General features: G+C 75.9%; 91 protein-coding genes and 1 pseudogene. 45 read left to right on the top strand and 47 right to left on the bottom strand.

The window, feature by feature from the left end:
* Window positions 1-111 precede the first annotated feature (111 nt).
* Window positions 112-855 carry a sensor histidine kinase gene (locus ACK586_RS08650; RefSeq protein ID WP_409330062.1) on the bottom strand — a complete coding sequence of 248 codons (744 nt, stop codon included), beginning with the start codon at window positions 853-855 and terminating at the stop codon, window positions 112-114.
* Between the two features lie 65 nt (window positions 856-920).
* Here ACK586_RS08650 and ACK586_RS08655 point away from each other — a divergent pair, with 65 nt between their 5' ends.
* Window positions 921-1,601, top strand: a complete 681-nt coding sequence (locus tag ACK586_RS08655) for a response regulator (RefSeq protein WP_409330063.1) — start codon at window positions 921-923, stop codon at window positions 1,599-1,601.
* Window positions 1,602-1,699: 98 nt separating this feature from the next.
* Here the strand turns inward: ACK586_RS08655 and ACK586_RS08660 are convergent, their stop codons facing one another.
* Both ACK586_RS08660 and ACK586_RS08665 read right to left on the bottom strand, forming a co-directional pair.
* Window positions 1,700-3,394 carry a PH domain-containing protein gene (locus tag ACK586_RS08660; RefSeq protein WP_409330064.1) on the bottom strand — a complete coding sequence of 565 codons (1,695 nt, stop codon included), beginning with the start codon at window positions 3,392-3,394 and terminating at the stop codon, window positions 1,700-1,702.
* Window positions 3,391-3,903, bottom strand: coding sequence for a PH domain-containing protein (locus ACK586_RS08665; protein ID WP_409330065.1), 513 nt, complete (start codon window positions 3,901-3,903; stop codon window positions 3,391-3,393). The genes ACK586_RS08660 and ACK586_RS08665 overlap by 4 nt, the downstream gene beginning before the upstream one ends.
* Window positions 3,904-3,959: 56 nt before the next feature.
* On the opposite strand from ACK586_RS08665, the gene ACK586_RS08670 reads away from it, so the two are divergent.
* Window positions 3,960-4,289 carry a rhodanese-like domain-containing protein gene (locus ACK586_RS08670; RefSeq protein ID WP_409330066.1) on the top strand — a complete coding sequence of 110 codons (330 nt, stop codon included), beginning with the start codon at window positions 3,960-3,962 and terminating at the stop codon, window positions 4,287-4,289.
* 78 nt (window positions 4,290-4,367) lie between these two features.
* Here ACK586_RS08670 and ACK586_RS08675 read toward each other — a convergent pair whose 3' ends face one another.
* The 3 genes from ACK586_RS08675 to ACK586_RS08685 are packed head-to-tail and all read right to left on the bottom strand — an operon-like array spanning window position 4,368 to window position 8,603.
* Window positions 4,368-5,984, bottom strand: a complete 1,617-nt coding sequence (locus ACK586_RS08675) for a long-chain fatty acid--CoA ligase (RefSeq protein ID WP_409330067.1) — start codon at window positions 5,982-5,984, stop codon at window positions 4,368-4,370.
* Between the two features lie 47 nt (window positions 5,985-6,031).
* Window positions 6,032-7,390: a SigE family RNA polymerase sigma factor gene (locus ACK586_RS08680; protein WP_409330068.1), complete on the bottom strand. Its 1,359-nt coding sequence runs from the start codon at window positions 7,388-7,390 to the stop codon at window positions 6,032-6,034.
* 16 nt (window positions 7,391-7,406) lie between these two features.
* Window positions 7,407-8,603: a cytochrome P450 gene (locus ACK586_RS08685; RefSeq protein WP_409330069.1), complete on the bottom strand. Its 1,197-nt coding sequence runs from the start codon at window positions 8,601-8,603 to the stop codon at window positions 7,407-7,409.
* A gap of 85 nt (window positions 8,604-8,688) precedes the next feature.
* On the opposite strand from ACK586_RS08685, the gene ACK586_RS08690 reads away from it, so the two are divergent.
* Both ACK586_RS08690 and ACK586_RS08695 read left to right on the top strand, forming a co-directional pair.
* A complete protein-coding gene (locus tag ACK586_RS08690) occupies window positions 8,689-9,627 on the top strand; it encodes a DUF5926 family protein (RefSeq protein WP_409330070.1) in 939 nt (312 codons plus the stop codon).
* A gap of 129 nt (window positions 9,628-9,756) precedes the next feature.
* Window positions 9,757-10,410, top strand: a complete 654-nt coding sequence (locus ACK586_RS08695) for a hypothetical protein (RefSeq protein WP_409330071.1) — start codon at window positions 9,757-9,759, stop codon at window positions 10,408-10,410.
* A gap of 34 nt (window positions 10,411-10,444) precedes the next feature.
* Here the strand turns inward: ACK586_RS08695 and ACK586_RS08700 are convergent, their stop codons facing one another.
* Window positions 10,445-11,359, bottom strand: a complete 915-nt coding sequence (locus tag ACK586_RS08700) for a hypothetical protein (protein ID WP_409330072.1) — start codon at window positions 11,357-11,359, stop codon at window positions 10,445-10,447.
* A 118-nt stretch (window positions 11,360-11,477) separates the two neighbouring features.
* On the bottom strand, window positions 11,478-12,725 hold the full coding sequence (locus ACK586_RS08705) for an arginine deiminase (protein ID WP_409330073.1): 1,248 nt from the start codon (window positions 12,723-12,725) through the stop codon (window positions 11,478-11,480).
* A gap of 91 nt (window positions 12,726-12,816) precedes the next feature.
* Between ACK586_RS08705 and ACK586_RS08710 the strand changes: the two genes are divergently transcribed.
* Window positions 12,817-13,869 carry an SDR family oxidoreductase gene (locus tag ACK586_RS08710; protein ID WP_409330074.1) on the top strand — a complete coding sequence of 351 codons (1,053 nt, stop codon included), beginning with the start codon at window positions 12,817-12,819 and terminating at the stop codon, window positions 13,867-13,869.
* A gap of 1,922 nt (window positions 13,870-15,791) precedes the next feature.
* Here the strand turns inward: ACK586_RS08710 and ACK586_RS08715 are convergent.
* Window positions 15,792-17,339, bottom strand: a pseudogene (locus tag ACK586_RS08715) (AfsR/SARP family transcriptional regulator); the annotation flags it as partial.
* On the opposite strand from ACK586_RS08715, the gene ACK586_RS08720 reads away from it, so the two are divergent.
* The gene (locus tag ACK586_RS08720; protein ID WP_409330075.1) at window positions 17,232-18,677 is read left to right on the top strand and encodes an FAD-binding oxidoreductase; all 1,446 of its coding nucleotides are present in this window, start codon (window positions 17,232-17,234) and stop codon (window positions 18,675-18,677) included. The pseudogene ACK586_RS08715 and the gene ACK586_RS08720 overlap by 108 nt on opposite strands.
* A gap of 69 nt (window positions 18,678-18,746) precedes the next feature.
* On the opposite strand, the gene ACK586_RS08725 is transcribed toward ACK586_RS08720, so the two are convergent.
* The gene (locus ACK586_RS08725; protein WP_409330076.1) at window positions 18,747-20,441 is read right to left on the bottom strand and encodes an FAD-binding oxidoreductase; all 1,695 of its coding nucleotides are present in this window, start codon (window positions 20,439-20,441) and stop codon (window positions 18,747-18,749) included.
* 15 nt (window positions 20,442-20,456) lie between these two features.
* On the opposite strand from ACK586_RS08725, the gene ACK586_RS08730 reads away from it, so the two are divergent.
* A complete protein-coding gene (locus tag ACK586_RS08730; RefSeq protein WP_409330077.1) occupies window positions 20,457-21,977 on the top strand; it encodes a glycerol-3-phosphate dehydrogenase/oxidase in 1,521 nt (506 codons plus the stop codon).
* Between the two features lie 163 nt (window positions 21,978-22,140).
* Window positions 22,141-22,935, top strand: coding sequence for a methyltransferase domain-containing protein (locus ACK586_RS08735; protein ID WP_409330078.1), 795 nt, complete (start codon window positions 22,141-22,143; stop codon window positions 22,933-22,935).
* Between the two features lie 71 nt (window positions 22,936-23,006).
* On the opposite strand, the gene ACK586_RS08740 is transcribed toward ACK586_RS08735, so the two are convergent.
* Window positions 23,007-23,762 carry a MerR family transcriptional regulator gene (locus tag ACK586_RS08740; protein ID WP_409330079.1) on the bottom strand — a complete coding sequence of 252 codons (756 nt, stop codon included), beginning with the start codon at window positions 23,760-23,762 and terminating at the stop codon, window positions 23,007-23,009.
* A 53-nt stretch (window positions 23,763-23,815) separates the two neighbouring features.
* Window positions 23,816-24,247 (bottom strand): MarR family winged helix-turn-helix transcriptional regulator, encoded by a 432-nt coding sequence (locus ACK586_RS08745; RefSeq protein ID WP_409330080.1) that lies wholly within the window; start codon window positions 24,245-24,247, stop codon window positions 23,816-23,818.
* Between the two features lie 455 nt (window positions 24,248-24,702).
* On the opposite strand from ACK586_RS08745, the gene ACK586_RS08750 reads away from it, so the two are divergent.
* The gene (locus tag ACK586_RS08750; protein WP_409330081.1) at window positions 24,703-25,212 is read left to right on the top strand and encodes a Rossmann-fold NAD(P)-binding domain-containing protein; all 510 of its coding nucleotides are present in this window, start codon (window positions 24,703-24,705) and stop codon (window positions 25,210-25,212) included.
* On the opposite strand, the gene ACK586_RS08755 is transcribed toward ACK586_RS08750, so the two are convergent.
* The gene (locus ACK586_RS08755) at window positions 25,191-25,580 is read right to left on the bottom strand and encodes a hypothetical protein (RefSeq protein WP_409330082.1); all 390 of its coding nucleotides are present in this window, start codon (window positions 25,578-25,580) and stop codon (window positions 25,191-25,193) included. The two genes, ACK586_RS08750 and ACK586_RS08755, sit on opposite strands and share 22 nt — an antisense overlap.
* A gap of 66 nt (window positions 25,581-25,646) precedes the next feature.
* On the opposite strand from ACK586_RS08755, the gene ACK586_RS08760 reads away from it, so the two are divergent.
* On the top strand, window positions 25,647-26,216 hold the full coding sequence (locus tag ACK586_RS08760; RefSeq protein WP_409330083.1) for a TetR/AcrR family transcriptional regulator: 570 nt from the start codon (window positions 25,647-25,649) through the stop codon (window positions 26,214-26,216).
* Here ACK586_RS08760 and ACK586_RS08765 read toward each other — a convergent pair.
* Both ACK586_RS08765 and ACK586_RS08770 read right to left on the bottom strand, forming a co-directional pair.
* Window positions 26,188-27,627, bottom strand: a complete 1,440-nt coding sequence (locus tag ACK586_RS08765) for a diguanylate cyclase domain-containing protein (RefSeq protein ID WP_409330084.1) — start codon at window positions 27,625-27,627, stop codon at window positions 26,188-26,190. The genes ACK586_RS08760 and ACK586_RS08765 overlap by 29 nt on opposite strands.
* Window positions 27,628-27,718: 91 nt before the next feature.
* Window positions 27,719-28,978, bottom strand: coding sequence for an Nramp family divalent metal transporter (locus tag ACK586_RS08770; RefSeq protein WP_409330085.1), 1,260 nt, complete (start codon window positions 28,976-28,978; stop codon window positions 27,719-27,721).
* Window positions 28,979-29,025: 47 nt separating this feature from the next.
* Here ACK586_RS08770 and ACK586_RS08775 point away from each other — a divergent pair, with 47 nt between their 5' ends.
* Complete coding sequence (locus ACK586_RS08775) at window positions 29,026-29,745, top strand: methyltransferase domain-containing protein (protein WP_409330086.1); 720 nt, start codon at window positions 29,026-29,028, stop codon at window positions 29,743-29,745.
* Between the two features lie 57 nt (window positions 29,746-29,802).
* On the opposite strand, the gene ACK586_RS08780 is transcribed toward ACK586_RS08775, so the two are convergent.
* From ACK586_RS08780 to ACK586_RS08815, 8 genes are all read right to left on the bottom strand, one after another.
* Window positions 29,803-30,504, bottom strand: coding sequence for an iron-sulfur cluster assembly protein (locus ACK586_RS08780; RefSeq protein ID WP_409330087.1), 702 nt, complete (start codon window positions 30,502-30,504; stop codon window positions 29,803-29,805).
* Window positions 30,501-31,574 (bottom strand): amidohydrolase family protein, encoded by a 1,074-nt coding sequence (locus ACK586_RS08785; RefSeq protein WP_409330088.1) that lies wholly within the window; start codon window positions 31,572-31,574, stop codon window positions 30,501-30,503. The genes ACK586_RS08780 and ACK586_RS08785 overlap by 4 nt, the downstream gene beginning before the upstream one ends.
* A gap of 64 nt (window positions 31,575-31,638) precedes the next feature.
* Window positions 31,639-32,664 carry an NAD(P)-dependent alcohol dehydrogenase gene (locus ACK586_RS08790; RefSeq protein WP_409330089.1) on the bottom strand — a complete coding sequence of 342 codons (1,026 nt, stop codon included), beginning with the start codon at window positions 32,662-32,664 and terminating at the stop codon, window positions 31,639-31,641.
* A 158-nt stretch (window positions 32,665-32,822) separates the two neighbouring features.
* On the bottom strand, window positions 32,823-34,508 hold the full coding sequence (gene groL / locus ACK586_RS08795) for a chaperonin GroEL (RefSeq protein WP_409330090.1): 1,686 nt from the start codon (window positions 34,506-34,508) through the stop codon (window positions 32,823-32,825).
* A gap of 126 nt (window positions 34,509-34,634) precedes the next feature.
* On the bottom strand, window positions 34,635-35,018 hold the full coding sequence (gene mimD / locus ACK586_RS08800; RefSeq protein WP_409330091.1) for a propane 2-monooxygenase effector subunit MimD: 384 nt from the start codon (window positions 35,016-35,018) through the stop codon (window positions 34,635-34,637).
* Window positions 35,015-36,235 (bottom strand): ferritin family protein, encoded by a 1,221-nt coding sequence (locus ACK586_RS08805; RefSeq protein WP_409330092.1) that lies wholly within the window; start codon window positions 36,233-36,235, stop codon window positions 35,015-35,017. Before ACK586_RS08805 ends, mimD begins: the two co-directional genes overlap by 4 nt.
* Before the next feature lie 23 nt (window positions 36,236-36,258).
* Window positions 36,259-37,302: an FAD-binding oxidoreductase gene (locus tag ACK586_RS08810; protein WP_409330093.1), complete on the bottom strand. Its 1,044-nt coding sequence runs from the start codon at window positions 37,300-37,302 to the stop codon at window positions 36,259-36,261.
* Window positions 37,303-37,426: 124 nt separating this feature from the next.
* The gene (locus tag ACK586_RS08815) at window positions 37,427-39,079 is read right to left on the bottom strand and encodes a ferritin family protein (protein WP_409330094.1); all 1,653 of its coding nucleotides are present in this window, start codon (window positions 39,077-39,079) and stop codon (window positions 37,427-37,429) included.
* A 358-nt stretch (window positions 39,080-39,437) separates the two neighbouring features.
* On the opposite strand from ACK586_RS08815, the gene ACK586_RS08820 reads away from it, so the two are divergent.
* The 3 genes from ACK586_RS08820 (at window position 39,438) to ACK586_RS08830 (ending at window position 42,295) form a co-directional block, all read left to right on the top strand.
* Window positions 39,438-41,315: a sigma-54-dependent Fis family transcriptional regulator gene (locus ACK586_RS08820; RefSeq protein ID WP_409330095.1), complete on the top strand. Its 1,878-nt coding sequence runs from the start codon at window positions 39,438-39,440 to the stop codon at window positions 41,313-41,315.
* 5 nt (window positions 41,316-41,320) lie between these two features.
* Window positions 41,321-41,542: a hypothetical protein gene (locus ACK586_RS08825; protein WP_409330096.1), complete on the top strand. Its 222-nt coding sequence runs from the start codon at window positions 41,321-41,323 to the stop codon at window positions 41,540-41,542.
* A 165-nt stretch (window positions 41,543-41,707) separates the two neighbouring features.
* The gene (locus tag ACK586_RS08830; protein ID WP_409330097.1) at window positions 41,708-42,295 is read left to right on the top strand and encodes a TMEM165/GDT1 family protein; all 588 of its coding nucleotides are present in this window, start codon (window positions 41,708-41,710) and stop codon (window positions 42,293-42,295) included.
* A 13-nt stretch (window positions 42,296-42,308) separates the two neighbouring features.
* Here ACK586_RS08830 and ACK586_RS08835 read toward each other — a convergent pair whose 3' ends face one another.
* Window positions 42,309-42,533 carry a hypothetical protein gene (locus ACK586_RS08835; protein ID WP_409330098.1) on the bottom strand — a complete coding sequence of 75 codons (225 nt, stop codon included), beginning with the start codon at window positions 42,531-42,533 and terminating at the stop codon, window positions 42,309-42,311.
* Window positions 42,534-42,714: 181 nt separating this feature from the next.
* Between ACK586_RS08835 and ACK586_RS08840 the strand changes: the two genes are divergently transcribed.
* A complete protein-coding gene (locus ACK586_RS08840) occupies window positions 42,715-43,857 on the top strand; it encodes an MFS transporter (RefSeq protein WP_409330099.1) in 1,143 nt (380 codons plus the stop codon).
* A 42-nt stretch (window positions 43,858-43,899) separates the two neighbouring features.
* On the opposite strand, the gene ACK586_RS08845 is transcribed toward ACK586_RS08840, so the two are convergent.
* Together ACK586_RS08845 and ACK586_RS08850 are read right to left on the bottom strand one after the other, a co-directional pair.
* A complete protein-coding gene (locus tag ACK586_RS08845; protein WP_409330100.1) occupies window positions 43,900-46,563 on the bottom strand; it encodes a diguanylate cyclase domain-containing protein in 2,664 nt (887 codons plus the stop codon).
* Between the two features lie 113 nt (window positions 46,564-46,676).
* Window positions 46,677-48,335, bottom strand: coding sequence for a GGDEF domain-containing protein (locus ACK586_RS08850; RefSeq protein WP_409330101.1), 1,659 nt, complete (start codon window positions 48,333-48,335; stop codon window positions 46,677-46,679).
* Window positions 48,336-48,448: 113 nt separating this feature from the next.
* Between ACK586_RS08850 and pheA the strand changes: the two genes are divergently transcribed.
* On the top strand, window positions 48,449-49,405 hold the full coding sequence (gene pheA / locus ACK586_RS08855; protein WP_409330102.1) for a prephenate dehydratase: 957 nt from the start codon (window positions 48,449-48,451) through the stop codon (window positions 49,403-49,405).
* 5 nt (window positions 49,406-49,410) lie between these two features.
* On the opposite strand, the gene ACK586_RS08860 is transcribed toward pheA, so the two are convergent.
* Window positions 49,411-51,519, bottom strand: a complete 2,109-nt coding sequence (locus tag ACK586_RS08860) for an MMPL family transporter (protein ID WP_409330103.1) — start codon at window positions 51,517-51,519, stop codon at window positions 49,411-49,413.
* An 81-nt stretch (window positions 51,520-51,600) separates the two neighbouring features.
* Between ACK586_RS08860 and ACK586_RS08865 the strand changes: the two genes are divergently transcribed.
* Entirely contained in the window at window positions 51,601-52,086 is a 486-nt protein-coding gene (locus tag ACK586_RS08865) for a MarR family winged helix-turn-helix transcriptional regulator (RefSeq protein WP_409330104.1), read from the top strand.
* Here the strand turns inward: ACK586_RS08865 and ACK586_RS08870 are convergent.
* Genes ACK586_RS08870 through ACK586_RS08880 form a run of 3 tightly spaced genes read right to left on the bottom strand, consistent with a single transcriptional unit; the run spans window position 52,077 to window position 54,296 of the window.
* The gene (locus ACK586_RS08870) at window positions 52,077-52,463 is read right to left on the bottom strand and encodes a GroES family chaperonin (protein WP_409330105.1); all 387 of its coding nucleotides are present in this window, start codon (window positions 52,461-52,463) and stop codon (window positions 52,077-52,079) included. The two genes, ACK586_RS08865 and ACK586_RS08870, sit on opposite strands and share 10 nt — an antisense overlap.
* 53 nt (window positions 52,464-52,516) lie before the next feature.
* Window positions 52,517-52,864, bottom strand: a complete 348-nt coding sequence (locus ACK586_RS08875; RefSeq protein ID WP_409330106.1) for a metallopeptidase family protein — start codon at window positions 52,862-52,864, stop codon at window positions 52,517-52,519.
* A 4-nt stretch (window positions 52,865-52,868) separates the two neighbouring features.
* Window positions 52,869-54,296 carry a GuaB1 family IMP dehydrogenase-related protein gene (locus tag ACK586_RS08880; RefSeq protein WP_409330107.1) on the bottom strand — a complete coding sequence of 476 codons (1,428 nt, stop codon included), beginning with the start codon at window positions 54,294-54,296 and terminating at the stop codon, window positions 52,869-52,871.
* Between the two features lie 305 nt (window positions 54,297-54,601).
* On the opposite strand from ACK586_RS08880, the gene ACK586_RS08885 reads away from it, so the two are divergent.
* The 5 genes from ACK586_RS08885 to ACK586_RS08905 all read left to right on the top strand — a co-directional run bounded on the left by ACK586_RS08885 (window position 54,602) and on the right by ACK586_RS08905 (window position 59,569).
* Window positions 54,602-55,270 (top strand): polysaccharide deacetylase family protein, encoded by a 669-nt coding sequence (locus ACK586_RS08885; RefSeq protein ID WP_409330108.1) that lies wholly within the window; start codon window positions 54,602-54,604, stop codon window positions 55,268-55,270.
* A 28-nt stretch (window positions 55,271-55,298) separates the two neighbouring features.
* Entirely contained in the window at window positions 55,299-56,594 is a 1,296-nt protein-coding gene (gene serS, locus ACK586_RS08890) for a serine--tRNA ligase (protein WP_409330109.1), read from the top strand.
* The gene (locus tag ACK586_RS08895) at window positions 56,591-57,514 is read left to right on the top strand and encodes an HAD family hydrolase (RefSeq protein ID WP_409330110.1); all 924 of its coding nucleotides are present in this window, start codon (window positions 56,591-56,593) and stop codon (window positions 57,512-57,514) included. Before serS ends, ACK586_RS08895 begins: the two co-directional genes overlap by 4 nt.
* Window positions 57,507-58,310 carry a Cof-type HAD-IIB family hydrolase gene (locus ACK586_RS08900; RefSeq protein ID WP_409330111.1) on the top strand — a complete coding sequence of 268 codons (804 nt, stop codon included), beginning with the start codon at window positions 57,507-57,509 and terminating at the stop codon, window positions 58,308-58,310. Before ACK586_RS08895 ends, ACK586_RS08900 begins: the two co-directional genes overlap by 8 nt.
* Window positions 58,311-58,630: 320 nt before the next feature.
* Entirely contained in the window at window positions 58,631-59,569 is a 939-nt protein-coding gene (locus ACK586_RS08905; protein ID WP_409330112.1) for a slipin family protein, read from the top strand.
* Here the strand turns inward: ACK586_RS08905 and ACK586_RS08910 are convergent.
* Together ACK586_RS08910 and ACK586_RS08915 are read right to left on the bottom strand one after the other, a co-directional pair.
* Window positions 59,538-59,732, bottom strand: a complete 195-nt coding sequence (locus ACK586_RS08910) for a DUF1707 SHOCT-like domain-containing protein (RefSeq protein WP_409330113.1) — start codon at window positions 59,730-59,732, stop codon at window positions 59,538-59,540. The two genes, ACK586_RS08905 and ACK586_RS08910, sit on opposite strands and share 32 nt — an antisense overlap.
* A 12-nt stretch (window positions 59,733-59,744) precedes the next feature.
* Window positions 59,745-60,302 (bottom strand): bacterial proteasome activator family protein, encoded by a 558-nt coding sequence (locus ACK586_RS08915; RefSeq protein ID WP_409330114.1) that lies wholly within the window; start codon window positions 60,300-60,302, stop codon window positions 59,745-59,747.
* 97 nt (window positions 60,303-60,399) lie between these two features.
* On the opposite strand from ACK586_RS08915, the gene ACK586_RS08920 reads away from it, so the two are divergent.
* The 4 genes from ACK586_RS08920 (at window position 60,400) to ACK586_RS08935 (ending at window position 63,829) form a co-directional block, all read left to right on the top strand.
* On the top strand, window positions 60,400-61,623 hold the full coding sequence (locus tag ACK586_RS08920; protein ID WP_409330115.1) for a cysteine desulfurase-like protein: 1,224 nt from the start codon (window positions 60,400-60,402) through the stop codon (window positions 61,621-61,623).
* Between the two features lie 286 nt (window positions 61,624-61,909).
* A complete protein-coding gene (locus ACK586_RS08925) occupies window positions 61,910-62,434 on the top strand; it encodes a sigma-70 family RNA polymerase sigma factor (protein WP_409330116.1) in 525 nt (174 codons plus the stop codon).
* Entirely contained in the window at window positions 62,431-63,078 is a 648-nt protein-coding gene (locus tag ACK586_RS08930) for an anti-sigma factor family protein (protein ID WP_409330117.1), read from the top strand. Before ACK586_RS08925 ends, ACK586_RS08930 begins: the two co-directional genes overlap by 4 nt.
* A 169-nt stretch (window positions 63,079-63,247) precedes the next feature.
* Window positions 63,248-63,829, top strand: coding sequence for a hypothetical protein (locus tag ACK586_RS08935; RefSeq protein ID WP_409330118.1), 582 nt, complete (start codon window positions 63,248-63,250; stop codon window positions 63,827-63,829).
* A 21-nt stretch (window positions 63,830-63,850) separates the two neighbouring features.
* On the opposite strand, the gene ACK586_RS08940 is transcribed toward ACK586_RS08935, so the two are convergent.
* The 3 genes from ACK586_RS08940 to ACK586_RS08950 form a co-directional block, all read right to left on the bottom strand.
* A complete protein-coding gene (locus ACK586_RS08940) occupies window positions 63,851-65,500 on the bottom strand; it encodes a 3'-5' exonuclease (RefSeq protein ID WP_409330119.1) in 1,650 nt (549 codons plus the stop codon).
* The gene (locus ACK586_RS08945; protein ID WP_409330120.1) at window positions 65,497-67,089 is read right to left on the bottom strand and encodes a hypothetical protein; all 1,593 of its coding nucleotides are present in this window, start codon (window positions 67,087-67,089) and stop codon (window positions 65,497-65,499) included. Before ACK586_RS08945 ends, ACK586_RS08940 begins: the two co-directional genes overlap by 4 nt.
* A 231-nt stretch (window positions 67,090-67,320) precedes the next feature.
* Window positions 67,321-68,313, bottom strand: coding sequence for an NAD(P)H-quinone oxidoreductase (locus ACK586_RS08950; RefSeq protein WP_409330121.1), 993 nt, complete (start codon window positions 68,311-68,313; stop codon window positions 67,321-67,323).
* A gap of 119 nt (window positions 68,314-68,432) precedes the next feature.
* On the opposite strand from ACK586_RS08950, the gene ACK586_RS08955 reads away from it, so the two are divergent.
* Window positions 68,433-69,071, top strand: a complete 639-nt coding sequence (locus ACK586_RS08955) for a hypothetical protein (RefSeq protein ID WP_409330122.1) — start codon at window positions 68,433-68,435, stop codon at window positions 69,069-69,071.
* 130 nt (window positions 69,072-69,201) lie between these two features.
* On the opposite strand, the gene ACK586_RS08960 is transcribed toward ACK586_RS08955, so the two are convergent.
* The 3 genes from ACK586_RS08960 to folP form a co-directional block, all read right to left on the bottom strand.
* Window positions 69,202-70,800 carry an AMP-binding protein gene (locus ACK586_RS08960; RefSeq protein ID WP_409330123.1) on the bottom strand — a complete coding sequence of 533 codons (1,599 nt, stop codon included), beginning with the start codon at window positions 70,798-70,800 and terminating at the stop codon, window positions 69,202-69,204.
* Between the two features lie 79 nt (window positions 70,801-70,879).
* The gene (locus ACK586_RS08965) at window positions 70,880-71,299 is read right to left on the bottom strand and encodes a PaaI family thioesterase (protein WP_409330124.1); all 420 of its coding nucleotides are present in this window, start codon (window positions 71,297-71,299) and stop codon (window positions 70,880-70,882) included.
* Window positions 71,300-71,440: 141 nt separating this feature from the next.
* Complete coding sequence (gene folP / locus ACK586_RS08970; protein ID WP_409330125.1) at window positions 71,441-72,301, bottom strand: dihydropteroate synthase; 861 nt, start codon at window positions 72,299-72,301, stop codon at window positions 71,441-71,443.
* A gap of 70 nt (window positions 72,302-72,371) precedes the next feature.
* Between folP and ACK586_RS08975 the strand changes: the two genes are divergently transcribed.
* The gene (locus ACK586_RS08975) at window positions 72,372-72,833 is read left to right on the top strand and encodes a MaoC family dehydratase (protein WP_409330126.1); all 462 of its coding nucleotides are present in this window, start codon (window positions 72,372-72,374) and stop codon (window positions 72,831-72,833) included.
* A 52-nt stretch (window positions 72,834-72,885) separates the two neighbouring features.
* Here the strand turns inward: ACK586_RS08975 and ACK586_RS08980 are convergent, their stop codons facing one another.
* Both ACK586_RS08980 and ACK586_RS08985 read right to left on the bottom strand, forming a co-directional pair.
* Entirely contained in the window at window positions 72,886-74,127 is a 1,242-nt protein-coding gene (locus ACK586_RS08980; RefSeq protein WP_409330127.1) for a serine hydrolase domain-containing protein, read from the bottom strand.
* A gap of 145 nt (window positions 74,128-74,272) precedes the next feature.
* Window positions 74,273-74,557 (bottom strand): HU family DNA-binding protein, encoded by a 285-nt coding sequence (locus ACK586_RS08985; protein ID WP_409330128.1) that lies wholly within the window; start codon window positions 74,555-74,557, stop codon window positions 74,273-74,275.
* 234 nt (window positions 74,558-74,791) lie between these two features.
* Here ACK586_RS08985 and ACK586_RS08990 point away from each other — a divergent pair, with 234 nt between their 5' ends.
* Window positions 74,792-75,658: an aldo/keto reductase gene (locus ACK586_RS08990; RefSeq protein ID WP_409330129.1), complete on the top strand. Its 867-nt coding sequence runs from the start codon at window positions 74,792-74,794 to the stop codon at window positions 75,656-75,658.
* Between the two features lie 125 nt (window positions 75,659-75,783).
* Here the strand turns inward: ACK586_RS08990 and ACK586_RS08995 are convergent, their stop codons facing one another.
* Window positions 75,784-76,875 (bottom strand): EAL domain-containing protein, encoded by a 1,092-nt coding sequence (locus tag ACK586_RS08995; RefSeq protein WP_409330130.1) that lies wholly within the window; start codon window positions 76,873-76,875, stop codon window positions 75,784-75,786.
* A gap of 169 nt (window positions 76,876-77,044) precedes the next feature.
* Between ACK586_RS08995 and ACK586_RS09000 the strand changes: the two genes are divergently transcribed.
* A complete protein-coding gene (locus tag ACK586_RS09000) occupies window positions 77,045-79,747 on the top strand; it encodes a SpoIIE family protein phosphatase (RefSeq protein WP_409330131.1) in 2,703 nt (900 codons plus the stop codon).
* 65 nt (window positions 79,748-79,812) lie between these two features.
* Here the strand turns inward: ACK586_RS09000 and ACK586_RS09005 are convergent, their stop codons facing one another.
* A complete protein-coding gene (locus tag ACK586_RS09005; protein WP_409330132.1) occupies window positions 79,813-81,036 on the bottom strand; it encodes a saccharopine dehydrogenase family protein in 1,224 nt (407 codons plus the stop codon).
* Window positions 81,037-81,047: 11 nt separating this feature from the next.
* Window positions 81,048-81,776: a trimeric intracellular cation channel family protein gene (locus ACK586_RS09010; RefSeq protein WP_409330133.1), complete on the bottom strand. Its 729-nt coding sequence runs from the start codon at window positions 81,774-81,776 to the stop codon at window positions 81,048-81,050.
* A gap of 153 nt (window positions 81,777-81,929) precedes the next feature.
* Here ACK586_RS09010 and ACK586_RS09015 point away from each other — a divergent pair, with 153 nt between their 5' ends.
* A complete protein-coding gene (locus ACK586_RS09015; protein WP_409330134.1) occupies window positions 81,930-83,258 on the top strand; it encodes an FAD-binding oxidoreductase in 1,329 nt (442 codons plus the stop codon).
* A gap of 63 nt (window positions 83,259-83,321) precedes the next feature.
* On the opposite strand, the gene ACK586_RS09020 is transcribed toward ACK586_RS09015, so the two are convergent.
* Window positions 83,322-85,373 carry an acyl-CoA dehydrogenase family protein gene (locus ACK586_RS09020; RefSeq protein WP_409330135.1) on the bottom strand — a complete coding sequence of 684 codons (2,052 nt, stop codon included), beginning with the start codon at window positions 85,371-85,373 and terminating at the stop codon, window positions 83,322-83,324.
* Window positions 85,370-86,197: a TetR family transcriptional regulator gene (locus ACK586_RS09025; RefSeq protein ID WP_409330136.1), complete on the bottom strand. Its 828-nt coding sequence runs from the start codon at window positions 86,195-86,197 to the stop codon at window positions 85,370-85,372. The genes ACK586_RS09020 and ACK586_RS09025 overlap by 4 nt, the downstream gene beginning before the upstream one ends.
* Window positions 86,198-86,288: 91 nt before the next feature.
* On the opposite strand from ACK586_RS09025, the gene ACK586_RS09030 reads away from it, so the two are divergent.
* From ACK586_RS09030 to ACK586_RS09085, 12 genes are all read left to right on the top strand, one after another.
* Window positions 86,289-87,569, top strand: a complete 1,281-nt coding sequence (locus ACK586_RS09030; protein WP_409330137.1) for an acetyl-CoA C-acetyltransferase — start codon at window positions 86,289-86,291, stop codon at window positions 87,567-87,569.
* Window positions 87,570-87,720: 151 nt separating this feature from the next.
* Complete coding sequence (locus ACK586_RS09035; protein ID WP_409330138.1) at window positions 87,721-89,064, top strand: 3-oxoacyl-ACP reductase; 1,344 nt, start codon at window positions 87,721-87,723, stop codon at window positions 89,062-89,064.
* Entirely contained in the window at window positions 89,064-89,921 is an 858-nt protein-coding gene (locus ACK586_RS09040) for a MaoC family dehydratase (protein ID WP_409330152.1), read from the top strand. Before ACK586_RS09035 ends, ACK586_RS09040 begins: the two co-directional genes overlap by 1 nt.
* Window positions 89,922-90,022: 101 nt before the next feature.
* On the top strand, window positions 90,023-91,237 hold the full coding sequence (locus ACK586_RS09045; RefSeq protein WP_409330139.1) for an acyl-CoA dehydrogenase family protein: 1,215 nt from the start codon (window positions 90,023-90,025) through the stop codon (window positions 91,235-91,237).
* A gap of 268 nt (window positions 91,238-91,505) precedes the next feature.
* Window positions 91,506-93,188 (top strand): fibronectin type III domain-containing protein, encoded by a 1,683-nt coding sequence (locus tag ACK586_RS09050; protein WP_409330140.1) that lies wholly within the window; start codon window positions 91,506-91,508, stop codon window positions 93,186-93,188.
* 344 nt (window positions 93,189-93,532) lie between these two features.
* The gene (locus tag ACK586_RS09055) at window positions 93,533-95,230 is read left to right on the top strand and encodes a fibronectin type III domain-containing protein (RefSeq protein WP_409330141.1); all 1,698 of its coding nucleotides are present in this window, start codon (window positions 93,533-93,535) and stop codon (window positions 95,228-95,230) included.
* A 210-nt stretch (window positions 95,231-95,440) separates the two neighbouring features.
* Window positions 95,441-96,922 (top strand): fibronectin type III domain-containing protein, encoded by a 1,482-nt coding sequence (locus ACK586_RS09060; protein ID WP_409330142.1) that lies wholly within the window; start codon window positions 95,441-95,443, stop codon window positions 96,920-96,922.
* Window positions 96,923-97,334: 412 nt separating this feature from the next.
* On the top strand, window positions 97,335-98,672 hold the full coding sequence (locus ACK586_RS09065) for an ABC transporter substrate-binding protein (RefSeq protein WP_409330143.1): 1,338 nt from the start codon (window positions 97,335-97,337) through the stop codon (window positions 98,670-98,672).
* A gap of 1 nt (window position 98,673) precedes the next feature.
* Window positions 98,674-99,615 (top strand): ABC transporter permease, encoded by a 942-nt coding sequence (locus ACK586_RS09070; RefSeq protein WP_409330144.1) that lies wholly within the window; start codon window positions 98,674-98,676, stop codon window positions 99,613-99,615.
* Between the two features lie 19 nt (window positions 99,616-99,634).
* Window positions 99,635-100,591, top strand: a complete 957-nt coding sequence (locus ACK586_RS09075; RefSeq protein WP_409330145.1) for an ABC transporter permease — start codon at window positions 99,635-99,637, stop codon at window positions 100,589-100,591.
* A complete protein-coding gene (locus ACK586_RS09080) occupies window positions 100,588-101,628 on the top strand; it encodes an ABC transporter ATP-binding protein (RefSeq protein WP_409330146.1) in 1,041 nt (346 codons plus the stop codon). The genes ACK586_RS09075 and ACK586_RS09080 overlap by 4 nt, the downstream gene beginning before the upstream one ends.
* Complete coding sequence (locus ACK586_RS09085) at window positions 101,625-102,713, top strand: ABC transporter ATP-binding protein (protein WP_409330147.1); 1,089 nt, start codon at window positions 101,625-101,627, stop codon at window positions 102,711-102,713. The genes ACK586_RS09080 and ACK586_RS09085 overlap by 4 nt, the downstream gene beginning before the upstream one ends.
* 16 nt (window positions 102,714-102,729) lie before the next feature.
* Here ACK586_RS09085 and ACK586_RS09090 read toward each other — a convergent pair whose 3' ends face one another.
* The gene (locus tag ACK586_RS09090) at window positions 102,730-103,422 is read right to left on the bottom strand and encodes a DcrB-related protein (protein ID WP_409330148.1); all 693 of its coding nucleotides are present in this window, start codon (window positions 103,420-103,422) and stop codon (window positions 102,730-102,732) included.
* On the bottom strand, window positions 103,419-105,407 hold the full coding sequence (locus ACK586_RS09095) for a hypothetical protein (RefSeq protein WP_409330149.1): 1,989 nt from the start codon (window positions 105,405-105,407) through the stop codon (window positions 103,419-103,421). Before ACK586_RS09095 ends, ACK586_RS09090 begins: the two co-directional genes overlap by 4 nt.
* Window positions 105,408-105,599: 192 nt before the next feature.
* On the opposite strand from ACK586_RS09095, the gene ACK586_RS09100 reads away from it, so the two are divergent.
* Together ACK586_RS09100 and ACK586_RS09105 are read left to right on the top strand one after the other, a co-directional pair.
* Window positions 105,600-106,013 (top strand): TIGR03668 family PPOX class F420-dependent oxidoreductase, encoded by a 414-nt coding sequence (locus tag ACK586_RS09100; protein WP_409330150.1) that lies wholly within the window; start codon window positions 105,600-105,602, stop codon window positions 106,011-106,013.
* Between the two features lie 15 nt (window positions 106,014-106,028).
* Entirely contained in the window at window positions 106,029-106,892 is an 864-nt protein-coding gene (locus ACK586_RS09105) for an LLM class flavin-dependent oxidoreductase (RefSeq protein WP_409330151.1), read from the top strand.
* Window positions 106,893-106,987 lie beyond the last annotated feature (95 nt).

The raw sequence follows: 106,987 nt of genomic DNA on the forward strand, positions 1-106,987 counted from the left end.
CCAGGATGGACGCCGCCTGAACCCAACCGCGACACATGTCATGAGCCCACACCACGACACATGTCCGGGGACACGACATGGGCGTGACGCCCACGGATCCCCTCCGCGACCTCAGCGGTCCGGGAGCTGGACGGTGAGGGTGAGCGCCTCCCCGCGCTGGGAGGCCACGACCCGGCCGCCGAGCTCTCCGGTCTGCCGCTGCACCGACCACAGACCCAGGCCGGTGAGGTCCACCGGCGGCCGCGCCGTCCGCAGCTGCCCGACCACGCGGTCGGCGGGCACGCCGGCCTGGGTCAGCGCGAGGTCGACCCAGCCCGGCCGGCAGGTGACCGCGAGCAGCGCCGGCTCCCCGCGGCCGTGGCGGTGGGCGTTCTCCAGGAGGTTGGTGAGGATGCGCTGCACGCGGGCGTCGGCGACCGTGACGTCGGCGGCGCAGCCGGTCATCCGGGTGGTCAGCTGGGCGTCGGGCAGCCCGGAGGCCGCGATCGCCGCGCGGACGACGTCCACCAGCCGCCGGCGCGCGGGCCCGCGCCGCTGGGCGCCCCCGGTGGCGTCGGCCGTGCGCAGCATCGAGGACAGGTGCGCCGTCTGCGCCCGCGCCAGCTCCAGGACCTCCGCTCGCGTCCGGTCGCCGGCGTCCCCGCCGAGGTCCAGGTGCTCGAGCGCGGCCGCCAAGGACGCCAGCGGGCTCTTCATGTCGTGGCACATCGCCCGCAGCAGCGCCTCGCGCGGGTCGGGTGGCTCCTCCGCCGCCGCTCGGCGGTGACGGGCGAGGTGGGTGCGCAGCACGCGGCCGAGGTCGGTGACGAGGCGGGCGGGGGACGGCGCGGCCGAGGGGTTGGCGAGGACGGTCATGGGCACCTCCGGTGCTGCGGCCCGGTCAGCCCCGCCGGCCGCGGACGACCGTGTGGAGAGCCCGGGTGGACGACGCCGCTGCTGGACGCCAGGTGGAGCTCGACGTGGTCCTGGTGGACGACCACCCGCTCTTCAGCCGCGGCCTGGCGCTGCTGCTGCCGGGGGTGAGCGGGGGGCGGGTCCGGGTGGTGGGGACGACGGACGACGCCTCGGCGGCCGCGGCCCTCGTGCGCCGGCACCACGCGGACGTCGCCGTCGTGGACCTGCACATGCCGCCGCCGGGCGGGACGCGGGCGATCGCAGCGATCCGCCGGGCCGATCCGATGGTCCGCGTGGTCGCGCTGTCCGGCCTGGCCGAGGCAGACGCCGCGCTGGAGGCCCTGCGGGCGGGGGCGGTCGGCTTCCTGCCCAAGTCGGCCGACCCGGAGTCGCTGGTCCGGCCGCTGATGGCGGTGCTCGACGGCTGGTCGGTGCTGCCCGAGGACCTGCTGCGCCGGCTGCTGGACCAGTCCGCGCCGACCGGGGAGCAGGGTCTGGCGGACCGGCTCAGCGCCGACGAGCGGCGGCTGTGGCGGCTGGTGGCCGACGGCGCTCCCACCGTGGACATCGCCACGACGCTGCACGTCTCCGAGCGCACGGCCAAGCGGCTGGTCGCGTCGCTGCTGCGGTCGCTGGGCGTCTCCACCCGGGTGGAGGCCGCCGCGCTGGCCGGCCGGGTCGGCCTGGGCCGGACCACCGGTGCGTGACGGGTCGGACCGCTCCGTCTCGGGACTCATCGCGCGCTGGCTACCCGGCGTGGGGTCCGCCACGCCGGACGGCGGGTGAACTCCGCGTCGGTCCGGGGTCAGTCCCCGAGGGCGCCCGCCCAGCTGCCGGATGCCGCCCGGGTGAAGGGGACGACGTCGTCGGTGGCCAGGTCGACGGCGGTGTAACCACCGGCGCCCGCGCCGACGCAGGCGACGACCGTGGCGACCCCGGCCCGGCGCTGGAACGGGGACTGCCGTACCTGCCAGCCGACCACCGCCCGGCGCTGCAGCACGGCCCGCTCCTGGATGAGCCAGCCGCTGCGGACGGCGAACGAGCGGGTTCCCGCCGCGTGCCCCAGCGCGGCGTACCGCCCGAACCCCGCGGGCAGGCCGAGCGCGACCAGTGCGGCGCCGGCGACCAGCAGCGGCCACCAGCCGGCCAGCAGGGTGGCGGCGGCCCCCGCCGCGGTGAGCACCAGCCCGGGGGTCACCGCCCGCACCAGCCGGCGCCGCCGCGCCGCGGGTGGGTGCGGCCGCAGCGGGCCGGGATCGTCGACCAGCAGGGCGGCCACCGCCTCGGCCCGGGCCCGCGGCCCCAGCGGCAGCAGCTGGCCGGGTCGCCGGGCCGCCCCCAGCCCGGTGACCAGGGCGCTCACCCGGGCCGCACCGATCCACCGCATGCCCAGTCCCGCCGACACGGTGCACCCGCGGATGCGGTCGATCTCCAGCTCGGTGTGCCGCCGGGTGATCAGCCCGCGGTCGGCGATCAGCGAACCGCCGCGCCGCAGCAGCCGGAACCGCCAGTTGACGACCGCCGCGCCGGCCACCGCCCCGGCGGCGAGGACCAGCAGCGCCACCGGCAGCACGACGACCAGCACCCGCACGTCGCCGAGGTCGGGCCCGGGCAGGTCCGGCCGCAGGGGGCGGGGGAGCTCCTGCGCCAGCCGGGCGAGGGCGCCGACGGTGGCCAGCGGCACGGCGAGGTAGCTGCCGACCAGGGGGGCGTAGAGCAGCCACCGGTGGTCGAAGCGGACGACGACCTCCTCGGGCACGGGCGGGGGTGCCGCCGGCGCCGCTTCCGTCCCGGGAGCGGCGGGCCGCCCCCGCCGGTCCAGCAGCGCGGCGCGCAGCCGCTCGCCCTCCGCCCGTGTCACCCCGTCGAGGACGACCTCCTCGCCCTCGCCGGTGGTCGCGCCGGCGGCGGCGTCCACCCGCACCCGCACCAGACCCAGGAGGCGGTGCAGCGGCGGTGCCTCGACCTCCACGCCGCGGACCCGGTCCCGCGGCACCGTCCGAGCCGAGCGGGCCAGCAGGCCGCGGGTGACCACCACCGCCGTCGGCCCGTCGGCGTAGCCGAACCGCCACCAGGACAGCGCCGCGAACACCAGGGAGGCCAGCGTCACCGCGACCACCAGGACGACGACCGTGGTCGCTCCCCCGCCGATGCCGATCGCGGCGGCGAGGGGCAGCACCACGGGCACGAACTGGCGGGCCTGCTTGAAGGTGAGCGTGTGCACCAGCACCACACGCGGCGAGGTCCGGCGGGAGGTCGGCGCCGGCCCGCCCGCGGGGCCGTCCGCCGGACCCGCGGGCCCGCCGGGCGGCGCGCCTCCCGGCCCGCCGGGCGGTGCCTCGAACGGCCCACCGGGCGGCGCCTCGAACGGCCCACCGGGCAGCGCGCCTCCCGGCCCACCGGGCGGCGCCTCGAACGGCCCACCGGGCAGCGCGCCTCCCGGCCCGCCGGGCGGTGCCTCGAACGGCCCACCCGCGGGATCGCCCACCGGACCGCTCACGTCGCCTCGTCGCGCACCTGGTCGGCGCGGCGCACCAGATCGGCCGCGACCCGCTCGGCGACCTCGGCCGGCAGGTGCTGCACCCGGACGGTGCCCTGCGAGGACGCGGTGAGCACCGCGATGGTGGCCAGGCCGAAGGCCTGCTGCAGGGCGCCGCGGGTGACGTCGACGGTCTGGATGCGGGCGATGGGGACGAGCGTCCAGGTGCGGGTCAGCCAGCCGGCGAGCGCGTAGACCGCGTCGCCGGTGACCTCCCAGCGGTGCACGCGGTAGCGGATCCACGGCTCGAGCCCGACCGACACCAGGGCGTAGAGGCCCAGCAGCACCGGGCCGGCCCACGGCAGCACGGAGAACGGGGCGTCGTCCGTGGGCAGCACCTGCAGCCCCACCACGAGCAGGACGCCCCAGAACAGCGTGCCGACGACGCCCTGGGTGGCCCACAGCCCGATGGCCGAACGGGACAGCGGCCAGGCCGGTTCGCGCGCCGGGGGGCCGTGTAGGGCGGTCATCGCCGCCATCCTCCCAGGCGGGCGAGGGCCGCCGTCGTGCCACGATGGAGAGCGTGATGCCGCAGCAGGTCCCGACCGTGTCCGCCGCCGAGCTCCCCGAGGGCGCCGTCCTGCTCGACGTGCGCGAGGAGGACGAGTGGGTGCACGGCCACGTGGCCGGCGCCACCCACATCCCCATGGGCCAGGTGCCGGCCCGGCTGGACGACGTCCCCGAGGCCGACCCGCTGTACGTGGTCTGCCGTGGCGGCGGCCGCTCGGCCCGGGTGGCGGCCTGGCTCAACCAGAACGGCTACGACGCGGTGAACGTCGCCGGCGGGATGGGGGAGTGGGAGGCCGCCGGCCGGCCCATGGTCAGTGAGACCGGCCAGCCCCCCGTCGTGCGCTGACCCACCCCGCCGATCATCGGCAGGTGGCTGCCCGCCACGCCGGTGGGGGCAGCCACGCGCCGATGATCACCGCGGGGGTCAGCTCTTCAGCTCGTACTCGGCGAACTTCGAGCGCAGGTCCTTCTTGGAGAACTTGCCGACGCTGGTCTTGGGCACCTCGTCGATGAACTCGACGGCGTCGGGCATCCACCACTTGGCCACCAGCGGCCGGATGTGGTCGAGGATCTCCTCCTCGGTGGCCTCCTCGCCGTCCTCGAGCACGACGCAGGCCAGCGGGCGCTCGTCCCACTTCGGGTGCGGGATGCCGACGACCGCGGCCTCCTTCACCTTCGGGTGGCTCATGATCGCGTTCTCCAGGTCGACCGAGCTGATCCACTCGCCGCCGGACTTGATGAGGTCCTTGGTGCGGTCGGCGATCCGGATCGAGCCGAACGCGTCCATGGCGGCGACGTCGCCGGTCTTCATCCACCCGTCGGCCGTGGTGAGCTCCACCCCGGCGTCGGGGTTGTAGTAGTCCTGCGCGCACCACGGCCCGCGGACCTGCAGCTCACCGGTGGCCTGGTCGTCCCACGGCTGGGCCTCGAGGGTGTCGGCGTCGACGATCCGGGCCTCGACACCGAGCAGCGGGATGCCGGCCCGGGCCCGCTGGTCGGCCTTGGTCGTGTCGTCGGCGTCGGCGTGGCGGAGCGGGAGGACGCCGGAGGAGGCGACCGGGTGGGTCTCGGTCATCCCCCAGGCCTGCAGGATCGGCAGCCCGACCTTCTCGCGGTAGGCCTCGCTGAGCGCCTTGGGCACCGCCGAACCGCCGCAGCCGATCTCCCGCAGCTTGTGCGGCTTGCCGGCCAGGTGCGGGAGGACGCCCTGCCAGATGGTCGGGACGCCGGCGGTGAACGTGACGCCCTCGTCGACGATCAGCTTCGCCAGCGCCTCGGGCTGCATCATCGGCCCGGGCATGACCAGCGAGGAGCCGGCGGCGGGGGCCGCCTGCGCGATGCCCCAGGCGTTGGCGTGGAACATCGGCACGACCGGCATCGCGACGTCCTGGATCCCCAGCCCGAACGCGTTGGGCTGCATCACGCCCATGGTGTGCAGGTAGGTCGAGCGGTGGGAGTAGACGACACCCTTCGGGTTCCCCGTGGTGCCCGACGTGTAGCACATCGAGGCGGCCGAGTTCTCGTCGGTGACGCGGAAGTCGACCGGCTGCGCCTCGGCCAGCAGGGCCTCGTAGTCCAGCACCCGCGGGTCGTCGGGGATCTCGTTGTCGCCGCCGTCGTCCATCACCACGACGATCCGGACGGTGGTCATCGTGTCGACCAGCTTCCAGAACAGCGGGAGCACCGAGCGGTCGACGAAGACGACCTCGTCCTCGGCGTGGTTGGCGATGTAGGTGAGCTGCTCGGGGAACAGCCGGATGTTGAGGGTGTGCAGCACGCGGCCGGAGGACGGCGCGGCGAAGTACAGCTCCAGGTGCCGCTGGCTGTTCCAGCCGAAGGTGCCCACCCGGCCGTCGGCGCTGATGCCGAGGGTGTCGAGCACCCCGGCCAGCCGCCGGGTCCGGTCGGCCCACTCCGCGTAGGTGACCCGGGTGACCCCACCCGGGCCGGCGGTGGCGATCGTCCCGTCGCCGTAGTGCTGCTCGACGTGCCGGAAGATCGAGTCGATCGTGAGGGGGTAGTCCTGCATCAGGCCACGCATGGCGCGATCGTGCCAGTGGCGGGGCTCACGCTCCACCCGTGGGCCGATCAGCCGTAGGACTCGCCGACGGCCCGGACGAGCACGGTCAGGACCTCGGCCGGTGGACGACCGGTCGCGGGCTGGGCCCGTGCCGACAGCACCCAGACGCCGGCGTCGCGGGCGTCGCGGACGGCCAGCAGGAGGCGGACGCCGGCGCGTCCGTCCTCGCCCGGGCAGCCGATGAGCGTTCCTCCGCCGGGCACGTCCGCCGCCGGGCACAGGGTGCGGGCGCCGGGCCCGCCGGGGGCGAAGGTGCTCCGGAGCGTCTCGATCGACGTCCCGTCCCGGTCGTGCACGAAGCCGACGCTGAGCACGTAGGGGTAGTCGTAGGGGCCGCCCGCCGAGAGCGGCGCCGGCGACGGCACCCACGTGCAGCCGACCGGACCCCGGGGGAGGGCGCCGGTCCAGTAGCCCATCGGCGCGTCCAGGTCCGCGGTGAGCCGGTCCGACAGCGGGGGGCAGGTGCCTTCGTCCTCCTGGCCGGTCGTCCCCTGGGGCGGCCTGCCGCGGGGCAGCCACTGGTCCCACTCCGCCGGGGAGGTGAGGGTCGGCGCCGCACCGATCCGGGCGACGGCGTCGTCGAGCTGTGCCTGCACCTCGGCGGCCCGCGCCGGGGCCTCGGGCTCCGCGGCCGGGTCCGTGCCCGTCCCCTCACCGGCAGGGGCCGGGCCCAGGGCGGCGGGGACGCCGACGACCAGCGCCGCGGCCGCACCGACCGCCCCCGCCCAGGCCGCCCGGGTCCGCCACCGCCGCCGGACCCGGGCGGCCACCTCCTCGGCCGGCACCGTCGGGTCGAGCCAGGTCAGCTCGTCGGCGAGGGCGTGCAGGCGGGCGCCCAGCGCCTCGGCCTCGGCGTCACCCTCCGGAGCGCCGGGGCGCGCCGGGTCCAGCAGCGGGCGCAGCGCGGCGACGGCCCCGCGGACGTCGTCGACCACGGTGCCCGGCTCCGACCGCACCAGCCCGGCGGTGGTGGCGACGTCGAGGCCCTCCGCGAGGTGGAGGACGACGGCGGCGCGCGCCCGGGGGGTCAGCCGCAGCAGCGCCGTCCGGAGGGCGTCGGCCTGCGCGTACCCCCCGTCGGAGGCCGTGGCGTCGGCACGCGGTCGGACGGCCTCGACCACCTGCTCGGTGCGCAGGAGCCGGCGGTGGCGGCTGAGGTGCTCGCCGACCAGCAGCTCCCGGACGGCGGCCGCCGGGTCGCCGGAGGAGCGGACGGCCGGCCACCGGCCGCGGGCCCGGGAGAGGGCGCCGAGCACGAGGTCCTCGGCCGACGCGCGGTCACCGGTGAGCAGGACGGCGGTGCGCAGCAGCCCGGGCCCGGAGTCGCGGACGAACTCCGCGAGCCCCCGGTGCCGCTGCCGCTCCACGTGGGCTCCCGCGAGGTCAGGGCGTGAGGACGACGGGCAGGTCGGCCAGCCCGCGGATCACGAACTCCGGCCGGCGCCGGGCCGGGCGGCCCAGCTCCAGGCGCGAGGTCCGCTCCAGCAGCGCGCCGAAGGACGCCTGGAGCTCGACCCGGGCCAGCGGCGCGCCGATGCAGAAGTGCACGCCCGCGCCGAAGGAGATGTGCGGGTTGTCGGTGCGGCCGACGTCGAGGGTGTCCGGGGCGTCGAAGACCGCCGGGTCGCGGTTGGCGCTGCCGAGCAGCGCGGCGATCTTCTGCCCGGCGGCGACGGTCACCCCGCCGACCTCGACGTCCTCGGTGGCCGTGCGCTCGAACAGCTGGAGCGGCGAGTCGAAGCGCATGAGCTCCTCGATCGCCGCGGGCAGCAGATCCGGGTGCGCGCGCAGCCGCGCCAGCTGGTCGGGGTGCTCCAGCAGCGCGAGCAGGCCGTTGCCCGAGACGTTCACCGTCGCCTCGTGCCCGGCGTTGAGCAGCAGGATGCAGGTGGTGACCAGCTCGTCCTCGGTCAGCCGGTCGCCGTCGGTGTCGCGCACCGACACCAGGTGGGAGAGCAGGTCCTCGCCGGGGGAGCGGCGCCGCGCGGCGGCCAGGTCGCGCAGGTAGGCCACGAACTCGGCGGCGGCCCGCTCGGCGGCGTCCTCCACGGCCGTCGTCCGCCCGTACTCGTACATCTTGACGATGGCGTTGGACCACGGCCGCAGCAGCGGCCGGTCGGCCTGCGGGACGCCCAGCAGCTCGGCGATGACCGCGACCGGCAGCTCCTCGGCCATCCCGGACAGGACGTCGACGGGCTCGTCGCCGGCCGACCGCTCGACCAGCCCGTCGACCAGCTCGCGGGCGAGCTCCTGCACCCAGGGGCGCAGGCGCTCCACGTGGCCGCGGGCGAAGGCCGTGCTGATCAGCCGGCGCAGCCGGGTGTGGTCGGGCGGCTCCATCTCCAGGATCGCGTTGCGGTGGATCAGGTTGAACGCCTCGAACCGCTCCCCGGGCTCGCGGTCGCGCCAGATCCGGCCCAGCCGCCGGTCCCGGAGGGCGGCGTTGGCCTCGGCGTGGGTGAAGGCGAGCCACAGGCCCAGGCCCTCGTGCCACTGCACCGGTGCCACCGCCCGGGCGGCGCCGAAGGCCGGGTAGGGGTCGGCCACCACGGACGGGTCGTCGAGGTCGAGGTGGGTCACGACCGGAGGGTAGTCAGGGGCCCGTGGCGGGCCCGCCGCGAGCGGGCGGGCAGCGGGGGTCACGGGGGTCCTTACGCTTGTCCCCATGGCCCGCTCCACGACCCGCCGCAAGCCCGGTTCCGCCCCTGCCGCCGAGGGCGGGGTCAACCCGAAGGCGCCGTGCCCGTGCGGCTCCGGTCGTCGGTACAAGCACTGCCACGGCTCGGGCTACGCCCCGCCGGTGACCCGCCCGTTCGAGGGCCTGCCCGGGGAGCCCGACTGGGTGGCGCTGCGCGAGCTGGTGCCCGCGGCGACCGCGCCGCTGCGGACCGCCGACGGCCGGGACGTCACGCTGGCCAGCGTGCTACCCGGCGGGGCGCCGGCGCTGGTGCGCGCCACCGGCGAGATCCTGCTCGGTGTCCAGCTGCCGACGTCGTCGGACGACGTCAGCCGCGACCTCGGCACCGCGCTGGCCGCCGCGCTCGAGGCGCCGAAGGGGGCGCCGGTGGACCCGGGCCCGATCGGGGCGGCCGGGTCGTCCGGGCCGCGGCTGCAGGAGCTGCTCGACCTCTCCGCGCCGCTCGAGGTCACCGTGCACGAGGACTTCGCGTTCTGGCTGGAGGGCTCCGACCCCAGCCCGGCCGCGCGGGCGGGGCTGGAGCAGGCCAACCAGGCCGTTCTGCCCACGGTGCGGCTGCCCGGCCTGGGCGCGGCCTACTGGGTGCTGCCCAGCGCCGAGCGCGCCCACCTGCGCTGGGTGCGCCCGGAGCCGGAGGAGCAGCTGCTCGACGCGCTGGCCCGGCTGTCGGCCGCCGAGCAGATCCTGCTGGGGGAGGGCACCCGCTACGCCGGGGCGTTCCGCGCGCACGGCCTCGTCGTCCCCGTCTGGGACCTCCCGGCCGACGCGCTCGCCGACGACTGGACCGACGCCGCGACCGACTTCCAGGCCCGGCTGGAGCAGGCGCTGGCGGCCACCGAGCCGCTGAGCGCCGACGAGCGCCGCGCCCGCGCCGGGCTGCTCTCCCGCCAGATCACCCTGCGCTAGGTGGGGAGGCCCCCTGCCGAGATCTGCACACTCGTCACCATCAGCCGCTGATGGTGACGAGTGTGCAGATCTCGCGGACGGAGCCGTAGCGACGCGGCTGCGGCGCACGAACCCCTAGAGTGCCGCGCCGTGACGCAGCAGCAGGAGCTCTCCCCGCGGGCACGGCGACGGCGGGAGAAGCGCCTCCGGGAGGCGCTGCCGCCGCACGACGGTCCGGACGCCGTCTCACCACCGCTGCGCTGGGTGCGGCGGTTCACCCCGCTGGGCATCGGCCGCCGGCGCGTGGTCCTGCGGATGGCCGGCCGCCGGCTCCTGCTGGTGCGGACGCCGCTCTTCGGCACCGAGCACGTGGTTGCGGAGGGCCCGCCCGAGGAGTTCCACAGCCTGGCCCCCTCGCGCGGCGGGAGGGGCCTGCACCTGTGGCACGGCGACCGCCTCTACCGGCTCACCGGCCGGTCCAGCGCGCGGCAGGAGGGCGGCGGCTCGGGCCCCTGGACGCTGGGCGACGACCCGGTCAGCGTGGTCATCGGCCTCGTCCTGCTGCCGTTCCTGCTGGTCTACGGGGTGTGGCTGCTCCTCGGCCTGTGGTCCTCGACGGTCTCCTCGGAGCGGGAGAACGCGACGACGACGGTGCGCTGGCTCGCTCCGGTGCTGGGGACCCCACCGCCCGGTCGCACGTTCCGCCGGCCGCTGCCGGGGAGCTGGCTCGCCCTCGGGCGGCTGCTGGTGCGGCTCGCCGTCCTCGGTGGGCTCGTCGCCGTCCTGGTGCTGCTGCTGGGGTAGCCCGCCGGGCCGTCGCCGGGCGTCGCCGGGCCCGTCAGGCGGCCCGGCGGCGGCCCAGGACCTGCAGCCCGGCACCCAGCCCCAGCGCAGCGACCCCGCCGAGCAGGTAGGGCCTCGGCTCCACGCCGGTGTAGGCCAGCTGGCCGCCCCCGCCCGTGGGCCCGCCGCCGGCGACCGGGGTGACGGCCGGCTGCGGGTGCTCCTGCGGGTGGACGACGGGGTGCGCCGGCTGCGGGTGCTGCGGCTGCTCCGGCTGCGGCTCGGGAGCCGGGCCGGGGATCAGCGCGCACAGCTGCTCGACCAGGGCGCGCAGCGGCGCGGGGTCGACACCGAGGGCCGCGCCGCCCTGCTCGATCAGGCCGACCAGCGATGCGCAGCCCTCCGCGAGGTCGGTCGGCAGCGCGGCCAGCAGCTGCTCGAGCAGGTCCTGGACCGCCTCGGTGGGGTCGGCCTCGGCCGCCTCGCAGAGCGTGTCGAGGCCCTCGGCCAGCCGCGGGTCCAGCACGCCCAGGCCGTCGCGCAGCTGGTCGCACAGGCCGGCGACGGGGTTCGGGGCGGGCTCGTCGTCCTCGGGGGCGGTGGCCGGCCCGGCGGGCGCCGGTCCGCTGCCGGTCCCGCCGCCGCTGCCGGTCCCCGTCCCTGCCCCGGGGGTGCCCCCGGCTCCCGGGAGGACTCCGCCGAGCGCGTCGCCGGCGTCCCCGGGCGCCCCCGGCAGCGCCGCACCGGTGCCCGCGCCGCCGGTCGTGCCCGCGCCGCCGGTCGTGCCCTGGGGCGCGGGGGCCGACTGCGTCGGCAGCCCGGGGACGTCGCCGGTCAGGGACCCGGTGACGTCGCGCAGGGTCCCGAGCGGATCGGGGACCGCCGGTTCGGCGGCGGCGGTGCCCGGCGAGACGGCGAGCAGGGCGAGGGCTGCCGCGGGTGCGAGCAGCAGGCGAGACGTGCGGGACACGGTTCCCCCGAGGAGTCGGCACGGGTTGGCGCGATGTCCTACGAGCGGCCGGGGCGGAGGTCACGCACCCTCCGTGACCGGCAGCGCGCCGCCACTCTCCGTGACGGATCGGTTCGGATCAGGGCAGGGGATCGCGGGCGATCGGGCACGACATGCACCGCGGCCCGCCCCGGCCGCTGCCCAACTCGGCCCCGGCGATCGCGACCACCTCGATGCCCGCGGCCTCCAGCGCGGCGTTGGTGACGGTGTTGCGCTCGTAGGCCACGGCCAGCCGCGGGGCCAGCGCCAGCGTGTTGTTGCCGTCGTCCCACTGCTCGCGCTCGGCGGTGACCGGGTCGAGGCCGGTGTCGATCACCCGCACCCGGTCGATGCCCATCGCCCGCGCGGCCGCGGTCAGGAACGGCTCCGGCCCGCGGACGGCGAGGTCGGCGTCACCGTCGTCCGGCGGCTCCCCGTCCCCGGCGGTCACGGTCCAGGCCACGAGGGTGTCGGCGACCGCCGGGTACACCACCATCGCGTCGGCGTCGACCATCGTCGCGATGGTGTCCAGGTGCATCGTCGCCCGCTGCTGGGCGATCGGGACGGCGAGCACCGTGTGCGCCAGCCCCCGGGCGACCACCCGTCGGGCGAGCCGCTCGGCTCCGCCGGGCGTCGTCCGCTCGCCGACGCCCACCGCCACCACGCCCGGGGCCAGCAGCAGGACGTCGCCACCTTCCAGGTGCTCCAGCGTGGGCTCGTAGAGCCGGTCCACCCCGGCGAAGCGCGGGTGGTGGGCGTACACCGCCGCGGTGATCGTCGTCTCCCGCCGGCGGGCGGGCATGGCCAGCGAGGTCACCGCGACCTGGTCGCCGACCCACACCGAGGAGTCCCGGGTGAACAGCAGGTTGGGCAGCGGCGGGACGACGAACCCGCCCCGCCCCATCAGCTCCCAGCCCAGGCCGCGGGCGCCGGGCAGCTCGTCGTGCGCGAGCCCGGCGATCAGCGTGGCCGCGAGCTCGGCGGCGGGCAGGTCCGACAGGTGGGCGGCCGCGGTCCGGCGCAGCGTGGCGCCCAGCCGGGGGTCGTCGACGGCGGCGTCGACCAGCTCGGCGCGCGCCGCCGGCAGCTCGAGCACCTCCGCCAGCAGCCGGTCGACGTGGAGCACCTCCACGCCGCGCGCGGTCAGCTCGGCGGCGAAGGCGTCGTGCTCCTCCTGCGCCCGCGCCACCCAGGGGACGCCGTCGAACAGCAGCTCGTCGTTGTTGCGCGGGGTCAGCCGGCGCAGCTCGGCGCCCGGGCGGTGCAGCAGGACGGTGCGGAGGCGGCCGACCTCGCTGGTCACGCCCAGACCCTGCGGCACGGGCCCACCGGTGGGGTCCGTCGTCACCTCACGAGGCTGCCACCGGCGGCCCGCGGCCGCTCGGTAGCGTCGTCCGGCCGGGGGACGCCGACCTCCCCCGCCGGAGCGGAGGTACGGCGTGGACCTGTTCGACCTGTCCGGGAAGGTCGCCGTCGTCACCGGCGGCACCCGCGGCATCGGCATGATGATGGCCCGCGGGCTGCTGCAGGCCGGCGCGGCGGTGTTCATCAGCTCGCGCAAGGCCGACGCCGGCGAGGCCGCCGTCGCCGAGCTCGCGCCGTTCGGGCAGGTGGAGTCCCTCCCGGCCGACGTCTCCACCGAGGCCGAGTGCCTGCGGCTGGCCGAGGAGGTCGGCCGGCGCACCGACCGGCTGCACGTGCTGGTCAACAACGCCGGCGCAACCTGGGGCGCGCCCTACGAGGAGTTCCCCGCGGCGGCGTGGGACAAGGTGCTCGACCTCAACCTCAAGGCGCCGTTCTTCCTGACCCGGGCCCTCACGCCGCTGCTCGAGGCCGCGGCCACGCCCGACGACCCCGCCCGCGTGGTGAACGTCGGCAGTATCGACGGCCTGCACGTGCCCGCGGTGCCCACCTACTCGTACTCGGCCAGCAAGGCCGGCGTCCACCAGCTGACCCGGGTGCTGGCCCGGGAGCTCGGTCCGCGGGGGATCACGGTCAACGCCGTGGCGCCCGGGCCGTTCGAGTCGAAGATGATGGCCGCGACCCTGGCCGCGCACGGGGACGAGATCGCGGCGTCCGCCCCGCTGAGGCGCATCGGCCGCCCCGACGACATGGCCGGCGTCGTCGTCTACCTGACCAGCCGGGCCGGCGCGTACGTGACCGGTGCCGTCATCCCCGTCGACGGCGCGCGCCCCACCCCCCTCAGCAGGCGATGTGGCCACTGCGGCGGATGGGTGGGGCACGCCCCTCTCGCCGACGTGGCCACGTCGGCGAGAGGGGGCCGGCGTCAGGCGGACTCGGCGGCAGGACGGCGACGGCGGGCCGGTCGCCGCGCCGCCGACTCCGGCACCCGCGCCAGGTGCGCCTCGGCGAGCGCGACCTGGTGCGGGGACCCGACCGCCGACCCCTGCCTCCGGGCGCCCTGCCACCACTCGCGGGCGGCCACGGTGTCGCCCTGGTGCTCGGCGACCCGGCCCAGCAGCTCGTCGTAGGCGCCGAGGCTGAACGACGGCGTCCCCAGCACCGCCTGCCGGCCGCGGAAGGGCAGCAGCTGCACGACGGCGACCTCGACCTCGGGCTCGTCGCCCAGCAGCAGCGCCGTCTCGGCCTCGAGCAGCACCGCGACGTCGCTGGCCCAGTCGCGCACCTGCGTGCGTCCCCACCGCCGGCGCAGCCGGCGGGCCTCGGCGAGGTCCCCGGACTCGGCGGCGGCCAGCACGGCCATCAGCTGCAGCAGCGGATTGCCCTCGTCGCCGGTCTCGACCAGCAGGTCGATCGCCTCCGGCAGCCGGGAGTCCCCGCGGCGCAGGGTGAACTGGTGGGCGGCGAAGGCGTGCCGCGCGTGCGGGGTGACCCGCCGGTACAGCTCGTAGGCCTCGGTGGTCAGCTCCTCGGCGCGGACGGCGTCGCCGCGCAGCCACGCCGCGCCGGCCTGCTGCCACAGCACGTGCGGGCGCACCTCCGGGCCCGACAGCGACGCCGACAGCCGGCGGGCGGCGTCCAGGTCGTCGTCGAACCCGCGCCGGTCGGCCAGGTGCAGCCGGATGGCGGCGCGGTGCAGGCGCGCGAAGAACTCGGTGCGCCGCGGCAGCCCGCGGCCGGCCAGCGCGAGCGCCTCGTCGGTGGCGGCCAGCCGTTGCTCGGCCGCGCCCGGCCGTCCCCACACCGCCAGCGAGAAGTTGTTGAGCGCGCGCCCGAGCAGCTCCGGATCGCCCACGCCGCGCGCCAGTTCCACGGCCTGCTGGGCGTAGCGCGGGCCGCGCTGCAGGTCCTCGCTGAAGGCCAGCTCGACGCCGAGTGTGCCCAGCAGGCGGGCGGCCAGCCGGTCGCGGTCGGCGTCCGACGCTGTGCCGTCCCCCAGCCCACCCAACTGGTCCCGGTGCGCCAGCAGGTCCTCCAGCAGCGCGACCATCTCGTGGTCGACGACGCCGTGCGGCCGCCAGTTCCACAGCGTGGGCGAGCCCCATACCGAGGCCGCCTCCAGCAGGCAGCGCCGGTCGCCGAGGTCGCGGGCGACGGAGATCGCCTGGGCCACCACCTCACGGGCCTCGGTCCGCTCGCCGCTGCGCAGCAGGTCGTCGCCGAGCGCCGTGAGCAGGTCGTGCCGGGTGCGGGCGGCGTCGGGCTCGGCCGGGTCGATGAGGTCCCGGGCGCGCCTCGTGTGCGCGGCGGCCTCGCCGTGCGCCAGCCGGGCCCGGGCGGCCTCGGCCGCGGCGGTCGACCACCGGCGGGCCGGACCGGGACCGGCCACGGGCACGGCGTCGACGAAGTGGTGCGCCAGCCGCTCCAGCAGCGTGTCCTCGCGCGCCCCGCCGGCCAGCCGCTGCTCCAGCGCGGCGCCGAGCTTCGCGTGCAGCCGGGCCCGCCGGAGCACGCCCAGGTCGCCGGCGAGCACCTCCTGCACCAGGGCGTGCGCGAACCGCCAGCTCCACGCGCTCTCCCCCTGCACGACCAGGCCCAGCGCCATGGCCGAGTCCAGCGCGTCGAGCGCGTCCTCCGCGGGGGTGCCGGCCGCCTCGAGGAGGTCCAGGCTCACCTCCCGGCCGGCGAGGGCGGCCAGCTCGAGCACGGCGCGGGTGCCCTGCGGCAGCCGCTCGAGCCGGGTGCGCAGCACCGCACCGACCGAGGGCGGCACGGGCACCCGGTCGAGGTCCTGCGCGCCGGCCATCCAGCGGGTCAGCTCGACGACGAAGAACGGGTTGCCGGCGGTGCGGTCGTGCACCGTCGCGGCCAGGGAGGCGTCCCCCGCCGATCCCAGCTGCGCGGCCAGCAGCGCCGCCACCTCGTCGGTGTCCAGCCCCTCCAGCCGCAGCCTGCTGGCCACCGGCTCGCGGCCCAGGCGTGCCAGGCAGTCGGCCACCGGCGCGGGCAGCTCCTCGCCGACGTCGCGGACGGTGACCAGCACCAGCAGCGCCAGCCGCGGCATGTGCCGGGCGACCAGGGACAGCAGCTGCACCGAGGTCGTGTCGGCGCCCTGCAGGTCGTCGAGGACCACGAGCAGCGGCTGGCGGGCCGCGGCGGCCGACAGGCGGGTGCGCAGGTCCTCGAACAGCCGGAACCGGGCCGCGTCGGGGTCCTCCTCGGCGATCGGCGCCAGCCGCTCCTGGCCCAGCGCCTCCAGCACCTGGGTCCACGGCCACAGCGCCGGCGCGCCCGCGTCGTCGGCGCACCGGCTCCAGGCGACCGCCCAGCCGGCCGACCGGGCGACCTCGGCGGCGGCCTCGGCCAGCCGGGTCTTGCCGATCCCGGCCTCGCCGCCCACGACGACGACGGCGGGCCGCCCGCCGGCGGCGAGGTCCAGCGCGACGCGCAGCTGCGCCAGCTCGACGGCGCGCCCGACCAGCGACTCCGCGCCCGGCAGCGGCAACGGCGCCGCCGCCGCAGGGGCCGGGACGACGGCGAGCTGCGGGCGGGGCACCCGCTCGGTGAGCTTCGGGTCCTGCCGCAGCACCGCCTGCTCCAGGTCGCGCAGCTCCGGGCCGGGGTCGATGCCCAGCTCCTCGCGCAGCAGCTCGGCGCAGCGGCGCAGCGCGTCGAGGGCGTCGGCCTGCCGGTCGGCGGCGTACAGGGCGGTGACCAGCCGCGCCCACAGCCGCTCGCGCAGCGGGTGCTCGGCGACCAGGCGCTGCAGGTCGGGCACGGCGGCCTCGGGCCGGCCCGCCGCCAGCAGCGCGTCGCAGCGGCGCTCGCGGGCGCGCACGTGCAGCTCGGTGAGCCGCAACCGGTCGGTGGCGGCCGACGGCTGGTCGCCGAGCTCGGCGAGCGGCTCGCCGCGCCACAGCTCCAGCGCCTGGTCGAGCAGGGCCCCACCCCGGACGGCGTCCCCGGCCTCGACGGCGCGGTCGCCCTCCTCCACCAGCTGGGCGAAGCGCAGGCTGTCCAGCTGGTCGGCGCCGACCTGGATCAGGTAGCCCGGAGCCCGGGTGAGCAGGACCTCGGGTGGCCGGCGCGGCCCGCGGTTCGGCTCGAGCACCCGCCGCAGGTGCGACACGTAGGCCTGCAGCGTCCCGGTGACGGTGGGCGGCGGCTCGTCGCCCCACAGCGTGGCGATGATCCGGTCCAGGCCGACGGCCCGGCCGGGCTCGGACAGCAGCAGGGCGAGGAGCGCGCGGGGTTTGGCGCCGCCGACGTCCAGCGGCCGACCGTCGGGAGCCGTGACCTCGAGCGGTCCGAGGACGCGGTAGTGCACGAGGCGGGATCCTCGCAGCCGCACGCCCGGAACGGGAGGGTTCCGCGCGCGGCCGGCTCGAGTCGGGCCCAAGTGGGGGCCAAGTCCGGGCCAAGCGCCGGCCAAGGCGCGCCCGCGAGGGTCGGTGCCGACCCCAGTTTCGACGCCCGACGAGGAAGCCCTCCCATGAGTCTGACCCAGGACCCCCAGAACCTGCTCGACGACACCGCGCTGGCCCCCCTGGCCCCGGCCGTCCCCGCCGCCGACGTCGACGCGCTGCGCGCCCGCGTGCACGGCCCGGTCTACGCCGCCGGGGACGACGGGCTGGTCGCCGAGGTCGCGGCCTGGAACGTCGCCGTCCAGCACACCCCCGCACTGGCGGTCGGCGCCACCTGCGCCGCCGACGTCGTCGCCGCCGTGCGGTTCGCCGTCGCCCACGACCTCCCGGTCGCCGTCCAGGCCACCGGCCACGGCCCGGTGCGCAACGCCGCCGGCGCCCTGATGATCACGACCCGCCGCATGCAGGGCGTCGTCGTCGACCCGCAGCGCCGCACCGCCCGCGTGCAGGCCGGCGTCCGCTGGGCCGCCGTCCTCGAGGCCGCCGCCGAGCACGGGCTGACCGGCCTGTGCGGGTCGTCGTCGGACGTCGGCGTCGTCGGCTACACCCTCGGCGGCGGGCACGGCTCGCTCGGCCGGCGGTTCGGCTTCGCCGCCGACCACGTGCAGGCCGTCGAGATCGTCACGGCCGACGGGGCGCTGCGCCGGGTCGACGCCGCCACCGAGCCCGAGCTGTTCTGGGCGGTCCGCGGCGGCAAGGGCTCGTTCGGCGTCGTCACCGCGATCGAGATCGGGCTGGTGCCGGTGCGCTCGATCGTCGGCGGCGGCATCTTCTTCGCCGCCGAGGACGCCGCCGCCGTCCTGCACGCCTACCGCACGTGGGCGCCGACCTTGCCCGAGACCGTGGCCACCTCGGTCGCCGTGCTGCGCCTGCCCCCGCTGCCCGAGCTGCCGCCGCCGCTGCAGGGGCAGACCGTCGTGCACCTGCGCTACGCCTACTCCGGCGACGACCCGGCCGAGGGCGAGCGCCTGGTGGAGCCGATGAAGGCCGCCGGCCGGATCGTGCTCGGCGCGATCACCCCGCTGCTCACCACCGAGATGGACGCCGTCCACATGGATCCGAAGGACCCCATGCCCGGCTGGGAGAAGGGGATGCTGCTGGCCGAGCTGACCGAGGAGACGGTCGACGCGTTCCTCGCCGCCGCCGGGCCGGACGTGCCGGTGCCGCTGGTGATGGCCGAGATCCGCCAGCTGGGCGGGGCGCTGTCGCGGCCGGCCGCCGTGCCCAACGCCGTGGCCGGGCGGTCCGGGGCCTGGTCGGTGCTGGTGCTCGGCCCGATGGTGCCCGAGCTCGCCGAGGTCCTGCCGCAGGTGGGCCGCGGTGTGCTCGAGGCGCTGCGGCCGTGGGCCGCGCCGGGCTGCATGGTCAACTTCCTGGGCGACGTCTCGGGTCCCGAGGAGGTCCTCGCGGCCTACGACCCGGCCGACGCCGAGCGGCTCCTCGCGGTCAAGCGCGCGGTCGACCCGGACGACGTCTTCTCCCACGGCCACGCGCTGCGTGCCCGCACACGGTGACGGCCGACGGCCCCCTCGTAGGGACCCGGCCCGCGCGGAGCGTGGGTCGGGGGACGAGGGGGTCCGTCTTCAGTCGGGCAGGAGGACGCCGGGGTTGCAGATGCCCGTGGGGTCCAGCCGCTGCTTGACCGCGCGCAGCACCTCGACGCCCAGCGGCCCGACCTCGCGCTCCAGCCAGGGGCGGTGGTCGGCGCCGACGGCGTGGTGGTGGGTGAGCGTGCCGCCGGCGGCCAGCAGGGCGTCGGTGGCCTCCCGTTTGGCGGCCAGCCACTGCTGGATCGGCAGGTCGTCGTCCCGGTCGGCGAGCACGGTGACGTAGAGCGAGGCGCCGGTCGGGTAGCCGTGCGAGACGTGGCTCATGACCAGCGGACGGCGCCCGCCCCGCGTCAGCGACCGGGCCAGCGCGCGCCGCACCGCGTCGTACACCGTCGGCAGCGCCGACCAGGTCGCCGCCGTCTCCAGCGTCTCGACCAGCAGCCCGGAGTCCATCAGCCGGTCGCGCAGGTAGGGCGCCTCGAACCGGTGCCTGCGCCACGACTCGCCCACCTGCCGGCCGACGCCGATCGCGCCGCCCTCGCGCAGCACCGAGGCGGCGGCCCTCCGGCGGGCGCGGACCAGCGTCGGCAGGCCCTCCCAGCCGACCACGAGCAGGCACCCCTCGCCGTGCCGGCGGGCCCGCAGCGTGGCGCGCAGCGCGCGGGCGCCGGCGCCCGACGCCATGAGCAGGTTGGCGCGGCTCTCGTCCGGGTCGGAGAGCCGGACGACGTCGGGCAGCAGGTCGTGCCGGGCCAGCCGCTGCAGCCCGGCCAGCCCGGCCGCCCAGCTGCGGAACGACCAGCCCTCGTAGCGGGTGGTCCGCGGGCGCGGGCGTACGCGCAGCCGCAGTTCGGTGATCACGCCCAGCGCGCCCTCCGAGCCCAGGGCCAGGCCCAGCAGGTCGGGTCCGGCGGCGCTCGCGGGCGGGTGCCCGAGCTCCAGCACGCCGGTGGGCGTGGCCAGGGTCAGCCCGGCCACGAGGTCGTCGAACCGGCCCACCCCGGTCGAGGCCTGCCCCGCCGAGCGGGTCGCCGCGTAGCCGCCGAGGGTGGCGAACTCCCAGCTCTGCGGCAGGTGGCCCAGCGTCAGGCCCTGCGGGGCGAGGGCCTCCTCCAGCGCCGGCCCGCGCATGCCCGGGCCGACGGTCACCAGCGAGGAGGGGACGTCGACGTCGGCGATCGACGCCATCCGGCGCAGGTCCAGCGCGACGGCCGGTCGGTCGTCGGGGTCCATCCCGGACAGGCCGCCGACCACGCTGGTCCCGCCCCCGAACGGGACGACGACCACGCCGTGCTCCGCGCACGCCGCCAGGACCGCGGCGGTCTCGGCGGTGTCGCCGGGGGTGAGGACGGCGTCGGGCGCGTCGGAGGCGTCGCCCTCCCGCCGGCGCAGCAGATCCAGGTAGCTCTTGCCGCCGGTGCGCCGCAGCCGCGACTCCCGGTCGGTGGCCACGTTCTCCTCGCCGAGCAGCGCGACCAGCGCCGCGCGCGCCGCCTCGGGCAGCCGGCTGGGCGCCAGCCGGATGTCGGCCACCCGGACCCCCGGGGTCGGCCGCGGCGTCCAGCCCAGCTCGCGGGCGAGGTGCCGCCGGGCCGCGCGGGGCAGGTCGGGGTCGCGGGCGAGCTCCAGCGAGCCCTCCGCCGCCTCCTCGGGACCGGGCTCGACCGTGGCCACGCGGGAGCCCCCCGGCCCCCATCCCTGGATCGTCAGTTCCGGCTGCTCGGGCACGGCTACAGTCTGCCGGTGCCCCGGAACGCCCCCGTGCCCGGCGCCCTGACCGCCGCCCGGCGCGCCGCTGACCTGCAGGCACTCGCCGGCGGGGCGGTCGACGTGGTCGTCGTCGGCGGTGGGGTGACCGGTGCCGGGGTGGCCCTCGACGCCGCCGCGCGCGGCCTGTCGGTCGCCCTGCTGGAGCGGGCCGACCTCGCGTCGGGCACCAGCCGCTGGTCGTCGAAGCTGGTCCATGGGGGGCTGCGCTACCTCGCGCACGGCGAGCTCGGCCTGGCCCGTGAGTCGGCCCGCGAGCGCGCCGTCCTGATGGGCGCCACCGCGCCGCACCTGGTCCGGCCGCTGCCCTTCCTCGTGCCCGACGTCGCCGGCCGGGACGTCACCGCGCTGGCCGAGGTCGGGGGGCGGCTGGGCGATGCGGTGCGCGCCTCGGTGCCCGGCGGACGGCGGTCACTGCCGTCCACCGCCCGGGTCGGCGCGGCGGAGGTGGCCCGGGCGACGCCGGCGGTGCGGCCCGGCCGTGGCGGCGTCGTCTTCTGGGACGGGCAGCTGGCCGACGACGCGCGCCTGGTCGTCGCCCTGGCCCGGACGGCGGCCGCGCTGGGCGCCCGGGTGGTGACGGGGGCGGCGGTGACCGGGGTGGACGGGCGGACCGTGCACGTGGCCCCGGACGACGGGGCGCCGTTCGAGCTGCGCGCCGGCGCGGTGGTCAACGCGGCGGGGGTGTGGGCGCAGCGGCTGGCGCCCGGTGTCCGGCTGGTGCCCTCCCGGGGATCGCACCTGGTCGTGCGCGCGGAGCGGCTGGGCGGGCCGTCCGCCGCGCTGACCGTGCCCCTGCCCGGGTCGCGCTCCCGCTACGTGTTCGCGCTGCCGCAGCCCGGCGGGTTGGTGTACCTCGGGCTGACCGACGAGCCGGTGGCCGGGCCGGTGCCCGACGAGGACCCGGAGCCCTCACCCGCCGAGGTGTCGCAGCTGCTGGAGACGGTGAACCGGGTGCTGGCCGAGCCGCTGACCGCTGCGGACGTCGTCGGCTCCTACGCCGGGCTGCGGCCGCTGGTGCTCCCGGCGTCGGCCGGCACCGGCCCGGGCGACGCCACCGCCGACCTCTCCCGCAGGCACCTGCTGTCTTGGGAGGGCGACGTGCTCACCGTCGTCGGCGGGAAGCTGACCACCTACCGGGCGATGGCCGAGGAGACGGTGGACGCCGTGGGTGCCCGCCTCGGCCGGGGCGCGCGCCGGTCGGTCACGGCGCGGCTGCCGCTGCGGGGGGCCGCGCCGCGCCCGGCGCTGGCCCGGGTCGACGCCCCGGACCGGCTGGTCGCCCTCTACGGCACCGAGGCGCCGGTCGTCGCGGGCCTCGGGGCGGAGCCGGTGGTCGAGGGCCGCCCGGAGACGGTGGGGGAGCTGCGCTTCGCCGTCCGCGCGGAGGGGGCCCGCAGCGTGTCGGACCTGCTGGACCGGCGGACCCGGATCGGCCTGGTGCCCGCCGACCGGGTGCGCGCGGTCGCCGCCGCCGAGGCCGTCCTCGCCGAGTAGCGCCGCTCACCCGCGCCGTCCGCCGGAGTGGCCACTTCGGCGGGAGTGTGGGGCGCAACCCGTCCGCCGCAGTGGCCACTTCGGCGGGGATGGGGGGTGGAGCCGTCCCGCATGATGAGAAAGATGTTCCGTCCTATGGGATTACGGGTCCATGATCGGCGACGTGGACACGTACACGCACGGGCACGCCGAGCCGGTCCTGCAGTCGCACCGGTGGCGCACCGCGGAGAACTCCGCGGGCTACCTCCTCCCGCACCTGCGCCCCGGCCTCGACCTGCTCGACGTGGGATGCGGACCGGGGACGATCACCGTCGACCTGGCCCGCCGGGTGGCGCCGGGACGGGTGATCGGCCTCGACGTCTCACCCGCGCCGCTGGACGAGGCGCGGTCGCTGGCCGGCCGGGCGGGCGTCGCCGTCACCTTCGCCGTCGGCGACGTCTACGCGCTGGAGGCTGCCGACGACTCGTTCGACGTCGTCCACGCCCACCAGGTGCTCCAGCACCTGACCGACCCGATCGCCGCGCTGCGCGAGATGGCACGGGTCTGCCGGCCCGGTGGGGCGGTCGCGGTGCGCGACGTCGACTACGCCGCCACGACCTGGTTCCCGCTCGACCCGGGGCTGGACCGCTGGCTGGACCTGTACCAGCGGGTGGCGCGGGCCAACGGCGCCGAGCCCGACGCCGGCCGGCGGCTGCTGTCGTGGGCGCACGCGGCCGGGCTGCGCGACGTCGTCGCCACGGCGTCGTCCTGGTGCTGGGCGAGCTCCGCCGAGCGCGAGTGGTGGGGCACCTCGTGGGCCGGCCGGGCGACGGCCTCGGCCTTCGCCGAGCAGGCGGTGGCCTACGGCCTGGCGACCCGCGACGAGCTGGACGACGTCGCCGCCGCCTGGCGACGGTGGGCCGCGGCCGACGACGGCTGGCTCGGGATGCTGCACGGCGAGCTGCTCATCCGCGCCTGACGCCGCGAGATCTGCACACTCGTCACCATCGGCCCGCGATGGTGACGAGTGTGCAGATCTCGTCGAGCAGGTCAGTCGGCCTGGCGGGCGGCGTTGGCCTGGACGGCGGTGCTCACCCACTGCGCGAGCCCGGGCGCGACCGCCTCGTAGGTGGCGGTGAACCGCTCGTCCTCGACGTGCATCCGCCCGAGCCCGGCGTGCATCTCCGGCGAGCAGTCGTAGAAGTCCCGGCTGATCTGCTGCCGGTGCTCCTCGGCGAGGTCCATCGCCGGCGGCGAGTCGGGCTCGACGCCGCCGCGCAGCGCCTCGGCCATCCGCCGCGTCAGGTCCTCGCCCTCGGACCTGATCCGCAGCCAGTCGTCCTTGGTGTAGCGGGCGGCCCGCTGCCGGGACTGCGCGTAGGCGTCCGTGTCGCCCCAGCGCTCGCGCACCTCGGCCTCGTACCGCGCCGGGTCGTGCCGGCCGAACACCTCGAACCGCTCCTCGGGGGTCAGGGAGATCCCCATCTGCCGTGCCTCCATCTCTCGCTCGACGGCCGCGAGCAGCCGCCGGTCGGCCTCGACCCGGTCCCGGAGCAGCCGGTGCTGGCGGCGCAGGTGCTCCAGGGGATCGGCGTCGGGGTCGTCCAGCAGCGTCGCGACCTCCTCGAGGCCGAACCCGAGCCCGCGGTAGACCAGCACCTGGTGCAGCCGGTCGAGGTCGGCGGCCGAGTACCGCCGGTACCCGGCCGCGCTGCGCGCCGACGGCGACAGCAGCCCGATCCGGTCGTAGTGGTGCAGCGTGCGCACCGTGACCCCGGTCCGGGCCGCGACCTCACCCACGTGCACGGGTCCTCCTCTCTCGTACGCTGTCCAGTGCACGGCCTGACGTCGCGTCAGGGTCAAGCGGGATCGGCGGGCGGGTCGGCCGCCAGCAGCTTGCCGAGCAGCCCGGACAGCTGGTGCCGCTCGCCGGCGCTCAGGCGGGCGAGGCGTGCGGCGGGAAAGCCGAAGGCCTGGCGGACCTCGCGGTGCACCCGGCGGCCGGCCGGGGTGATCGACACCCGCTTGACCCGGCGGTCCGCCGGGTCGGGTGCGCGGGTCACCCACCCCCGGCCCTCGGCCCGCGCCACGAGCTGGGTCACGTTCGAGGCGTCGCAGAGCAGGTCCGCCGCGAGCTCGCCCATGGCGCGGTCGCCCCCGGTCAGGCTGTCGAGCAGGCAGGCCTGGGCGGCGCTCAGCCCGGCCTGCTGGGCCGCGCGGTCGTACGCCGCGTCGTAGGCGTACACGAGGTCCCACAGCTGCTGGTCCAGCGTGCCCGTTCCCTCGGTCATCCTCCGAGATTAGTTGACCCACTCAGGTGACCGTGCTTGCCTCGGTCGGATATTTCAGTGACTCAAATATTCGGAGGAGGAGCCATGACCCGTGTTCTCGTCACCGGTGTCCGCGGCAAGACCGGCGTCCCCCTGGCGGGGTTGCTCGCCGCGCGGGGCGCCGAGGTGCTCGGCGGCAGCAGCGACCCGGCGGCGGTCGACCTCGACGGTGTGCGGCCGACCGGCTTCTCCTGGGACCGCCCGGCGGGCTGGACGGCGGCGGCGGAGGGGGTCGACGCCGTGTACGTCGTCCGGCCGGACCGGGCGGACGCACCGGAGCTGGTGGCCGCCCTGCTCGAGGTCCTGCCGGACTCGGCGCGCGTGGTGCTGCTGTCCGAGCAGGACGCGGACTCCTCGGGGCCCGACGGCTGGGCGCCGCGGGTCGAGCGTGCGGTGCGCCGCGGGTCGAGCGTGCGGTGCGCCGCGGGTCGAGCGCCTGGACCGTCCTGCGGCCGAGCTGGTTCATGCAGGTCCTCACCGATCCGCGCTTCGGCCTGGACCGGGCCGTGGCCGGCGGGGAGCTGCCGTTCGCGAGCGGTGGCGCGCGCATCGCCTGGATCGACGCGCGCGACATCGCCGCGGTCGCCGAGCGGGCGCTGCTCGACGACGGGCACCACGGCGCCGTGTACGAGCTGACCGGCCCCGAGGCGCTGTCGCTGCCGCACGCCGCGGAGCTGCTGTCCCGCGCCGTGGGAAGCCCCGTGGCGCACCGCGAGCTGACGACGGCCGAGGCCGTGACCGGGGCCGAGGGGTTCGACCGCGAGCTGCTCGAGCTCACCTACGAGCGCGTACGCGGGGGCAGCTTCGCGACCGTGACCGACGCCGTCGAGCGGGTGACCGGGCGGCCGGCCCGGTCGCTGGCCGGCTTCCTCGCCGACGCCGGTCCGCGGCTCCGCCGCGCCGGTCAGGCCGTGCCGAGCGCCTGAGGGGCGGCGGCGTCGACGGTCGGGACGACACCCGCGCTGCCGGGCAGCGACACGTTGTCGAAGCCGGTCAGCCGCTCGCGCCACGCCCGCATCGCCCCGCGGTGCGGCTCGGCGCGGGCGAAGGCGCGCACGGCGGCCTCGTCGTCCCACCACGAGACGGTGGTGAAGATCCGCGCCAGCGGCTGCGCGCGCAGCTGCAGCGACCGGGCGCCGGGGGAGCGCGCCAGCTGGCGGCGGACGGCCAGCGAGGTCCGCAGCATCGCCGGGACGTCGCGGGACCGGCGCAGCCGCAGCCGGGTGACCAGGACGACGCCGTCGCCGGGGGCCTCCCGGTCGGCGGTCCACGGCAGGTCGGGGATGAAGGGCACGGCGACCTCCTCAACGGGTGTTAATCAACGGTAGCGCCGTCCCTTAACGCCTGTAAAGTGCCGTCCGTGACGAGGACGCCGGGTCAGCTGCGCGGCGAGCTCGTGCGCGCGGCGGCCGCCCTGCTGGAGCGCACCGGCGCGATCGAGGCGGTCACCCTGCGGGCGGTGGCCCGGGAGGCCGGGGTCAGCGCGCCGGCCGTCTACGGGCACTTCGCCGACCTGGAGGCGCTGCTCGACGCCGTCGTCGACGAGGGCTTCGACCGGCTCGCCGCCGCGATCGCGGAGGCCGTCGCGCCGCTGGCCGACCCGGGGGAGCGGCTGGTGGCCGGCTGCCGGGCGTACGTGGACACCGGGCTGGCCGCGCCCGCCCGCTACCGGGCGATGTTCGGGCCGCGCCGGGCCCGCGGCACCGAGGCCTTCGGCCTGCTCGTGGACGGCGTCCGTGCCTGCGTGGCCGCCGGGCGCTCGGACAGCACCGACCCGGCCGCGGACGCCGGGCTGCTGTGGACGGCGCTGCACGGCCTGGTGACCCTGCGCGCCGCCGCGCCCGACGCCGCCCCGGACCTCGACGGCCAGGTGCGCGCGCTGGCGGCCAGGCTGGCCGGGGTCAGCGGGATCGGCGACGGGAGCGCTTGACCGCGTACATCGCCTCGTCGGCGCGGCGGAGCAGCGACTCGGCGGTGTCGGTGGGCCGGGACAGCGCGGTGCCGCAACTGGCCCGCACCCCGTGCTCCCCGGCGGCCAGCGCGGTCTCCATGCGGGCGACCAGGTCCGCGGCGTCGCCGGCGGTCCCGATGCCCGAGCAGACGACGACGAACTCGTCGCCGCCGATCCGGCCCACGGTGTCCTCCGGTCGCACCGCCGAGCGCAGTGCCCGGGCGGTGTGCAGCAGCGCGGCGTCCCCGGCGGCGTGGCCGGCGGCGTCGTTGATCGCCTTGAAGCCGTCGAGGTCGCAGTAGACGACCACGGCCGGGCGGCGCTCGCGGCGCTGGGCGCGCAGGGCCTGGTCCAGGCGGTCCAGCACGAGCGCGCGGTTCGGCAGGCCGGTCAGCGGGTCGTGCAGCGCCGCGTCGCGCAGGCGCTGCTCCAGGGCCCGCTGCTCGGTGATGTCGCGGACGGTGACGACGGCGCCGAGGACGCTGCCGTCGACGTCCCGGATCGGCTCCCCGGTGGCCAGGGTCACCCGGCGCGGGCCACCCGGCGGCCCGGCGACCAGCTCGACGTCGCGCACCGGCTCGCCGGCGACCGCGCGCACCAGCGGCGCCTGCGCGGGATCCAGCGGGGTGACGCCGTCGGCCAGGTAGAGGTCCTCCAGCAGCGGCGCGTCGGCCAGCCGCTCGCCGTCCCAGCGCGGCCCGGCCCACCGGGTGACGACGCGGTTGGCCCTCGTGGGCGTGCCGCTCGCGTCGGAGGCGATGACGCCCACCGGCAGCGCGTCGAACAGCGCCCGGTCGAAGGCGCGGGCCTCGTCCGCGGCGCGGGCCAGCGCGACGGCGTCACGGGCGGCCCGGTGGCGGTCGACCAGGGCGAGCGCGACCTCGGCGAGGTCGGCCAACCGGTCCACCTGCCCGGGAGCCAGCACCCGCACGCCCTCGTCCCAGGCGCAGATGGTCCCGATGACGTCGCCGTCAGCGGTGCGCATCGGTGCGCTGGCGTAGAAGCGCAACCGGGCGATCCGGCCGTCCACGAAGGGGTTGTCCGCGTAGTCGGGGTCCGCACCGAGGTCGGCGGCCCAGAACACGCCGGGGCGGGCCGAGGTGCGGGCGCACAGCGACTCCACCCGCGGCACCCGGCGCGGCTCGGTGCGCAGGCCGAGGAGGGTCACCTGCTGGTCGTCGTCGAGGAGGTTGACCGCCGCGTGCTCCGCGCCGGTCACCGCCGCGGCCAGGCGGAGCACGGCGAGCAGCTCGGCCTGGTCCGGCGCCGGGCCGGAGCCGACCTCGCGCAGGGCCGCGCGCTGCACCTCGGAGCCGGTGGCGGGCGGTCGCAGGGTGGCGGTCACGTCGTCCTCGTCCTGGTCGTGGTCCTCGTCGGCGGCGGGGGGCACGAGGGACAACGGCGGCGCGGCCCGCGGGCTGGACCCGCCGTCCCCCGTCCGGGGGAGCGCGGCGCCTCCCCGGAGGGCTCGCCGGGGAGGGTCAGAACAGCAGCACCAGCAGGACGGCGTTGAAGGCGATGATCACCGCGGCCACCACGGCGGCGAGCGCGGTCGTGCGGGGCCGGTTGACCAGGTCCCCCATGATCGGGCGGCGGGCGGTGAGCAGCAGCAGCGGCACGAGCGCGAACGGGATGCCGAACGACAGCACGACCTGCGAGATCACCAGCGCCGTCGTCGGGTCCACGCCGATCCCCAGGACCACCAGGGCCGGGGCCAGGGTCAGCGCGCGGCGCAGCAGCAGCGGGATCCGGCGCCGGATGAAGCCCTGCATGACCACCTGGCCGGCGAAGGTGCCCACCCCCGCGGAGGCGAAGCCGGAGGCCAGCAGCGCCAGCGCGAACAGCAGCGCCGCCGACTCGTCCAGCGTCAGGGCGATGCCGGCGTGCGCCCCGGCGAGGGTGTCGGTCCCGGGCACCGAGCCCCCGGCGAACAGCGCCGCCGCGATGATCAGCATGGCGGCGTTGACCAGCCCGGCCAGCCCCATGGCGACCATCACGTCGGCCCGCTGGACGCGCAGCGCCGCCCGCCGCTGCTGGGCCGAGGCCAGCTCCACCCCGTGCGGGATCAGCGCGGAGTGCAGGTAGATCGCGTGCGGCATCACCGTGGCGCCCAGGATGCCCGTGGCCAGCACCAGGCTCTCGGCGCCGTCGAAGCGGGGCACCAGCCCGGACGCGGCGGCCGCCGGGTCGACCGGCGCGCGCAGCAGCATGACGAGGAAGCCGATCAGGATGACGGCGAACAGGCCGGTGATGGCGGCCTGGAACCGGCGCTCGCCGCGGCCCTGCAGCGCCAGCAGCCCGAACGCCACCGCGCCGGTGATCAGCCCGCCGGTGAGCAGCGGGATGTCGAACAGCAGGTTGAGCGCGATCGCCCCACCGATCACCTCGGCCAGGTCGGTGGCCATCGCGACCAGCTCGGCCTGCACCCACAGGCCCCGCGTCACGGGGCGGCGGAAGTGCGTGCGGCACGCCTCGGGCAGGTTCATGCCGGTGGCCAGCCCGAGCTTGGCCGAGAGGCTCTGGACGAACATGGCCATGACGTTCGCGGCCACGATCACCCACAGCAGCAGGTAGCCGAACGACGCGCCCCCGGCCACGTTGGTCGCGAAGTTGCCGGGGTCGACGTAGGCGATCGCCGCCACGAAGGCGGGGCCGAACAGCGCGAGGCGCAGCGACCGCGGGGGCCGGTCGCCCCCGGTCGGCAGCAGGGCGACCGGCGTCCGCAGGCCGGCGCGGAACATCAGCGGCCGCCCGGTCCGGCGGCCGCGCCGCCGATACGCTCGCCCGGGTGAGCGACGCGGGCCCGCGGGGATGGGGCGCCCCGCTGTACGCCGCCGTGCTCGACGCGACCGGGGTGTCCGCCGGGACGGTGCTGCTGGACGTCGGCTGCGGGACGGGCGACCTCGCCCGGGCGGCCGTCGCCCGCGGCGCGCGGGTGACCGGCATCGACGTCGACCCCGCGGCCGTGGCGGTCGCGGCCGCCGCGGTGCCCGGAGCCGCCTTCGCCGTCGGGGACGCCCGGACCCCGCCGCCGGGACCGTTCGACGTGGTCGCCGCCGTGCAGCTGCTCGGGCACGTGGCCGATCCGCAGGCGGTGCTCGCCGCGGCCGGCGCCGCCGGTGCGGTGGTCGCGGCCACCGTGTGGGGGCGGGAGGACGAGTGCGACGTCCGCCTCTTCGGCGAGGCGCTGGCCCCCTGGCTGCCGCCGCGGCGGGCGCCGGCCGTCCCGCCGCCGGTCGAGGAGCCGGCCCGGCTGCGGGCGCTCGCCGAGGGCGCCGGCCTGGTGGTCGAGCGCCTCGACGAGGTGCGCTGCCCGTTCGACTACGCCGACGACGACGAGCTCCTCGGCCCGCTGCTCGGCTCGGCCCTCGGCCGGGCGGCCGCGCGCCGCGCCGGGCCGGCCGCGGTGGCCGCCGCGGTGCGGCAGCGGCTGGCCGGGCACCGGACCGCCGCCGGCGGCTACCGGCTGCACAACGTGTTCCGGCTGCTGGTGGCGCGCCCGGTCTGAGCGGGGGGACGGGGTCATGCGTCGGTACCTCCCGCGCCGACGGTCGGGCCGGTGGGATCACCCGGTGCCGGCGCCGCCGTACCGGGTGGCGAGGAAGCTGCGGCACATGCCCCCGTTGGCCTCGATCCCGAGCCGGGTGAGGCGGGCCCGGCGCAGGTGGAGCGGGACCTGCGCCGGGTCGACCGGGCTGCCGTCGGGGTGCACCAGCAGCGGGTCGTCGTCGCCGGCGGGCAACCCCAGCGCCGCCCGGCGGGCGCGGAGCCGGTCGAGCTCCACCGACGCCGGGCAGCTGCCCAGGGTGAGCGCCACCAGCTCTGCCGGTCCGGCCCCGGCGTCCACCAGGGGCCGGGCGACCCGGTCCTGGCCGGCCACCACCGCCTTCTCCAGGAAGTAGCGCCGCAGCTGGTCGAGCTCGGCGTCGGCCTCGCCCGCGAACGTCTGCACGAACCCGGCGTGCGCGGCGACCCCCAGGTTGATCTCGCCCGAGGCGTGGTGGCCCTCGAGCGAGATCTCCGCGCGCGTCACCCCGTCGACCGCCGACACCGCGTCGTAGGCGTCGGCGACCATCAGGAACGAGAAGTTCGGCGCGCAGAAGAACGTGGGCAGCCGCAGCCGCACGGTGGCGACCCCGTCGCCGGAGACGGTGCAGGAGGCCACGAAGTCGAGATCGGTGATCGGCTCGTCGAGCTCCGGGTCCAGCACCGTCCCCAGCGCCTGCCGGACGGCGTCCTCCAGCGCGCCGGGGCCGGCTGCGGTCACGCCTGCCCCGCGGGCACGCTCTCCTCGGCGAGCTGCTCGCCGGGCCGCTCCTGCGGGATGGCCGGCTCCTCGGGCAGCCGGCACTCGGCCGGCACCTCGATGCCGTACAGCTTGGCGGCGTTGAGGCCGAGGATCTTCTTCTTCGACGCGGTGGTCAGCCGCGGGTAGTCGCTGAACGCCTCGTCGTCGGGCATCTGCCAGTCGACGAGACCCTCGACCTGCCACTTCGGCGTCCAGATGTTGTAGTCGCTGCCGAAGGTCATCCGGTCCTCGCCGACCCAGAACAGCAGCTCGCCCATCACCTTGGCGAAGAACTTGGGCCGGGCGTGCATGAGCGCGCCGATCACGACCGAGCAGCCGGCGTAGACGTTGGGCTCCTGCACCGCCATGTAGGCGAAGTCGTCGATCCGCGGGATGCCGGCGTGCTCGATGATGAAGTTCAGGTCCGGGAAGTCGGTGGCGGCCTGGTCGACGTCGTCCATGGAGAACGCGTCCTTGTTCAGCGGCCAGATCGTCGGGCCCTTGTGCGCGTGGATGTTCCGGATCCCCAGCTCCCGGCACTTCTCCAGGAACCGGTAGGACTCCCGGTCGGTCAGCTTCCACCCGCGGGAGCCGTTCTCGTGCCACTCGGCGGTGTAGAGCTTGACCCCCTTGAGGTTCCAGCGCTGGGCGTCCTCCTCGAGCTGCCGCAGGCCCTCGTCACCGTCGCGGGGGTCCCAGCGGCCGTTGACGATGAACTTGTCGGGGTGCTTCTCGATCAGCGCGCCGTTCTGCTCGACGGTGTTGAAGCCGTTCGCGTACCAGTACTTGAGGTAGGTCGACTGGAAGATGGCCTTGTCGACGTGGCCTTCCTCGAAGACGTCGCGCATCAGGTCGTCCTCGGAGACCTTGAGGTACTTGTACCAGTCCCAGTGCGTGTCCTCGGGCGCCAGCTTGTGGTAGCCGTAGAAGCAGTCGATCCAGCCCTTGGCCAGGTCCTCCCGGCCCGGGACCCAGTTCTCCCGGCTGGCGTCCCAGAAGTGCATGTGGCTGTCGACGACGAAGTACTTCTCCCCGTCCTTCTCGTACATGAGCGGGCACCTCTCCCGTGGTCGCGCGGATGGGTCCGGGTGGTGGATCGGCCGTCGGGAGCGGTCAGGGCACGAGGATCGCCCGACCGCGCACCATGCCGGCGTCGAGGTCGTGCAGCGCCTGGACGGCCTGCTCCAGCGGGTACTTCTGGGTGTGCAGCGTGACCCGGCCGGCCTGGGCCAGGACCATGAGCTCGGCCAGGTCGGTGTAGGTCCCGACGATGTTGCCGACGACGTTCTTCTCCCCGGCGACGAAGTCCAGCGTGGGGATGCGCAGCTCCCCGCCGTATCCGATGACGAACAGCGAGCCGCCCGGTCCGGTCATCTGCCAGGCGTCGTTCTCCGCCCCCTGCTCGGCGACGAAGTCGAGCACCACCGTCGCGCCGCCGCCGGTGAGGTCCTGCACGGCGGCGACCTGCCCGCCGTCGGCGACCACCGTCTCGTCGGCGCCGATCTCGCCGGCCAGCCGCAGCGCGTCGGGGTTGCGGTCCACGACGACCACGCGCGCCGCGGTCAGCGCATTGAGGCACTGGATGCCGATGTGCCCGAGCCCCCCGGCGCCCTGCACGACGGCGGTGGTCCCCGGGGGGAGCAGCGGGGCGGCCTTGCGGACGGCGTGGTAGGCGGTGATCCCGGCGTCGGCGAGCGCCGCGACGTCCGCCGGCTGGGTGGAGGGGTCGAGCTTCACGCACGCCCGGGCGGTGGTCCGCAGGTACTCGGCCATTCCGCCGTCGTTGTCCGACAGGCCGGGGAAGAAGGCGTTCGTGCAGTGCATGTCGTCGCCACGGCGGCAGGCCAGGCACAGCCCGCAGCCGGGCTGGGGGTGCAGGATCACCGTGTCGCCGACGGCGACGTTGGTGACCCCCTCGCCCACCTCGTGCACCCAGCCGGCGTTCTCGTGCCCGATCACGTACGGCAGCCGGGGGTGCTGGATGGCGTCCCACTGCCCCTCGATGATGTGCAGGTCGGTGCGGCAGACCCCGGCGCCGCCGATCTTCACGATGACGTCGAGCGGGCCCTGCAGCTTGGGCTCGGCGACGTCGTCGACGCTCGGGTCGGCGTGGTACGCGTGGACGCGGACAGCTCGCATGCCGGGGCCTCCTCGCTGAGGCGTGGGTGCGGGACCTGCTCGATTCGGAACCTATGCAGCGGCCGCCGCGGCGGGTGTCTCAATCTGAGACACCCCCGCGGCCCCCGTTCAGGAGCTCGTCCCGGGCGTGCGGGGGACGAGGAGAACGGGGTCCTCCTTCAGCCGACCGTCGGGCCCAGGCCCAGGGACTGCGGTGTGCTCGAGTCGGGCGAGGGCTGCGGGAGCCCCTCGTCGAGCGGGCCGAACTCGGTCATCAGCGCCTTGTTCCAGGGCGTGACCTCCTCGGCGACCAGCGAGTCGGTGGTGAGCACCAGGCCGGCCACCGATGCGCCGTTCTGCAGGGCGGACCGGACCACGCGCAGCGGGTCGATCACGCCGAGCGCGATCATGTCCCCGAAGCGGCCCTCCAGGGCGTCGAACCCCTCGTCCACGGCCATGGTCGTGACCTGCTTGACCACCTCCTCGCCGTCGTGCCCGGCGTTGGCCGCGATGAGGTGGGCGGGCTCGGGTAGCGCGGCGCGCACGATCTCCACCCCGATGCGGTAGTCGCCCTGCACGTCGAGGGTGTCCAGCGCCGGCTCGGCGTGCAGCAGCGCGGCCCCGCCGCCGGCGACGATCCCCTCGGCCATGGCGGCCCGCGTGGCCTGGAGCGAGTCGTCGACCCGGTGCCGGATCTCCTTGGCCTCGGCGTTGGTCGGCGCCCCGACCCGGATGACCGCCGCCTTGCCCGACAGCCGGGCGATCCGCTCGGACAGGAAGTCCTCGTCGGTGCCGATGGTCGCCCGCTCCAGCTCCGCCCGCAGCTGCGTCAGCCGCAGCTCGCGGGCGGTCTCGTCCCCGGCGCCGCCGATGATCGTCGTCTGGTCGCCGGTCACCCGGACCTGGGCGGCGCGGCCGAGGTGGGCGGTGGTCATCTGCTCGAGACCGAACGAGGACTCCCGGGAGTGCACCCGCCCGCCGGTGAGCGCGGCGATGTCCTCGAGCAGGTGGATCCGCTTGCTGCCGAAGCCGGGCGCCTGGACCGCGACGCACCGGAACAGCCCGTTGACGTGGTTGTGCACGAGCATCTGCAGCGCGGTGCCCTCCACCGCCTCGGCGATGATCACCAACGGGCGCGGCTCGCGCATGATGCTGTCCAGCACCGGCATGAGCTGCTGCACCCCGGTGATCTTGTGCGCGGTCAGCAGCACGTAGGCGTCCTCCAGGACGGCCTCCAGCCGGCCCGGGTCGGTCACCATGTACGGCGAGACGTAGCCGTTGTCGAACTCGAAGTCCTCGACGAAGTCGACGCCGATGCCGAGCACGGAGGAGTCCTCGACCGTGACGACGCCGGCCTCGCCCACCGTGTGCAGCGCCCGCGCGACGACGTCGCCGATCACCGGGTCGTCGTTGGCCGAGATCGCCGCCACCCGGCGGAAGTCGTCCTCGGTCTCCATGGGGTGGGCGACGCCGGCCAGGTGCTCGACCACGCGGCCGACGGCCAGGTCCACGCCCCGCTTCACCAGCACCGGGTTGCCGCCGTTGGCGATCGCGGCCATGCCCTGCTGCACGATCGCCTCGGCGAGCACGATCGCCGTCGTCGTCCCGTCGCCGACGGTGTCGTTGGTCTTGATCGCCGCTTCCTTGACCAGCTGCGCGCCCATGTCCTCGAACGGGTTCTTGAGGTGGATCTCGCGGGCGATCGTCACCCCGTCGTTGGTCACCTCCGGTGACCCGGTGAGGCGTTCGAGCACGACGTTGCGGCCCTTGGGGCCCAGGGTCGTCTTGACGGCGGCGGCGAGCTGCTCGACGCCGACCTGCAGCAGCCGGCGCGCGTCGGCGCCGAACCGCAGTTCCTTGGCCATGGGGTCTCCTGGATCCACGGGGGCGGTCACGTGCGCGGGGTGGACCGGCCGGGCGGGTCCGCCGGGCCGAGGGGACGCCGGCCGCCGGGCGGGGTCGGGACCCGTCCGGCGGCCGGCGGTGGTGGGTCAGCCGGAGGTGGACCGGTCGGCGGGGACCAGGTCGAAGCCGAGGTACTCGGCGGCGTCCTCCGGGTTGGCGAACATGATCGTGCGGGTGTCCTCGTGGACCATCCGCCCGTAGTGGGTCGACATGCTCTCCTCGAGGTCGGCCGAGGTGAACGAGCCCGGCTCCTCGCCGAGCGCCTCGGCGAGCTCGTCGTAGTCGAAGACCACCTGGTGCTCGGCGTCCACCCGGATCATCGAGGGCAGGTAGGTGATCCGGACCCCGGGCTTGTCCTTCATCACCTCGGCGATGACGTGCCCCACCTGGTCGTTCATGAGGGTGATGCCGCACAGGTTGGACGACGTCTTGTTGACGGCGCCGAAGGCGGGCGTTGCCGTGGTGGTCACTGGGCCAGCTCCTTCGGGGTGGGGAGGCCGAGGTCGGACAGGATCCCGGCGAAGCGGTTCTTGGCACGGTCGAGGGCGTCCTCGAACCGCGGCGGCAGGCCGTCGGGCTGGGACCACAGCGGCTGCAGGGTGCGGGCGGCGCCCAGGCAGCGGGGGACCCAGTGCGCCAGCCAGCCCTCCATCAGCTGCCGGTTGTGGTCGGCGAACTCGCGGTCGTGCACGAGGGGACCGAAGCAGGCCAGGCTCCAGCGCAGGTCGCGCTGCGCGTAGTCGTACTCGCCGGCCCCGACGACCGTGGGGGTGACGAAGTCGCCGTTGCGCGGGGCCGCGTGCATGACCAGGCCGCTGCGGAAGAGCTCGCCGACCAGCGGCTCGAACACGATGTTCGCGGCGAACATCGCCTCGCCCCAGTCGTCCTGGACCGCCGCCAGGGCCTCGGTGACCTCGTGCACGCCCTGCCACTCCGTGTCGGAGTTCCACGCCTCGAGGTGGGCGGTGCCGTCGAAGCCCTCGATCTCCTCGGTGAGGGTCAGGTTGTAGAGCGCGAGGTCCTGGGCGAACCGGATCTTGTGCGCGCTGTTCACCGCCATCACGGTGTTGTGCATGTTCGTCGGGCCCGAGCGCTCGTTCGCGGCGAACACGTAGAGGCCGAGGATGTGCTCGACGTGCATCCAGGCACCGACGCTGCGCTCGACGAAGGTCACCCAGTTGCGGGTCCACTGGTCGAAGGCCTTGGCGTTGCGGGCGTTCTCGACGTTCTGGTTGACCTGCCGGACGACGTTGGCGTTGTACCGGTAGATCGTCTGCTCCCACTCCTCGTTGGGGTCGCGGAACTCGTGCCAGCCGTGCGCCGGCCAGCTCAGCCCCTTGCCGCCGCCCCCGGTCCCCACGCCGCGCACCGGCGGCGGGTCGTCGACGCCCCAGGCCTTGAGCTTCGTCCAGCCGAGGGGGTAGCCGCCCACGCCGTCGGCGAAGCCGTAGATCCAGCCCTGCGACAGGTAGTGCCTCGGGTCGGGCTGCACCTCGACCGTGACGTCCTCGTAGTGCGACTGCTTGCGCTTGGCCGGGACGTAGTAGTTGTACCGGCGGGCGCCGGTCCCCGAGTCGGGGAACTCCCGGGCACCGGCCTCGGCGTCGGTGAAGGCCGGCCTGGGCACGCTGCGCGCGGGGCGCTCGGCGGGGCGTTGCTCGGCGGGGCGTTCGGTGGTGGCGGTCATGGTCAGTCGCTGTCCTTCCGCAGTCAGCCTTCCGGCTCGCCGGTGGTGGTGAACTTGTCGTAGAAGATGTGGTCCTCGCGGACCCCCAGCCGGGGCAGCGTCACGAGCGCCGCCTCGACCATCGGTGGGGGCCCGCAGACGTAGGCCTCGGCCCGGGCCAGTGCGGTCTCCCGGCGCGCGACCACGTCGGTCACCAGCCCGGTCTCCCCCTGCCAGTCGTCGTCCGGCAACGGTTCCGACAGCGCCGGGACGAACGTCAGGCCGGGCAGCTTGTCCTGCAGCGCGGCGATCTCGTCCTCGAAGCAGAGGTCCCTGCGGCTGCGCGCCCCGTAGTAGAAGGTGACCGGGCGGTCCAGGCCCCGCTCGGCCATCGAGCGCAGCAGGGACAGCAGCGGCGCGATGCCGGCGCCGCCGCCGACGAAGAGCAGGCCGGCCGAGCTGCTCTCCCGGAGGCGGAAGGCGCCGAAGGGCGCCTCCACCTCCAGCCGGTCACCGATCCGCAGGCGGTGGGCCAGGTGCTCGGAGAACAGCCCACCGGGGTAGACCTTGACGACGAACTCGAAGACGCCGTCGCGGCCCGGGGTGTTGGCCATCGAGAACGACCGGGTCTGGTCGGTGCCGGGGACCCGGAAGTCCATGTACTGGCCGGGGAAGAACTTGATCTCCTCGGGCTCGACGAGCCGCACCGCGAGGTGCCGCATGTCGTGGGTGACCGGGTCGTTGGCGACGACCTCCACGACGCCCCTCCGCAGCGGCAGCCCCGAGGCGATCATCTCCTCGTCGTAGTTGAGGAGCTCGATCACCAGGTCCTCGTAGGCGTGCAGCCGGCACAGGAGCGTCTGTCCCTCCTCTCTCTCGAAGTCCGGGAGCGCGAAGGTGGAGTAGCTGTCCAGCTCGACGTCCTCCCCCTCCAGCAGGAAGGACTTGCAGGAGGCGCACTGTCCCTCCTTGCAGCCGTGCATGAGCGAGACGCCCTGCTCGGCGGCGGCCCGCAGGACCGTCTGGTCGGAGTCGACCTCGATCTCGATGCCGACCGGCTCGAACCGGACGACGTGCTTGTCCCCCACGGCCACTCCCTCGGTCGTCGGCAGCGGGTCGAGCGGCCGGCCCGCCCCCCGGTGGCGGGAGGCGGGGCGGCACGGGCGGGGGAGGGTCGGGCGGGCCCGGCCCTCCCCCTCGCCTGACCCGCGCTCAGGCGTTCTGCGGAGCCGGCCGGCCCGCCGGGCCCTGCCGGTTGTAGTCCGCCACGTACGCGGCGCGCTGCTCGTCGGTCATCTCGTTGAGCAGCACGTTCGGGCTCAGCAGCGGTCCCATGCGGCGCAGGTGGTCCAGCGTCCACATCTTCTTCGGGTCCAGGTCGAGGTGCGGCTGGGCGGTCATGGTCTTCCCGTCGTCGCGCACGAAGCCCATGTCCTCGACCACGTCGGCCCAGTTCCAGCCGTGGTACAGCGTCTCCCACTCGCGGTGCCCGATCAGCCGGCCCATGTTCGGCGTCTCCCGGCCCTGGTAGGTCGGCTGGAAGGCCTCGACGTGGGTCCACCGGCACGTCTCGCTGCAGTACGTGTAGTGGTGGCCGTCGACCTCGGCGGTGCACATGTCCTCACGGATGAGGCAGGGGACCATGCACACCCAGCAGCGCTGCGGGTACACGTAGTCGACGTCCTCGGCGACGATCGGGTGGTGACCGTTCGGCGTCGACAGCCGTGAGTAGTTCTCCCACCACTTCCCGTACTTGTCGTACCAGCCCGGGTACTTGTGCTCGAACCACTCGAAGTCCTCGTCGGTCATCGGGTCGATCCGCCAGTAGTTCGCCAGCCAGCCGGTGGCGAAGAACTGGGCGACCTCGTGGACGTAGCCCTTGTTCCAGATCCGGTTCCAGGCCTCCTCCACCAGGTCGTGCGGCACGGTCAGGCCGTACTTCTCGAGCGGGACGAGGTAGCTGCGGTAGTAGTCGTCGTAGATCCACCGCCGCCACATCTCGGCGTAGGACTCGCGGTCCTTGCGGCGGTCCTTCGTGCCGTACTCGATGAAGGTGCCGATGGCGGCGTCCACCACCGCGTGGTTGTTCCACCAGGCGTAGCGCAGGTCGCGCTCGAGCAGCTGCCGGTTGCCCTCGTCGGACAGCGCCATCAGCAGCGTCGCGTAACCGTTGGAGATGTGCCGCGACTCGTCGGACTGCACCGAGTGGAACACCGTGGGCAGCAGGTAGTCGCCGTTGGCCGCCGCCTCGGCCGGCATCGCCACGAACAGCGTGTTGGTGAACGCCGTCTCCGCCACGATGGTCAGGTAGATGCTCGCCGCGGTGATGGCGTCCCCGGTGATGAACCCCTCGGCGAACTGGCGGCCGATGGTGCCGCAGTAGTCGTTGTGGAAGTTCCGCAGGCTGTTGTTGAAGCCGGCCGGGTCGATGTAGTTGTTCATGTACAGGCGCTTGAGGTTCTGCTGGATCGTCGAGTGCCGGACCTCGTCGATCATCTGGATCGCCTGACCGTTGTGCAGTTCCGGGTTCGGCACGACGTGGAACAGCATCGGCATCGACCGGGCCGCCGAGATCTCCGGCAGCGGGATGATCGACAGGAACAGCTTCTGCCACTCCAGCCAGCGCTCCTGCACCTGGCGGAACATGTTGCCGCGGATCGCGCCGTCCTGGGCGCCGTACACGCGGTTGTCCTTCTCCTCCTCCATCGGGAAGTACGACCGGAGGACCTGCTTGAGCGGGTCCTTCTTCTGCGCCTTCTGGAAGGTGTAGTCGGTGCCGTACTTCATGTAGGGCTCGTGGTACTGCGGCTCCCAGGCGAGTTCCTGGATCTTCTGGTGCGCCTTGGCCAGGCTCTGCCGACTCACGTCGTCTCCTCGCGGTCGTGGGTGGTCGGATGTGGCTCGGGAGGGCGGTGCCGCGGAAACGGCGTGGCCCCGGTCGGTCAGGTGCCGGTCGCCCGGTGCTGGTGGTCCGGTGCCGGTGGTCCGGTGCTCGGCCCCGGCGGCGCGGGTGCCGCGGTCGAGGGGTGCGCGAGGCCGTCCGGGTGGTGGGCCCGGTCGCCTCGTGCAGCGATTCCACCCGGTCGGCAACGGGACGGTGGTCTCAATATGAGACGTCGGTCACACTGGCTGTCCCTAGGGTGGGAACCCCAGGGACGGGCACCCGCGGCACGCGTGGCGGTTTCCCCCCGACCCGACTCCTCGAGCCCGAGGGAGGCAGGGCATGGCGGTGTCCGGGGACCTGAGCCCGCCCTCCGGCGGCCGCGGCCGCCGGCCCGTCCTGCGGACCGGCGAGCAGGGCGGGGCGGACGCCGGGGTCGCGCGGGCGCGGGCCTCGTTCCTCGACCGGGAGACGGTGGCCGGCGGCGAGGTCCGGGGGCCGATCCTCGCCTCGTGGGTCCGTTCGCGGACCTGGCGGGTCCGTCCCGACCGGCTGGAGCTGCCCTTCGAGCTGGACCTGCGCGAGCAGAGCCTGCTCACCCGCGCGGCGGGACCGGTCCTGGCCGACGTCGCCGACCTGTTCGCGGCCGAGCCGGTGAGCGTCATCCTGTGCGACGCCGACGGCGTGGTGCGCAGTCGGCTGACCGGCGACTCGGGCCTCGAGCAGCACCTGGACCGGATCTGGCTGGCCCCCGGCTTCAGCTACGCGGAGCGGTTCGTGGGCACCAACGGGATCGGGACGGCGCTGGAGGCCCGCGGTCCGGCCCACGTCTTCGGGCCCGAGCACTACGTGGAGCGCCTGGCGGAGCTGGCCTGCGCCGGTGTGCCCGTGCGGCACCCGGTGTCGGGCAAGGTGCTCGGCGTCCTCGACCTCACCTGCTGGCGCAGCGACGCCGGGCCGCTGCTCGTCGCCACCGCCGCCACCCTGGGCCGCCGGATCGAGCAGGCCCTGCTCGCCGAGGCGGGTCGCCGGGAGCTCGCCGTCCTCAACGGCTACCTGGTCGCCTGCCGGCGCAACCGGGGCGCGGTGCTCGCCGTGGGCGAGGACCTGCTGATGATGAACGACCGCGCCCGTGAGCTGCTGGACCCCGCCGAGCGGGAGGCCCTGCTGGCCGAGGCCGGCGAGGCCATGGCCGGGGGGCAGTGGCGGTCGCTCGTGGTCGACCTGCCCGGTGGGCGGGCGGCGCGGGTGACCTGCCGGCCGACGCTGGAGGACGGCGGGGTGGTCGGGGGCGTGCTGGACGTGGCGCTGCTCGACCCCGACCCCGCTGCCGCACCCCGACCGGCGGCGCGGGCCCGCCCGGTGGCCGGCCGGGTGGCCGTGGGCTCCGGGGCGGCCTGGTCCCGGTGCGTGCGGGCCGTCGAGCGCGCCGTCGACGTCGGGGAGTGGCTGGTCCTGGAGGGGGAGCCCGGCTCGGGCCGGCGCACGCTGGCCCGAGCCGCGCACGCGTCCCGGCCGGGCTCCGGCCGCCTCGTGGTGGTGGAGCCGGCCACCCCGCCGTCGCGCTGGCTCGCCGAGGTCGCCGAGGAGCTGGGCGCCGGGGCCGGGACCGTGGTCCTGGCCGACGTCGACAGGCTGCCGCCCGCCGCCCTCGCGCAGCTGTCCGACCTGCTCGAGCCCTACGGCGACCCGACCGATCCCGGCCGGCCGTGGGTGGCGGTCACCGTCCCCGCCCGGGGCGGTCAGGAGGCCCTGGAGACCGCCGGGCTCCTGCCGCGGTTCCCGCGCACCGTGCAGGTGCCGCCGCTGCGCCACCACCTGGAGGACGTGCCCGAGCTCGTGCCGCACCTGCTGCGCCGCCTCGCCGCGGGCACCCCGCCGACCTGCACGCCCGAGGTCCTCCGGGTCTTCACGCACAACCGGTGGCCGGGCAACGTCGCCCAGCTCGTGGAGGTGCTGCGCAAGGTGCTCGGCAGGCGGCGGGCCGGGGTGATCGAGCCGGCCGACCTGCCGCCGGAGTGCCGGACGCAGACCCGGCGGGTGCTCACGCCGCTGGAGAACCTGGAGTGCGACGCGATCGTCGAGGCCCTCCTGGACAGCCGTGGCAGCAAGGTGGAGGCGGCGCGCCGGCTCGCGATGTCGCGGGCCACGATCTACCGGAAGATCCGCGACTACGGCATCTCCGTGCCGGTCCCGGCCGGCTCGGCCCCGGGACGGTGACCGGCGTGGCCCGGATGCCGGAGGTCCCGGCCGTGTGCCGGGCCGTGGTGGTCGCCGCGTACCTCGCCGCGCTGGCCGTCGCCGGGGAGCCGGGGGCGCGCGCGGCGTGGCTCGGGCTGGCCCTGGTCGCGGTGTGGGCGGCCCCCTCGGTGGCCGCCGTCACAGGGCGCGCCTGGCGACGACGGCCGGCTCGGCGAGTAGAGTCCTCACCCAGCGAAGGGGAGTAGCCCCCAATGTCGCGGTCGACACACTGACCCAGCCGGTCCTCCGGCGCGGTCCGGCCGCGCGGCCCCGCTCCGGCGAGGCGGGCGAGACCTTCGGCCCAGGCAGCACGCTGCCGGGTCGAGGTCTCGCACCCCGTCCCGGCCGGACCGGAGAGGCCGCACCGTCCCGTGGACGCCGTACTCGTCAGCACCCTCGTCTCCTTCGGGGTCATCTTCGTCGCCGAGCTGGGCGACAAGTCCCAGCTCATGGCGCTGACCTTCGCCACGCGCTTCCGGTTCTGGCCGGTCCTCCTGGGCATCACGGCGGCCACCGCCGTGGTGCACCTGGTGAGCGTCGGCATCGGGTACGGGCTGGGCACGGCGCTGCCCACCGGCTGGATCAACCTCGCCGGCGCGGTCGCCTTCGTCGCCTTCGGCGTCTGGACGCTGCGCGGGGACACCCTCACCGAGGAGGAGCAGCGCAAGGCCAGTCGCGCGGTGAGGTCGGTGTTCCTCGCGGTGTTCGTCGCCTTCTTCCTCGCCGAGCTGGGCGACAAGACGATGCTCGCGACCATCACCCTGGCCACCGACTACGGCTGGTTCGGCACGTGGGTCGGGTCGACCCTCGGGATGGTCGCCGCCGACGCCCTCGCCATCGTCGTGGGCCGGGCGCTGGGCAAGCGCCTGCCGGAGAAGGCCATCGCCTACGGCGCGGCGGCGCTCTTCTTCGTCTTCGGCATCGTGCTGGCGATCGAGGCGGTCGCCGAGCTCACCTGATCCCGCCGCACCGTCAGGCCGCGCGGGCCTCGGCGGGCTCGAGAACGGGTCCGGCGGATCCCGCGGCCGGCACCGCCCGGGCCGCCCGGCCGGTGAGCAGCGGGGCCATCCACAGCGCGACGAGGGCCAGCGCCAGGACGGCGGACGCGGCGCCAGGGCTGCCGGCGACGGCCAGGGGGACCAGGAAGGCGAGGACGACGACGCTCCGGCACGCGGTGGCCGGCGACGGGACGGGCATGGCATCTCCCGGGAGGGGCGGGAACTCGGACGGTCCTGGAATGCCCGCGGCGCGCGGCCGCTCGGGCCATCGTCTGGCCCCCGGGGGCCATCGGGAAAGACCCGCGACGGCGGGCGCCTCCGGTGGGTACCGTGCGGGCATGCCGTTCCGTTGACGCCCGGACCGCTCCCGGCCGGACCCGGTGCCGGCCGCCGCCCGGCCGCTGGCCCGCCTCGCGGTGGGCTGGACCGCCCTGTCCGGGCTCGTGCCGTACTACCCGCTGTACGCGCTGCTGTTCCTCGACACGGGCCTGACCCAGGCCCAGGTCTCCGGGCTCTTCGCCCTCTGGTCGCTCACCGGCTTCCTGGCCGAGGTGCCCGCCGGCGTGCTCGCCGACCGCTGGTCGCGGCGCGGCGCTCTGGTGCTCGCCGGCGTGCTGGAGGCCGCGGCCTTCGCGCTGTGGACGGCGTCGCAGGCCCCCGCGTCCTTCGCTGCCGGGTTCGTGGTCTGGGGAGTGGCCGGCGCGCTGGTCTCGGGGACCGCGGAGGCGCTGGTGTACGACGGGCTGGCGGCCCGCGGCGCCGCGGACGCCTTCGCCCGCGTGCACGGCTGGACGACGGCGGCCGAGCTGCTGGTGCAGGTGCCGACCGCGGGGCTGGCGACCGTGCTGCTGGCCGCCGGCGGCTACGAGCTCGTCGGCTGGGTCAGCGTGGCGTGCTGCCTCGCCGCGGCCGCGCTGGCGCTGCGCTTCCCGGCGGCCCCGCCCGCCGCTCCGGACGAGGGCGAGGACGCCGTCCCGCTGCGCCGGGCGGTGGGAGTGGCGCTGCGCCGGCCCGGCCTGCGGCTCGTCGTCGCCGCGGTCGCGGTGCTGGGCGGGCTCGACGCGCTGGAGGAGTACCTGCCCGTCATGGCCGCCGACTGGGGGGTGCCCGCCGTCGCCGTGCCGGCCGCGGTGCTCGCGGTGGCGATGGCCGGCGCCCTCGGTGCCGCGCTCGGGGGACGGGCCGCCCGGCTGCCCGCGGCCGTCCTCCCGGCGTTGCTGGCCGCCGCGGCGGCGCTGCTGGCCGTGGCCGCGGTGTGGGCGCGGCCGGCGGCGCTCGCCGCGGTCGCGGTCGCCTACGGGCTGTACCTGTGCGTGCTCGTGGTGGCCGAGGCGCGGCTGCAGGAGCGGATCACCGGCCGCTACCGCGCCACGCTGACCTCGGTCGCCGGGCTGGGCATCGAGCTGGCGTCGCTGCTGGTGTTCGCGGCGTGGGCGCTCGGCGGTGCGCTCGCGGTCGCCGCGCTGGTGCTGCTGGCGGTGCCCCTGGTCGGGAGGGCGGTGCAGCGGGCGCCCGGGCCGTGACCCGCCGGGGCCCGGTCGGTCGTACCCGGGCGGGCCGCGGGGTCAGCGCGCCGAACGGCGGGCGATCCGTGCCGCGAAGACGCCGGCGGCGTGCCCGTTGTCGATGTTGCTGACCACGACGCCCGGCGTGGAGGAGCTCAGCATGGTCAGCAGCGCGCCGAAGCCACCGAAGGACCCCGGCTGCCCGGTCGAGGTGGGCACCGCGACGACCGGCACGTCGGTCGTCGCCGCCACGAGCCCGGCGAGGGACGCGTCGAGCCCGGCGACGACCACCAGGCAGTCGGCGTCGGCGAGCACGGCCGGGTCGACCAGGCCGCTGTGCACCCGCGCGCCGCCGAGGTCGGCCAGGCGGACGACGCCGGTGCCGGTGACCCGCGCGGCGAAGGCGGCCTCGGCGGCGACCGCGGCGTCCCCGCCGCCGGCGGAGAGGACGGCGACCCGCCCCACCGGCTCGGGCAGCGGGCCCACCGCGGCGGACATGGCCGCGGCGTCCACGGTCGTGTACGCGTCGTGCTCGGCGGCGAGCGCGACCAGGGTCTCCGCGGTGGCGCGGACGACGACCGCCGGCCGGTCCGGGTGCTCGCGCCGCGCCTCGCGGACCAGGGCGAGCACCTGCTCGGTGCTGCGCCCGGTCGCCCAGACGACGTCGGGCTCCGGCGTGCGCCCGCGGGCCGGGGCGCCGGCCGCCGGTGCCGCCGGGCGACCGCCGGCCAGCGGGACGTCGGCCGGGTCGGGCTCGAGCAGCAGCGGGGCGAACCCGCCGGTCACCGCGGCGAGCCCGGCGGCGCCCGCCGACGCCGCGCCGGCCGGTTCGGGCGCGGCCGGCTCGGGCGCGGCCGGGGCCGGGGGGGAGGCCGGGGGCGACGACGGGGGAGGCGGGCCGAACAGGGCGTCGAGCGGGGCGCCGGCCCGCTGGGTCACCGCCGACAGCCGGACGACGCGGTTGCGGCCGCTGCGCTTGGCGTCGTAGAGCACCCCGTCGGCCGCGGCGAACAGCGTGCGCCGGTCGTCACCGCGGGTGGCCGAGGCGATCCCGACGCTGATGGTGACCGGGCGCTGCAGGCCGATCGCCGTCCAGTCGTGCGCGGCCACCGCGCGGCGGATGCGCTCCAGCGCCCGCTCGCCCTGCTCGGCGGTGGTCTCCGGCAGCAGGACGACGAACTCGTCCCCCGCCCAGCGGCACACCTCGTCGGTGTCGCGGCAGCCCTCGAGGAGCAGCTCGGCGACGGTCCGCAGGACGGCGTCCCCGCCGGGGTGGCCGATGGCGTCGTTGATCGACTTGAACCGGTCGACGTCGACGACGGCGAGCGCGGGCACCGTGCCGGCCGCGAGCAGCCCGTCCAGCCGCGCCTCGGCGTACCGGCGGTTGGGCAGGTGGGTCAGCGGGTCCTCGTAGGCCTGCCGGCGCAGCTGCCCGGCGGCCCGCTCGGTCTCCAGCAGGCTCTTGCGCCGGCCGAACAGCTCCACCCAGCGGGTGCGCCGCTCGTCGACGCGGTCCAGCTCGTCGGCGAGGTAGGCCTGCAGGTAGGGCAGCGCCCGGCCGGCGTCGTCCAGCTCGGCGTGCAGGGTGCACAGCTCGCGCAGCGCGGCCCGGCGCAGCCGCGGGAGGCCGTGCTCGGTGGCCAGCGCGAGGGCCTTGGCCAGCTGCTCGTCGGCGCCGCCGCCGTCGCCCTGGCGGCGCAGCGCCCGGCCGAGGGCGAGCAGGGCGGCGGCCAGGAGCGCCCGGTCGCCGGTGGCGCTGGTGATCCGGACGGCGGCCCGCAGCGGTCCGGCCGCGGCCGCGTGCTCACCGAGGCCGACGAGCGCCCAGCCGTGCACGACCTGCGCGGCGACGACCGCGTCACCGGCCTCGGGCGGGAGCAGCGCCAGGGCGTCCTCGGCCAGCCGGCGCGCCTCGGCGAAGTGCGGCGCCGCGGAATCGGGCACCCCGTCGTCGAGCAGGCCCTCGCCGAGCTCGGCGCACAGCTCGCCGAGCCGGGTGGCGGCGCGGGCGACCAGCACGTCGGCGTCGCCGGTCGGGGCGCCGCCCTCCGGGCGTCCCGGGTCGTCCGGGGCCGCCGCCGCGGCGAGCGCGGTCTCGTGCGCGCGCCGCTGGTAGTCCAGCGCCAGCGGCATCAGCTCCAGGTCGGCGAGGACGCCGGCGAGGGTGGCGAGGGTGTCGACCAGCAGTGCCGACGGCGGCAGCGCCGGGTCGAGCAGGCTGGCGGCCTCGACCGCCTCGTCCATGGCGGCGTCGATCCGGCGGGACAGCAGCTCGATGCGGGCGTGGCGGGCGAGGCCCGCAGCCCGCTGGAGGTCGTCGGCGGTGGCGTCGAAGGCGGCCTTGGCCGAGCGCACCAGGGCGATGGCGAGGGCGGCGCGCGAGGCGGGGCCGGCGTGCGCCTCGGCGTCGTCGCCGCGGTCCAGCAGCCCGGCCACGCCGGCGTGCAGGTCCAGCGGCGCGGCGGCGGGCTCGCCGGGGGAGGGCTCCACGGGGTCGCCGACGAGGGTGAAGCCGGTCATCCGCAGCCGGCGGACGAGCAGCTCGGCGCGCAGCGTGTCGGCCCAGGCGCGGCCCAGGGACGCGGTGGCGGTCGGGTCGGCGTCGCCGGGCAGCGCGTAGGGGGAGGCGTCGCCCTCGACGTCGGCGAGCAGCTCCTCGGCGTCGTCCAGGCGCCAGTCGGAGAGGGCAGCGGTCACCCGGTGGTGCAGGGCTCCCGGTGGCACGAGCGCACTGTGCACGCCGTCCCCGCGCGTGTCACGCACCGCTCCGGCGGCGCGCCGGGCCGGTACGGGGGCGTCGTCCGTTTCGTCACAGGAGCCCCACGACGGCGAGCTCGTCATCGGCGCTCGGTCCCGCCGGCGCCCGGGGCCCGGACCCGGTTCCGGCCACCCCGCTTGGCGCTGAACAGGTGCAGGTCGGCGGTGTCGAACAGCGACCGCCAGCCCGAGGGGACGGCCGCCTGCTCGGTGTCGCGGGTGGGCGCCGTGGCCACCCCGATGCTGACCGTCACGGGCTCGGGCAGCTGCAGGTCGCCCCAGTCGGCGGCGGCCACCGCGGCGCGCAGCCGCTCCATCGCCAGCAGCGCCTGGCTCTCGGTGGCCTCGGGGAGCACCACGAGGAACTCGTCACCGGCCCACCGGTACACCTCGTCACCGGTGCGGCAGTGCTCGCGCAGCAGGTCGGCCACCCGCCGCAGCACCTCGTCGCCGTGCGAGTGGGAGGTGTCGTCGTTGACCTCCTTGAACCGGTCGACGTCGACCACGGCCAGCGACAGCGGCGCGTCGCCCAGCGGCATGGTGCCCAGCCGGCGCTCGGCGCTGCGCCGGTTGCCCAGCCCGGTGAGCGGGTCCTCCAGCGCGTAGGTGCGCAGCACCGCGGCCTGCCGCTCGGCCTCCCGCAGCCGGGAGCGGCGGACGAACATCTCCGCCCACAGCTCCCGGCTGCGCGCGTGGGCGCGGCCGGCCTCGGCGCGGTAGGCCTCCAGCCAGTGCAGCGCCTCGGCCGGGCGCCCCTGCGCGGCGGTGGCCTGGCCCAGCTCCAGCAGGCACTGGCGGTACCGGCGCCGGTCACCGGTGGCGGCGAAGGCCCCGGCCGCGTCGACCAGCAGGTCGGTGGCCTCGTCGGCGTGCCCGCCGCCGGCCCGCTCCCGGGACAGGCGGCCCAGCAGCCGCGCGAGCACGAGGTCGGTGTAACCACGCAGCCAGACGCCGCCGTCGCGGTGCACCCGTCGGTGCGCCCGCCGCAGCGGGCCCAGCGCGCCGTCCAGGTCACCCGCGCAGGCCATCGCCCAGGCCTGGACGACGTCGAGCAGGTCCTGGTCGGCGGGCTCGGGCTCCCAGTCCAGCTCCCGCGCCTCCGTGGCGCAGCTCAGCGCGACCGCGGCCAGCTCGCCGGCCCGCTCGTCCTCCCCGCGGCGGCACCGGGTCTGGGCGAGCTCGACGTGCTGCTGGGCGCACAGCCGCAGCAGCTGCCAGCGGTCGCCGAGGTCGGGCAGGGCGGCGGCGACCCGGGAGCCCTGCAGCGCCTGCGCCACGGCCAGCTGCTCCAGGTCGAGGGCCCCCAGGGTGAGCGAGAGCCACACGTGGGCCTGGGCGGAGGCGCGGCCCGGCGCCCCGCCCGAGGCCTCGGCCAGGAGGCTGGCGTCGACGGCCAGCAGCATCGCGGCGTCGACGTGGTCGGCGGTCGCCTCGACGTGCGCGAGGTAGGCCAGGGTCAGCGCGGTGAGCGACGACGGCGGGCAGCCGCCCAGCGCGGTGCGCGCCGCTCCGGCGGCCGCGGTGGCCGCCGCCCCGTCGGCGTCGACGAGCGCGCGGCGGGCGTCGAAGGCGTGCCGCCAGGCCACCCAGGCCGGGTCGGTGGCGGCGGCGAGCAGGTCGGCGGCGGCGTCGTGCTCCCGGGCGAAGACGACCGGGTCGACGCGGTCGCTGGCGGCGAGGAGACGCCGGAGCGCAGCATCCAGATCACGCTCAGTGACGCGGATGGTGCCGGGGGTCACGCATCCCTCCACTCCGGAAGCCGCGGCCGGCCTGTGGAACGCCGGCGGTCGGCGGCGAGGCGGTTCCCCCGGGGTCGACGTCCCGCCGACCCCGCCCGCACTACCCTCGTCGGATGCCCGCGATGCCCGTCAGCACGCAGACCAGCGCGTCCCCGACGCGGTTCGCCTACCTGGGTCCCGAGGGTACCTTCGCCGAGGCGGCGCTGAGCAGGGCAGTCGGGGACGCCGCCCCCCGGTCGCCGCGGCCGACCGTCGCCGCCGTCCTCGCCGCCGTCCGGTCCGGCGAGGTCGACGCCGCGCTGGTGCCCTTCGAGAACAGCATCGAGGGCTCGGTGCCGGCGACCATGGACGGCCTGGCCGACGGGGACCCGCTGCTCATCACGCGCGAGGTCTTCCTCGAGCCGACGTTCGTGCTGGCCGCCCGCCCGGGGACGGCGCTGGCCGGCGTCCGCTCGGTGGCCAGCCACCCGCACGCCCTCGCGCAGACGGCGCGCTGGCTGGCCGAGCACCTGCCCGGCCTGCCCCCGCAGTCGGAGAGCTCCACCTCCGGCGCCGCGGCCGCCGTGGCCGAGGGCCGGTACGACGCCGCGGTCTGCGCCCCGATCGCCGCGCAGCGCTACGGGCTCGACCCGCTCGCCGAGGACATCGCCGACCACCGCGGGGCCGTCACCCGCTTCGTCGTCGTCACCCGGCCCGGCCCGCTGCCCGCACCCACCGGCAACGACAAGACCTCCCTGGTGGCCGTCGTCGCCGACCGGACAGGCGCGCTGCTCGAGGTGCTGCGCGAGTTCGCCGGCCGCGGGATCAGCCTGACCCGCATCGAGTCGCGGCCCACCCGCGAGCGGCGCTGGGTGTACTCCTTCTCCCTGGACTGCGAGGGCCACGTGGCCGACGCGCGGGTGGGGGAGGCGCTGGCCGCGCTGCACCGCGTCTGCGAGGACGTCCGCTTCCTCGGCTCCTACCCGCGCGCCGACGATCGGGAGAACCGGCCGGTCGCCGAGGAGGCCACCGACGCCGCCTTCACCGACGCCGGGGCCTGGCTGGCCGAGGTGCGCGCCGGCCGGATCTGAGCCGGTCAGCCCCGCCGGGCCAGCCGGCCCGGCCACCAGACGCGGTCGCCGATCAGCCGCACCGCCGCCGGCACCAGCAGGGTGCGGACGACGAAGGTGTCCAGCAGGACGCCGAAGCCGACCAGGAAGCCCAGCTGGATGAGGATGACCAGCGGCAGCACGGTCAGCGCGCCGAAGGTGGCCGCCAGCACGAGTCCGGCGCTGGTGATGACCCCGCCGGTGACCGACAGCGCCCGCAGCACGCCCTCGCGCGTCCCGTGCCGCAGCGACTCCTCGCGCGCCCGGGTCATGAGGAAGATGTTGTAGTCGATCCCCAGGGCGACCAGGAACACGAAGCCGATCAGCAGCACCTGCGGGTCGCTGCTGGGGAAGCCGAACAGCGGGTCGAAGACCAGCGCGCCGACGCCGAGCGTGGCCGCGGTGCTCAGCGCGGTCGTCGCCACCAGCAGCACCGGCGCGACCAGCGCACGCAGCAGCAGCGCGAGCACGACCGTGATCACCAGCAGCACCAGCGGGACGATCACCGCGAGGTCCCGGGCGGCGGTGTCCTGGGTGTCCAGGTCCTGCGCGGTCGGGCCGCCGACCAGCGCGTCGCCGTCCACCGCGCGCACCGCCTCCCGGAGGTCGGCGACGGTCTCCCGGGCGCGGGTGCTGTCCGGGGCGTCGGCCAGCGTGGCGTCGAGCCGGACCAGGCCGTCGACCTCCACCGGCCCGGGTTGCCCCCCGGGGCCCGCGTCCTCCCCCGGGGGGCCGCCCGGCCGCCCGGGAAAGGGGTCGACGCCGGCCACGCCGTCCACCGCCGCGGCGGCCTCGGCCACCTGCTCCCAGCCCTCGGCGGGGGTCACGATCGTGGCCGGGGCCGCCGCGCCGGCGTCGAAGTGCCGGGCCAGGGCCACCTGCCCCTCGCCCGACGGCGACCCGCCGCGCACGGCCTCCGACAGCGGGATGCCGTCGGCGTCGAAGGTCGGCACGAACGCCGTCAGCACGACGAGCAGGCCCAGGCTGCCCAGCAGCGCGCGGCCCGGTCGCCGGCCGACGAGGCCGGCCACCCGTTCCCACCCGCGGCCGTGTCGCTGCTCGCTGCCGTACCTCGGGCGGAACGGCCAGAACGCGGCCCGGCCGAGCAGGGCCAGCACCGCGGGCAGGAACGTCAGCGCGGCCACCATCGCCAGCGCGATCCCCACGGCCGAGATCGGGCCCAGCCCCCGGTTGCTGCCCAGATCGCTGAACAGCAGGCACAGCACGCCGAGGACGACGGTCGCGGCGGAGGCGGCGATCGGCTCCCACGACTGGCGCAGCGCCGCCCGCATGGCGGTGAAGCGGGACTCCTCGCGGCGCAGCTCCTCCCGGTAGCGGGCCACGAGCAGCAGGCCGTAGTCGGTGGCCGCACCGACGACGAGGATCGAGGCGATGCCCTGGCTCTGCCCGTTCACCTCGATCCAGCCGCGGTCGGCGAGCAGGTAGGCGACCGCGAGCGTGGTGGTGAGGGCCAGGCCCGCGGTGCCGATCACCAGCAGCGGCAGCAGCGGGCTGCGGTAGACGACCAGCAGGATGAGGAGGACCACGCCGAAGGCCGCCAGCAGGAGCAGCCCGTCGATGCCGGAGAAGCCGTCGGCGAAGTCGCTGAAGAGGGCTCCGGGGCCGGTGACGTACTCCGTGGTCCCGGCGACCGCGGGCAGCCCGCGCAGGTCCTCGACCACCCCGGAGAGCGCCTCGCCGAGGTCGGGGCTCAGTGGCAGCACGGCCTGCGCCGCCTCGCCGTCCTCGGCCGGGATGGGCGGCGAGGCCGTGCCGGTGAGGGCGCCGGCGTCCTCGGCGATGCCGACCGCCTCGTCGACGCGGGCGGCGATCTCCTCCATGGTGGCGGGGGTCAGCGGGCCGTCGTCGCTCTCCCAGAGCAGGATGACCGGCAGGGAGCGCTCGGTGTCGAACTCCCGCAGCAGCTCGGAGACGCGCGTGGACTCGGCGCTGTCGGGGAGGAAGGCGGCGGAGTCGTTGGTCTGGACCTCGCCGAGCCGGCCGCTGAGCGAGCCGAGCGGCGCGGAGAGCGCCAGCCACGCGAGGACGACGAGGGCCGGCAGCAGCCAGCGGGCGGCAGGGGTCCTGCGCGGCATGCGAACTTCCCTCGAACGACGATAATCTCGACAATCGAGAGATTAGCCCGGATGACGGCGGACGGCACGGGGAGGTGGGGTGTGGAGGACGGGACGGCGGCCCGGCGGGAGGTCGCGCTGCTGCTGCGCCGGCTCACCGTCGAGCTCGACGCCGTCAGCCAGCGGTTCGCCGCCGCGCACGGCCTGAACCGGACCGACGTCCGGGCCCTGGTGGCGATCATGGACGCCGCCCGGCACGGGCGGGCGCTGACCGCCGGGGGCCTCGGCGCGGCGGTGGACTTGCGCTCGGCGTCGGTGACCGCGCTGGTGGACCGGCTGGAGCGGGTCGGCCACGTGCGGCGGGTGCGCGACCCGGAGGACCGCCGCCGGGTCTCCCTGCACATGACGGAGTCGGCGACGGCCGCCGGCGCCGAGCACTTCGGCGGGCTCGCCGCGGACCTGCTGGCGGCGATGGAGGGCTACAGCGACGAGGAGGTCGCCGTCGTCGGCCGGTTCCTCACCGACATGACCGAGGTGGTGGCCCGGCACGCCCGGGCGGCGGGGGAGCCGCCGGAGCCTCAGAGGTAGAGGCCGGTGTTGGCGTCCTCGATCCGCTCGGCGGCGACGGCGTGCACGTCGCGCTCGCGGAGGATGACCAGGTCCTCGCCGTGGACCTCGACCTCGTGCTGGTCCTCGGGGGAGAACAGCACCTGGTCGCCGACCTTCACCTGCCGGACGCTGTTGCCGACCCCGCGGGCCTCGCCCCACACCAGCCGCTTGGCGACCTGCGCGGTGGCGGGGATCAGGATGCCGCCGGTGGAGCGCCGCTCGCCGTCCTCCTTGCGCAGGGAGACCAGCACGCGGTCGTGCAGCATCTTGATCGGCAGCCCGTTGCCCTTGACGTCGACCACGCCGGCCCACGTTACGCGGCCGCCTCCGCGCGAGATCTGCACACTCGTCGCCATCAGCCGCTGATGGCGACGAGTGTGCAGATCTCGTCGAGGGGGGAGGGGGGTGCTCAGCCCCAGCCGAGCTCGTGCAGGCGGTCGTCGTCGATGCCGAAGTGGTGGGCGATCTCGTGGACGACGGTGATGGTGACCTCCTCCACCACGTCGTCCTCGGTCTCGCAGATGTCGCAGATGGCCTCGCGGTAGATCATGATCCGGTCCGGCAGCTCGCCGCCGTACTGCCAGCCGCGCTCGGTGAGCGCGAACCCCTCGTAGAGCCCCAGCAGGTCCGGTTCGTCGGGGTTGCGGTCCTCGACGAGGACGACGACGTTGTCCAGCAGCCGCATCAGCTCCTGCGGGACCTCGTCGAGCGCGTCGGCCACCAGCTCCTCGAACTGCTCGCGGGGCAGCGCGTTCACGCCGTCACCAGCTGGTCGGCTGCGGCCGGCCCTCCTCGTAGCCGGCCGCGCTCTGCACCCCCAGCACGGCGCGCTCGTGCAGCTCGTCGACGGTGCGGGCGCCGGCGTAGGTGCACGACGACCGCACCCCGGCGACGATCTGGTCGATCAGGTCCTCCACGCCGGGCCGGGCGGGGTCCAGGTACATCCGCGAGGAGCTGATGCCCTCCTCGAACAACCCCGCCCGGGCCCGCTCGAAGCCGCTCTGCCCCGACGTCCGTGCCTTGACCGCGCGGGCCGAGGCCATGCCGAAGGACTCCTTGTACAGCCGGCCGCTGCCGTCGTCGTGGATGTCCCCGGCGCTCTCGTAGGTGCCGGCGAACCAGGAGCCGACCATCACGTTGGCCGCGCCCGCGGCCAGCGCCAGCGCGATGTCGCGCGGGTGGCGCACCCCGCCGTCGGCCCACACGTGCCGGCCCAGCGCGCGGGCGGCCGCGGCGCACTCCTCCACGGCGGAGAACTGCGGGCGGCCGACGCCGGTCATCATCCGGGTGGTGCACATCGCGCCGGGCCCGACGCCGACCTTGACGACGTCGGCGCCGGCCTCGACCAGGTCGCGGGTGCCCTCGGCGGTGACCACGTTGCCGGCGACCACCGGAACGGACCCGGCCACCGAGCGGACCGCGCGCACCGCCTCGACCGCCCTCTCCTGGTGGCCGTGCGCGGTGTCGACGACGAGCACGTCGACCCCGGCGGCCAGCAGCGCGCCGGCCTTGCCGGCCACGTCGCCGTTGATGCCGACGGCGGCCGAGGTGAGCAGCTGCCCCTGCGGGCCGACCGCCGGCTGGTACAGCGCCGAGCGCAGCGCGCCCTTGCGGGTGATCACCCCGACCAGCCGGTCGCCCTCCACCACCGGGGCGGCGCTGATCCGCTCGTCGGAGAGGACGTCGAAGATCTTCGGCAGGTCGGTGCCGGCCTGGACGGTCAGCGGGTCGCGGGCCATGACCTCCGACAGCTGGGTGAAGCGGTCCACCCCCTGGCAGGCGCCGTCGGTGACCACGCCGACCGGGCAGCCGCCCTCGACGACCACGACGATCCCGTGCGCGCGCTTGGTGAGCAGCGACAGCGCCTCCCCCACGGTCGAGGTGGGCGACAGGGTGATCGGGGTGTCGTAGACGGGGTGGCGCGCCTTGACCCAGCTGATCACCTCGGAGACGACGTCGACCGGGATGTCCTGCGGGAGCACGGCCAGCCCGCCGCGGCGCGCGGTGGTCTCGGCCATCCGCCGCCCGGAGATGGCGGTCATGTTGGCCACGACGACCGGGATCGTCGTCCCGATCCGGTCCGGCGTGGTCAGGTCGACCTCGAGCCGGGAGCCCACGGTGGAGTGGTTGGGCACCATGAAGACGTCGGCGTAGGTGAGGTCGTGCGAGGGCCGCTGCAGGAACCGCATGCCCCCAGTGTCCCGCAGGCGCTCCTGCGCGCGCGGTCGCCGGTCGGCTGCTCCGCAGGCGCCCGCAGGGGACCTTGCCAGCCCGGTCCCGGGCGGTCACCGTGCCCGCATGGACCGACGTGCCTTCCTGGCCGCAGCCGTCGCCGGCACCGCCGCGCTGGCCGGGTGTTCGGCGGACCGGCCATCCCCTCCGCGGGCCGCGACGACGTCCCGGACCAGCGAGCCCCCCGCCCCGCCGCGCGCCGGTCCCGACCACCGCGCCCCCGACCCCGGGCACGCCGGAGCAGATCCTCGCCCGCTCCACCGTGCCGGTGCTCTGCTTCCACCAGTTGCGCGAGTTCCGTCCGGACGACAGCGAGTACGCGCGCACGATCATCACCCCGCCCGGTGTGTTCACCGCCCAGCTGCAGGCGCTGCGCGATGCCGGGTGCACCAGCGTGACCGGGCCGGCGCTGATCGACCACCTGCAGTTCGGGACCCCGTTGCCCGACCGGCCCGTGCTGCTGACCTTCGACGACGGATCGGCCACGCACTCCTCGGTGGCCCTGCCGGTGCTGCAGCAGTTCGGCTTCACCGGCACCTTCTTCCCGATGACCGTCGTCCTCGACAAGCCGGACTGGCTGAGCCGCGACCAGGTACGCGATCTGGACCGCGCGGGCATGACGATCGGCGCCCACACCTGGGATCACCAGCGCCTGGATCGGCTGCCCGACGGCGAGTGGGCCACCCAGCTGTCCGGGCCGGCCGCCGAGCTCGCAGACATCGTGGGCCACCCGGTCGACCTGCTGGCCTATCCGCACGGCATGTGGTCACCGGCGACCCTCGATCACGTCGCGGTTGCCGGCTACCGGGCGGCGTTCCAGCTCAGTGACGCCCAGGACGCCGCGCGCCCGCTCCTGACCGTGCGCCGGATCATGCCGCCACCGACGTGGGACGGGCCCACCCTGCTGGCGCGGCTGGAGGCCGATTTCTGAACCGGGGGCCGCCTCCTACGATCGGTCCGTGATCGACCTGCGTCTCGTGCGCGAACACCCCGACGTCGTCCGTGCCAGCCAGCGGGCCCGGGGAGCCGACGAGTCCCGGGTCGACGACCTGCTCGCCGCCGACGCCGCCCGCCGCGAGGCCGTCAAGCGCGCCGACGACCTGCGCGGCGAGCAGAAGTCGGCCTCGCAGGCCGTCAAGAAGGCGACTCCCGACGAGCGCCCGGCGGTGCTGGAGCGCGCCAAGGCCCTGGCCGCCCAGGTCAAGCAGGCGGAGGAGGCCCAGCGGGCGGCCGACGCCGCGCTGCGCGAGGCGCACCTGAAGATCGCCAACGTGGTCCACGACGGCGTCCCGCCCGGCGGGGAGGACGACGCGGTGACCCTGCGCACCGTCGGCGAGGTGCCCGCCTACGACTTCGCCGTGCGCGACCACCTGGAGATCGGCGAGGCCCTGGGCGCCATCGACATGGAGCGCGGGGCGAAGGTCTCCGGCGCCCGCTTCTACTTCCTCACCGGGCCGGGCGCGCTGCTGGAGTTCGCCCTCGCCCAGCTGGCGATCAGCCGCGCGGTCGCCGCCGGGTTCACCCCCGTCGTCGCCCCGGCCCTGGTGCGGCCGGAGGCGATGGAGGGCACCGGCTTCCTCGGCGAGCACGACGAGGAGGTCTACCGCGTCGAGCGCGACGACCTGTACCTGGTCGGCACCTCCGAGGTGGCGCTGGCCGGCATGCACGCGAACGAGGTGCTCGACCTCTCGGCCGGGCCGCGCCGCTACGCCGGCTGGTCGTCGTGCTTCCGCCGCGAGGCCGGCTCCTACGGCAAGGACACCCGCGGCATCATCCGGGTGCACTGGTTCGACAAGGTCGAGATGTTCAGCTTCTGCCGGCCCGAGGAGGCCGCCGCGGAGCACCGCCGGCTGCTGGCCTGGGAGGAGGAGTTCCTCCAGGCCCTGGAGCTGCCCTACCGGGTCGTCGACATCGCCGCCGGGGACCTGGGCACGTCCGCCGCCCGGAAGTTCGACATCGAGGCGTGGTTCCCCAGCCAGGGCACCTACCGCGAGCTCACCAGCACGTCGGACTGCACGACCTTCCAGGCCCGCCGGCTGGCCATCCGCTACCGGGACGCCGACGGGAAGCCGCAGACCGCGGCCACGCTCAACGGCACCCTGTGCGCCATCGCCCGCACGATCGCCTGCCTGCTCGAGGTGCACCAGCGCGCGGACGGCTCGGTGCACGTGCCCGCGGCACTGCGGCCGTGGCTGGGCGGGCACGAGGTGCTCACGCCGGGCATGGCTCTCGCCGCGCCGGTGCCCGTGCCGTGACGGCGGTCCCCCCGGGGCCGGTCCGGGCGCACGGCGTGCTGGCCGGCTACGACGAGGTGGTCGAGCTCGGCGACCCGGGGCCGTGGCGGCCCAAGCTGGTGGCCAGCGACCTCGACGGCACCCTGCTCGACGGCGACTCCACCGTCAGCCCGCGCACCCGTGCCGCCCTCGACGCGTGCTGGGCGGCCGGCGTCCCCGTCGTCGGCGTCACCGGGCGCGGTCCGCGGCTGCTGGAGAGCATCCGCGCCGCGCTCGACGGCCGGGGCATCGCGGTGCTCGCGCAGGGTGGCTACGTCGTCGACCTGGAGCGCGACGAGGTGCTGCGCACGGTCGGCCTGCCGCGCGCGCAGGCCCAGGCGGTCATCGACCGGATCGAGCAGGTGGCCGGCGAGCTGATCGTGGCCGTCGAGGACGCCGCCGAGCAGAGCGAGGTGCACACCCAGCTGCGGGTGCAGCACGGCTTCGAGTGGCCCTACCCCGAGCCGGCCCACCTGCTGCCCCGCCACCAGGTGCTGCCGCCCGGGGCGGTGCTCAAGGCGTTCCTGCGCTCGCCGTCCCTCGGCCAGGACGAGCTGCTGGCCCGCGCCCGGGAGGTGGTCGACCCGCGCGAGGCCGAGGTGACCCACGCCGGGCTGGGGTTCATCGAGGTCCTGCCGCCGGGGATCACCAAGGCCTCCGGGCTGGCGGTGGCGCTGGACCGCTACGGCGTCGACTTCGGCGACGTGCTGGTCTTCGGCGACATGCCCAACGACCTGCCGATGATCACCGCGGTCAACGACGCCGGAGGCCGCTCGGTCGCCGTCGCCAACGCGCACCCGTCGGTGCGGGCGGCGGCGCAGGCGCGGACCAGCGGGCACGACGTCGACGGCGTCGCCCGGTACCTGGAGGCGGTCTTCGGCCGGGAGGTGACCGGTGTCTGACTGGCGGCCGCGGCTCATCGCCAGCGACATGGACGGCACGCTGCTGCGGGGGAACGACGTCGTCAGCCCCGAGACCGTGGCCGAGCTGGAGCGGTGGCGGGCCGACGGCGTCCCGGTGGTGCTGGCGACCGGCCGGCCGCCGCGGTGGATGGTCCGCATCCGCGAGCAGCTGCGGCACGGCACGGCCGTGTGCTGCAACGGCGCCGTCCTGCTGGACCTGGAGACCTTCACCATCCTCGACGAGGACGCCCTCGGCCCCGACGTCCTCCAGGAGGTCACCGCCGAGCTGCGGCGGCTGCAGCCGGACACCTGGTTCGCCGTCGAGTACGGGCTGGAGTTCCGCCACGAGCCGATCTACCAGCCCCGCTGGGACGTCGACGCGCCCGGCGTGGCGGTGGCGACGCTCGACGAGATGGTGACCGCGCCGGTGGCCAAGCTGCTCGCCCGCCACGAGTCGCTGCCGCGCGAGGAGTTCATGGGCCTGGTGGAGCGCGTCGCCGGGCCCCGCGCCACGGTCACCAACTCCTCGTCCGACGCGCTGGCCGAGATCTCCGCGCCGGGCGTCACCAAGGCCAGCGGTCTGGCCAAGGTCGCCGGGCAGCACGGGGTGGACCCGGCCGACGTCGTCGTCTTCGGTGACATGCCCAACGACATCGCGGCCTTCGAGTGGGTGCGGGCCGGCGGTGGCCGGGCCGTGGCGATGGCGCACGCCCACCCCGACCTGCTCGCCGTCGCCACGGACGTCACCGGCACCAACGAGGAGGACGGCGTGGCGGCCTTCCTCGCCTCGCTCTAGCCGGCGCCCCGCCGCCCGGCGCGGTGCAGCGTCGGCTCAAGGGCCGGCGCCCGCTGCCGAGACTCCCGTGGAGCGGGGACCTGCAGCAGGCGGTCGCGCGCTTCGCGGTCTGAGCCCACCGGCCCCGGCCCACCGACCACGGCGGCGCCGTCTCCCCCCGGGGGGAGACGGCGCCGTCGCGCGTCGTCGCAGGTCACGGCCGGGTCACGGTCGGGTCCCCGCGCGGCCGTCGTCCTCGTGGGACAGTCGAGGAGGACGGGTCGGCGCCCATGCGCCGCGGGACCGTCCCGCGGCGCGACCGGCCGCGGAGGTGTCCGTCCATGACCACCCTGCTCGTGGTCCTCCTGGTGATCGGTGTGCTGGCACTGGTCACCGCCGGGGCCAGCCTCAAGATGGTCCAGCAGTACCAGCGCGGCGTGGTGCTGCGGTTCGGCCGGCTGCTGGAGGGGGTCCGGGAACCCGGGTTGCGGGTGCTGATCCCGTTCGCCGACCAGATGACGAAGGTGCCGGTGCAGACGCTGGTCCTCGACGTGCCCTCCCAGGGCACCATCACCCGCGACAACGTGACCATCGGCGTGGACGCCGTCGTCTACTTCCGGGTCGTCGACCCCGTCCGGGCGGTCATCAACGTGGAGAACTACCTGGTGGCCACGTCCCAGGTCTCGCAGACGTCGCTGCGCTCGGTGATCGGCCGGGCCGACCTGGACACGCTGCTGTCCGACCGCGAGGCCATCAACACCGAGCTGCGCGCCGTCATCGACACCCCGACCGAGGACTGGGGCATCAAGATCGACCGGGTCGAGGTCAAGGACATCTCGCTGCCCGAGGGCATGCGCCGGTCGATGTCGCGGCAGGCCGAGGCCGAGCGCGATCGCCGCGCCCGGGTCATCTCCGCCGGCGGCGAGCTCGAGGCCTCCGAGAAGCTCTCGCAGGCCGCCCAGGCGATGAGCTCGACCCCCGGGGCGCTGCAGCTGCGCCTGCTGCAGACCGTCGCCGACGTGGCCTCGGACAAGAACAGCACCCTGGTCATGCCGATCCCGGTCGAGCTGCTCCGCTACTTCGAGCAGGCCGCCGGGGGGCAGGCGGCGGGCAGCGCCCAGCCGGTCACGTCCGGTGCGGACGGGGCCGCCCCGGAGTCCGCCGGGGACCGGCCGGTCCGGGAGCTGGAGGCCTCCCGCCCGGCCGCGCCCTCGGCCGACGGCGTCCCCGACCGCGTCGCCGACGGCGTCACCAGAGGCTCCGCGGCAGGTCCTGCATGAGATCGGCGAGCTCGCCGAGGGTGCGGGCGGCGTAGGCCGCCCGCACCCGCTCGTCGAACTCGTCGATCGTCAGGCGGCCCTGGGTGAGCGCCCGCTGCAGCTGGCGGACGGTCTCCTCGCGGTCGGCGTCACCGGCGCGGACGGCCCGCCGCTCGTCCTCCACGGGCGGGTGCCGCTACAGGTACTGGCCGCCGCCGGGGCGGAGGTCGGGCTGTTGCGGGGCGCCGGCGGACGGACCGCCGGGCAGGGCGCGCCGGCGCATCTCCTCCAGCTGCGCGCGGGCGGCCATCTGCTGGGCGAACAGCGCCGTCTGGATGCCGTGGAAGACGCCCTCCAGCCAGCCCACCAGCTGCGCCTGGGCGATCCGCAGCTCGGCGTCGGACGGCGTCTGGCTCTCGTCGAAGGGCAGCGTGATCCGCTCCAGCTCCTCGCGCAGCTCGGGCGCGAGGCCCTGCTCCAGCTCGCGGATGGACGACGCGTGGATGTCGCGCAGCCGCTGCCGGCTGGCGTCGTCGAGCGGAGCGGCGCGGACCTCCTCGAGCAGCTGCTTGATCATCGTGCCGATCCGCATGACCTTGGCCGGCTGCTCCACCATCTCGCCGAGCGCCGCGGCGCCGTCCTGACCACCGTCCTCCGCGCCGGCGGCGACGGGCATCGCACCGACCGGCCGGCCGTCCGGCCCGACGACGACGACCTGCTGCGGACGCTCACTGCCGTTCCCGGGGATCGTCATGCCCCCCATCCTGCCCCGCCCCCGCGCCCTCCTGCAGGGGCCCGCCGCGGGCATGCGAGTGGTGGGGGGCAGGAGCAGCCTCCTAGGGTCGGTGTACATGGGATCGGGGGACGCGCGCCTGGACGTTGCGCGTGTCCGCGGCCAGTTCCCGGGCCTGTCCGACGGACTGGTGCACACCGAGGGCCCGAGGGGCACGTTGGTGCCGGAGAACGTCGTCCACGCGATCACCCAGGCGATGCGGGTGCCGGTGGCGCCGCGCGGCGGGGTGTTCCCGGCCTCGGCCCGCGCCGAGGGGCTGGTCGCCGGCGCCCGGGCCGCCCTGGCCGACCTGACCGGCGGGGTCCCGGCGGGGGTCGTCCTGGGAGCCAGCGCGACGGCGCTGACCTACGTCCTCGCCGGGGCGGTGGCCCGTACCTGGCGGCCCGGCGACGAGATCGTCGTCAGCCGGCTGGACCACGACGCCAACATCCGGCCCTGGGTCCAGATGGCCGAGCGGCGCGGCGTGCACGTCCGCTGGGCCGAGGTGGACATCGAGACCGGTGAGCTGCCCGCCTGGCAGTACGACGAGCTGCTCACCCCCCGGACCCGGCTGGTCGCCGTCACCGCCGCCAGCAGCGCGATCGGCACCCGCCCCGACGTGGCCGCGATCGCCGCCCGCGCGCACGGCGTGGGGGCGCTGGTCGTCGTCGACGCCGTCCACGCCGCCGCGCACCACCCGGTCGACCGGCTGGCGCTGGGCGCGGACCTCCTCACGGTCTCGGCCTACAAGTGGTGCGGGCCGCACGTCGGCGCGGTCGTCGCCGACCCGGAGGTGCTCGCCGGGCTCTGGCCGGACAAGCTGCGGCCGGCTCCGGACCGGGTGCCCGACCGCTTCGAGATCGGCGGCCAGCCGTTCCCGCTGTACGCGGGCGTCGCCGCCGCCGTCGACCACCTGGCCGGGCTGGCCGGGGAGGCGGCGGGCAGCCGGCGGGAGCGGCTGCTGCGGTCGATGGCCGCCGTCGCCGCCTACGAGGGTCAGCTGTTCGGCTGGCTGGACCAGGCCCTGCGCGCCATGCGGCACGTCACGGTGCTGGGCGCGGCCGACGACCCGACGCCGGTGCTCTCGTTCACCGTGGCCGGCATGCGGCCGCGGCAGGTGACCGCCGACCTGGCCCGCCGGGGGATCTGCGCCTGGGACGGCGACCAGTACGCCCGCGAGCTCTTCGACGCCATCGGCGCCAGCGAGCACGGCGGCGCCGTGGGGCTGGGCCTCATGCACTACAACACGGCCGAGGAGGTCGGGTACGTGATCGACGCGGTCGCCGCCCTCCGCCCCCGCTGACGGCAGTCACCGGCCGCGGCGCACCGCCGCCGGTGGACGACGCCTGGTGACGACCCGCGGCGCCCGGTGCGCGCCGCGGTGACGTCGCACCCGAGGTGAACCGCCGGCCCGCACGCTGGGTGCTTCCGGGTGTCGGTGCCCGGGCGGCCGGGCCCGTGTGGGAGGGAGTGGCCATGCGGGAGACGTCGACGTCCGGCCGCGGGCCGGCACCGGTGGGCCGAGCGGGGGCCCCCTCCGGACCCCCGGCCGCCCGGCACCCGGGGTCGGACCCGGCCCGCCCGCGCTGATGGGCGCGCGCGGCCGGGACACCCAGGAGGAGAGCCTGCGTGCCCTGTGCGACGCGCACGCCTCGGCGCTGCTCGGCTACGCCCTGCGCCTGTGCGGCGGCGACCACGCCTCGGCCGAGGACCTCGTCCAGGAGACGCTGGTCCGGGCATGGCGGCACCTCGGCCGGCTCGACGAGCAGGCCGCGCCGGTGCGCCCGTGGCTGTACACCGTCGCCCACCACCTGGCGATCGACGCGCACCGGGCGCGGCACGCCCGCCCGCACGAGGTGGGGGACGACGCCATGGCCGCCATTCCGAGCCTCGACCAGCTGGACGGCGCCCTGGACCGGATCATCCTGGTGGACGCCCTGAGCTCGCTCTCGCGCGACCACCGCACCGTCCTGGTGGAGACGTACTACCGCGGGCGCTCCGTCGGAGAGGTGGCGGTCGTCCTGGGCGTCCCGCCGGGCACGGTGAAGTCCCGCTGCTACTACGCCCTGCGCGCGCTCAAGCTGGCCCTGGCCGAACGGGGGATGGCCGCGTGACCTGCCCCCGGGGCGCCATCGATCTCGGCGCCTACGCGCTGGGGGTGCTGGAGACCGAGGAGCGGCGCCGGGTCGAGGAGCACCTGGCCGGCTGCGCCCCGTGCCGGGCCGAGCTCGGGGAGCTGCGGGGCCTGCCGGAGCTGCTGGACCGGGTGGACCCCGCCGAGCTGACCGGTCCGCCGCCGCAGCCTCCGCCGGACCTGGCCGACCGGGTCCGGGCGGTGGTGGACCAGGAGGCCCGGCCCGGGCGCCGACGGCGGGTGCTGCTGGTCGCAGCGGCGCTCGTGCTCGCCGTCGCCGCTGCCGTCGGGGTGCTCCTCGCGACCCGCCCGGCCGGTCCGGCGACGCTGACCGCGGTGGCCGGACCCGTGCAGATCAGCGTCACCGCGACCGGGGAGCCCGGCGGCACGGATCTGGACGTGACCGTGACCGGACTGGCCGAGCACACCTACTGCCACCTGTTCGTGGTCGACCGGGACGGCAGCTGGCACGACGCCGGGGAGTGGGCGGCCACCTACGACGGGGAGGGGTGGTACCGCGGCTGGACCGACGTCGACCGGGACGCCCTGGCCGCCGTGGTCCTGCGTGACGGCGCCGGGAACGAGCTGATCCGGGTGGCGGTCCGACCGGTCAGCTCTCGGTGACCTCGGCAGCAAGTGTTGACCACGGTGCCTAAAACGGGGGACGAGGAGCCCTGCCGCCGGATTCCGGCCGTCAGGCTGCCGATGTCCGGGAGCGTGGTGCGGTCGCCACGCCGTCGGCGGCTGTGAGTGCACGCGTGGATCAGCGGGTCTGCCGTGAGATCGTCACACCATGCGGCCGGAGAGCTTCGATGCAGACCTGGCTGGACAGTGGAGTCGTTGGGTCCTTGACCACGGACTGCCGGAGGTCCCTGGCTCCGAGCTGGGTGTCGGCGAGTCTGTGCCGGTCGCCTACTGGATCGGTCCGAGCACGGCGGCGGTGCTGCACATCCGCCGGGTACAAGACGAGGACGACGAGTCCCCGCTCACCGAGACGGACATCGACCTGTTCTGCCTGGTGGATGGGAACTGGGAGACGTGGGGCGGCGGGGGTGGCGGCTGGCCCGAGGAGTCACCACTGGCCCGGTTGGCGGTCCCGCCGAATCACGTGGACCTCGGCGGGATGAACAGCGGTGTAGACGGCGACCGTGGGTGCAAGGCGCTGTGGGGCTCGGTCGGCACCGACGCAGTGATGGCCGAGGTGAGGCAGGCCGGCCAGGTGACGCGTCGTCGTGTCGAGGCGCCGGTTGGCGCGTTCGTGGTGAGCGGCGAGTACACCGAACCGTTCACCGTCCGCGTGCTGAACGCGCATGGCGATGTTCTCGCCGAGGTCGACGAGCCGGCGGGGTTCGATGACGAGTCGCCGTGGCCGTGAGCGGGCGGGTGCGAGGTCGAATCAGCCGGTGCGACTGAACCGGAGCGGACGTTGGCGCTTCGGGGCAACGGGATGGTGTCGCCGCCTTGCGGTGGGGTTGCCGTTGGCGTCGAGGACGGTCACGGCGAGGCTGGCCAGCCGCGCCTGACGCCCGGCAATGAGGTCGGCGCGGGTGGCGAGGACCCGCCAGCCGGGGGCGGTGGCGCTGGAGCGGGTCGCCAGCGCGGTGGTGCAGACGGCCTCTGCGGCGGCAAGGTCGGGTGCGCGTCCGGGCGCGGCGATGGCGGCGGCGTGCGCCTCGGCGATGCGCGGATGGCGGCAGCCGGTCCGCCATGCGTAGCCGGCGAGCTGGGTGGCGCGGGCGGGCTGGCCGTGGTCGCGCCAGAACTCGTAGACGAACCACACCGCCTCGTCGGCCAGGGCCTGGTGACCGGTGCGGGTCCACCGGTCGTAGACGCCGGTGCCGGCCCCGGCGCCGTTGGTGTGCAGGAAGCCCTTCGCCGTGTTCTCGGTCAGGTCGCTGAGCGCGGCACGGGCGAGGTGCCAGCGCCACAGGTCCAGCGGGCACGGCTCGTCGCGGCGGCAGGCTGGGCAGCGGTCCCGGGATGAGCAGCGACCGAGGGCGTCCAGCCGCGCACCCCACTCGGTGTCGAACCGCATCGGCGGGGCGGTCTTGTAGCTGCGCTTGACCGGCGGCAGGGCGGCGAACCGGGGCAGCATCGCGCCGACCAGCGTGGCCGAACCGGCGATGTCGCCGGCGGCGCTCACCTCGTCGAGCACCCCGGCGAGCGTGTGGAGCAGTTCGTCGACGGGCCGGTCGGCGGCGGCCACCCGGTCGGCCAGGTAGCTGCACCGCAGGTTGGCGCACTCGGCGACAGCGGCCCGCCAGGAGGTGAGCGCGCGACGGCCGCCGCGCTGGCCGAGCAGCTGTGCGTGCCCGGCGACGTGGCTGTCGGGCAGCGCCGGAGCCGGGGCGGCGGTCCGCCGGCTTCCCGGGCCGGTCTCCTTGACCGTCGCGGTGGTCGGCGCGTCCATCTCGGCCAGCAGCGCCGCCAGCTGCTCGTGGCCGGCGTCGGCGGCCCGGGAGAGCAGCGCCAGCACCGCGCGGGCGGTGGCCAGCGCGTCCTGCACCGCGTCGTGCGGCGCCGGGTTGGGGGCCTCGCCGAGCGCGGTGAGCAGCTTGTCCAGCGACCGGCCCTCGGGGCGCACGCCGAGGGCGGCGGGCAGTCGGCCCATCGTGTCCAGGACCGGCAGCTCGGGCAGTTCGCGACCGGCCGCGGCCAGCTCCCGGCGCAGCACGCCCACGTCGAACCCGGCCTGGTGCGCGACCAGGACGACCGTCTCGCCGTCACGGGGTTCCAAGTGGGCGAGCAGGGTGTCGGCGACGCTGGCGAAGCCCGGGGCGTCGGCGAGCACGTCGTCGGTGAGGCCGTGCACCTCCGCGGTGCGGTCATCGACCGGGAAACCGGCGTTGACAAGCGTGGACCACGTGCCGGTGATGCGGGCCTCGCGGCAGGTGACCACGCCCAGGCTGACCAGCCGGTGCGGCTGCCCGGGCGGCTGGATCGTCTCGGTGTCGATGACCACCAGCCGCAGCCCGGCCCACAGCGGGGCCGCGGCGACGCTGCGCCGCACCCCGGTGCCGGCGACCAGCGAGTCGCGGCGGCTCACGACAGCCCCCGCTCGGCGGCGAGCGTGGTCAGCAGCGTGGGGTCGCGCAGCGAGGAGTAGCGGCCCGACCGGGGCCGCGGGTCCGCGACCGAGCGCAGCGGCACGGCCCACCCGTTGGCCGGGTCGGTGTCGGCGCGCAGCAGCTCGGCGACCTCGGCCAGGTCGTCGAACGCGCCGTGCGCCCGGGCGACGGCGAGGTCCATCAGGGTGTTGGTCCGCTCGATGTTGCCGAACCCGGACGCGCGCAGCGACAGCATCGGCCGGACCCGGGTGCGGATGAGCCGCTCGAGCGCGCCGGTGGCCAGCGGCACCTGCGGGTGCCGGGCCAGGCTCGGCAGGGCGTCAGCCATCGGGCCCTCGTACTCCTTGCGGCGCTTGGCGATGGCGTCCACCGGCAGTCGCCGCGCCCGCACGATCTCCTCGAACTCCTTCCACCAGGCCCGCCACAGCGCCTCATCGGCCAGGGCGTCCCCGCCCCGGGCGAGCAGCCGTAGGTGTGTGGCGATGTCGCCGGGGAGCTCCTTGCCGGCCGGCCCGGCGACCAGCGCGCCGGGGGTGTCGGCCAGCGCCTCCTTCACCGCCTCGGTCAGGTGCCACACGCTGGGCACGAACACCGTGCCGGCGCTGGCGTAGTGCGCGCGGACGGCGGCCAGCTGACCACGGCCGGCGTCGGCGACGACGAACTCGGGGGCGTAGCCGAGCTCGTCGAACACCAGCCGCCAGGCCGGCGTGTTCGACTTGGCCATCGCCCGCACCAGCCGCAGGTGCGCGACCGGCTCCGGGGCGGGCGGCTCGGTGAACGGGTCGGGGTCGGCCTCCCGGGCGGCGGCCTCGCGCCAGGTCACCTCGGCGGCGACCAGCAGGTAGAACCCGGCGTCCCGGCGCGACTTGCCGGTGGTCCTGTCCCGGGCGTAGACCGGCACGTCGTCCAGCAGCAGTACCTGCGGCCGCCGCACCTCCCCACCAGCCGCCAGCAGGGCGTCGTTGGCCTCCCGCTGCGCCAGCGCTGCGGCTCGCAGCCGCTGCTCCACCGGCGCCCAGACCACCGGGCCGAACGCCTCGACCCAGTCCGCGGCGATGTGCCACACGTCCGGGCTGGCGGTGCTGCGCGGCAGCGGCTTCCGCTTCGGCTCGTCCGGCGGCGCTGGGGTGCTGTGCCGGCCGCGCGCCCTGCCCTCGGCCGTCCGCAACGCCCACCGCGACACGTCGGCGTAGCTCGCACCCATCGCCAGCTGGTCCAACCCGCGGGCCACCACCCGGGTCGGCCAGGCGTGCCGGCGGGCGACCGCGGTGTCACCGTGGTGCACCCCGCGCAGCTGCTCGCACTCCGCGCACGAGCGGTCGGCCTCGTGCACGTGGTCGCGCGGCAGCGCCGGGGTGAACGTGTGCCAGAGGTTCTCGCCGTCGGCGCTCTTCCCGTAGATGCACCGATACCGCTGCCGCGGGTGCGCCGTCCGTTGGCCGTAGGTGCCGAACCGCGCGACCTTGCCGTGCTCGTGGTCCGGGCACGACGGCGGGGCCGACCAGACCGGGCGCAGCCGCCCGTCGGTGCTCACCAGCATCGCGAAGGAGTGCGGGTCTCGCCCCACCGGTCGGCAGTAGTAGCGCCGCTGAACACCGGTAGCGGCCTGCCGGGTGCCCTTCGCGATAACCCGGGACCCAGCGTGCAGCGGGTCAGGGCACGGAACCGCGGGCAGGCGGGCAGGACGACCTCGCCCCCGTGTCGCCACTCACCCCTCCTGTCGCTTGCGCCTGACCAAAATCATCGGCGATCGCACGGACAGGCTTTAGGCACCAACGATCAACACTTGCTGCCGAGGTCAGCTCTCGGTGAGCAGCAGCACCTTGCCGACGTGCTCGCTGGCCTCCACCACCCGGTGCGCCTCGGCCGCGCGGGACATGGGCAGCCGGCGGTCCACGATCGGCCGGACGACGCCCCGCTCGACGTCGGGCCACACGTCGTGCCGCACCGCCGCGACGATCTCCGCCTTCCCCCCGGGGCCCTCGGCCGGCCGGGACCGCAGCGTCGTGGCGTGCACCGCGCCGCGCTTGCGCATCAGCTTCCCGAGGTCCAGCTCGGCCTTCGTGCCGCCCTGCATTCCGATGCACACCAGCCGCCCGCCGGTGGCGAGGACGTCGACGTTGCGGGCCAGGTACTTGGCGCCCATGTTGTCCAGGACGACGTCGACCCCGGCGCCGTCGGTCTCCTCGCGGACCCGCTCGACGAAGTCCTCGTCGCGGTAGTTGATGGACACGTCGGCGCCCAGTTCCCGGCAGACGCCGAGCTTGGCGGGGGTGCCGGCGGTGGTGAGCACCCGGGCACCGGCTCGGGCGGCCAGCTGGATCGCCATCGTGCCGATGCCGCTGGAGCCGCCGTGCACCAGGAAGGACTCGCCGCGGCGCAGGCCGGCCAGCAGGAACACGTTGGACCAGACCGTGCACACGACCTCGGGCAGGGCAGCGGCGGTGGCCAGCTCCACGCCGGCCGGCCGGGGCAGCAGCTGCCCGGCGGGGACGGCGACCCGCTCGGCGTACCCGCCGCCGGCCAGCAGCGCGCACACCTCGTCGCCGACCCGCCAGCCCGTCACGCCGGCGCCCACCTCGCTGACGATCCCGCTGCACTCCAGGCCCAGCACCTCGCTCGCCCCGGGCGGGGGCGGGTAGAGGCCCTGCCGCTGCAGGAGGTCGGCCCGGTTCACCGCGGTCGCGACGACGTCGACGACCACCTCACCCGGACCGCACACCGGGTCGGGGACCTCGCCCCAGCCCATGACCTCGGGACCGCCGGATCCGTCCAGGGTGACCGCGCGCATGCCCCGACCCTAGAAGGACCCCGGTGCCCCCACCGCTCGCGGACTCGCGGGACCGGCCGCGGGGGACGTGCAAGGCAGGTGCAAGCCCGTCACCAGCGTCCCCGGCCACCGTCTGGGCCATGACGACGACGCTCACCGCCCGCCCCGACGCCCCGCCGGCCGTGGTGCCGGACGCCGCTCCCGCCCGGCCCGCCGGCCGCCCCGCGACGGCGCCGCCGGCGGCGGCCCTCTGCCCGATCGAGCTGCGCGCCCTGCGCAGCGGTGCGCGCCTGCTGGCCGATGCGCTCACCGGCATCGCGCTCGACGATCCCTGCGACCGCGACCGGCAGCGCGCCGTCCGGGAGGTGGCCCGTCTCGTGCTCGGCGGCGTGCACGCCGCGGCCGGCCGCCTGGCCGACGGGGACGTCGACGCGGCCGCCGTCCGCGTCCGGGCCGCGCTGGCCACGTTCGGGCACGACGTGAGCGCCGGCGCACCGGCGCTGGCGATGGCGTGCACCGCGCTGGCCGACCGGCTCGACGCGCTCGCGGCGTCGGGTGCCGGGCACGAGCACGGGTGGCGGGCCTCGCCGCTGGTGTGCGAGCGCCGCGTGCGGGCCGCCGCGGGGCTCCCGGCGCGGTCGGTGGTGCCCTGGTTCCTCGACGCGGCGCGGGCGGACGAGCGGATGGCGCTGGTGCGCGACGGCTCGTCCCGCCTGCGCCTGGCCCTGCGGTCCGGCGAGGAGCGCCACCGGCGGACCGTGGCGCTCGTCCGCGGATGAGCGTCCGTGGCGCTCGTCGGCGGATGAGCCGACGCGCACGGCGGCACCACGGGGGCCGCCGGGGCGCGCCGTCGTCCGGCACGGACGCCGGCCGAAAGCGCAGGTCGTCCGCGCTCCCGGCCCCGCCGCGTCAGGCCCGGGCCTTCAGGTCCTTGCGCAGGATTTTCCCGGCCGCCGACTTCGGCACCTGCTCGATGAACTCGACGAACCGGATCTTCTTGTGCGGGGCGACGCGCTCGCTCATGTAGGCCATGACGGCGTCCTCGGTGAGCTCGGAGCCCGGGGTGCGGACGACGAACGCCTTGGGCAGCTCCTCGCCGCTCTCCTCGTCCTTGACGCCGATGACGGCCGCGTCGGCGATCTCCGCGTGGCCGATCAGCACGGCCTCCAGCTCCGCGGGAGCCACCTGGTAGCCCTTGTACTTGATGAGCTCCTTGACGCGGTCGACGACCGTGGACCGGCCGTGCTCGTCGACGACGGCGACGTCGCCGGTGTGCAGCCAGCCGTCCCCGTCGAGGGTGGCCGCCGTGGCGTCGGGGTTGTTGAGGTAGCCCTTCATCACCTGCGGCCCGCGGACCCACAGCTCGCCCCGCTCGCCGGGCGCGGCGTCCTCGCCGGTGGCCGGGTCGATCAGGCGGCACTCGGTGTTCGGCACGGCGTAGCCCACCGACCCCTTCGGCACCTCGTCGGCGACGCCCGGCGGCTCCTTGCCGTGGTCGGGCGTGGTGTGCGAGACGGGGGAGAGCTCGGTCATGCCGTAGCCCTGCGCCACCGTCACGCCGTCGGGGTTCCCCTTGCGCAGCCGCTCCTGGGCGGCGTTGGCCAGCCCCTCGTCCAGCGGGGCCGCGCCGGACAGGATCGACGTCAGCGACGACAGGTCGAACTGGTCGACCAGCGGGTGCTTGGCCAGGGCCAGCAGGATCGGCGGCGCCACGAACGCCCGGGTGATCTTCTGGTCCTGCATCGTGCGGAGGAAGTCCTCCAGGTCGAAGCGCGGCAGCGTCACCACGGCCCCGCCCCACGCCAGACCCTGGTTCATCAGGACCGTCAGGCCGTAGATGTGGAAGAACGGCAGGACGGCGATGATCCGCTCGTCCTCGCCCAGGGCGATCAGCGGGCGGCACTGGGCGACGTTGGCCACCAGGTTGCGGTGGGTCAGCATGACGCCCTTGGGCAGCCCGGTCGTCCCGCTGGAGTAGGGGAGCGCGACCAGGTCCTCGGCCGGGTCGATGTCCACCTGCACCGAGGGCGCCTCGCCGCCGAGCAGGTCGAGCATGCCGGCGTGGCCCTCCATGCCGTCGAGGACGATCACCTCGTCGACCGGGGACTTCTCCACGGCCGCGCCCGCACGGTCCATGAACAGCGAGATCGTGATGAGGACCTTCGCCCCGGAGTCCTTCAGCTGGAAGGCGATCTCGTCGGGCGTGTACAGCGAGTTGATCGGCGACATGACGCAGCCCGCGGCGGCGATGCCGTGGAACACCACCGGGAACCAGGGGGTGTTCGGGCAGAAGACGGCGACGACGTCGCCCTTGCGCAGGCCGCGCGCGTGCAGGTTCGCCGCGACGCGGTCGACGTACGCGGCCAGCTGACCGTGGGTGATGATGTCGCCCTTGAGCCCGTCGATCAGGGCGGGGGCGTCGGGCCGCTCGCGGCCGGCCGCCAGGACGAACTGCGGCACGGACAGGTCCGGGATCTCGACGTCGGGATACGGGCTCCGCAGGGCCACGTGGCCTCCTCTTCCTGTGCAGGTGTGGCGTCAGTCTCACACCGCTGACGCTCCGTGGCCCACGCGGGTTCCCGATCGCCTAGCGGGGCCAGAGGACCGACTGGGTGCAGCGGAACAGCGCCAGCGTCCGGTCGCCGGCGGTGACGACGGCGTCCCACACCTGCGTCGTCCGCCCGGCGTGCGCGTTGGTGGCCACGCAGTCCAGCCGCCCCTCCCGGGCGGTGCCCAGGTGGTTGCTCTTCAGCTCGATGGTGGTGAAGCCGGTGGCCCCCTCCGGCAGCAGCGCGCGGGTGGGCAGCCCGCAGCTGGTGTCGGCGAGGGTGACGACGGTTCCGGCGTGCAGGTAGCCGTTGGGGGCCAGCAGCTCGGGGCGGACGTCGAGGTGGCTGGTCAGCCGACCGCGCTCGTGGGTGTCGACCACGATGCCCAGCAGCCCCGGCAGGGTGCCCGGGAGGAGGGCGTTCAGCTCGTCGGCGGTGAGGAACCCGGTGGCGGACACGACCGGGAACCTAGCTCCGGCCCGGCCGGGCGGCCGCACCGAGGCACTGCCGCGTTCCCGGTCCGGGTGCCGCGTCGCAGCGCGGCACCGGAGTCCGCGACGCGGCAGTGCCGCCGTGCGGGAGGCCGGGACCCCCCGCCCTCAGGCCAGGCCGCGGACCGTCCGGACGGGCGGCCGGTCGCCGCGGATCGACGCCACCATGTCCAGCGTCTGACGGGTGGGGGCGACGTCGTGCGCGCGGAACACCCGCGCTCCCAGCCAGGCGCTGACGGCGGTCGTCGCCAGGGTGCCGGTCAACCGCTGGTCCAGGACGACGTCGAGGGTCTCGCCGACGAAGTCCTTGTTGGACAGCGCCACGAGCACCGGCCAGCCGGTGCCGACGAGCTCGCCCAGCCGGCGGGTGGCCTCCAGCGAGTGCCGGGTGTTCTTGCCGAAGTCGTGGCCGGGGTCGACCAGGACCCGCTCGGGGTCCACGCCGGCGGCCACGGCGGCCTGCGCCAGCGCCGTCGTCCGCGCGACGATGTCGGCGACGACGTCGTCGTAGGCCACCCGGTGCGGCCGGGTACGCGGCGGCAGCCCGCCGGCGTGGGTGCAGACGATCCCCGCGCCGGCCTCGGCGGCGACGACGGCGAGCTCCGGGTCGACCCCGCCCCAGGCGTCGTTGACCACGTCGGCGCCGGCGGCCAGCACCTCGCGGGCGACCTCGGCCCGCCAGGTGTCGATGGAGATCGGCAGCGTCGGGTGCGCGGCGCGGATGGCTGCCACGAGGTCGACGGTGCGGCGGATCTCCTCCGCGGCGTCGACCTCCTCGCCCGGCGCGGCCTTGACCCCGCCGACGTCCACCATGTCCGCGCCCTCGGCGACCACCCGGTCCACCCGCTCGACGGCCCGGGCCAGCTCGTAGGTGGCGCCCCGGTCGTAGAACGAGTCCGGCGTGCGGTTGACGATCGCCATGACGACCAGGTGGCCGTCGGGCACGTCGAGCGAGCCGATGCGGAGCAACCCGTTCCTCCCTCGCCCGAGCCGGTGTGGTGGAGTTCGCCAACGTAGTCGAGTCGGAGGGACGGGACAGATGGCGCAGACGGTTGTCGAGGGCATCGAGGGCGTGCAGGGCCTCGTCGGCCAGCACATGGGCTACAGCGAGTGGGTGACCGTCACCCAGGAGCAGGTGAACCAGTTCGCCGAGGCCACCGGTGACCACCAGTGGATCCACGTCGACCCCGAGCGGGCCAAGGCCGAGAGCCCGTTCGGCGGGCCGATCGCGCACGGCTACCTGACGCTGTCGCTGGTCCCGAGCCTGCTCCCGCAGATCGTGGACATGCAGGGCTTCCGGATGGGCGTGAACTACGGCACCGAGAAGGTGCGCTTCCCCTCGCCGGTGCCGGTGGGGGCCCGGGTGCGCGCCGGCGCGACCCTCGCCGCGGCCACGCCGTTCGACGGCGGCATCCAGGTGAACATCGACGTCACGATCGAGATCGAGGGCGGCAGCAAGCCGGCGATGGTCGCGACCGTCGTCTACCGCCGCTACCTCTGAACGGTGTGGAGGAGATCCGTGGGAGTGACGCCCACGGATCTCCTCCACACCGTCACACCAGCGCCTGGTGGACCAGCGAGCGCAGGTAGGGCCGGATCGGCAGCGTGCTCGAGGGCAGCAGCTGCGTGTAGAAGGTGACCGTCAGGTCCTCGACCGGGTCCACGAAGAACGTCGTGGACGCCGCCCCGCCCCAGCTGTACTCGCCGGGGCTGGCGACGACGCCGTAGCGGACCGGGTCGATCACCATCGAGAAGCCGAGCCCGAAGCCGACCCCGCGCAGCGGCGTCTCGGCGTACAGCGGTCGGCCGAAGGTCTCCAGGTCCTGGCCGCCGGGCAGGTGGTTGCGGACCATGTGCGCCAGCGTCCGCGTGCCCAGCACCCGACCGCCGTCGTACGCGCCGCCGCGGCGCAGGCACTCGACGAAGCGCAGGTAGTCGGCCGCGGTCGAGACGAGCCCGCCACCGCCGGAGAGGAACGCCGGCTTCCGGTGCGCGGCGGCGCCGGCCGCCTCGAGCGGCGCGAAGGTGGGCTCCGGCTCGCCGGGGACGGCGCCGTAGAGCACCGCCAGCGAGTCGGGGTCGTCGCCGGGGCGGAGCCCGAACGAGGTCTCGGTCATGCCCAGCGGGGTGAACACCCGCTCGGCGAACACCTCGTCCAGGGGCTTGCCGGCCCAGATCTCGACCAGCCGGCCGAGCACGTCGGTGGAGACGCCGTAGTTCCACTCGCTGCCCGGCTGGAACACCAGCGGCAGCTCCGCCCACTGCCGGCAGACCTCGGCCGAGTCGGCGCCCGGCGGGGTGCCGAAGCCGTGCTCGGCGGCGCGGTACATGGCGTCGACCGGGTGCGCCTCGTGGAAGCCGTAGGTGAGCCCGGAGGTGTGGGTGAGCAGGTGCCACACGCGGATCGGCTCGACCTGCGGGGCGGTGACCGGTCGGGTCGCCGAGCCGGCCACGTAGACGCGGGTCCCGGCGAACTCCGGCAGCCAGCGGCTGATCGGGTCGGTCAGCTGGAAGGCGCCCTCCTCGTACAGCGACATCGCCGCCACCGAGGTGATCGGCTTGGTCATCGAGTAGATGCGCCAGCGGGTGCCGTCGGTGACCGGCAGGCCGCGCTCGACGTCCCGCCGGCCGGAGCGGCCCACGTGCGCCAGCCGCCCGTGCCGGGCGACCGTCACGAGGAAGCCGGGCAGGCGGCCCTCGTCGACGAACCGGGCCAGCCGGTGGTCCAGTCGGGACAGCCGTGCGGCGTCGAGGCCCACCTCGGCGGGGTCGGCGTCCACCGTCAGCTCCGTCACGCGGTCTCCCTCCGCACGCCGTCGTCCTCCCTCACCGCGGCGCGTCCTCCCCCACCGTGTGCGGTGGGGGAGGACGACGCACGTCGGCCCCCGTGCCGGGGCCCGCCGCGAGCGTGCGAGCGGTGGGGAGCACGGGGGTCCTCACTCAGACCGGGACGCTGCTGGCGGCCTTCTTGAGGTTCGAGCCGGCGGACACCTTGACGGTGTTCGCGGCCGGGATCTCGATCGACTCGCCGGTCTGCGGGTTGCGGCCGGTGCGGGCGGAGCGCTGCGAGCGCTCGACGGTCAGCAGGCCGGAGATGGTGACCTTGTCGCCGCGGGTGATGGCGTCGACGAGCTCCTCCTGGAGCCCGGCGAGCACCGAGTCGACGGTCGCGGAGGGCACGTCGGCGCGCTTGGCGATGGCAGAGACGAGTTCGGCCTTGTTCACGGGGGTCCTCTCGAGTGGGGTGTGGCCGGCACCGGTGTCGGCGTCCGGTCGGTACGGACGGTTCCGTCTCCTCGCCGGACGAGCCGGGAGTGGCGGACCGGGAGCGCACGTTGCCATGTCTGCCCGGAATCCCGCCACTGTGGGGGGTCCGCAGGGGGTGCGCGGGGGATGCGCAGCCCCGCAGGTCACAGCCGTCCCAGGGCGTCGGGGCACACCCCCACCTACGGTGGGCGGGTGCCCCAGCTGCCCCGGACCGACCTCGTCGTCGGCGACCTGTGCCTCGGTGCCAACGTCTTCGGGTGGACGGCGGACGAGCCGACGTCGCACGCCCTGCTCGACCGGTTCGTCGACGCGGTGCCCGGCACGCAGCTGGCCATGGTCGACACCGCCGAGATGTACGGCGACGGCCGGTCCGAGCAGATCCTGGGAGCGTGGCTGGCGGCCGGCGGGCGGCGCGACCGGGTGGTCGTGGCGACGAAGGCCTCACCGGGCCGCAAGGAGCGCCCGCTGTCGGCCGCCGAGATCCGGGCCGCCGCCGAGCGCTCGCTGGCCAACCTGCGCACCGACCGGATCGACGTCTACTACGCCCACTACGACGACGACGGCACGCCGCTGGAGGAGACGCTGCAGGCCTTCGACGACCTCGTGCAGGCCGGCACGGTCCGCTACGCCGCGGCGTCCAACTACTCCGCGGCCCGGCTCACCGAGGCGCTGGACACCGCGGAGCGGCTCGGCGTGACCGGCTACGTGGCGCTGCAGCCGCACTACAACCTGGTGGAGCGGGCGGTCTACGAGGACGGCCTGCGCGACGTCGTCGCCGGCGCCGGACTGGGCTGCTTCCCCTACTTCGGGCTGGCCAAGGGCTTCCTCACCGGCAAGTACCGGGCGGGGGAGCGGGTCGACTCGCCGCGGGCGCGGGGTGCGGCCGCCTACGTCGGCGAGCGGGGCGACCGGGTGCTCGAGGCGCTGGCGCAGGTCGCCGGCGCGCACGGCGTCCCCCCGGCCGCGGTGGCCCTGCGCTGGCTGGCCGACCTGCTGCCGATGCTCGACCTCGCGCTCACCGACGAGGAGCGCACGCTGCTGACCGACGCGTCGGCCTGAGCGGAGTGGGGGGGGGGGGGGGGGGGGGGGGGGGGCCGCCGCCGCCCCGCCCCCCCCCCCCCGCCCCGCCCGCGCGCCCCGCCCCCCCGCCCCCCCCCCCCCCCCCCCCCCCCCCCCCCCTCCGCTCAGGAGGCGCCGGCCAGGTCCTCGACGCGCAGCAGGCCGACCACCGCGCCGCGGGCGTCGGTGCAGACGACGGGGTCGAAGCGCTGGCCCGGTGAGCGGGTCAGGGCCCGCTGCAGGGTCTGGCGGACGTCGGCGTCGGGCGGCACCCGCAGCGACACCGGCGCGGTGTAGCACTCCCCGGTCCGCGGGTCGCCCAGCCGCAGGGCGAGGGGCTCGCCGTCGTCGGTCACGAGGACGGCGGGCGGGATCCCGGGTACCGCGTCGCCGGCGGCCACCTGGCGCACGGGGCGGACCAACCCGGCCACGCTGTCGGTCAGCCGGGCGCGGGCGACGTGCGCGCGGACCAGCCGCTCCACCTCCGGCGCCAGTGGCCGGAACTGCGGCGCGGGCCGGCCCAGCAGCCACCCCTGGGCCAGCGGGGCGCCCAGCCGGGTGAACGCGGCGAGCTCGGCCGGGGTCTCGATGCCCTCGGCCAGCAGCCGGGCGTCGATCCGGCCGGCGAAGTCGCCCACCATCTCGGCCAGGGCCAGCCGGGCGGGGTCGCCGTCCACGTCGCTGACCAGCGACCGGTCGAGCTTCACCAGCTGCGGGCGAACCGAGGTCAGCACCCGCAGCCCCCAGTAGCCGCTGCCGGCGTCGTCCAGGGCGATCAGCGCGCCACGGGCCCGCAGGAGGTCGACCTGGCGGCGCAGTTCGGGGACGTCGTCGACCACGGCGTGCTCGGTGAGCTCGACGACGACCCGCCGCAGGTCGGGCACGGAGTCCAGCGCCGCCCCGACGACCGGGGTGCCGAGCAGGTGCGGGCTGACGTTGACGGTGAGGAACGTGTCCGGCGGCAGGTCGACGCGGGCGGCCAGCGCCTTGTGCAGCGCCAGGGCCTCGAGCTCCGGGCCGACGCCGGCGTCGTGCGCCGCGGCGAACCACACCTCGGGGGAGGCGGTGCCGGGGAACCGGGAGAGCGCCTCGTAGCCGGCCACCCGGGCGGCGGCGAGGTCGACGATCGGCTGGAACACCAGCGTCAGGTCGTCGGGGTCGGCGAGCAGGGGACGGCAGTCGGGCAGCAGCGTGCTGCAGGAGCGGATCGCCGTCATGCCGTCCCATCGGACCGTGCGGCCCGGCGGTTGACCGCGGCCCGGGTGCGCCCACCCGAGCGGGGGAGGACCGCGGCGCGCGTCGGACGATCTCGTTCCGCCCCCGCGTGCCAGCATGGTGCGAGTCGCGGCCGGGGGGCGGCCGCGGAGGCTGCACCGAGGAGGAGTCGTGGCCGGCCCGGCGTCCCTCCCCGACCCGCTGGCCGACCCGCACCGGATCGCAGCCGCCCGCCGGCTGGCCGTCGAGGTGTCGGGGCCCGCGGCCTTCGACCGGCTCTCCGGCCTGGCCGCGCGGCTGCTGGGGGCCGCCCGGGCCACGGTCACCCTCTACACCGACCGGGAGACCGTCGTCGGCGGCCACGGCCTGCCGGCCGGCGCCGTGGGCGGGCGGGCGCTGCTCACCGGGCCGCTGTCGGCCCTCACCGTCGGCTCCGGCCGCCCGCTGGTGGTCCCCGCCGCCGCCGCCGACCCCCGGGTGGCGGCGATCCCCGCCGTCGCCTCCGGCGAGGTGGCCGCCTACCTCGGTGTGCCGCTGGTCTCGGCCTCGGGGTTCGTCGTCGGCGTCCTCGCCGTCCACGACGCGACGCCGCGGCGCTGGCCGGAGGACGGCGGCGCGCTGCTCGAGGAGCTGGCCGCCTCCGTCGTCGCCGAGCTGGAGCTCTCCGCCGCCCGCTCCGCCATCGGCACGACCGCGGCCCGGCTCGACATCGCGCTGGAGGCCAGCGGCGTCGGCATCTGGGAGCGCGACCTGCGCACCGGGACCGTGTCGTGGGACGAGCGGTGCGCGGCCATCTTCGGTCGCGACGTCGCCCTCGCCGACGGCGACCTGGACGAGGTGCTGCGGTCCGGCGTGCACCCCGACGACCTGGCCGCCGTCCGGGAGGCGATGACCCGGGCCGACGCCGGCAGCGGCGAGTACTCCCTGGAGTCGCGGGTGATCCGGGCCGACGGGTCGGTGCGCTGGACGGTGTCGCGCGGCCGGGCGGTGCGCGACGTCCGCGGCGAGCGGGTGCGCATGGTCGGCACGATCCTCGACGTCACCGAGGCGCGCGCGGAGTCCGAGCGGCGGATGGCCGCCGTCCAGCGCGCCGGGGCGATCGCGGAGGTCGCGGCCCAGATGGCCGGCGCGACCGCCGTCCCCGAGCTGGCCGAGGTCGCGCTGCGGGGTGCGGCCGTGCTGGGCGCGTCGGCCGGCGGCCTGACCGTCCGGGAGCCCGACGGCGGCCTGCGGCTGCACCTCACCCGGCGGCCGCCCGGCACCGTCGCCGACGCGGCCGGCGGACGGCCGCCCGTCGAGGGCGTCGTCCTGCCCTCGGGGACCGACCTGCCCACCGGGCACGCCGCCGAGACCGGCGAGCGGCTGCTGTTCGCCGACCGCGCCGCGGCCGAGGCCCGCTTCCCCCGGCTGGCCGAGATCAACGACGTCCTGGGCACGCAGGCGCTGGCCGCGCTGCCGCTGCGGGTGGAGGGTCGGCTGCTCGGCAGCTACGTCGTCGTCTGGGACACGCCGCACGGCCTCGCCGACGAGGACGTCGACCTGCTGGAGGCGCTGGCCGCGCAGATCGCCCTGAGCGTCTCCCGGCTACGGGCCGACGCCGAGCGGGACGCGGCCAACCGGCGGCTGCAGCTCCTCGCCGACGTCGGCCGGGTCCTCTCCGGCGACCTGGACATCTCGAGGCAGGTGGCGCAGCTGGCCGAGCTCGTCGTGCCGGCCCTGGGAGACTGGTGCTGGCTGGTGGTCACCGACGACCAGGGCCGGATGCAGCAGCTGGCCTCGGCGCACCGGGACCCCGCGCGCGCCGCGGAGCTGGCCGACTACGTGTACGCCATGGTGGCGGTGATGAGCGACGAGGCCACGGCGCGCGTGGTCACCCGCACCGGCCGGCCGCTGGTCCTGCCGCACATCGACGCCGCCCGCATCCACCGCGCCCTGCCCGACCCCGCGACCCGCCGGGCGCTGGAGCGGCTGGACATGGAGGGCGGCGCGGTGGTGCCGCTGGTCGCCCGCGGTCGCACGATCGGTGCGCTCGGCCTGTTCAACGGCCCCGAGCGCGGCCCGCACGACGCCGCCGAGGTGGAGGCGGCGGTGGAGGTGGGCCGCCGGGCCGGGCTGGCGCTGCACTCGGCGCGGCTGTTCGCCCAGCAGCGCGACCTCGCCGACGCGCTGCAGCACAGCATGCTCACCGCCCCGCCGGAGGTGGCCGGGTGCCGGATCGTGGTGCGCTACGTGCCCGCGGCGGCCGGCGCCGAGATCGGCGGCGACTGGTACGACGCGTTCCCGCAGGAGGACGGGACGACGGTGCTGGCCATCGGCGACGTCGTCGGGCACGACCGGCACGCCGCGGCGGCCATGGGGCAGGTGCGCGGGCTGCTGCGCGGCATCAGCCACTCCAGCGGGGCGCCCCCGGCCGAGGTGCTCACCCGGCTGGACCGGGCGATGGCGGGCCTGGCGCCCGAGGTCATGGCCACGGCCGTCGTGGCCCGGCTGGAGCGCCCGGCCGGGCTCCCGCCGGGCGCGGTGCAGCTGTGCTGGGCCGACGCCGGCCACCCGCCGCCGCTGGTGGTGTCCCCGGACGGCGACGTCCGGGTGCTGGACGCGCCGGGGGAGCTGCTGCTCGGCGTGGACGGGTCGGCGCCGCGCACGGAGAGCCGCGTCGTCCTGCCGGCCGGGAGCACCCTGCTGCTGTACACCGACGGCCTCGTGGAGCGCCGCGACCGCGACCTCGACACCGGTACCGCGCAGCTGGCCGCGGTGCTGCGGGAGTCGGCCGGGCTCGCGCTCGACGAGCTGTGCGACCGCGTGCTGGAGCGGCTGTTCCTGCCCGACGCCGAGGACGACGTCGCCCTGCTGGCCCTCCGCGTCGACCCCTGACCCCTCGACGAGATCTGCACACTCGTCGGCATCAGGCCCTGATGCCGACGAGTGTGCAGATCTCGTCAGAGGGCGGCGACCTCGTAGGTGTGGCCGGCCGCGCGGAGGCGGTCGACCAGCACGTCGCCGAGGGCGGTGGCGGGCGTGAGGCAGCCGGCGCGGGCGGGCAGCCGGTCGCCGTCCAGCGCCAGGGCCAGCGCGCTCTCCCCGAGCATGACCGCCGTCGCCTTGTAGCCCGGGTCGCCCTGTCCCGCCGCCGTCGCGCGGTACCGGCGGCCGGACTCCGTGGTCGCGTCGACGGTCATCCGGAAGAAGCCGCGCTCCCGGGTCTGCTCGGACGGCCCGCTGCCAGGGCCGGGCAGCACCTTGTCGAGCAGCGCGCGGGTCGGCCCGAACGACATCGCGCCCAGCGCGCCCGCCAGCCCCGCCGTCACGCCGATCGCGGTGGCGGCGCCGGTCAGGCCGCGGCCGGCGCCCATCACCTCGCCGTAGCGCAGGCCGGGGCCGTAGGACCAGTCCTGCAGCGCGTTGCTGCGGCGCACCACCCGGGTGTTGTACGAGGCCATGACGAACGGCGCGGTCCAGCGGCCCTCCCCGTCCCGGGCCGGCGGCGCGGCGTCCGGCGGCTGCTTCGTGCCGGGCTCGGCGGAGCGGTCGGGGCTCAGCGCGAACGGGTCACCGACCACACGGCGCAGCGAGCGGTCCAGGCCGACGGCCTCCACCTGGGCGCGCATCGAGTCGATCGTGCCCCCGCTGAGCCCGCCGCGTGCGGTGGCCACCAGCCGGACGTCGGTCAGGCCGCCGGCGCCGTCGGCCCGCGCGCGCTCGGCCAGCAGGTGCACCGAGAGGTCGGAGGGGATGGAGTCGTAGCCGCAGGAGTGCACGATCCGGGCGCCGGACTGCTTCGCCGGGGCGTCGGCGCGGGCGATCGCGTCCCGGTGGAAGAGCACCTCGCCGGTCAGGTCGGCGTAGTGGGTGCCGGCGCGGGCGCACGCCTCGACCACCGGCAGGCCGTACCGGGCGTAGGGGCCTACCGTCGTCGCCAGCACCCGCGTGCCCTCGGCCAGCGCGGCGACCGCCGCCGGGTCGGTCGAGTCGGCCTCGACCAGCGGCCAGTCCCGCGCCGCCTCCGGCAGCCGGGAGCGGACGGCGGCCAGCCGGTCGGCCGAGCGCCCGGCGAGGGCGATCCGCAGGTCGGCGGGGGCGGCCCCGGCGAGATAGGCGGCGAGCAGTTCCCCCACGAAGCCGGAGGCGCCGTAGACGACGAGGTCGTGCGTGCGGTCGGGCATGCGGTCCATCCTCACCGAGCCCCGCGCCGACCGCCCTCCGGTGGCCGGCGGCGGCGTCGCCACCGGATGCGGCCCAGGTGCGTCCGGGCCCGGTGCGGGAGGTCGACGGCGACCGGTGCCTCCCAGCCGCGCCACACCGACAGCACCCGCAGCGCCGCGACCAGGACGATGACGATCGCGGCCACCGGCAGCGGCGGCAGCCCGGCGGGTCCGGCGAGCACCGTGAGCGCGGCCGCGCCGATCAGCGCGGCCACGGCGTTGTAGGGCCCCGGCTGCACGATGTCGGCGCGCTGGGCCAGCAGCACGTCGCGGATCACGGCCCCGCCGACCGCCGTCAGCGTGCCGATGAACATCACCGACGCGTTGGGCAGCCCTGCCAGCTGGGCCTTCTGCGCCCCGATGACGGTGAAGAAGCCGAGCGTCACGGCGTCGAGGACGACGAGCAGGCCGGTGAGGCGGGAGAGCCAGCCGGAGAAGAAGAAGGTGACCATCGCGGTGACGGCCACCGTGGGCAGGTAGGCCTCGTTGGTCAGCGCGACCGGCGGCCCCTCGGCCAGCAGGACGTCGCGGATGAGCCCGCCGCCGAGCCCGCCGCTGATCGCCAGCAGCAGGACGCCGGAGACCGCGAACCCCTCGCGGGCGGCGAGCAACCCGCCGGTCAGCGCGCCGACGACGATCGCGGCCAGGTCGACCGCCTGTGGCACGCGCAGGGTCTCCGCGGCCGCGGCGAGGGTGCTCACGCGGCCCATCCTCGGGTGGGGCGGGCCGGCGTCGGCCCCCGCCGCGCGCGCCGCCACCCGGACGGGGCACTCGGTCTCTGGCGGCACGCCGGCGGGGAGGAGGAGCGTGCCGGGGGTCCGGAGCGGGGGGAGGAGCACCAGGGGAGCGACGTCATGGAACTCATCCGGCCCACCGACGGGCGCTACGACGAGCTGCGCGCCGTGTTCAACGCCGGGATCGACCGCCGGCCGGCGGTCATCGCCCGGTGCGCGACGCCGGACGACGTCGCCGACGCCCTGCGCCTGGCGCGAGAGCAGGGGCTCGCGGTCGCCGTCCGCGCCGGCGGCCACTCGGTCGCCGGGTTCAGCGTCAACGACGGCGGGCTGGTGGTCGACGTCCGGCCGATGCAGGACGTCGCGGTCGACCCCGGCGAACGCACGGTGACCGTCGGCGCCGGCGTCACCTGGGGCCGGTTCGACCGGGCCACCCAGGAGCACGGCCTGGCCACCACCGGCGGGCGGGTGTCGACGACGGGGGTGGCCGGGCTGACCCTCGGCGGCGGCTCCGGCTGGCTGGAACGGCGCTACGGCCTGACCTGCGACAACCTGCGCTCGGTCGACCTCGTCACGGCGGCGGGGGAGCGGCTCACGGCGAGTGCCACGGAGGAGCCCGATCTGTTCTGGGCGCTGCACGGCGGCGGCGGCAACTTCGGCGTCGCCACGTCGTTCACGTTCGACCTGCACCCGCTGGGGCCGACGGTGCTCGCCGGTCTCCAGCTGTGGCCCGGCAGCGTCGGCCGCGACCTGGCGCTGGCGTTCCGCGACCTGATGGAGACCGCCGACGAGCGGCTGGGCAACGCCCTGGTCTTCCTCACCGGTCCGCCCGAGCCGTTCGTGCCCGAGCACCTGCAGGGCACGACGCTGGCCGCGATCGCGCTGCTGTGGGCCGGGGATGTCGACGACGGGATGGAGGCCACCCGCCCCTTCCGCGAGCTGCGGCCGGAGGTCGACCTCGTCGCACCGATGCCCTACGCCGACTTCCAGTGCATGATCGACGACCCGCCGGGGCTGCGGCAGTACTGGAGCGGGGACTACCACGACGCCATGCCCGACGACGCCGTCGACGTCTTCGTCAAGTACGGCGCCGACCGGGTGTCGCCGCTGACCCAGCAGCTGATGGTCGCGTGGGGCGGGGCGATCGCCAGGGTGCCCGACGACGCGACCCCGCTGAGCCACCGATCGGCGCGGTGGGTGACCCATCCGTTCGCCACCTGGTCGGACCCGGTCGACGACGCCGCCAACGTGGAGTGGGTGCACGCGTTCCGCCGCGACGTCGCCCGCTACACCAACGGCGGCACCTACCTGAACTTCATCGGGGCCGAGGGGCAGGACCGGATCCGGGCGGCCTACGGCGACGCCAACCACGCCCGGCTGCAGCAGGTGAAGCGCCGCTACGACCCGGAGAACACCTTCCGCGGCAACCAGAACATCCAGCCGGCCTGACGGGAGTCGCCTCCCCCGCCGGAATGGCCATTCCGGCGGGGAGGCGACTCGACGGGGGGCCGGCTACTGGCCCGGGGGGACGTCGACCGAGGTGGCGGTGTCCCCGGGCGGCGTGCTGCCCGTCGCGGCGCGCAGCTCGGCGTCCCGGGCGGCCATGGCCTCCTGCCGGCCGGCCTCCTCGTCGAGGATCGCCGCGTTCTTCCACGCCGCGGGGATGGCGAACGCGTCGACGAGCGTCACCAGGTGCGGCCGCAGCTCCCGGAGCAGCTGGTTCACCGTTGCCGTCAGGGCCTTCGAGCGCGCCGGGGTCAGCTGGCCGTGCTCGAGGAACCAGCCCTTGTCGGCCTCGATCGTCGTGAGCGCGTACAGGTCGCAGACCGACGACAGCAGCGCCCGCGCGCCGGGGTCGGCAGCCCGCTCGACGCCGGCAACGAAGGCCTCCAGCACGATCCGGTCGATGTGGGTCTGCGCGGTGCGCAGCACGTGGTCCTGCACGTCGTTGAACATGTCGAAGGGCTCCATGCCCTCGGTCTCGGAGTTGCGGCGCAGCCGGCGGATCGCGCCCTCGAGCGTGTGCTTCTCCCGGAACTCGAAGAGCTTCAGCTGCCACCCGCGGTCCAGCAGCGGCACCTCCTCGTCGCGGCCGGGGACGGCGTCCACCAGCCGGGCGATGAGGCCGCGGGCCGCCGTGCGCTCCAGCACCGTCTCGCGCACCAGGTCGGCGAAGAAGGACACCCTGCCCCAGCCGTCCAGCGAGCCGAAGGCGTCGCGGTAGCCGGTGAGCAGGCCCTTGGCCACCAGCTGCAGCAGCACCGTGTTGTCGCCCTCGAACGTGCTGAAGACGTCGGTGTCGGCCTTGAGCTGCGGCAGCCGGTTCTCGGCCAGGTAGCCGGCGCCGCCGCACGCCTCGCGGCACATCTGGATGGTGCGGGTCGCGTGCCAGGTGTTGGCCACCTTGAGCCCGGCCGCCCGCGACTCCAGCTCGCGCTGGGCGGCCTCGTCCACCTCCTCGCCGTGCTCGTGCACCGCGGTCTGGACGTCGTGCATGGTGCCGACCAGCTCCTCCTGCGCGAAGTGCAGCGCGTAGGAGGTCGCCAGCGCCGGCAGCAGCTTGCGCTGGTGCACCAGGTAGTCGTTGATCACGATCTCCCGGTCACGTCCCGGAGCGGCGAACTGGCGGCGCACCTCGCCGTAGCGGACGGCGATGTCCAGCGCCATCTTGGTCGCCGACCCGGCCGAGCTGCCGACGCTCACCCGACCGCGGACCAGCGTCCCGAGCATGGTGAAGAAGCGGCGGGTCTCGTTCTCGATGCTCGAGGTGTAGGTGCCGTCGGGGGCGACCTGGCCGTAGCGGTCCAGCAGCATGTCGCGCGGAACGGTCACGTGGTCGAAGCTCAGCCGCCCGTTGTCCACGCCGAGCAGGCCGGCCTTCGGCCCGTCGTCCCCGATGGTCACCCCCGGCATCGGGGCACCCCCGGCGTCCCGGATCGGGACCAGCCAGGCGTGAACACCGTGGTTGCGGCCACCGGTGACGAGCTGGGCGAAGACGACGGCCATCCGGCCGTCCTGCGCGGCGTTGCCGATGTAGTCCTTGCGCGCGGCCTGGTGGGGGGTGTGCAGGTCGAACGTCTGCGTCGCGGGGTCGTACGTGCAGGTGGTGCGCAGCTGCTGGACGTCGGAGCCGTGCCCGGTCTCGGTCATGGCGAAGCAGCCGGGCAGGGCGAAGCTCATGATGTCGGGCAGGTACGCGTCGTGGTGCCGCTTGGTGCCGAGCAGCTGGACGGCGCCGCCGAACAGCCCCCACTGGACGCCGGCCTTGACCATCAGCGACAGGTCGCCGAAGGCGAGCATCTCGATCGAGGTCACCGAGCCGCCGGCGTCCGCCTCGCCGCCGTACTCCTTGGGGAAGCCGAGGCCCACCCGGCCCGTGCCGGCCAGCTTCGCGGCCAGCCGGCTGATCCGGTCGCGGGCCTCCTGCATCGACTCGCCGTAGACCGGCGCGTACTCCGGGTCGCCGAGCTGCTCGCGCGCGTCGCGCCGGACGTGCGACCAGCGGCCGTCGAGCACCTCCTGCAGGCGGGCCGGGTCGACGCTTCGGGGCAGGGACTGGGTCACTGGTCCTCCTGGGACTCGGGGCCGGGGGCCTCGGGGACGGCGGGGACGGGGTCGGCGGGGCGGGTGCCCGGGAGCACACCGGCGAGGCCGGCCCAGGCGAGCTCGGTGAGGTGGGCGGCGAGATCCGCCCGGACCATGGGTCGCTCGGCGGCCAGCCACCAGTCGGCGGCCGAGCGGACCAGGCCCACGAGGCCGTGGCCCCACGGCCCGGCCGGTGCCGGGTCACGGCCGGCGGCGGTCAGCGCGGCGGCCACCAGGGCGGCCGCCTGGTTCCCGACGAGGTCGGACAGCGTGGTGATCGGATCGGCGTCGACGGGCCGGTCCAGCAGCGGGTGCTGGACGACGAAGCGGTAGAGCTCCGGATCGGCCTCGAGGAAGGCGAGGTAGGTCTCCACGGCCGCGGCGACCATCGACCGCGGGTCGCTGCTGCTGGTCATCGCCTCGCGCAGCCGTGCGGTCAGCTGGTCGGCGACCCGGGTGCAGACCGCGACGTAGAGCTCGCCGCGGTCGGCGAAGTGCCGGTAGACGACGGTCTTGCTGGTGCCGGCCGCGGCGGCGATCTCGTCCATGCCGACCCCGGCGCCGTGCCGGGCGACGGCGGCCAGCGCGGCGTCGACGAGCTGCTCCCGGCGGGCGCGCCGGTGCTCGTCCCAGCGGGAGCTGCGCCGGTCCCGGCCCGCCGTCTTCCCGCCGGAGTGCCCACTCCGGCGGGCGGGGGGCTCCGGCTCGCGGCGCTCGCCGGCGGTGGGCCGCTCGAACGAGCGGCGCTCGCTGCCGGTGGTCACCTCGTCCTCCAGCGAGTCGGTCACCGCCTCGACTTTCATGTAACCGACGGTACTGGGTACTCTGGGTACCGGCAACGCGTGACCAGTGAGCACCTCGCCCGCGAGATGCTCCCGACCCGTGGAGTTCCCCATGGCCAGCACCCGCAGGGCCGCGATCGTCGGCGGCAACCGGATCCCGTTCGCGCGGTCCAACTCCGCCTACGCGCAGGCCTCCAACCAGGACATGCTCACCGCGACGCTCGACGGGCTGGTCGCCCGCTTCGGGCTGCAGGGGGAGCAGGTGGGCGAGGTCGTCGCCGGCGCCGTCCTCAAGCACGCGCGCGACTTCAACCTGACCCGCGAGGCGGTGCTGGGGTCGCGGCTGTCCGCCTCGACGCCGGCCTACGACGTGCAGCAGGCGTGCGGCACCGGCCTGGAGGCGGCGATCCTCGTCGCCAACAAGATCGCGCTCGGGCAGATCGACTCCGGCATAGCCGGGGGCACCGACACCACCTCGGACGCGCCGCTGGCGGTCAACGAGGACCTGCGGCGCGCGCTCATCAGGCTGAACTCGGCCAGGACCTGGCAGCAGCGGCTCAAGGCCATCTCGGGCATCCGCCCCGGCCAGCTGGCGCCGGAGATCCCGCGCAACGCCGAGCCGCGCACCGGTCTGTCGATGGGCGACCACGCGGCCATCACCGCGAAGGAGTGGGACATCGGCCGGGAGGAGCAGGACGAGCTGACCGTCCGCTCGCACCGCAACCTGGCCGCCGCCTACGACCGCGGCTTCTTCGACGACCTGGTCACGCCCTTCCTCGGCCTGTCCCGCGACCAGAACCTGCGGCCCGACTCCTCGATGGAGAAGCTCGCGACGCTGAAGCCGGTGTTCGGCGAGGGTCCGGGCGCGACGATGACGGCGGGCAACTCCACGCCGCTGACCGACGGCGCCTCCGCCGTCCTGCTGGCCTCCGACGAGTGGGCGGCCGTGCGCGGCCTGCCCGTGCTGGCCCACCTGGTCGACGCCCAGACGGCGGCGGTCGACTACGTGCACGGCGGGGAGGGCCTGCTCATGGCGCCGGCCTACGCGGTGCCGGTGATGCTCGCCCGCCAGGGGCTGACCTTGCAGGACTTCGACTTCTACGAGATCCACGAGGCCTTCGCGTCCACCGTGCTGTCGACGATGAAGGCCTGGGAGGACCCGTCGTTCTGCAAGGAGCGGCTGGGCCTCGACGCGCCGCTGGGCCCGATCGACCGGTCGAAGCTCAACGTCAACGGCTCGTCGCTGGCCGCCGGACACCCGTTCGCCGCGACCGGTGGGCGGATCGTCGCGATGCTCGCCAAGACGCTGCACGAGGCGGGGCCGGGCAAGCGCGGGCTGATCTCCGTCTGCGCCGCCGGCGGCCAGGGCGTCGTCGCGATCCTCGAGTCCTGATCGACGCGCTTCGGGTGGGGGACCCCGACGGTTCCGCCGGCCCGCCGACGTTCCACGTGCAACCCCGCACTTCTGCACGGTGCAGAAGTGCACTTCCGCACGGTGCAGAAGTGCACTTCTGCCCGGATCTCCCGAGAGGAGCCCCCGCATCGTGAGCGACTGGTACCGCGACTTCGCCAACTCCGGCCTCGGCACGACCATCACCAGGCAGCTCGGCCTGCCCCGCCCCGCGGTGCTGCGCCGGTATGAGCCCGGCGAGCCCCTGCTGCCCGGCCCGGCCGTGATCGGCACGGCCGGAGAGGGCCGGCTGCGCGACCCCCTGACCCGGGTGCTGGCCGACGCCGGCGTGACCGTGCTGCCGGCGGTGGACCCCGACGGCGAGAAGCCGGCCGCCGTCCTGCTCGACGCGACCGGCGTGACCGGCCCCGGCCGGCTGGCGGCGGCGCACGAGTTCCTCGCCCCGGCGGTCAAGCGGCTGCGCCCCTCGGGCCGGGTGCTGGTCCTGGCCGACCCGCCCGCCGCCACCGACTCCCCGGCCACCGCCGCGGCCCGGCAGGCCCTCGACGGGCTGGTCCGCTCGATCGGCAAGGAGCTGCTGAACGGGTCCACCGCGAACCTCGTGTTCGTGCCCGAGGGCGCCGAGGCGTCGGTCGCCTCCCCGGTCCGGTTCTTCCTGTCCGGCCGCTCGGCCTACGTCGACGGGCAGGTGCTCACCCTCGCCGCGGCCGGCGTCCCCCCCGGGGAGGACGCCGAGCGCCCGCTGGCCGGGAAGGTCGCCGTCGTCACCGGCGCCGCGCGCGGCATCGGCGCGGCGATCGCCCGGGTGGTGGCCCGGGACGGTGCGCACGTGGTCGCCGTCGACGTCCCGGCGGCCGGGCAGTCGCTGGCCGACGTCGCCAACGAGATCGGCGGGACGGCGTTCCAGCTCGACATCACCGCCGCCGACGCCCCGGCCCGGCTGGTGGACCACCTGCGCGAGCGGCACGGCGGGGTCGACGTCGTCGTCCACAACGCCGGGATCACCCGCGACAAGCTGCTGGTCAACATGGACGCCGCCCGCTGGAACTCCGTCATGGCGGTGAACCTGCAGGCCCAGCTCGACATCACCGAGGCGCTGCTGGCCGCCGACGGGCTGCTGCGCGCGAACGCCCGCGTGGTCTGCGTCAGCTCGCAGTCGGGCATCGCCGGCAACCGCGGCCAGACCAACTACGCGGCCAGCAAGGCCGGGATCATCGGCATGGTCCGCGCGTGGGCGCCGGCGTTCGCCGAGCGGGGCGCCACGATCAACGCCGTCGCGCCGGGCTTCATCGTCACCGAGATGACCGCCACGATGCCGTTCGGCACCCGGGAGGTCGGCTCGCGGATCAACTCGCTGCAGCAGGGCGGCCTGCCGGTGGACGTCGCCGAGACGATCGCCTGGCTGGCCCAGCCGGGCAGCGCGGGCGTCAACGGTCAGGTCGTGCGGGTCTGCGGCCAGTCGATGCTGGGGGCGTGATGGGCGAGACCACGGTGCTCGACGCGCCGCCGAACATGGCGGCGCTGTTCGCCAGGGCGGCGGTCACCGCCCGCGGCCGCGGCGGCGACCTGCCGGACACCCGGCTGGCCCGCCGCGGCGTCGCCGTCGACCCGGGCGAGGTGGCCGCCTACGCGCGGGTCTGCCGGTTCCCGCTCACGGGCGCGCTGCCGGTGACGTACCCGCACGTGCTGGCCTTCCCGCTGCAGGTCGCCCTGATGGCCGACCGCGCCTTCCCGCTGGCGCTGCCCGGCCTGGTGCACGTGCGCAACCGGATCGAGCAGCTGCGGCCGGTCGGGCCCGACGAGGCCCTCGACCTCGAGGTGTGGGCCGAGCGCTTCGCCCGGCATCCGCGCGGCGCCACCGTGGACCTCTGCGCCTCGGTCTCGACCGGGGGTGCCGAGGTGTGGCGCGGCCGGTCGACGTACCTGGCGCGCGGGGCGCAGGCGCCCGACGGCGCCCCGGCCGCCGACGTCGAGGTGGACGTCGCCGACCTCCCGCCCGGTGCCATCACCTGGCGGGTGCCCGACGACGCCGGCCGCCGCTACGCCGCCGTCTCCGGGGACGTGAACCCGATCCACCTGTCCGGGCTCACCGCCAAGGCGTTCGGGTTCAAGCGGGCGATCGCCCACGGCATGTGGGTGAAGGCCCGCGCCCTGGCCGCGCTGTCGGGCCGGCTGCCCGACGCGGTCGCGGTGGACGTCGGCTTCCGCAAGCCGCTGTACCTGCCCTCGACGGTCACGCTGGCGACGGCGCCCCGCGACGGCGGCTGGGACCTCGCGGTGCGCAACGCGGAGGCCGGCACCGAGCACGTCAGCGGCACCGTCCGTCCGCGCTGAGCGCCCGGGCCGTCTGCGGTTGATCATCGGCGGGTGGTCGAACGCCACGCCGGTGCGCGCAGCCGTCTGCCGATGATCAACACGAGAAGGGGGCTGTCTCGATGCCCGTGTCGTTCGACCTCACCGAGGATCAGACCGAGCTGCAGAGGTGGGTGCACGACTTCGCCGCGGACGTCGTCCGCCCCGCGGCCGCCGAGTACGACGAGCGCGAGGCCTTCCCGTGGCCGGTGCTGCAGGAGGCCGCGAAGATCGGCCTCTACTCGCTGGACTTCTTCGCCACCCAGTGGTTCGACGAGTCCGGGCTCGGCATCCCGATCACCATGGAGGAGCTCTTCTGGGGCGACGCCGGGATCGGCCTGGCGATCGTGGGTACGACCCTGGCGGCGGCGTCGGTGCGGGCCAACGGCACCGACGAGCAGGTGGGGCAGTGGATCCCCGCGATGTTCGGCACGGAGTCCGAGCCCAAGGTGGCGGCCTTCTGCTCGAGCGAGCCCGACGCCGGGTCCGATGTCGGCGCGATGCGCACCCGTGCGGTCTTCGACGAGAGGACCGGCGAGTGGGTGCTGAACGGCACCAAGACCTGGGCGACCAACGGCGGCATCGCCGACATCCACGTGGTCAACGCGGTCGTCGACCCGGAGCTGCGGGCCCGCGGGCACGCGAGCTTCGTCGTGCCCCCGGGCACCCCGGGCATCAGCCAGGGCCAGAAGTTCCTCAAGCACGGCATCCGGGCCTCGCACACCGCCGAGGTCGTGCTCACCGACTGCCGCATCCCCGGCGACTGCCTGCTCGGGGGCCGGGAGCGGCTGGAGGAGCGGCTGGCCCGCGCCCGCGAGGGCGCCCGCACCGGCCGAACCCAGCCGTCGATGGCGACATTCGAGCGCACCCGCCCCGCCGTCGGCGCCCAGGCGGTCGGCGTGGCCCGCGCCGCCTACGACTACGCCTTGGACTACGCCCGTCAGCGCGAGCAGTTCGGCAAGCCGATCGTGGAGAACCAGGCGATCGCCTTCATGCTCGCCGACATGAAGACGTCGATCGACGCCGCCCGGCTGCTGGTCTGGCGGGCCGCGTGGATGGCGCGGGCGGGCAAGCGATTCACCGCCGCCGAGGGCTCGATGTCCAAGCTCGTCGCCGGCGAGACCGCTGTCCGGGTCACCGAGAAGGCGATGCAGATCCTCGGCGGTAACGGCTACACCCGCGAGTACCCGGTCGAGCGGATGGCCCGCGACGCGAAGATCTACACCATCTTCGAGGGGACCTCGGAGATCCAGCGGCTGGTGATCGCGCGCACGATCTCCGGGGCCCAGCTGCGCTGACCGATCGGCTCCGGACACCGGAACCGCCACCGGACCTGCACGGATGGTCACGAAGAGCGGTCGAGGGCTTCGTCGACTTCCGGGCGGTTCTCGGCTGTAGCGGCCGGCACCCGGGCGCCGGCGGATCACGGGCCGGTCACGCCGCGTCCCACCGGCCACGGCGCGTGTGGCGGAACGTGCCACGAGCAGGCCGCGTGGTCCCGTCCTCCCGGCCCGGGACGTCGGGCCGGCGAGCCCGGCGCCTCCCGGGTCCACCCCGGGAGTCCCCGTGCACCTCGCACCACCGTCCCGGCGCGCGCTCGGCCTCGCGGCCGTCACCGCCGTCGCCACGTCCACGACCCTGGTCGCCCTCGGTGGTGTCGCCGCGGCCGAGCCAGGCGCCGTCGGGACCGCCGACCCGTGGAGCGTCACCCACGCCTACGACGGCGAGACGCGGGCGGTGACGCTGCCGGCCGGGTACTGCGCCGTCGCCTGGCACCTCGAGGGCGCCCAGGGCGGTGCCGGCGGGGGCAGCGGCCGGCCCGGCGCGCCCGGCTCGACGGTCGACGTGGTCACCCTGGTCGACGACCCGACGCAACCGATCGCGTTCCTCCTCGCCCCCGGCGAGGCGGGCGGAGCGGCGACCGGCGGCCTGGGCGGGGAGGGCGGGGTCAACCCCCACCACACGGCCTACAGCGGCAGTCCCGGGTACGACGAGTGGATGGACACCCCCGCCGGCGGCGGCGGCGGAGCCGCGTCGGTGGTCTCGGGGCCCTCGGGCTTCTGGCTGACCGCCCGGGGCGGCGACGGCGGTGGCGATCCGGACTGGTTCGGCCACGGCGGCTTCAGCTGGACCAACGAGGTCTTCGCGAACACCCGGGAGCCGGCCGTCGAGGGCGTCGACACCGACGGCGGCGCCGGGTCGATCTCCGCCACGGGGATCCTGTGCGCGCCCGGCATCCCCACGCTGGACCACGTCACGGCCGGCGAGCGGGTGCTGGTCCTCGACCTCGTGCAGACCGCCGAGGGCGAGGTGGACGTCGCCGGGTACGAGTACACGGTGGACGGCGGCGCGACCTGGCGGACGCTGGCCACCACCGCCTCGGGGAGCCGCATCGAGGGCACGATCACCGGCCTCTCCAGCGGCGTCACCTACACCGTGCAGGTCCGCGCGGTCGGGGCCAACGGCGGGCGCAGCGAGCCGAGCCAGGCCCTGCAGGGGCGTCCCCACGGCTCGATCGCGGCGCCGACGGGGGTGACGGTGGCGACGACGCCGTCCTCGCTGCTGGTCCGCTGGCAGCCGCCGGCGGGCACCGACACCGTGACCGGGTACGACGTGGGTTTCGGCACCGGGATGAGCGGTGGCCGGGCGTGCGTGGGGGATGCGACGCTGCGGTCCTGCGTGATCGCGGCGCAGCCGGGTGCGGACTACTCCGTGACGGTGTACGCCCTGGACGCCAACGGCGATGCGGGGATGCCGGCGACGGTGCACGTCGGGGTGGTCCCGGCGGCGGACAGCGCGGCGTCGTTCCCGTCCTCGGTGCCGGCGAAGTCCGGTGACCTGGGTGGCCCGGCCGGGCAGAGCGGCTCGGTCACGCCCGGCTCGAAGATCACGCTGACCGGTTCGGGTTACCTGGCGAACTCGACGGTGACGCTGCTGGTGTACTCCTCCCCGCAGGTGCTGGGCACGGTGGTGGCCGATGCGAACGGCGCGTTCTCGGTGACCGTGGAGATCCCCGCCGGTCTGGCGGCCGGGTCGCACACGCTGGTGGCGGCCGGTGTGGATGCTGCGGGTAACCCGCGGTACCTGACGATGCCGATCACCGTGACCGCCGCGGGTGCGGCTGCGGGTTCGGGTGGGCTGGCCTACACCGGTGCCGATGTCGCGGTCCCGGCGCTGGGTGGCCTGGCGGCTCTTGCCCTCGGCGGTGGCCTGGTCCTGGCCGGCCGGCGCAAGCGCGCGGCCCAGTAGCACCCCTCCACCCCGGCGGCCGCCGTCCCCTGCGGGGACGGCGGCCGCTGCCGTTCCCGGGGAGAGAGGTCTCCACCGCCCCGCTTTCGGTACCGGATCGGATCCGGTCTGAACTGTTCCGCACAACCGGAGGGTGTCCGGTTCGTCGATTTCCGGCTCCGTTTCGGCTGCGCTGACCTGCGGTTTCCCGTCGGCAGGTCACGATGCGGTCACGGCGTGTCCCACCCGTTCCGTCCCGTGTGGCGTGGCGTGCCACCCCTCCGCGTCGTGGTCCCGTCTCACCGGCGCCCGGATTCCCGGGCCAGCGAGCCCGGCGCGAACCGGGCCCACCCGGGGGAGCTCCCGTGCACCTCGCACCACCGTCCCGACGCGCGCTCGGCCTCGCGGCCGCCGGCGCCGTCCTCACCTCCAGCACCGTCTTCGCCCTCGGCGGCGTCGCCTCGGCCGCGCCCTCCGGCGCGGTCGAGACCACGAACCCGTTCGGCGTCGCCTACGACTTCGACGGCGACACCGACACCTGGACGCTGCCGGCGGGCTACTGCGCCGTCGAGTGGCACCTGGAAGGCGCGCAGGGCGGCGCCGGGAGCGATCAGGGTGCGGACGGCGAGGCCGGTCTGACCCTCGACATCGTCACCTACGTCGACGACCCCGCGGTCGCCACCACGTTCACGCTGGCCCCCGGCGGCTCGGGCGGCTCGTCCGCGGGCACCGTCGGCGGTCTCGGCGGCGTCAGCCCGTTCACCGACGAGTACAGCGGCTACGACGGCTACGACGAGGACAGCGGCGGCCTGGCCGGCGGCGGTGGCGGCGCCGCCTCGATCGTCATCGGCCCCGACGGCTTCTTCCTCTCCGCCTCCGGCGGGTACGGCGGCGGAGCCGAGGACTACGCCGGCTGGCCGGGCGGCGGCTACAACGAGGTCTTCGCGATCACGAGCGCGCCGCAGGTCGACGGCGTCGGCGACGGCGGCGACGGTTCCATCTCCGCCGTCGGCGTCCTCTGCCGGCCCGACGCTCCCTACCTGAACTACGCCGAGGGCGGCGACGGCTCCCTGACCGTCGACTTCCACCAGTTCGACGACGGCGACGTCGCGATCGCCGGCTACGAGTACACGACGGACGGCGGGTCGCACTGGCTGCCCCTCACCACGACGGTGAGCGGCAACCGGATCCTCGGGACGTTCACGACCAAGAGCACCGGCGGCGCGCTGTCCAACGGCGCGACCTACACCGTCCAGGTGCGGGCCATCGGCACCAACGGTGCCGCGAGCGAGCCCAGCCAGTCGGTCGAGGGCCGGCCGGTCAAGAAGATCGGCGCCCCGACGGGTGTCACGGTGGCGACGACGCCGTCCTCGCTGCTGGTCCGCTGGCAGCCGCCGGCGGGCGGTGACACCGTCACCGGGTACGACGTGGGCTACGGCACCGGTGAGATGGGCGACCAGGCGTGCGTCGGTGATGCGACGCTGCGTTCCTGCGTGATCGCGGCGCAGCCGGGTGCGGACTACACCGTGACGGTGTACGCCCTGGACGCCAACAGCGATGCGGGGATGCCGGCGACGGTGCACGTCGGGGTGGTGCCGGCGGCGGACAGCGCGGCGTCGTTCCCGTCCTCGGTGCCGGCGAAGTCCGGTGACCTGGGTGGCCCGGCCGGGCAGAGCAGCTCGGTCACGCCCGGCTCGAAGATCACGCTGACCGGTTCGGGTTACCTGGCGAACTCGACGGTGACGCTGCTGGTCTACTCCTCCCCGCAGGTGCTGGGCACGGTGGTGGCGGATGCCAACGGCGCGTTCACGGTGACCGTGGAGATCCCCGCCGGGCTGGCGGCCGGGTCGCACACGCTGGTGGCGGCCGGTGTGGACGCTGCGGGTAACCCGCGGTACCTGACGATGCCGATCACCGTGACCGCCGCGGGTGCGGCTGCGGGTTCGGGTGGGCTGGCCTACACCGGTGCCGATGTCGCGGTCCCGGCGCTGGGTGGCCTGGCGGCTCTGGCCCTCGGCGGTGGCCTGGTCCTGGCCGGCCGGCGCAAGCGCGCGGCCCAGTAGCACCTGCTCCACCCCGGCGGCCGCCGTCCCCCCTGCGGGGACGGCGGCCGTCGGCGTCTCCGCGCCCCGATGAGATAACGATCCGATAACGAGACGCCCCGCCCGTGCCAGGCCGGAGCGTCACCCGGGTGGGTGCATCGCGACCCCTGGTGAGGTGAACGACACGAACCGTCATGTCCGGTGAGCCACGGGCCATCCCGAGGAGTAGACGTGCACGAGTCACTCCGGAGCCCGGCCCGTCGCCGGGCGAGCATCGCGTCCGTCGCGCTCGCCGGTGCCCTGGCCGGCACCCTCGCCGCGGCCCCGGCCGCCGTCGCCGCACCGGACGGGATCGGCGGCACCGTCGTCGCGGCCCCCGGCCTCGACGCCCTGCCGGTGACGGTCCCCGCGGGCCACTGCGCCGTCACCCTGGACCTGGTCTCCGGCGCCGGCGACGACCCGGCCGCCCAGCGCGCCGTCTTCGGCGCCGTCGACGTCCGCCCGGGGGAGGAGCTGCAGCTCGCCCCCGGTCTCACCGGATCGCCCACGGGGGCCCCGTCGGAGGTCATGGCCTCCGGCGACCCGCTGCTGAGCACCGCGGGTCCCGACGCCACCCAGCCCTACGCGGCCGAGGACCAGGGGCGGATCAGCTACGAGTTCGTGCCCTGCAAGGAGCCGCGCTCGCCGAACCTGCAGTCGGTGACCCCGGCCGGCCCGGATGCGCTGGCCCTGCGGTTCCTCCCCTCCCCGCACGAGCCGGGCAGCGGGCTGGACCGGGTCACCGGCTACGAGGCCAGCACCGACGGCGGCGGCACCTGGGCGCCGCTGCCCACCCGGCAGGAGGACGGCGACACCGCCCTGCACGCCACCGTGACCGGGCTGCCCCGGGCCGCCTACGCGGTCGGGGTCCGCGCGGTGAGCGCGACCGGCCCGAGCCCGGTGGACGGCGCCCACTTCCTGGCCGCCTCCCTGCTGCTGGACCTGGGGACCCCCACCGGCGTGACGGCGACCGCGGGCACCTCCTCGGTCGGCGTCGCCTGGTCGCCGCCGGCCGACGCCGCCGGCATCACCGGCTACCGCGTCGAGGCGACCCCGGCCGGTGGCGGCACCCGCGCCCTGTGCGAGGTCGCCGCCACGGTGCACGGCTGCCGGATCGGCGTCGCCCCCGGCCGGTCCTACGACGTCGTCGTCTCCTCGGTGGGCCCGGCCGGCGAGTACGCGACCGTTCCCGCCGCCGCGGTGACGACCGGCGTGGTGCCCGCGCCCGCCGTCCCGGCCGCGGTGCCGCCGGCCTCCGGGCCGCTCGACGCCCCCGGCTCGGCCGTGCCCGGCGGCGCGCTGGCGGTCCGCGGCGCCGGGTTCCTGCCGCACTCCACCGTCACCCTCGTCGTGTACTCGGCGCCGACGGTCCTGGGCACGCTCGTCGCCGACGCGACCGGTGCCGTCGCCGGCACCGTCGCGCTGCCCGCGGGGCTGGCGCCCGGCGTGCACACGCTGGTCGCCGTCGGCGTCGACCCGGCCGGGGACCCGCACCACCTCGTCTCGGCGGTGACCGTCGCCGGGACCGCTCCCGCCGCGGTCGCCGGCCCCGGCCCCGGCCCGGCGCTGGCCGTCACCGGCGCCGAGGTCGCCGGCCCGGCGGCGGCCGGGGTCGGGGCGCTGGTGCTCGGCGGGGTGCTCACCCTCGCCGGGCGCCGCCGGGCGACCTCCTAGCCCCCGCCCTGCCGGCGGGGTCCGGTCGGTGCCGCCGGGATCTCGCCGCACCGTCCCGAGAACGCCGGCGGAGCGCGGCCGGCCGCGGCCGAGTACGGCCCAGGGGCGGCCGGTCGCGACCGGCGGCGGTAACGACCGCATGACGATCCCGATCCCACCCTGCGGGGCCCCGGGACCAGGCGGAGGGTCGGAGGCGGACGACATCGCCGAGCCGCTCGGAGGTCCCCGTGCGCACCAACCGACTCCTGCCCCTGGTCACCGTCGGGGCGCTCGCCCTGGCCGCCTGCGGAGGGGGTGACGGCGTCGACACCGGCGGGGAGGGCGGTGGTGGCGAGGGCACGCTGGTCGCCGCGGTCGCTGCCCACCCGACCAGCTCGACCCGCACGCCACCACCGCGTACCCGAGCTTCCAGGTGCTGGAGAACGTGTACGACACCCTCGCCGTCCCCGGCGCCGAGGACCTCACCATGGAGCCGAGCCTGGCGACGGAGTGGGAGACCAGCGAGGACCAGCTGAGCTGGACCTTCACGCTCCGCGAGGACGTCACCTTCCACGACGGCAGCGAGTTCGACTCCGCCGACGTCGTCTACAGCTACAACCGCATCATCGACGAGGAGCTGGCCAACGCCTACCGCTTCGAGACGGTGGAGTCGGTGGAGGCCGACGGCCCGCAGTCGGTGGTCATCACGCTCACCCAGCCCACGCCCAACCTGCCCGCGCTGATCGGCGGCTTCAAGGGCATGGCGATCCTCTCGGAGAACGCCGCCGAGGAGTTCGACCTGCAGACCGAGGCCAACGGCACCGGCCCCTTCCGGCTGGTCAGCTCCGACGCGAGCAGCACCGTCCTCGAGGCCTACGAGGACTACTGGGACGGCGCGCCGAGCATCTCCGGCGTCGAGTTCCGCTACATCACCGAGCCCGCCGCGGCGCTCACCGCGCTGCAGAACGGCGAGGTGCAGTGGACCGACAACGTGCCGCCGCAGCAGATCTCCGCGCTGGAGGGCGACGACGCCGTCGAGCTGCAGAGCATCCCCAGCGTCGACTACTGGTACATCTCGATGAACTTCGCCCGGCCGCCGTTCGACGACCCCGCGGTGCGGCGGGCCGTGGCCACGGCCGTCGACCGGGCGGCGGTGACCGAGGCCGCCTGGTTCGACGCGGCCCAGCCCAACCAGACGGCGATCCCGGAGGACAACTTCTTCGCCTCCGACTACGCCCCGTTCGACACCGACCCCGACGCCGCCCGGCAGGCGCTCGAGGACGCCGGCGTGCAGCTGCCGCTGACCATGGGGCTGATGGTCACCGACGAGTTCCCCGAGACGGTCACGGCCGCGCAGGTCGTCGCCAGCCAGCTCGAGCCGGTGGGCATCGACGTGCAGGTCGAGACGCTGGACTTCGCCGCCTGGCTGGACCGGCAGGCGGAGGGCGACTTCGACGCCTTCCTGCTGGGCTGGCTGGGCAACCTCGACCCGTTCGACTACTACCACGCCCAGCACATCACCGGCGGCTCCAGCAACTTCCAGGGCTACAGCAACCCGCAGGTCGACGAGCTGCTCACCCAGGCGGCCACGGAGACCGACCCCGACACCCGCAAGGACCTCTACGACCAGGCCGTCCAGCTGATCGTGGACGACGTCTCCTACCTCTACCTCTACAACCCCAACGTCGTGCAGGCCTGGGCGCCGGGTCTCAGCGGCTACACGATCCGGGCGGACAAGGCGATCAACTTCGAGGACGTCGAGCTGCCCTGACGTGACCGGCTACCTGCTGCGGCGCACCGGCCAGTCCGTCGTCGTCCTCGCCGGGGTCAGCGTCCTCGTCTTCGCGATCATCCACCTGGTCGACGGCGACCCGATCCGGCGGGCCCTGGGGACCCGCTTCTCCCAGGAGACGTACGACGCGCTGCGCGAGCGGTCCGGGCTGGACCTCCCGCTGGTGCAGCAGTACTTCCGCTGGGCCGGCAACGCGCTCACCGGGGACCTGGGGGTCAGTTTCCGCAGCGGGCAGCCCGTCACCGGCCTGATCCTGGAGCGGCTGCCGGCCACCCTGGCCCTGGCCGGGACGGCCATCCTGGTGGCGCTGCTGATCGCGATCCCGCTCGGCACGGTGTCGGCGCTGCGGCCGCGGTCGCTCGTCGACCGGGTGGCCACGGTGATCAGCCAGTTCGGCATCTCGGTGCCGGACTTCTGGATGGCGATCGTGCTCATCCTGGTCTTCGCCGGCACCCTGGGCTGGCTGCCCTCCGGCGGGTACGTGCCCCTGACGGAGGACCCGGGCGAGTGGCTGCGGCGGCTGATCATGCCGGCGGTGGTCACCGGGGTGGTCTCCGGCTCGGTCATCACCCGGTTCGTCCGCTCCAGCGTGCTCGAGGCCCTGGGCGCCGACCACGTCCGGACGGCGGAGGCCAAGGGCCTGCCCCGGCGGCAGGTGTTCGGCTGGCACGTGCTGCGCAACGCGCTGCTGCCGCTGGTGACCGTCACCGGGGTGCAGCTGGCCTACCTGCTGTCGGGGGTGGTGGTGGTCGAGATCGTGTTCGCCTGGCCGGGGCTGGGGCAGCTGGCGCTGCAGTCGGTGCAGGCCCGGGACCTGCCCGTGCTCCAGGGGGCGGTGCTGCTGTTCGCGTTCGTCTTCCTGGTGATCAACCTGCTGGTCGACCTGCTCTACGGCCGCATCGACCCGAGGATCCGGCGATGACATGCAGCCGGGGCCTGCTGTGACAGGCCAGCCGCTGCCCCCGCCCGGCAGCCCGGTGGCCGGCCAGGGCGACGACAAGGGCACCGACGTCGCAGCGGTGACCCTGCGACCCGCCCGCCCCCGCTGGCGGGAGACGCTCGGCCTCCTGGCCCGCAACCCCACGGCCGCCGGCGCGGCGATCGTGCTCGTGCTGGTCGCGCTGGTGGCGCTGTTCGACGAGCAGCTCGCCCCGGAGGGGCCCAACGAGATCAGCGTCCCCGACCGGCTGCAGGGGCCCAGCTGGGAGCACCCGTTCGGAACCGACGACCTCGGCCGCGACATCCTCAGCCGGGTCATCCTGGGCGCCTCGGTGTCCCTGCGCGTCGGCTCCACCGCCGTGGGCATCGCGCTCGTCGTCGGCACCCTGATCGGCCTGCTCGCCGGCTACTACGGCAAGTGGCTGGACGACGTCCTCATGCGGCTCATGGACGTGCTGTTCGCCTTCCCCGCGGTGCTGCTGGCCATCGCCGTCCTCGCCGTCCGCGGACCCGGGCCGAACAACGCCGCCATCGCCATCGGGATCGTCTACATCCCCATCTTCGCGCGGGTCACGCGGGCCAGCGTGCTCGGCGTGCGGGAGGAGGTCTACGTGCGGGCGTCCCGCTCGGTCGGGGCCTCCGACTGGCGCATCCTCACCCGGCACGTGCTGCCCAACGCCGCGCCGCCGATCATCGTGCAGACCTCGATCAGCCTGGCCTTCGCCGTGCTGGCCGAGGCGGCGCTGTCGTTCCTCGGCCTGGGCACCCAGCCGCCGAACCCCTCGTGGGGGCTGATGCTGGCGGAGGGCCGCGGGTACATCGACCTGGCCTGGTGGATCGCCTTCTTCCCCGGCATGGCCATCTTCCTCGTGGTGCTCTGCTTCAACCTGCTCGGCGACGGCCTGCGCGACGTCCTCGACCCCCGGCAGCGCACCCTGATGGCGGGGGCGGGCCGGTGAGCGCGGTGGCGCGGCCGGCGGCGGAACCGGTCCTCGGGGTCGACGACCTGCGGGTCGAGCTGCGCACGCCGCGCGGCCCGGCGCACGTGGTCAACGGGCTCAGCTACTCGGTCGGGCGCGGGGAGACCGTCGCCGTGGTCGGGGAGTCCGGCAGCGGCAAGAGCGTGTCGGTGCTCGCCCTGCTCGGGCTGCTGCCGGCCCGGACGGCGACGGTGACCGGCCGGGCGCTGCTGCAGGGCGAGGACCTGCTCACCATGTCCCCCGACCGGCTGCGGCAGGTCCGCGGCGCGGGGGCGGGCATGGTCTTCCAGGACCCGATGACCTCGCTCAACCCCGTGCTCACCGTCGGCCGGCAGCTGGTCGAGGGCATCCGCGCCCACGCCGACGTCTCGAAGGACGCCGCCCGGGGCCGCGCCGCCGAGCTGCTCGCCGAGGTGGGGCTGCCCGACCCGCGCGGGGCGCTGGACCGCTACCCGCACGAGCTCTCCGGGGGCATGCGGCAGCGGGTCGTCATCGCGATCGCGCTGAGCAACTCGCCGGCCCTGCTGATCGCCGACGAGGCCACGACCGCCCTCGACGTCATCGTGCAGGCGCAGATCCTCGACCTGGTCGAGCGGTTGCAGCAGGAGCACGGCACCGGCGTCATCTGGATCACCCACGACCTGGGCGTCGTCGCCGGCATCGCCGACCGGGTGCTGGTGATGTACGGCGGGCGCTGCGTGGAGGACGGCACGGTCGACGACGTCCTCGAGCACCCCGCGCACCCCTACACCCGCGGCCTGCTGGGCGCCCTGCCCGACCGCGCCGAGCCACTGCCCGACGGCACCCGCCCCGACCTGGCCACCATCCCCGGCGTGCCCCCGCCGCCGACCGCCCTGCCGGCCGGGTGCGTGTTCTGGCCGCGCTGCCCGGTGCGCGGCGACGCCCGGTGCGAGACCGAGCAGCCGCCCCTGGTGCAGGTTCGCCGAAATGGCCACTTCGGCGGGACGGAGTTGCCGCACCGGGCGGCGACGTGGTGCGCGGAGGCGCCTCGATGAGCGACGACGTCCTGGTCGCCGCCCGCGGCCTCGAGGTGCACTTCCCGATCCGCGGCTCCGGGGTGCTGCGGCGGGCGACCGGTGCGGTCCGCGCGGTCGACGGCGTGGACCTCGACATCCGGCGCGGCGAGACGCTCGGCCTGGTCGGCGAGTCCGGCTGCGGGAAGTCCACGCTGGGCAACGCCCTGCTGCGGCTGGTCGAGCCGACCGGTGGCACGCTGACCTTCGACGGCACCGACGTCACCGCGCTGGGCCGGCGCGACCTGCGCGAGCTGCGCCGCCGGGCCGGCATGGTGTTCCAGGACCCGTTCGCCTCCCTCGACCCGCGGCGCACGGTCGCGCAGACGGTGTCCGAGCCGCTGGAGGTCCACGGCCTGCGCACGGGTCGCCGGGACCGCGCCACCCGCGTGGCGGAGCTGCTGGAGCTGGTCGGGCTCGACCCGGCGGTCGCCGACCGGTACCCGCACGAGTTCTCCGGTGGCCAGCGGCAGCGCGTCGGGATCGCCCGCGCCCTCGCCGGCGAGCCGGACTTCCTGGTCTGCGACGAGGCGATCGCCTCGCTCGACGTCAGCGTCCAGGCCCAGGGGGTCAACCTGCTGCGCGGGCTCCAGCGCCGGCTCGGGTTGACCCTGCTGTTCATCTCGCACGACCTGTCGGCGGTCCGGCACGTCGCGGACCGGATCGCGGTCATGTACCTCGGGCGGGTGATCGAGATCGGGCCGGCCGAGGCGGTCGGCGGCGATCCGCAGATGCCCTACACGCAGGCGCTGCTGTCGGCGGTCCCGGTGCCGCACCCGGCGCGCGAGCGCTCCCGGCAGCGGATCGTGCTGCGCGGCGACGTCCCCTCCCCGGCCGCGGTACCCAGCGGTTGCCGGTTCCGGACCCGCTGTCCCATGGCGTTCGAGCCGTGCCCGGACGTCGACCCCGCCCTGCAACCGGTGGGCACCGCGCCCGGCCACGCGGCGGCCTGCCACCTGCACGGGATCGTGGGCACGCCGGTCGCCCGGGAGGACGACGTCCCCGAGGGCCCGGCGCCCGACGACGCCGCCCGCGCGCCCCGCCCGGCCGGCCGCGAGCGCGGCTGAGTGCCCGCAGAGTGAGCTACGGCTGCGGTCGAGGTGGGGACGGCGGGGCGGGCGGCGACGGCGGGCGGGGCGGGAGCTGGACCAGGACCGTCGTCGACGTCGACCCCGTGGCCGCGGGCGCCGGCCGCTCGGGCTCCGGCTCGGGCTCCTGGGCCGGCCGCTCGGGCTCGGGCTCGGGCTCGGGCTCGGGCTCCGGCTGGGGGGCGACCAGTTCGGCGGCCGGTGCCGGCTCGACCGGCTCGGCGGCTGCCGCGGGAGGTCCTGGCACCGGGGCCGCCGGAACCGGGGGCGGGTCGAGCTCCACCCCGCGCAGCACCCCGTCGAGCACTCCGGCGACCGACTCGAACGAGGCCGCCGGCGCCGTGGCGGTCGCGGTGACACCGGTGCCGGGGGCGGTCGCGCAGACCTGCACCTGCACCACCCGCGTGCCGTCGGACGCCGTCCACGAGAACAGCCGCGCGTACGCCGGGCCCCCGGGAAGAGGCAGGACGGTCAGCGCGTGCTGCTGGTACTGCGGGTACTCGGCGGCCAGCCGCTCGCCGCGCCCCTGCGCGAACTGCTCGGTGCCGACCTCGGCCGGCAGCGGTTCCCGGACGACGACGACGTCGGCCCGCCCGTCGGGCGCCCGCAGCGTCCAGGACTCCGTGACCGACCACCCCTCGGGCACCGGCGCGCGGAGCCGGCCGGTGGTCCAGGACGGGCCGGTCACGACGCCGTCCCGACGCGGACGAGCGCGGGCAGCGGACGCAGGGCCCCCGGCGGCGCCGCCTGACCGGGAGCGGTCAGCCGGCCGTCGCGCAGGTCCAGCAGCGGGGCGCCCGGCAGCGGCGCGGTGACCACGACGGCGTCCTCCTCGGCGGCCACGAGCGTGGCCGGCTCGCGGGTCTGCAGCACCGGGCGCAGCGGGCCGGCTCCGGTCGCGACGGCGACCACAGCCGGGTGCTCGCCGCCGGCCAGGGAGTACCACCGGGCGCCGGTGCGCGGGTCGGTCGCCGCGCTGCCCAGCGCCGCGCCCGGGCTCGTGGCGACCGGCTCCCACGCCCCGTCGCGCAGCTCGTACAGGTCGGCGCCGGAGCCGTCGGTGGCGACGGCGGCCGGGACCGGCCCGGGCAGCAGCCGCGTGGCCACCCGTCCGGAGCGGGGCGGCCGCGCGCCGTCGACGGCGGGGCCGGCGGTGTCGCCGGTGAGCAGCAGGTCGCCGTGCCGCAGCCGGGCAGCGGCCCACGGCGGCCCGCCGGCGTCGGTCTCCAGCGCCAGCGCGCCGTCGGCGCTGACGGTCAGGTGGTGCTGGGCCGGCCGGTCCCAGGCGTCGCGCCCGGGGACGGCGAACCAGAACCCCTCCCCGCGGGTGTCGGCCGGCGTCGGCTCGACCCAGCCGGGGAGCTCGGTCGGCGCCGAGGTCGGGTAGATGCCGCTCACCGGCAGGTCGGTCTTCTGCCAGGGGTTGCCCGTCGGGTCGCCGAGCCGGGCCAGCTCCAGCCGGTGCAGCGTGTAGCGGTGCACCGTCGCGCCCTGCGCCGCGGCCCGCCGTCCGGCGTCGTCGGGGGCGTCGGCCGGGCCGGCCGCCCGGGTGACCAGGACGTGCACCGTGGCGGGGGAGGCGACGAGCTGCAGCGCGCCCTCCGGCGGGAACGTGGCGCGGTGCAGCAGCCGCAGCCCGTCGTCGAGGACCAGCAGCTCGCGGCCGACGAGGACCGCGGCGCCCGCGCGGTGGACGGCGCACTGCTGCGGGGCGCCGGTCAGGTCCAGGCCGGCGTCGGGCGCGGTCGCGCCCGGCGGGAACCGGCGCAGCTGCCAGCGGCCCTCCCAGTCGGCGCAGCAGGCCAGCACCCCGGCGTCGGTGGCGCCCGCGGTGTGCACCAGCGGGGCGAGCACCCCGGGGTGCCGGGCCAGCTCGAGCACCGGCGTCGGCGCCGGCCGGTCGCCGGCCCCGGGGACGTCGAGCGGCGCCGGGGTCTGCGGCACGACCGGCGGCCGGGCGGTGACCACCAGCGGCGGCTCGGGATCGGCGGAGAGCTCGGGGGCCAGCTCGGCGACCGTCCCGGCGAAGACGCCGGTCAGCCGGCCGGCCGCCGTCACCGTCGTCCCCACCGGGAGCGGATCGGCGAGCACCTCCGGCGCCGCGCACACGTCCAGGGCCAGGCCGGCCGTCTCCACGGTGAGCACGGTGAACGTCCCGCCGGTGCGGCCCGACGTCCGCCGGGTTCCCGCGCGGACGACGCCGGTGACCTCGGCGACCGGCTGGTTCGCGGCGCAGGACAGGCCCGCCGGCCGGTCCGCGCCGCCGGCGGTCACCCGCTCGGCGGCCAGGGACAGCCGCAGCCGCACGGTGCGGCCCCGGCGGTAGGCGCCCGGCCCGGCGTGGGCGAGGTCGACCAGCCCGGTGACCACCGGCACCGGCTCGGCCCCGGGGACCTCGGCCAGGAGCCGGGAGCGCCAGAAGTCGTCGCGGTCGGGCAGCAGGTCGGCGACCACCACGGTGGTGACCGGCGCGGCCCAGAAGCCGGGGACGGCGGTGTCGGCGGCGCCCTCGGCCGAGGTCACCCCGAGCAGCGCGCCGCTGGGGTCGACGTCGAGGTGGAAGGTCACGCCCTCCGCGGTGGGCGCCAGGGCGAGGCGACCGCGGCGCACGGCGAGGACGTGCTGCGCCAGGTCGGCGTCGTCCCCACCGACGCTGGCGTACGGGGTCGGCACGGCTGCTCCTGCTGTTCGGCGGGCGGTGGCCGCAGCATGCCACGGGGAGGCGGGCAGGCGGGCGCGGTCGGCGGGCGTCGCAACCCACGTCGTCGGGCCGCGCCTCCGGTGGTCCGGGGACCACTGGACCGGTCCGTTCCGGGAGGCGTCGGCCTCCTCGTCACGGTCGCCCGGGTGCGGTAGGAACGGCGCGTGCGGACGGCGGAGGCCCGGGAGCGCTTCGCCGCGTGTCCCGTGGCCCGCCTGGCCACCGTGCGCCCGGACGGCGCGCCGCACCTGGTGCCGGTGACCTTCGCCGTCGCGGGGGACCGGGTCTACAGCGCCGTCGACGCCAAGCCCAAGCGCTCGCCGCGGCTGCAGCGGCTGGCGAACCTGCGCGCCGAGCCGCGCTGCGCCCTCCTGGCCGACCACTACGCCGAGGACTGGGCGCGGCTGTGGTGGGTGCGCGCCGACGGGACGGCGGAGGTCGTCGACCCACCCGACCCGGCGCACCCCGGGCTGGCCGCCCTGGCCGCCCGCTACCCGCAGTACCGCGCGCAGCCGCCGTCCGGGCCGCTGCTCGTGGTCACCGTCGACCGCTGGAGCGGTTGGTCGAGCACGTCCTGACACGAGGAGGTCCGGGTGGAGATCGCGATCGGGATGCCCAACAGCATCCGGGGGACGACGGGCGGGTTGCTGCTGGACTGGGCGCGGCGGGCCGAGGCGGCCGGCTTCTCCAGCCTGGCGTCGATCGGCGCCGTGTCCTACCCCACCTACGAGGAGCTGACGGTGTTCGCCGCCGCCGGCGCGGTGACCGAGCGGATCCAGTTCGTGTCCGACGTGCTGATCGCGCCGGCCCGCAGCACCGCGGAGCTGGCCAAGCAGGCGGCCACGGTGCAGGAGCTGACCGGCGGGCGGCTGACCCTCGGCCTGGGGGTGGGGTGGCGGGACTCCGACTACGCGCTCACCGGCCGCGACTTCGCCGGCCGCGGCGCGCTGTTCGACGAGCAGCTGGCCGAGCTGCGTCGCGCCTGGGCCGGTGAGGCGCTGGTCGAGGGCACCCGCCCGCCGGTGCCGGAGACCGGGGCCGGTCCGGTGCCGATGCTCATCGGCGGGAACACCGACGCGGCGGTCCGCCGCACGGTGGAGCACGGGATCGGCTGGACCGCCGGGGGGCTGCCGCCGGAGGCGACCGCGCCGTTCGTCGAGCGCGTCCGCGCGGCCTGGGCCGAGGCCGGCCGGGAGGGAGCCCCGCGCATCGTCGCGCTCAACTACTTCGCCCTCGGCGACACCGAGGAGCGCTCGCGGGACTACCTGCTCGACTACTACGCCGCGATGGGCGCCGAGACCGCGGAGTACATCGCCGGCAGTGCGCACCGCTCGCCCGAGGCGATCCGCGACGTGATCGGCCGGTTCGCCGAGATCGGGGTGGACGAGCTGGTGCTCGACCCGACCGTCGCCGACCTCGGGCAGCTGGACCTGCTGGCGGAGGTCGCCCTCACCTGACTGTGAGGCTGGCCGGGTCGACTCATCGGTGATGGGCTGACAGCCGGCGGCAGTGGGCGTGACCCTTCGCCTGACTGGCTTCGTGCCTTCCAGCG

This window comes from Trujillonella humicola (assembly GCF_046233715.1).
In the GTDB taxonomy this organism is placed as follows: domain Bacteria; phylum Actinomycetota; class Actinomycetes; order Mycobacteriales; family Geodermatophilaceae; genus Trujillonella; species Trujillonella humicola.

Coding starts and splice junctions, on each gene's coding strand:
- ACK586_RS08650 (WP_409330062.1), bottom strand. CDS start 855: ATGACCGTCCTCGCCAACCCCTCGGCCGCGCCGTCCCCCGCCCGCCTC.
- ACK586_RS08665 (WP_409330065.1), bottom strand. CDS start 3,903: ATGACCGCCCTACACGGCCCCCCGGCGCGCGAACCGGCCTGGCCGCTG.
- ACK586_RS08670 (WP_409330066.1), top strand. CDS start 3,960: ATGCCGCAGCAGGTCCCGACCGTGTCCGCCGCCGAGCTCCCCGAGGGC.
- ACK586_RS08675 (WP_409330067.1), bottom strand. CDS start 5,984: ATGCGTGGCCTGATGCAGGACTACCCCCTCACGATCGACTCGATCTTC.
- ACK586_RS08690 (WP_409330070.1), top strand. CDS start 8,689: ATGGCCCGCTCCACGACCCGCCGCAAGCCCGGTTCCGCCCCTGCCGCC.
- ACK586_RS08720 (WP_409330075.1), top strand. CDS start 17,232: ATGAGTCTGACCCAGGACCCCCAGAACCTGCTCGACGACACCGCGCTG.
- ACK586_RS08745 (WP_409330080.1), bottom strand. CDS start 24,247: ATGACCGAGGGAACGGGCACGCTGGACCAGCAGCTGTGGGACCTCGTG.
- ACK586_RS08770 (WP_409330085.1), bottom strand. CDS start 28,978: ATGTTCCGCGCCGGCCTGCGGACGCCGGTCGCCCTGCTGCCGACCGGG.
- ACK586_RS08785 (WP_409330088.1), bottom strand. CDS start 31,574: ATGTACGAGAAGGACGGGGAGAAGTACTTCGTCGTCGACAGCCACATG.
- ACK586_RS08790 (WP_409330089.1), bottom strand. CDS start 32,664: ATGCGAGCTGTCCGCGTCCACGCGTACCACGCCGACCCGAGCGTCGAC.
- groL (WP_409330090.1), bottom strand. CDS start 34,508: ATGGCCAAGGAACTGCGGTTCGGCGCCGACGCGCGCCGGCTGCTGCAG.
- ACK586_RS08805 (WP_409330092.1), bottom strand. CDS start 36,235: ATGACCGCCACCACCGAACGCCCCGCCGAGCAACGCCCCGCCGAGCGC.
- ACK586_RS08820 (WP_409330095.1), top strand. CDS start 39,438: ATGGCGGTGTCCGGGGACCTGAGCCCGCCCTCCGGCGGCCGCGGCCGC.
- ACK586_RS08835 (WP_409330098.1), bottom strand. CDS start 42,533: ATGCCCGTCCCGTCGCCGGCCACCGCGTGCCGGAGCGTCGTCGTCCTC.
- pheA (WP_409330102.1), top strand. CDS start 48,449: ATGCCCGCGATGCCCGTCAGCACGCAGACCAGCGCGTCCCCGACGCGG.
- ACK586_RS08860 (WP_409330103.1), bottom strand. CDS start 51,519: ATGCCGCGCAGGACCCCTGCCGCCCGCTGGCTGCTGCCGGCCCTCGTC.
- ACK586_RS08870 (WP_409330105.1), bottom strand. CDS start 52,463: ATGGCGACGAGTGTGCAGATCTCGCGCGGAGGCGGCCGCGTAACGTGG.
- ACK586_RS08880 (WP_409330107.1), bottom strand. CDS start 54,296: ATGCGGTTCCTGCAGCGGCCCTCGCACGACCTCACCTACGCCGACGTC.
- ACK586_RS08905 (WP_409330112.1), top strand. CDS start 58,631: ATGACCACCCTGCTCGTGGTCCTCCTGGTGATCGGTGTGCTGGCACTG.
- ACK586_RS08915 (WP_409330114.1), bottom strand. CDS start 60,302: ATGACGATCCCCGGGAACGGCAGTGAGCGTCCGCAGCAGGTCGTCGTC.
- ACK586_RS08920 (WP_409330115.1), top strand. CDS start 60,400: ATGGGATCGGGGGACGCGCGCCTGGACGTTGCGCGTGTCCGCGGCCAG.
- ACK586_RS08925 (WP_409330116.1), top strand. CDS start 61,910: ATGGGCGCGCGCGGCCGGGACACCCAGGAGGAGAGCCTGCGTGCCCTG.
- ACK586_RS08935 (WP_409330118.1), top strand. CDS start 63,248: ATGCGGCCGGAGAGCTTCGATGCAGACCTGGCTGGACAGTGGAGTCGT.
- ACK586_RS08950 (WP_409330121.1), bottom strand. CDS start 68,313: ATGCGCGCGGTCACCCTGGACGGATCCGGCGGTCCCGAGGTCATGGGC.
- ACK586_RS08955 (WP_409330122.1), top strand. CDS start 68,433: ATGACGACGACGCTCACCGCCCGCCCCGACGCCCCGCCGGCCGTGGTG.
- ACK586_RS08975 (WP_409330126.1), top strand. CDS start 72,372: ATGGCGCAGACGGTTGTCGAGGGCATCGAGGGCGTGCAGGGCCTCGTC.
- ACK586_RS08995 (WP_409330130.1), bottom strand. CDS start 76,875: ATGACGGCGATCCGCTCCTGCAGCACGCTGCTGCCCGACTGCCGTCCC.
- ACK586_RS09005 (WP_409330132.1), bottom strand. CDS start 81,036: ATGCCCGACCGCACGCACGACCTCGTCGTCTACGGCGCCTCCGGCTTC.
- ACK586_RS09015 (WP_409330134.1), top strand. CDS start 81,930: ATGGAACTCATCCGGCCCACCGACGGGCGCTACGACGAGCTGCGCGCC.
- ACK586_RS09025 (WP_409330136.1), bottom strand. CDS start 86,197: ATGAAAGTCGAGGCGGTGACCGACTCGCTGGAGGACGAGGTGACCACC.
- ACK586_RS09030 (WP_409330137.1), top strand. CDS start 86,289: ATGGCCAGCACCCGCAGGGCCGCGATCGTCGGCGGCAACCGGATCCCG.
- ACK586_RS09040 (WP_409330152.1), top strand. CDS start 89,064: ATGGGCGAGACCACGGTGCTCGACGCGCCGCCGAACATGGCGGCGCTG.
- ACK586_RS09045 (WP_409330139.1), top strand. CDS start 90,023: ATGCCCGTGTCGTTCGACCTCACCGAGGATCAGACCGAGCTGCAGAGG.
- ACK586_RS09085 (WP_409330147.1), top strand. CDS start 101,625: ATGAGCGACGACGTCCTGGTCGCCGCCCGCGGCCTCGAGGTGCACTTC.